The sequence below is a fragment of the Aureimonas sp. AU20 genome (assembly GCF_001442755.1).
GTDB lineage: Bacteria > Pseudomonadota > Alphaproteobacteria > Rhizobiales > Rhizobiaceae > Aureimonas.
The window spans coordinates 1-115,343 of sequence record NZ_CP006367.1; the positions used below are offsets into that span (position 1 = coordinate 1).

Consider the following 115,343-nt stretch of genomic DNA (forward strand, 5'->3'; position numbering starts at 1 on the left):
TTCCCGATTTTCCATCTTGATTTCTGGGAATCCCCGGATTCCGGGCGATTCCATAGCATTTGAATTTCGCCATATAAATCATAGGCTTAAGGAAGGCCCTCGCAGGGCTCGCGAGTCTGCCGGCCGGCGTGGCGGGGTGCCCGAGAGTCAACCGGGATGCGACAAAAAAAACTCATATTCCCGCCTCAATCCACGACCATCTTGAGGGCCTCGTTGAATCCGCAAGTGAATCAGACGATTACGGCTGGCGAGCTTTGCGACATTGCCGTGAACGCGCCACACCTGTTGCCGCGACCAGATCGGAATCGCGATTCAAAGCTTGCTCGAGGCTGGGCGGTTTCGTAGCTTTTGTCTCACGACAAGAGCCGCCGAAGCCGAAGGATGGGGACAAGATGCGTTTTCCATAAGAAATCCGCATCCTGGCCGACCCTGAACGTCCATCGCCGTTCTCGCTGATCTGTTTTTATTCTGTCCGATCCCGTTCCCCGGATTCCTGCAATCGGGGACGAGGGTCGGTTGTTGCCGCGTTTGACCGGTTTCGTTTCCCGGAGCCGAGTTGTTGGAGTCCCACATGAACCGTTCCTACAAGGGCGACGTGACGCCGGCCGAGTGCTGGTCCGCCCTCGACAGCGACGAGCCCGCCTTTCTCGTCGACGTTCGCACCACAGCGGAATGGAATTTCGTCGGCTTCCCGCTGACGCCGGCCGGTCGCGCCCAGCCGCTCTTCGCGGAATGGCAGACCTACCCCAGCATGTCGGTCGACGGCAGCTTCGCCGCCCGCGTCGCCGAGGCCATCACGGCCGCCGGCGGCAGTCCGGCCTCGCCGGTCTACTTTCTGTGCCGCTCGGGCGCGCGCTCCATGTCGAGCGCCGCGGCGCTCACCGATCTCGGCTTCGAGAACTGCTTCAATATCCTCGACGGGTTCGAAGGCCCGCCCGACGAGGAGGGCCATCGCGGCCAGATCGCGGGTTGGAAGGCCACCGGCCTTCCCTGGAGGCAGAAATGACCGGCCTCCTCCCCGCGACCCCGCCCAAGGCTCCCCGCGCGCCCGTCCGCGCCGGCGCCCCGCGCACCGCGCCGTCCGCCCTGACCGCCGCCCGCATCCAGCCCCAAGAGCCTGTCATGAGCCCTGCGCACGGTGATGCCGAGATCCTCGACCGCGTCAACGCGCGCCTCAAGGCCCATCTCGGACCGGACGTGTTCGCCTCCTGGTTCACGCGCATGAAGCTGGTCAACGCCGGCAAGGGCGTGGTGCAGCTCTCGGTGCCGACCGCCTTCCTGCGCACCTGGATCAACGGCCACTACAAGGACCTTCTGCTGCAGATCTTCTCCGAGGAGATCCCCGGCACGCTGAAGGTCGACATTGCCGTTCGCTCGGCCGTGCGCGGCCCGGCGGCGCCCGCCGCGCCGGCCCAGATCGCCCGCCCGCGCGACGGGGCGCTGCCCGCGCCGGTCGCGCAGAGCCTGCCAGCGACGGCCGCACCGCGCGCTAATACCGAGCGCGCCCAGGCCGGGGAGATGCCGCGCCAGCAGAGCGATTTCGGCTCGCCGCTCGACCCGCGCTACATTTTCGAGAGCTTCGTGGAAGGCGCGTCGAACCGCGTAGCGCTGGCCGCCGCGCGCTCGATCGCCGAAAACGGCCCGCAGTCGGTGCGCTTCAACCCGCTCTTCCTTCACGCGACCGTCGGCCTCGGAAAGACCCATCTTCTGCAGGCCATCGCCAACGCCGCGCTGGAGCGGGAAGACCGGCCCCGCGTCGTCTATCTCACGGCCGAATATTTCATGTGGCGCTTCGCCACCGCAATCCGTGACAACCAGGCGCTCGACTTCAAGGAGAACCTGCGCGGCATCGACATCCTCATCATCGACGACATGCAGTTCCTGCAGGGCAAGTCGATCCAGCAGGAGTTCTGCCACCTTCTGAACGCACTGATCGATTCCGCCCGCCAGGTCATCGTGGCGGCCGACCGGCCGGCCTTCGAGCTGGAATCGCTGGACAGCCGGGTGCGCTCGCGCCTGGCCGGCGGCGTCGCGATCGAGATGGTCTCGCCCGATTTCGAGATGCGGCGCGGCATTCTCTCGGCACGCGTCGAGGCCATGCGCGCGGCCGATCCGAGCTTCGCCATCAACGAGGGCGTGCTCGACACGATCGCCCGACGCGTCACCGGCTCGGGCCGAGACCTCGAAGGCGCCTTCAACCAGATCGCCTTCCGTCATTCTGTCGGCCAGCCGCTGTCGAGCCAGCATCTCGACGACCTCCTGAACCAGCTGACGCGGGCCGGCGCCGAGAAGCGCGTGCGGATCGAGGACATCCTCAAATTCGTCTCGCGCCACTACAACATCTCTCGCACCGACATCCTCTCGGCCCGCCGCACGCGCACCATCGTGCGCCCGCGCCAGATCGCCATGTATCTGGCCAAGACCATGACGCCGCGTTCGCTGCCCGAGATCGGCCGTCGCTTCGGCGGGCGCGACCACACGACCGTGCTGCATGCCGTTCGCAAGATCGAGGCCGAGCGCGCCATCGACCAGAAGCTGGCCGAGGAACTCGACGTCATCCGCCGCATGATCGAGGAATAAGAGAAGTCCGCACACGCGGAGGTCCCGGCCGGCCGGCGCTTTTTCTTTGCGCCCGCCCGCCGTCCTGCTCTAAAAGGTTGGGACCTCTGCGTGGGTGCCGGTTCTCGGCGCATCCTCAAGTTCCCGAACGGTCCATTTCGCCATGCGTATTCTCATCGAGCGGTCGAACCTCCTGAAGTCGCTGAGCCATGTCCAGCGCGTGGTGGAGCGGCGCAACACGATTCCGATCCTGTCCAACGTCCTCCTGAAGACCGAGGACGGCGGCATGCGCCTGAAGGCGACCGATCTCGACATCGAGATCACCGAGACCGTGCCGGCGGTGAGCGAGCAGCCCGGCGCGACCACCGTTCCCGCCCACCTCCTCTACGACATCGTGCGCAAGCTGCCCGACGGGTCGGAGGTCAAGCTGGAGACGGACGGCAATGGCGGGCAGATGACGGTCGCCTCCGGGCGCTCGAACTTCCGCCTCCAGTGCCTGCCCGAGGCGGACTTTCCCGACATCACCTCCGGCAGCTTCACCCACGCCTTCACGCTGAAGACGGGGGATCTCGCCCGTCTCATCGAGCGCACGCAGTTCGCGATCTCGACCGAGGAAACGCGCTACTATCTCAACGGCATCTTCTTCCACACGCTGGAATCGGGCGGCGCGCTGCAGCTTCGCGCCGTGGCCACCGACGGCCACCGCCTCGCCCGCGCCGAGACCGACGCGCCGGCCGGCTCGGAAGGCATGCCGGGCATCATCGTGCCGCGCAAGGCCGTGTCGGAAATCCAGAAGCTGCTCGGCGAAGGCGCCGAGACGGTGGAGGTGGAGCTTTCCGACAGCAAGATCCGCTTCACGATCGGCCCGGTGGTCATGACCTCCAAGCTGATCGACGGCACCTTCCCCGACTATCAGCGCGTCATCCCGACCGGCAACGACAAGGCGCTGACGCTCGACCGGCAGAGCTTCGCCCATGCCGTGGACCGTGTCTCGACCATCTCCTCCGAGCGCGGCCGCGCGGTGAAGCTCGCCGTGTCCGACAGCCAGCTCGTTCTCACCGTCAACTCCCCCGACGCCGGCACGGCGACCGAGGAACTGGCGGTCGGCTACACGTCGGAAGAGCTGGAGATCGGCTTCAACGCCAAATACCTCCTCGACATCACCGGCCAGTTGTCGGGCGAGTCCGCCGTCTTCATGCTGGCCGATCCCGGCTCGCCCACGCTGATCCGGGACGGCGGCGACGAGCGCACGCTTTATGTCCTGATGCCGATGCGCGTCTGACGGGCGCCTTCGAGCGCCTCATGCCCGACCCTTCCCCGCTTGCCGGCGACGCGCGCATTCGCGTCGCCGGTCTCGGCCTCGTGGATTTTCGCAACTACGCGACCCTGAGCCTGCCCCTCACGTCCCGCTTCGTCGTGTTCCATGGCGACAACGGCGCGGGAAAGACCAATCTCCTCGAAGCCCTGTCGCTGCTTTCGCCCGGCCGGGGCTTGCGTCGCGCGAACTACGGCGAGATCGCGCGGGGCAGCGGCTCCGGCGGCTTTTCCGTGCGCGCGCGGCTGCGCGAGACGGACGGCGAGATACGCGATCTCCTGACGTTGGTGCGGCCGGACGAGGAGAACGGCGCGGCGCGCGTCCTGCGCGTCGACGGGGCGCAGGCCCGCTCCGGCGAGGAGCTTCTGGATTATCTGCGCGTCGTCTGGCTGACGCCGGCCATGGACGGGCTCTTCACCGGCCCCGCCGCCGAGCGTCGCCGCTTTCTCGACCGCATGGTGCTGACCGTCGATCCCGGCCACGGCCGGCGCGCGCTCGACTACGAGAAGGCCATGCGCGGGCGCAACCGGCTCCTGTCGGAAGACAGGATGGACGATAGCTGGCTGACCGGCATCGAGGCGCAGATGGCCGAACTCGGCCTTGCCATCGCGCTGGCGCGCGCCGATCTGGTGGAGCGGCTGCGCGGATCAATCGAGAGCATGGCCGGCTCGCCCTTCCCGGTGGCCGAGCTGCATCTCCAGTCCGGCTACGAGGATTTCAGCCTGGAAGGCGCGGCCGTCGATCTGGAAGACCGGATCGCGGCGCGGCTGCGCGCACGGCGCGGGCTCGACCGCGCGGCGGGCCGCACGCTGGAAGGGCCGCATCGCGGCGATCTCGAGGTGCTGCACCGGGCCAAAGCCATGCCGGCTTCGCTGTCCTCCACCGGCGAGCAGAAGGCGCTCTTGATCGGCCTCGTGATCGCCCATGCCCGGCTGGTGGAGGCTGCGAGCGGCATGACGCCGCTTCTTCTTTTGGACGAGATCGCCGCCCATCTCGATCCCGGCCGGCGCGCCGCCTTGTTCGACATTCTGGACGAGCTCGGTGTTCAGGCCTTTCTGACCGGGACCGACGCTGCCCTGTTCGAGGCGATCGCGGGGCGCGCGCAGATGGTGGAAATCCGCAACGGAGCCGTCGCATGACCGATGCCCCTCCCCTATCCACGGACGAGCTGCGCCGCTACGCCCGCCATCTCGTTCTGGCCGAGATCGGCGGCCCCGGTCAGCAGGCGCTGAAGCGGGCCAAGGTCCTGGTGATCGGCGCGGGCGGGCTCGGCTCGCCGGTCGCGCTCTATCTCGCCGCCGCCGGCGTCGGCACGCTGGGGCTGGCGGACGACGACACCGTCTCGCTCTCCAATCTCCAGCGCCAGATACTGCACGGCACGGCGGATATCGGCCGGCCTAAGCTCGACAGCGCGCGGGAGGCGATCGGCCGGCTGAATCCGCATGTGGAGGTGGTTCCTCACGCGCTTCGCCTGGACGCCGAGAACGGCGCGGCGATGGTCGGCGACTATGACATCGTCATCGACGGTTCGGACAACTTCGCCACGCGCTACGCGCTGGCCGATCTCTGCGAAGCGCAGGAAAAGCCGCTGGTGACGGCGGCGGTGCAGCGCTTTTCCGGCTCGCTCACCGTGCTCGCGCCCTTCCGGCGGGATGGGGGGGATCAGCTTCTACCGCGCTACCGCGACCTTTTTCCCGAGCCGCCGCCCGCCGGGCTGGTTCCGACCTGCGCGGAGGCCGGCATTCTCGGCGTGGTGACGGGCATTCTCGGAACCTTGGCGGCGGCCGAGGCGATCAAGCTCGCGACCGGAGCGGGCGAGCCACTGCTCGGCCGCCTGCTTCTGGTCGATACGCTGCGAATGCGCTTCGAGGAAATCCGCTACCGCCGGCCCAAATCCGCGCGCTGACGAAGGCCGCCGGGCGCGCCGTCAGGCCCGGCGGCGCGCGCGAAACCGGCCCAGCATGGTTTGCGTCCTCGCCGGGGCGCGGGCGACATTGGAATTGTCCGCCGCAAGCGGCGGCTTCCCGGCATCGGCGTCGATCTGAAAGAAGCCCGTGCGCTCGTTCAGGCGGTTGGCCTCGCCGGCGAGTTGGACGGCGGTGGCCGAGAGTTCGGTGGCGGCGCCCGCGTTTGTCTGCGTCACCTGATCGAGCTGCTGGATCGCGAGGTTGATCTGCGCGATGCCGGCCGACTGTTCGCGCGAGGCGGCGGAAATCTCGGAGACGAGCTCGGCGGTGCGGGTGATGTCGGGCACCATGTCGGCCAGCTTGCGGCCCGCCTCGTCGGCGGCATGGAGCGTCGCCTCGGACAGGCTGGCGATCTCGCTCGCCGCAGTCTGGCTGCGCTCGGCGAGCTTGCGCACCTCGGAGGCCACCACTGCGAAGCCCTTGCCGTGCTGGCCCGCGCGCGCGGCCTCGATCGCCGCGTTGAGGGCCAGAAGATCGGTCTGGCGCGCGATGTCCTGAACGATCCGGATGCGATCGACGATCGTGTGCATGGCCTGGACCGAGCCGGCCATGGCCGTGCCGGTGTCGCGCGCGGCGAGCGAGGCGCGCTGCGCCATGCGCTCGGTCTGCACGGCGTTTTCCGTGCTTTGGCGGATATTGGCGGTCATTTCCTCGACGGCGGCCGAGGCTTGTTCGGAGGCGGCGGCCTGTTCGCTCGCGCCGGACGACAGCTGCTCGGCGGCCACGGCCGACTGTCCGGAGCCGGCCGCGACCTGATCGGCCGACACTCTCACGCCCGAGAGCACGAACCGCAACTGACGCCGCGTATCCTCCAGCCGGTCGAGCAAGGTTCCGATCTCGTCCCGCCGCCGATGAACGATCTCGGTCGCGATCTCGCCGCGCCCCAGCCGCTCGGTCTGCTCCACGGCGAAGGACAGCCCTCGGTTGACGAGAAGGCTGAGCCAGACGGCGGCACCGAGGCCGAGCAGCACCGCGCCGGCGACGATTGCCATCAGCATGTCGCGCGTCGAGGCGTAGACCTCCTCCGACGTGCGGGTCGCCTCCGCCGCCACCTGCCGCTGCAGGTCGGTGAGCGCGGCGACGCTCTCGAGGATTACCTGCATAGCGGGCACCGCCTCCGCCTCGATCAGGCGCAGGGCCTCCTGCGGCGCGCCCTGGTCGCCGAAGTCGATGGCCTGCGATGTCGCCTTGTCGTAGCGGCCGACGGCCTCGCGCAGCGTGTCGACCTTATCCACCGCCAGATGCGTGTGGCTGCGATAGGCGTCGATCTCGTCCCGCGCCTTTTGCAGCGCCTCGTGGACGGACTTTTCAAGCTCGGCGCGCCGCGCGGCGTCGGTGACGATCAGCGACCGGTTGACGAGTCGGCCGGCGTTCAGGAGATCGGCCCTGATATCGGACAGACGCATGGCCTGCTGGAAGGGGCGATCATGAAAATCCACGAAGCGGTCGTTGGACTTTCCGAGCCGGTCGATTCCGAGAAACCCGACCAGGGCCATGGCCCCGACGACGAGCGTAAAGCCCCCCGCGAGCTTCTGCTTGATCGTGAACCGCATTGCCATGCCCTTCCACATAATCCTGAGTTATAACAACCCAGCCGGGTTTAGATTTCCCTTCCAGACAGTGCGATTTCCCACCGGCCCTGTGAAATCATGTGAATCGAGGCGCGGCGCATCTTGCCCGGACAAGGCTCGGGAAGGGTTCGTTAACCGCCTTGGGGGATAGTGAAGCGATCCCTGACGGAGTTCATAAAGCTTTGACGTCCCTCCCCGTTTCGCTCCGCCGCGCCGCCCTGTCCGCTCTTGCCCTTCTCGCCCTCTGTTCCGCCTCGCAGGCGCAGACGCCCGCCGCTGCCGCGACCCGCCCCGAGGCCGCCGCCGAGGAAGGGCAGGACGCGGAGATGAGCCGGAAGCTTCCCCTTCCACGTTTCGTGTCGCTGAAGTCGGCGCGCGTGAACCTGCGCGTCGGCCCGGGCAAGGACTACGCCGTGTCCTGGCTCTACATGAAGCCCGGCCTGCCGGTGGAAATCATCCAGGAGTTCGACCAGTGGCGCCGCATCCGCGACGCGGAAGGCACGGAAGGCTGGGTCTACCATTCGCTCCTGTCGGGCGAGCGCACCGCGCTGGCCGCTCCCTGGCTTCGGGCCAAGAAGGGCGCGCTGGTCACGGTCCACCGCTCGGCCGCCGCAGACTCGACCGTGGTGGCGCAGATGGAGCCGGGCGTCGTCGCCAAGGTGCGCGAATGCTCGTTCAGCTGGTGCGAGGTCGAGGCGGGCGGACGTCGCGGCTTCGTCTCGCAGAACGAAATGTGGGGCGTTTATCCCGACGAGCGCTTTTAAGCGGTCGTCCGACGAGCGATTTCGACAGGTCCGAATGGCGGGTGGCTTTGGCCCCCGCCGTTTTCGTTTGTCCTGCGGACAAGAAAAAAGGCCAGGTCCCATGGGAACCCAGCCTTTCTCTCATTCGAAACTGTCGCGGCGCGGTCAGGCCAACTTGAGCTTGTCCCGCTTGCGGCGCACGCGCACTACGACGTCGATATTGACGATTTCCATGCCTTCGGGCGGCTCGGGAATGTTGGCCACGTTGATCGCCCCGTCCGGGATGTCGATCATCGTGTTGTCGGACTCCACGAAGAAGTGGAAATGGTCCGACGTGTTCGTGTCGAAATAGGTGCGCTGACCTTCCGCCGAGAGCGGGCGAACGAGACCGGCATCCGTGAACTGGTGCAGCGTGTTGTAGACGGTGGCGAGCGAAACGGGCTCGCCGGCGCGGTGCGCTTCCTCGTGCAGCTCTTCGGCCGACAGGTGCCGGTCGCCCGCGCCGAAGATCAGGTTGCACAGGGCCACGCGCTGGCGCGTCGGACGAAGACCCGCAGAGCGCAGGCGTTCGAACACGCAGAACGACGAGTGCCGTGCGGAGTCGCGTGAGTCGAGCTGCGAGGGCTTGGCCCGGTTGTCCATGATGCGTCGCCGTTTAAACTTGAGTTCCTGAGTCGTGTTTACGACCTTGCGTGCTGCGCTGCAAGACCGCGTCATCGATCAGATATAATCCCGATCCGCTGAAAGAACAATTGCGATGGACGATGGCTCAGCCGCAGCGCTCGCTCAGAAGGCCGAGCGCCTTGCCCGATCCCTTGAGCGGCAGGCGGAAGGAGCCGGCCGGGCCGGAAAGTTCCAGTTCGCGCCCGCGCTTCAGCCGCTCGAACAGGGGTTTCAACTCGGCCGCGGCGTCCGTGCGGGCGAAGCGCGAGCCGGCTCCGTGCGGCTCGGCTTCGGCCTTGGCGGACAGGATCGTCGCCAAGCCGTCGACGCTGAAGACGAGCGTCGCGCCCTGCCCTTCGGGATAGCGCGCGCCGCTGCCGGCGACGATCGTGCGGATGCGCCCCGGCCCGTCGCATTCGAAGCTGACGCCGGCAGGCTTGCCCTTCAGCACGAAGCCGGCGCGCACCGGGCCGCCCGCCGCCTCGCCGCGCCATTCCTGCGCAGCGCTCGGGCCAAGCCCCGCGAGAAGCACCGCCAGCGGCAGCACGAGGGAAAGCCGTCCTGCCCGCATCCCCGATACTCCCCTTCCCTGCCGCACGCCGCGACCGCTTTCCCGCGTGATGCCACGAGCGCGAGCGAAGGGAAAGTTTGATGAACCGTTGATTTGATCCGTGAGGTGACGCATTTGCCCTCTGGCGCGCCCGTGCTAAGGGCATCCGCAACGAACGCGGCCTTTCGGAGAGCTGCGAGGAAACGGGCAAGGTGATGACGACAGGCAAGACCCACTTCGACAAGGACGATCTTCTGGCCTGCGGCCGGGGCGAACTGTTCGGTGCGGGCAACGCGCAATTGCCGCTGCCGCCCATGCTCATGTTCGACCGCATCACCGAGGTGACGACGGACGGCGGCGAGTTCGGCAAGGGCTCGATCCGCGCCGAGTTCGACGTCTCGCCCGATCTCTGGTTCTTCGACTGCCATTTCCGGGGCGATCCGGTCATGCCCGGCTGCCTCGGCCTCGACGCGCTCTGGCAGCTGACCGGCTTCTATCTCGGCTGGCTCGGCGAAGAGGGGCGCGGCCGCGCGCTCGGCGTCGGCGAAGTGAAGTTCTCCGGCCAGGTGACGCCCAAGGTCAAGCTCGTGGAATACGGCGTCGAGTTCCGCCGCGTCATGCGCTCCAAGCTGAAGCTCGGCATCGCCGAGGGCTGGATGAAGGCCGACGGCGAGGTCATCTACCGCGCCAGCAACCTGCGTGTCGGCCTGTTCAAGGACGGCGAAGCGGATGCGACCGTCGGCGGCTGAGCCGGCGCTTCTAGAATGTGAAGAGGGTCCCGCAAGCGGACCCCGAAAAGGAGTGTGGCCATGAGGCGGGTCGTCGTGACCGGAATGGGCATCGTGTCCTCGATCGGCAACGATCTCGGCGAGGTCACCACCTCGCTGCGCGAGGCGAGGTCCGGCATCAGCTTCTCGGAGGACTTCGCCGAGCACGGGTTCAAGTGCCGTGTCTGGGGCAAGCCCAATCTCGACGTGACCGATCTGGTGGACCGGCGCGCCATGCGCTTCCTGTCCCAGGGCGGCGCGTGGAACCATGTCGCCATGAAGCAGGCGATCGCCGATTCCGGCCTCGAGGAGAAGGACATCTCCGGCAACGAGCGCACCGGCATCATCATGGGCTCGGGCGGGCCGTCGACGCGCACGCTGATCGAGGCCGCCGACATCACGCGCAAGAACTCGAGCCCCAAGCGCATCGGCCCTTTCGCGGTGCCCAAATCCATGTCGTCCACCGCCTCGGCGACGCTGGCGACCTGGTTCAAGATCCACGGCGTGAACTACTCGATCTCGTCCGCCTGCTCGACCTCGGCCCATTGCATCGGCAATGCGGCGGAGATGATCCAGTGGGGCAAGCAGGACGTCATGTTCGCCGGCGGCCACGAGGATCTCGACTGGACCATGTCGAACCTCTTCGACGCCATGGGCGCCATGTCCTCCAATTTCAACGACACCCCGAACGTCGCCTCGCGCGCCTATGACAAGGACCGCGACGGCTTCGTGATCGCCGGCGGCGCCGGCGTCGTGGTGCTGGAGGAATACGAGCGGGCCGTGGCGCGCGGCGCCAAGATCTATGCCGAGTTGGTCGGCTACGGTGCGACCTCGGACGGCTACGACATGGTGGCCCCGTCCGGCGAGGGCGCGGTGCGCTGCATGCGCCAGGCACTCGCGACGGTGAAGGGCAAGGTGGACTACGTCAACACGCACGGCACCTCGACGCCGGTCGGCGACTCCAAGGAGATCGGCGCCATCCGCGAAGTGTTCGGCGACGCCATTCCCCATATCCAGTCCACCAAGTCGCTCACCGGCCACTCGCTGGGTGCCGCCGGCGCGCAGGAGGCGATCTACTCGCTTCTGATGATGCAGGCCGGCTTCATCGGCGAAAGCGCCCATATCCACGAGCTGGACCCGGAGTTCGCCGGCGTTCCCATCGTGCGCCAGCGCATCGACGATGCGAAGGTCGACATCGCCTTGTCCAACTCGTTCGGCTTCGGCGGCACCAACGCAACGCTCGTGTTCCAGCGCGTCTCCAACTGAGGAAGCTTTGCCGATGAACGACCTGATGAAGGGCAAGCGCGGCCTCGTGATGGGCGTCGCCAACCACAATTCCATCGCCTGGGGCGCGGCACGCGCGCTGGCGTCGCAAGGCGCCGAGATCGCCTTCAGCTACCAGGGCGAAGCGTTCGGAAAGCGCCTGCGCCCACTGGCGGCCGAGATCGGCTCGACCCTCCTCGTCGATTGCGACGTGGAGGACATCGCGTCGGTGGATGCACTCTTCGCCACGCTGGAAAAGGAGTGGGGCAAGATCGATTTCGTCGTCCACGCCATCGGCTTTTCCGACAAGAACGAGTTGAAGGGCCTCTACGCCGACACGACGCGCGAGAACTTCACCCGCACCATGGTGATCTCCTGCTTCTCCTTCACGGAGATCGCCAAGCGCGCGGCCGGCATGATGAACGAGGGCGGCTCGCTGGTGACGCTGACCTATGGCGGCTCGATGCGCGTCATGCCGAACTACAACGTGATGGGCGTCGCCAAGGCGGCGCTGGAGGCCTCGGTGCGCTATCTCGCGGCCGATTTCGGCCCGCGCGACATTCGCGTCAACGCCGTTTCGGCCGGCCCCCTGCGCACGCTGGCGGGCGCGGGCGTCTCCGACGCGCGCCTGATGCTGAACTACCAGCGCCGCAATGCGCCGATGCGCCGCAACGTGACGCATGAGGAGGTCGGCAACTCGACGCTTTATCTCCTGTCGGACCTGTCCAAGGGCGTGACCGGGGAGATCCACTATGTCGACGCCGGCTACAACATCATGTCCATGCCGGCGCTGGACGAGTTGAAGGCGCAGGAGCGCCGCGCCGTCGCGGCCGGCGAGACCGTCTCCGAATAAGGCTCGGCCTCTCCCCCTCTTTCGAAAGGCCCGTCGCTCGTTCGAGCGGCGGGCCTTTTTCTTTAGAGCCGTCCGAAAAGCCCGCCGGGTCGGCTCGGGGAGCCTTTTCACCGCTCTCAGAGAACGCTGCGGATGGCGAAGCTGGAGTTGATGCGCTGGACGCCCGGCAGGCGCGACAGCACCTCCTTGTGGATGCGCTCGTAATCTCCCGCCCCGGCCGCCTCCAGGCGCAGGAGATAATCCTCCTCGCCGGTCATCAGGTAGCATTCGCGGATCTCGGGATGCTTCAGCACTTCCGCTTCGAAACGGCGCAAGACATCCTCCGTCTGCCGCTCCAGGCTGATGCGCACGATCACCACATGGCCGTCGCGTCCCTCCGGCCCGGCGATGATCGCAGTGTAGCCCCGGATCGTGCCGCCCTCCTCCAGCATCTGCACACGACGCAGGCAGGCCGATGCTGACAAACCGACCTCCGCCGCCAGCGCGACATTGGTGATGCGCCCATCGCGTCGAAGGGCGCGCACGATCTTCCGGTCGGTGTTGTCGAGCGTCGGCATGATGATGCGCGGCTTCCGTGGATCGTTGCGCGAGGGCGCGTTCTTTCGAATATCCTGCGGCGAATAGAGCGTACATTCAAGGATGGTTGCGCCACACTTCAGGCATGGTCCGCTTGGAGGCACGCATGTCCGTGGTTTCGTCCCGTCCCACTCCCGATCTGCCTGTTTCCGCGGCAGGGGCCGCCAGCGCCGGCGCGGTGCTGACCGTGGATCTCGCCGCCCTGCGGGCCAATTATCGCCGGCTCCGGCTGGAGGCCGGCGGCGCGGCGGTGGGCGGCGTCGTCAAGGCGGACGCCTACGGGCTCGGGGCGGAGCGCATCGCTCCGGTGCTCTGGGAAGAAGGGTGCCGCTCCTTCTTCGTCGCCCATCTCAGCGAGGCGCTGCTGCTGCGCCCCGTCCTGCCCCATGATGCGGAAATCGTCGTCCTGAACGGGCTAGCGCCGGGCGACGAGGCGCGCTGCGCGGCGGCCGGCATCGTGCCCGTGGTGAACTCGGCCAGCCAGCTCGCCGCCTGGAGCGCACTCGGCCGTGCCCTCGGCAAGCGTCTTCCCGCCGCGCTTCAGCTCGACAGCGGCATGGCGCGGCTCGGCCTTTCACCGGACGAGGTGCTCGCCATCGAGGCCGAGCCGGAGCGGCTGGGGGGCGTCGAGACCGTGCTGGTCATGAGCCATCTCGCCTGCGCCGACGAGCCCGCACACCCGGCCAACCCCGCGCAGCTCGCCGCCTTTCGCGCCCTTGCCGCCCGGCTGCCGGCGGCGCGGCGCTCGCTCGCCAATTCCGCCGGCCTGTTTCTCGGCTCCGACTACCGCTTCGACCTCTGCCGGCCCGGCATCGCGCTCTATGGGGGCAAGCCGACGGAGGGCCCGCTCAACCCGATGCGCGCCGTGGCGCGGCTCGACGCGCGCGTCATCCAGCTGCGCGACGTGCCGGCCGGCACCGGCGTCGGCTACGGCTGGAGCCTCGTCGCGCCCGGCGCCATGCGGCTGGCGACGATCGGCATCGGCTATGCCGACGGCTGGCCGCGCAGCCTGAGCAACCGGCTCGGCGCCTTTCTGGACGGGGCGAGGCTCGCGGCGGCCGGCCGCGTTTCCATGGATTCGGTGATCCTCGACGCGGGCGGGGCGCCGCTTTCGCCCGGCGATCTCGTGGAACTGATCGGCCCGCATCAAACGTTGGAAGAGGTGGCGGCGGCGGCCGGCACGATCCCCTATGAAATCCTCACCGCGCTCGGCCAACGCTTCGAGCGGCGTTATGTCGAAGGACGACTGGCATGAAGATCGCGGTTCTCGGCGCTGGCGTCATCGGCGTCACCTCGGCCTGGTATCTCGCCCGCGCCGGCCATGAGGTCGAGGTGATCGACCGGCAGGCCGGCCCCGCGCTGGAAACGAGCTTCGCCAATGCCGGCGAAGTCTCCTTCGGCTATTGCAGCCCGTGGGCCGCGCCCGGCATTCCCAAGAAGGCGGTGAAATGGCTCCTGATGGAGCACGCGCCGCTGATCCTGCGGCCCAAGCTCGACCGCGCCATGCTCTCCTGGCTGACGCGCATGCTGCGCAACTGCACGGCCGAGCGCTACGCCGTGAACAAGAGCCGCATGCTGCGCTTGGCCGACTACAGCCGCGAAAGCCTGGCCGAGCTGCGCCGCGAAACCAATATCGAGTACGACCAGCGCATGAAGGGCACGCTCCAGCTGTTTCGCACACGCGAGCAGCTCGACGCCTCGCTGAAAGATCAGAAGGCCCTGGCCGAGGACGGAATCGCCTACGAGGTGCTCGACCCCGCCGGCTGCCTGCGCATGGAGCCGGCGTTGGCGCATGCGCGCGAGCGCATCGTCGGCGGCCTTCTGACGCCCAACGACGAGACGGGCGACTGCTTCAAGTTCACCAACGGCCTCGCCGAGCGGGCGGAAGCGCGCGGCGTCACCTTTCGCTATGGCCATGCGATCCAGGGCCTGCGCGTCGAGGGCCGGCAGTGCCTCGGCGTCGAGACCGACAAGGGCTTCATCGCCGCCGACGCGGTGGTGGTGGCGCTCGGCTCCTATTCGCCGCTTCTGGTGAAGCCCTTCGGAATCGACCTGCCGGTCTATCCCGTGAAAGGCTATTCGCTGACGATCCCGATCGTGAACGAGGAGTTGGCGCCCGAGTCCACCGTCATGGACGAGAGCTACAAGATCGCCATCACGCGGCTGGGAAGCCGCATCCGCGTCGGCGGCATGGCGGAGATTTCCGGCTTCACCAACGATCTGGCCGAGGCGCGCCGGCGCACGCTGGAGCATTCCGTCACCGACCTCTTTCCCGGCGGCGACCTGTCGAAGGCGAGCTTCTGGTCGGGCTTGCGCCCGATGACGCCGGACGGAACCCCGGTGATCGGACCCACCCGAATCGGCGGCCTGTTTCTCAACACCGGCCACGGCACGCTCGGCTGGACCATGTCCTGCGGTTCCGGCAAGCTTCTCGCCGACCTCGTCGGCGGCATGGTGCCCGATATCGACGCGCGGGACCTGGCGGTCGCGCGCTACGGCCGGTAAGGCGTGGGGCGCAAGGGCGGCGCCAACGCTCCGTTTACCAGTTCGGCGGGAGAGCGCCCACATGGCGCGCCACGCTAGGGCGTTCATACGGTTTCTTCAACAGGCCGGGCCAATACTGGCGGTAGCATATCGCAGTCCGCCATTTCCATTCCCGACGCTTCCGGCCCCGCTCCCGTGTCACTTGAAATCAGCCCCTTCCTCCGGTCTTTTCGCGCGTCGGGCCTCTCTCGCACGGCGGGCCTGCGCCTTCCGTCCGCCGGGATGCCCGAACGGCTGCGGGGGCGCGCCTTCTGGGCGCTGCTGATCCTTCTTCTCCTGTCCTTCTGCGGCGTGTCCGCCGCCACGCTGATCGACCTGCGCCAGGATGCCTGGATGCAGGCGACCAACGGCGCGCGCAGTCTGGGCGCGGCCCTGTCGCAAGAGATCCGGCGCACCCTTCGGACCTACGACGCGGCTCTCATGCGCGTCGGCACCTCGCTGAGCGATCCAACCGTGAAGCGGCTCGATCCCTCGACGCGCCAGATCGCCCTGTTCGAGGGCACGTTCGTGGACGCGTTTCTGGCCGGCGTCTTCGTCACCGACGCGTCGGGCAACATCATCTGGGATCGGGACCGCGAGCCCTCTCGCCTGCCCAATCTCGCCGACAAATCCTTCTTCAAGGCCCAGCGCGACGCGGCCGATGTCGGCCTGTTCATGAGCGAGCCTTTCATGCGCGAGGACAACGGGGCCGATCACGTCGTCGCCCTCAGCCGCCGCGTGCGCACCGAGGACGGCTCGTTCAACGGCGTGGTGGTCGGCCTCGTCCGCCTCGACGCCTTCGTGCGGATCTTGCACGGAAGCCTCTTGGCGCCGGGCGACTCGATCAACCTGTTCACCCGCGAAGGCGTCCTCGTCGCGCGCGTTCCAGACAAGCCGGACGCGATCGGCCGGGACATGTCCCACACCGTCAACGTGGCGAAGTTCATGCAGGCCGAATCCGGCGTGTTCACCGGCGTCTCGGCGATGGACGGGGTGTCGCGCATCTACAGCTTCGTTCATATGAGCGACGTGCCGATCATTCTCGACGTCGGATTGGCCGAGAAGAACGTCTATGCCTCGTGGAACCGGCGCGCGTTGACGATCGGCCTCGTGCTGGTACTCCTGTCGGGCCTGACCTTGTGCCTCGCCGTGCTGATCCGCCGCGAGTTCCGGCGCCGGCTGGAGACCGAGCGCGTGCTGCGCCACAGCGAGGAACAGTACCGGCTGCTGGCGGACCATTCCACTGACCTCATCATCCGCCTCGACGCCGATCTGGCCCGCCGTTACGTCTCGCCCGCCGCGATGCCGATGCTGGGATACACGCCCGACGAAATGATCGGGCAACTCTCGCGCAGCCTCATCCACCCCGACGACTGGACCGAGGTGCAGCGCATCGCCGCCAATGCCCGGCAGTCCGACAAGGGGACCGAAACCGCCTATCGCCTGCGAACCAAGGCGGGAGACTATGTCTGGGTGGAAGGGCGCTACAGCTACGTGCCGGCCGATGGCGGCTTCATTGTCGTGTTGCGCAACATCAGCAAGCGCCGTCAGGTGGAGGAAAAGCTCGCCGCCGCCCATGCCGAGCTGACGGGCCTCGCCAACACCGATTCGCTGACCGGGCTCGCCAACCGCCGCCGCTTCGACGAACAGCTGAAGAGCCTGTGCTCGACGCCCGGCAGGCCCCCCTTCTCGCTTCTGATGATGGATATCGACCGGTTCAAGCTCTTCAACGATCGCTACGGCCATCCCAGCGGCGATCGATGCCTGCGGCAGGTGGCGGAAGCCATCAGAGCAGCGCTTCCCGGCGGGGAGGCCTTGGCGGCCCGGATCGGCGGCGAAGAGCTCGCCGTTCTCCTGCCTGGATGCGATCTCATCGAAGCGCAGCGGACCGCCGAGCGGATCTGCCGCGCGGTGGAGGCGCTCGCCATCGCCCACGAAGGCAACCTGCCCAATGGCGGCGTGGTGACGATCAGCATCGGCTGCGCCGAGCGCAGCGAATCCTGCGATCTCTTCCAGCAGGTGACGGGCGAGGCCGACCAGATGCTCTACGAGGCCAAGCGCTCGGGCCGCAACCGCGCCTGCAGCCGCCTCACCCTCGCCCAGAGCGACGAGATCGACGTCTCGCAGACCGAGGCGCTGCGCCAGGAAGCGATCGAACGTTTTCGCGCGCTCCGGCTGGGAAGCGGGTCAGTGGAACTCGACGCGCTCACCGCGCGCCTCGCCAAGCTCCTTCAGGCGCCGATCGGCTTCATCTCGCTCTACGCTTCGGAGGTCGAGATCGTCGGGCGCTACAACATATCGCTCGCCACCACGAGCCGCGACACGTCCTTCTGCCGGCTGACCGTACAGAGCGCCGAGCCGATCGTGGTGCCCGACCTCAAGGCCGATCCGCGCTTCGAGCAGAACCCGTTCGTGACCTGCGAGGAGGGTTCGCGCTTCTACGCGGCGGCCCCGCTGATCGACCCTCACACCGGCGTGTCGATCGGCGCGATCAGCGTCTGCGATGCAAAGCCGCGCTATGCCTTCGGCGCGGAAGAGCGCACACTGCTCACCACCTTCGCCCATGTGGTCATGCACGGGCTGGACTAAGCCCGTCCCAATCCAGGCCCGGTCTGGCGGCGCTCGTTCACTTTGTCGCGACGCCCCTACCTCCTGGCGCGTGCAGAGGGGGAGCTTGGCGCTCGAGCCCTCCTTAACGGAACCGGCCCTGATTCTCTTGGGGGTTGGCAGAGGTGGGCGGGGCGGGGTGCCCAAAGCCTCGTCATCGCTGCCCACGAGCGCGGCATGCGACATTTACAACCGGGGGGCGTCCCTCTGATGCCATGGTTCTTCTTTAGAATAAGAATTCCTCGAAGCTGGCCCTCTTGCTGCCTTGCGGGGGAACGGCAGCAGGCGCACAATCACCTGCCCATGAAAGTGGCGTCGGAGCCCGGAGCGGACAACGAATGATAGGACTTGTGCTGGTGACTCACGGCCAGCTCGCGCGCGAATTCAAGCTCGCAGTCGAGCATGTGGTGGGTCAGCAGGAAGCGTTCGAAACGATCTGCATCGGCCCCGACGACGACATGGAACAGCGCCGCCTCGACATCGTCCAGGCCGTGCGCGACGCCGACCGGGGCAAGGGCGTCATCATCCTCACCGACATGTTCGGTGGAACGCCGTCCAACCTCGCCATTTCCGTGATGGACGAGGGGCAGGTGGACGTGCTGGCCGGGGTCAACCTGCCGATGCTCATCAAGCTCGCCAGCGTGCGCGGCGAGAAGCCGATGGACCAAGCTCTGGTCGCGGCGCAGGAGGCGGGGCGAAAATACATCGCCGTGGCGAGTCGAATCCTCAATGGGCAGTGATACCATGACCTATGTCAGCGAAGACGCCGCCGGTGCGGGGACCCAGGCGATGGACCGCGCGGATCAATTGGACGAGACCCCCATGTCGGCAGCCCGAACCCTGACGATCGTCAATCGCAAGGGCCTTCATGCCAGGGCGTCGGCCAAGTTCGTGCAGCTGGCGGAAAGCTTCGACGCCGAGATCACCATCGCCCGCGACGGCATGACGGTAGGCGGCCAGTCGATCATGGGCCTGATGATGCTGGCCGCCGGCCAGGGCACGACGATCGACGTCAGCGCCGAGGGGCGTGAGGCGGAAGCCGCCATGCAGGCCATCGCCGATCTCGTCGCCAACCGCTTCGGCGAGGAATGCTGAATCCCGGGATCTGAGACAAGCCGCCGCGGCCCCCTTCGTTCGGGTCTCGCCTGCGCCTTCGGCACACTCAGATAAGCATATAAGCAATTCGTTATATCCTTTCGACGCGAGGGCTGCTAAAGCCCTGGCGAGCCCTGGGCCGTGCTTTGCCGCAGCCCGATGTTTTGCGAGCGGGCGCTCGAACCTAGACCGCGCCCCATCCGCAGCCCAAGGAGAACGTGGCATGAGCGCAGCAGCCGATTACGTCGTGAAGGACCTTTCGCTGGCCGACTGGGGCCGTAAGGAACTCGACATCGCCGAAACCGAAATGCCCGGCCTGATGAGCTGCCGCGAGGAATTCGGCACTGACAAGCCGCTGACCGGCGCGCGGATCGCCGGGTCGCTGCACATGACGATCCAGACCGCCGTCCTGATCGAGACGCTGCAGGCGCTGGGCGCCAAGGTGCGCTGGGCCTCCTGCAACATCTTCTCGACGCAGGACCACGCGGCCGCCGCCATCGCCGCCACCGGCACGCCGGTCTTCGCCGTGAAGGGCGAGACGCTGGACGAATATTGGGACTACACCGACCGCCTCTTCCAGTGGACGGACGGCCAGCCCGCCAACATGATCCTGGACGATGGCGGCGACGCGACGATGTACATCCTGCTCGGCGCGCGGGCCGAAGCGGGCGAGGACGTCCTGTCCAACCCCGGCTCCGAGGAAGAGGAAATCCTCTTCCGCCAGATCAAGAAGCGCATGTCGCTCTCGCCCGGCTTCTTCGCGCGCCAGCGCGACGCCATCAAGGGCGTGACCGAGGAGACGACCACGGGCGTCAACCGCCTGTACCAGTTGCAGAAGAAGGGCCTCCTGCCCTTCCCCGCCATCAACGTGAACGACAGCGTCACCAAGTCGAAGTTCGACAACAAGTACGGCTGTAAGGAATCATTGGTGGACGGCATCCGCCGCGCCACGGACGTGATGATGGCCGGCAAGGTCGCCGTGGTCTGCGGCTATGGCGACGTCGGCAAGGGCTCGGCGGCTTCGCTGGTCGGCGCGGGCGCCCGCGTCAAGGTGACGGAGGTCGATCCGATCTGCGCGCTTCAGGCGGCGATGGACGGGTTCGAGGTCGTGACGCTGGAGGAAGCGGCCCCGACCGCCGACATCGTCATCACCACGACGGGCAACAAGGACGTCGTGACGCTGGACACGATGCGCAAGCTCAAGGACATGTGCATCCTTGGCAATATCGGCCATTTCGACAACGAGATTCAGGTCGCCGCCCTGCGCAACCTGACCTGGACCAACATCAAGCCGCAGGTCGACATGATCACCTTCCCGGACGGACGGCGCATGCTGCTCCTCTCCGAAGGGCGTCTCCTCAACCTCGGCAATGCGACGGGCCACCCGTCCTTCGTCATGTCGGCCTCGTTCACCAACCAGACGCTGGCGCAGATCGAGCTGTTCACCAAGGGCGGGCAGTACGAGAACAAGGTCTATGTCCTGCCCAAGCACCTGGACGAGAAGGTTGCCCGCCTGCATCTCGGTCGCCTGGGCGCCAAGCTCTCGACCCTGTCGGAAGAGCAGGCCTCCTATATCGGCGTGACGCCGCAAGGTCCGTTCAAGCCTGAGCACTACCGCTACTGATCCGTAGCCACGACGCGGCGCCGCCTGGCGCAGCGATGCGCCGGAGGCAAGGCCTCCGGCGCATTTCTTTTTTAACATCTGTGCCGTTCTCGCGCTTTCTCTGAGGTTATCCACCGTTTAAGTTTTACGAATCGTCGCTCGGTTGGGGAGCGGGGCGGCGGTACGGGGACAACTGTCTTTTCTCGAAAGGCGGCGGAGAAGGACGGGGGATGATACACAAGACATCGACGATGAAAGCGGGTCCGGCGGCCCGCTTCGTGCAAAAGCTCGGCCTTGGAGCCCTCCGCGCGGACGGGCGAGTTCGGGCTGGCGAGCGGGAGACGGGCGCGCCGCATGGCATGCGCCTTGGCGCCCGGAGCGCCGCCGACGCTCTTCTTCGCCTCGCGCCGCAGCTTCGCGGCCATCGCCTGCCCCGCCCGCTTCGTGCCGTCGGCCGGGTGCTGCGTCGCGGCACCATGCTGTGCGGCGCGCCCGTGCTTCTGGCCGCGATCAGCGTCACCGGCGCACAGGCGCAGGACGCTGGCGGCCCGATGCGGCCGGAAACGGTTCTGAATCTCGCCCTGATCGGGCTTACCATCGGCGCGGCGATGATCGCCGCCGTCTGGCTGATCCGCCAACAGGCCGCGACCGCGGAAGAGAACAAGCGCCTGCGCGCCGATCTCGCCGACGCGCTGAACGAGGCCGACCGGCGCGGGACGCTGCTCGCCGAGGACAATCAGCGGCTTCTGGTGTTCAGCGGCCCCGGCGCGCCCGATCTTGTCGGCACGCTGCCCAAGCGCTTCGGCGCGCCGCCCGAGACCGCCGCCTTTCTCGACTTCGAAGGCTGGATGACGCCCGACGAGGCGCGCGAACTGACCCGCGCCCTGTCGCAGCTGCGCAACCGCGCCGAAGGCTTCCGCATGGAAGTGGAGAGCGCCGGCGGCCACGTGCTGGAGATCGTCGGCCGCACCGCCGGCGCCCTGGCCGTGGTGCGCTTCACGCCGCTGTCGGGCCTGCGCGAGGAGATCGCGACGCTGCGCCTGGAGCAGAACCGCGCCAACGGCATGATCGAGACCATGCAGGCGCTGTTCGACGCCGCGCCGCTGCCCATGTGGCTGCGGGGCGAGGACGAGCGCCTCGTCTGGGTGAACGACGCCTATGCCAAGGCCGTGGACGCGCCTGGCGTCATTTCGGCGGTGGACGCGCAGACCGAGTTCCTGAACGAGCAGGACCGGGCGCAGATCATCGCCGCGCGCGCCCAGAACAGCCGTTTCCAGAACCGGCTGAGCGCCGTGGTGGACGCCGACCGGCGCAATTTCCTTGTGGTGGACGCCGCCGGCCCCTTCGGCTCGGCAGGCGTCGCGATTGACATTTCCGAGACCGAGAGCGTGCGGCGCGAGCTGCGCGAAACCGTGCGCTCGCATTCCGAGACGCTGGATCATCTCACCACGGCCGTGGCGCGTTTCGACGACAAGACGCAGCTCGCCTATCACAACGCCGCCTTCGCCAAGCTCTTCGGCCTGTCGGCGGCCTATCTCGACAAGGCGCCCGACCTCGTCTCGATTCTCGACCATCTGCGCTCGCGCGGGGTCCTGCCGGACGACCGGCCGCTGCGCGACGTGAAGGTCGAAATCCAAGCCGCGCACCGCGCCACCGAGCCAACCGACGCGCTCTGGCACCTGACCGACGGGCGCACCTTGCGCGTCTTCACCAGCCCCGAGCCCTCGGGGGGCGCCAGCTGGGTGTTCGAGGACCTCACCGAAAAGCTTCAGCTGGAATCGCGCCTCAACGCGCTGGTGCGCCTGCAGGGCGAGACGCTCGACTATCTGCGCGAGGGCGTCGCCGTGTTCGGCCAGGACGGGCGGCTGCGTCTGTCCAACCCGATCTTCGCCGAGCTCTGGGGCCTGTCGGACGAGTTCCTGGCGGCCAAGCCCCATATCCGCGCCTTCGCCGGCACCGCCACGGTCTCGATCCGCCGCCCGGCGGACGGGTCGGAGCCGCAGGCGAGCTGGGCGGGCTTCTCCCATGCCGTCACCGCCTTCGACGAGGCGCCGCGCGAGGCGCAAGGGGGCGAGTTCGAGCTTTCCGATGGCCGGGTTCAGGCCTATGGCATCGTGCCGCTGCCCAACGGGCAGACAATGCTGACCTTCTCCGACATCACCGACGCGCGCCAGGCCGAGCGGATGCTGCGCGAGCGCAACGAGGCGCTGGAACACGCTGCCCGCCTAAAGAGCGACTTCGTCCAGCACGTGAACTACGAGCTTCGCTCGCCGCTCACCAATATCATCGGCTTCTCCGCGCTCCTGCGCTCGCCCGAGACCGGGCCGCTCAACACGCGCCAGAGCGAATATCTCGACTATATCGGCACCTCGACCTCGACGCTTCTGACCATCGTCAACGACATTCTGGATCTTGCCACGATCGACGCCGGCATCATGGATCTCGACCTCGGCGAGGTCGACATCGCCTATACCGTGGACCATGCGGCGGAAGCGGTGCGCGAGCGTCTGCGCGACAACGAGATCCGCCTCGACATCGACATCGCCCAGGCCGGCACGAGCTTTCGCGCCGACGGGCACCGCGTCACCCAGGTTCTGTTCAACCTCCTGTCCAACGCGGCCAATTTCGCGCCGCAGGGCTCGGCCATCCAGCTTTCGGCGCGCCGGCGGGGCGACAGCCTGTTCTTCGCCGTGGCCGACGAGGGGCCGGGCATCTCGCCCGCCAATGTCGAGCGCGTCTTCGAACGGTTCGAGACCGATCCGGCCGGCGGCCGGCAGTCCGGCGCGGGCCTCGGCCTATCGATCGTGAAGAGCTTCGTCGAGTTGCATGGGGGCGACGTGTCGGTCGCCTCCGGTCCGAAGGGCGGCGCGGTCGTCACCTGCCGCTTCCCCCTCATGCGGCAGGAGCGGGATCTCGCCGCCGAATGAGCGCCGTGCCCTTTCCGCCGCAGACCCCGGACGCCGATTTCGACCTCCACCTGCCCGACGAGGCGGCGACGGCGCGTCTGGCGGCCGACCTCGCGCTGGTGCTCGGGCGGGGCGACGTGGTCGCCCTTTCGGGGGATCTTGGCGCGGGCAAAACGCATTTCGCCCGCGCCTTCATACGCGCACTGAGCGGCGACCCTGAGTTGGAGGTCCCCTCCCCCACCTACACGCTGGCGCAGATCTACGAGACCGTTCCCAAAGTCACGCATTTCGACCTCTACCGCCTCGGCGACGAGGAAGAGCTTGATGAACTCGGCTTCGACGAGGCGGCCGAGACCGGCCTCGTGCTGGTGGAATGGCCCGAGCGCGCCCCGGCGACGCTCCGCGCCGCGACGCTCCGCCTGGAACTGACGGATGCGAGCGGCGGCGGCCGGCGAGCGCGGCTCACGGCAACGGTGGACGCTGCGCGGCGCATCGCCCGCACCTTGGGGGCGCGTGCTTTCCTGAGGGAAGCCGGCTTCCCCGATGCGCTCCGGCTGCCGTTTCAGGGCGACGCTTCGGCTCGGCGCTACGAGACCGTCGCCGCCGAGGGCGCCCCACCGCTCATTCTGATGGATTCGCCCGCGCTCGTGCTCGGCCCTCCCGTCCGCGACGGCCTGCCCTATGCCCGCATCGCCCACACGGCGGAAACCGTCCTGCCCTTCGTCGCGATCGCCGAGGCCCTGGAGGCGGCGGGGCTCGGAGCCCCGACCATTCTCCACGCCGATCTCGATTCCGGCTTCGTGCTGATGCCCGATCTCGGGCGCGAAACGGTGCTCGACGCCGAGGGACGCCCGATCCCGGAGCGCTACGAGGCGGCCATGGCGGCGCTCGCGCATTTCCATGCGCGGCCCCCGCGCCGCGACCTGCCGACCCGCGAAGGGCCGGTTCATAGCGTGCCGCCCTTCGACCGGGGCGCGCTGTCGATCGAGGTGAGCCTGCTTCTCGACTGGTACTGGCCGCACAGGCGCGGCGCGCCGGCGAGCGAGGCCGAGCGGGCGCAGTTCGATGCCGCCTGGGGCGCACTGTTCGATCGGCTGGAAGAGGCCGAGCCCGCGCTCGTACTTCGCGACCTGCAATGGCCCAACCTGATCTGGCGGCCGGGCGAGACCGGCCATCGCCGCGTCGCCTTCCTCGATTTTCAGGACGCCATGATCGGCCCCTCGGCCTACGACGTCGCCTCGCTGGCGCAGGACGCGCGGGTGGACATGTCGGCCGATCTGGAAAGGCGGCTGGCCGATCACTACATGAGCCTCAGGGAAACGGACGGAACCGGCTTCCGCCGGGCCGCCTTCGAGGAGGCCTATGCGATCATGGCGGCGCAGCGCGCCACCAAGATTCTCGGCATCTTCGTCCGCTTGTTGCGCCGGGACGGCAAGCCGCAATACCTCCGTCACATTCCGCGTATTCAATCGTATCTTCAGCGCAGCCTCGCGCATCCGGTCTTGAGCGATCTGGCCGGCCTCTACCGCGCGTGGGCTCTTCTCGACGACGAACCTATTACCCGACCGCAGGACTTATGACGCTCCAGCCCCTTGCCCCGACGCCGCTTCACGCCCGCCCGCCCCGCCGCGCGCCCAAACCCAAGACGGCGATGATCCTGGCGGCGGGCCTCGGCAAGCGGATGCGGCCGATCACTTCGATGATTCCGAAGCCCCTGGTCGAGATCAACGACAAGGCGCTGATCGACTACGGGCTCGACGCGCTCGCGCGCAACGGCGTGGAGCGCGTGGTGGTGAACGTTCATTACATGGCCGAGCTTCTGCGCGCGCACCTGCGCAAGCGGCGGGACATCGAGGTCGTCATCTCCGACGAGAGCGACCGACTTCTCGAATCGGGCGGCGGCATCGTGCGCGCCCTGCCGCTTCTGGGCGACGATCCCTTCTACCTCATCAATTCCGACACGTTCTGGATCGACGGCTACCGCGACAATCTCGATCTACTGGCCGATCTCTGGAACCCGGCCGAGGCGGACATGCTGCTGCTCATCGCCGAGATGCGGCAGGCGACGGGCTATGAGGGCCGGGGCGATTTCACCATGGACCGCGAAGGTCGGCTGCGCCGCGTGGCCGAGCGCGATATGAGCCCCTTCATCTATGCCGGCGCCGGTATCCTGAAGCCGGACCTGTTTCGCGAGTTGCCCGAAGAGGTCTTCTCGCTGAACCGCGTCTTCGACAGCGCGATCGACGAAGGGCGCCTGTTCGGCGGCCGGCTGGACGGGCTGTGGCTCACGGTCGGCACGCCGCAGGCGATCCACGACGCCGAGGCCGCCTTCGCGGCCAGCGCGACGCGCGTCCAGCACGGCTGAGGCCGGGCGCATTAGCCGGCTTATGAGACAGAGTTCTCATGACAGGCCCTGCGGCGGATGGGATAGGCGGTCCTGCGGCCTTGGTCTCGGCGTCGGGGGCGCCTGGAGCATTTCCTGTGAATATGCATTCACCGGAAGCGCTCCAGGTTTTTGATCTTCGCATTATCCCACGGCAAAGCGTATCCGCTTCGCCTGGAAATGCTTTAGACTTAACGTCATGCGTCCCAACGTCTTTTCCATCTCGCCGGGCCTGCCCTTCCTGCCCACGCTGGCCGAGGGGGTCCTCTCGGGGCTCTTTCTGCCGGACCATCGCTTCGCCGACGATCCGCTGGCGCTGGCGGGGCTGACGATCCTCGTGCCGACGCGCCGCGCCGTGCGCGCGCTGGCCGAGGAGTTCACGCGAAGGCTGGGCGGGGCGGCAGCCATCCTGCCGCGCATCCGCCCGCTTGGCGACGCGGACGATCCGAGCGCGCTGTTCGAGGAGGGTCCGGGCGCCGAATTGATCGCCGAGATGAACGTGTTGGAGCGCCGCCTGCTACTGGCGCGCCTCGTGCGCATCTGGAAGGAAAGCATCAACCAGCAGGCGCTGCGCCTCCTGGCCGGCGAGGAGTTGATTCTGCCCGCCTCCAGCGCCGACGCGCTTTATCTCGCGAGCGATCTCTGCGCCTTTCTGGACGAGGCGGTGAACGAGGAGGCGGGCCTTGCCAATCTTGCGCAGCTGGCGCCCGACCGGCTGGCCGAATGGTGGCAGCTGACGCTGACCTTCCTGCAGATCCTGACCGAGCAATGGCCGGCGATCCTCGCCGAGCGCGGGCTGCAGGACCGCGCGGCGGCGCGCGTGCGCTGGTTCGACGCCGAAGCCGAGCGGCTGCGCCGGGCCCGGCCGGGCGCGCCGCTGATCGTCGCCGGCACCACGGCCACCGCCCCCTCCACCGTGCGCTTTCTTCAGGCCGTGGCCCAGCTTCCCGCCGGCGCGCTGGTGCTCCCCGGCATCGACTGCCATCTCGACGAGGAAAGCTTCCAGGCGATCGACGCCAAGCGCTCCATCGCCGCGCCCGGCCACCCCCAGCACGCCATGCGGCGCATCCTGACCGGCATCCTGATCGGCCGCGATCTCGTTCACTCCATCACCCCGGCCGAGGGCGATCCGCTGCTGGCGCGCGAGCGCTTCCTGTCGGACGCGCTGCGCCCGGCCGAGACCACCGATCTCTGGGCCGCCCAGGCCGAGCGGCACGGCACGGCGGCGCTGGACGGGCTGGAGCTGATCGAGGCGGCGGACGAGCGCGAGGAGGCGCTGGCCATCGCCGTCGCCATGCGCGACGCCTTGTCGGACCCCGCCGCCAAGGTGGCGCTCACGACGCCGGACCGCAATCTCGCCCGCCGCGTCGAGGCCGAGTTGGAGCGCTTCGGCATTCTCGCCAACGATTCCGCCGGCCGCCCGCTCTGGGCGACGCCGCCGGGCACGTTCACGCAGCTTGCGCTCACCGTCGCGATGGAGCCGGGCGATCCGGTGGCCCTCCTGTCGCTGCTCAAGCACCCGCTGCTGCGCCTCGGCTTTCCCGCAGCCGAGGCGCGCGACGCCGCGCGCGTGGTCGAGCTCATCGCCCTGCGCGGCGGCACGGGCGTCGCCGACGGCGCGTCGCTGGCCGCGCTCTTCGCGCGCCGCCGCGCGGAAGCCGAGGCCGAGGACGGGCGCGCGCCTCGCCCCGTGCGCCTGCTCGGCCAGGACGACCGCGACAAGGCGGCGATCCTCTGCGCCCGGCTGGAAGAGGCGTTGCAGCCGCTGGCGGGCCTTCGGGGAGACGGCGAAGGCGAGGTCGGCGACTACGCGCTCTGCCTCACCCGCGTTCTGGAAGCGCTGTCGCGCGACGAGGAGGGCAGGCCGAACCCGCTTTATGCCGAGGAAGCCGGCATCGGGCTGCGCGACTTCCTGCGCTCGCTCGTTTCGGCCCCCGAGACGGGCTTCAGCTTTCGCCCGGAAGAGCTGCCCGATGTGGTACGCGCGCTGATGAGCGACGTCACCGTGCAGCCGCGCGGTGGCCTGTCGCAGCGGGTCTTCGTCTGGGGTGCGCTGGAAGCACGCCTGCAGAATGTGGACGTGATGATTCTGGGCGGTCTCAACGAAGGCGTCTGGCCGCGCGCGGCGCGCTCCGACGCTTTTCTTTCGCGCGTCATGCGCACTGAGATTGCGCTCGACCCGCCCGAGCGCCGCATCGGCCTTGCCGCGCACGATCTCTGGATGGCGCTCGGCAACCCGCGCGTCGTCATGGCCCGCTCGCATCGCTCGGGCGGCTCGCCCACGATCCGCTCGCGCTGGCTGCAACGCATCCTGACGCTGGCCGGCAAGGAAGGCGAAAAGGCGCTGCTAGAACGCGGCCGGGTCTATCTCGATCATGCGCGGGCGCTCGGCGCGGTGGAGCCGCAAGCGCCCACCCGCCGGCCCGAGCCCTGCCCGCCGCTGGAGGTGCGCCCGCGCCGCGCCTCCGTCACCGAGGTCGAGACCTGGGTACGCGATCCCTATGCCGTCTATGCCCGGCGCGTGTTGAAGCTCGACCCGCTGCCCGAGATGCTGCGCGCCCCCGGCGCCCCGGAGCGCGGCAATCTCTACCACGCCATTCTGCATCGCTTCGTGGCCGAAGGCCTCGACCCGGCGGCCGAAGACGCGGAAGCCCAACTTCTCGCGATCGCGCGCGAGGAGTTCGAGCGGGAGAAGCTGCCGGCGGAGATCGAGGCGATCTGGTGGCCGCGCATGGAAACGCTGGCGCGCAACATGATCGAATGGGAGCGCGAGCGCGCACCCGCCATCGAGACGAGCCTCACCGAGATTCGCGGCGAGCACGCCTTCCCCGATCTCGACTTTACCCTCACCGGTTATGCCGACCGGATCGACCGGTTGCAGGACGGGCGCATCGAGATCGTCGACTACAAGACCGGCACGAACCCTTCGGTGAAGCAGGCGCGCACGCTGCTCGCGCCGCAATTGCCGCTGGAAGCGGCGATGGCGCGGCTCGGCGCCTTCGAGGCGCTGGGGCCGGTCTCCTCGGTGGCCGATCTTCTTTACGTGCGCCTGCGCGAGCGGGAGTTCTACGAGGAGCGCCTGGCGCATTCGGGCGGGCGCACGGGCGAGCCCCAGTCGGGCGACGATCTCGCCACCGCCGCGCTCGCTAGCCTCCGCCGGCTGATCGCGGCCTATCGCTCGGCCGACAAGACCTACCCCTCGCGCGCCCGGCCCTTCCTGGCGGGGGACACGTCGGGGCCTTACGACCATCTGGCGCGGGCGAAGGAATGGTCGGTCGCCGGCACGGCCGAGGAAGGAGAGGCGCCATGAACATCGTCGTGCAAAGCGCCGAGGACCCGCAGCGCATCGCCTCCGACCCGTCCCGCTCCGTGTTCGTGGCGGCCAATGCCGGCTCGGGCAAGACGCATGTGCTCACCGAGCGCGTGGTGCGCCTGCTGCTGTCGGGCGCCGAGCCCTCGCGCATCCTATGCCTGACCTACACCAAGGCCGCCGCCGCCGAGATGCAGACCCGCGTCTTCGCGCGCCTCGCCGCCTGGACCACGATGGAGGAGGAAGCGCTGGCCCGCGCGCTGGAGGCGCTGGAGCGCAAGCGCCCGTCGCGCGAGCGGATCGCAAAGGCGCGCCGGCTCTTCGCCTGCGCGCTGGAAACGCCGGGCGGCTTGAAGATCCAGACGATCCACGCATTCTGCGAGGCGATCCTCCACCAGTTTCCGATCGAGGCCAACATTCCCGGCCATTTCGAGGTGATGGACGAGACCGAGAGCGCCCTGCTCCTGGCCGAGGCGCGGCGCATGTTCGTGGCCGGCTCCACGGACGATCCCGCCGACCCCGAGCGCGCCGCCCTGACGTTGGCCTTTGCCGACGCGCTGACCCTGGCGGGCGAATGGGGGCTCGACGCGCTGCTCGGCGAGATCGTCTCCAAGCGCGACCGCATCCGCCGCCATCTCGACGCCGTGGGCGGGCTGGAGGGCGCGGTGCCGGTGCTGCGCAAGGCGCTGGGCCTCAAGGAAGGCGACGACGAGGCGTCGATCCTCGCCGGCGCGATCGACCCGCCGGGCCTGGAGGAGAGTTTTCGCGAGGCGCTGGCGGAAGCGGCCGGGCGCTCCAATAAGGCGACCGACGCCAAGCTTCTGGAAAAGCTCAACGCCTTCGAGGCGGCCGAGACGCCCCTGCGCCGCTTCGAGGCGCTGCGCGAGCTCGTGCAGAAGAAGGATGGCGGGCGCTACAAGCCCTCCTCCGTTGCCACCAAGGCGGTGGCCGACACGTTTGCCGACTTCGCGGATCGGCTGGAAGAGGCGGCGGACTATGTGGACGCCGCCTGCGAGCGGCTCGCCACGCTGCGTCTCTTTCGCGCCAGCCGCGCCGCGCTCGCCATCGCCGAAAAGCTGGAGGGCGACTACGGCGCCCTGAAGCGCAAGCGGGGGCGGCTCGATTTCGAAGACCTGATCGTTCGCACGGCCGACCTCCTCCTGCGGGCGGAAGCGTCGAGCTGGGTGCATTTCAAGCTCGACCAGGGCATCGACCATGTGCTGGTGGACGAGGCGCAGGACACGAGCCCGCGCCAGTGGGAGGTGGTGCGCCAGCTGGTCGAGGAGTTCTTCGCCGGCGGCGCCGCGCGCCAGATGCCGCGCACGATCTTCGCGGTGGGCGACGAGAAGCAGTCGATCTATTCCTTTCAGGGCGCCTCGCCCGCCATGTTCACCAACGAGCGGCTGAACCTCCAGCGCCTGGCGGAAGCCGCCGGCCTGCCCTTCGAGCGGGTCGAGTTGCACCGCTCCTTCCGCTCGGTGGCGGACGTGCTCAACGCCGTGGACCAGGTCTTCGCCGAGCCGGCCGACCGGCGCGGGCTCACCTTCGGCGGCGAGCCGCCGGTGCATGTCTCGGCGCGCGGCGCGGAGCCGGGGCTGATCGAGGTCTGGCCGGCGGTCGTGCCGACCGTCCGCGCCGTGTCCGACGACTGGCTCGATCCGATCGACCATGAGCCCGAAGCCTCGCCCGCCAACCGGCTCGCGCGCCGCATCGCCGGCACGATCCGCGACTGGATCGGCCAGCCCATCAGCGTGAAGGGCGAGCGGCGGCCGATCGGGCCGGGCGACGTTCTGGTTCTCGTGCGCAAGCGCTCCGGCTTCGTCGGCGCCATGGGCGCGGCGCTGCGCGAGGCCGCCATTCCCGTGGCCGGTGCCGACCGGCTGACGATCACCGACCATATCGCCGTGTCCGACCTCGTGGCGCTTGGGCGCATCGTCTCCAATGCGGAGGACGAGCTGTCGCTCGCCGCCGTTCTGAAGAGCCCGCTCTTCGGCTTCACCGACGACGACCTGATGGCGCTGGCGCTCTCGCGATCGACGGAAAGGCGCGCTGAGCCGCTTTATCTCGCGCTACGCTTTCTGACCTTCCGGGGCGCGGAAAAGCGCTTGCCGGACTTCGTCAAAGGCCCGGCGCGCGAGGCGCTGCTGGTCAAGGCGAGCGCAGCCTTCAAGCGACTGGAGGAGCTGCGCCGGCGCGCCGGCTTCGAGACGGTCTTCACCTTCTTCGCCCGCATTCTCGGCCCCGAGGGCGGGCGCGCGGCGCTGGTGGCCCGGCTCGGGCGCGATGCCGGAGACGTGGTGGACGCGTTTCTCGACCTGGCGCTGGCCGAAGAATCGGCCGGGCGCGGTGGGCTCGACGCCTTCCTGTCCGATCTCGAAGCCTCGCCGCCCGAGATCAAGCGGGAGACCGAGGGCGGGCGCGGCGAGGTGCGCATCATGACGACCCACGCCTCCAAGGGGCTGGAAGCGCCGGTCGTGTTTCTGGTGGACCCCGGCTCGGCCCCGTTCAGCCACAGCCACGGCGCCAAGCTTCTGGAATGGACCGACATGCCGGGCCTGCCCCCCGGCCAGCCGCCGGGCTTTCTCTGGTGCCCGGAATCGGCGCTGCGCAACGACGTGGTACGTGCGCTTCAGGAAGGCGAGCGGGCCCGGGCCGAGGACGAATATCGCCGGCTTCTCTATGTCGGCATGACGCGCGCGGCCGACCGGCTGGTGGTCTGCGGCCTGTCGGGCACACGCGGGCCGGACGACGCCTCCTGGCTGCAGCGCGTGGAGGCCGCGCTCGGCCCCCATGCGCGCGAGATCAAGGACCCCGAGACCGGCGAGCGGATGGCGCTGCGGCTCGGCGGCGATCCGCAGGGCGAAAGGCTGGCACCGGCTGCGCAGGCGCCCGCGCAGCCCCGCTCCCGCGCCATCGACCTCTCCCCCCTCCCGCCCGAGCCGCCCCCGCCCCGCCCGCTTGCCCCTTCCACAGCCGGCGGCGCGCATCGCATCGAGACGCTGGAGGAACTCGACATCCGGCCGCGCGAGGCGGCAGCGGATCTCGGCCCCGACGCGCTTTCGCCGGTTCTGGGCGGAGGGCGCGAGCCGGGCCTTGCGATCCGGCGCGGCACGCTGGTCCACAAGCTTCTGCAGATCCTGCCCGACATCGCGAGCGAGGACCGGGAAGAGCGCGCGCGACTGTTTCTGGGCGCGGCGGGCGCCTTCCTGCCGGAGGAGGAGCGGGAGGCGGTGCTGGCCAAGACCTGCGGCCTCCTGAAAGACCCGCGCTTCGCCGCCTATTTCGCGGACGGAAGCCGGGCGGAAGTCTCGGTCTCCGGCCGGCTGGAGCTGGGCGGCCATTCCTATGTCGTGAACGGCTCGATCGACCGGCTGCGCGTTGAAGACGGGGTGGTTCGCATCCTCGACTATAAGACGAACAGAGTGTTCACCGATCGGCCGGAGGAGGTTCCCCCGCCCTACGTGCTTCAGCTCGCGCTCTATCGCGAACTGTTGAAGCCCTTGTACCCGCAGGCGGAAATCCGCGCCGCGCTGCTCTACACCGAAGGGCCGGCGCTGGTGGAAATCCCGGCCGAGGCGCTGGACCGGGCGCTGGCCGCGCGCGCCAAGCGGGCGGAAGGGGGCGAGGCCCGGGGCTGAGGCCGGCGCGCGCTTGAAGCCGGGCCTCCGGCCATCTACCTATGGTGCACCGAACGCGCCGGCCCGTTGCCGAGTCGCGCTCTTTCTCTCCCATGCCGGGCGCGCTTGAGCCCCGGCGTCTCACCGGAGCCGACACATGGCCACGAAGAAGACCGACAACAGCAACTTCCAGTCCGACGTCCTCCAGAACGCCAAGCCCGTGGTGGTGGACTTCTGGGCGGAGTGGTGCGGCCCCTGCAAGATGATCGCCCCGGCCTTGGAAGAGATTTCCGAAGAGATGGGCGCCGTCGACATCGTGAAAGTGAATATCGACGAGAACCCGGACCTCGCCGCCCAGTTCGGCGTGCGCTCGATCCCGACGCTCATGCTCTTCAAGAACGGCGAGCAGGCCTCGGTCCAGGTCGGCGCGGCGCCCAAATCCAAGCTCGTCGCCTGGATCAATTCCAACGTCGCCGCCTGATCCAAGGCAGACGCCCGAATGAAAAAAAGCCCGCGCTCCGGCGCGGGCTTTTTCGTGCGCTTTTCTGGGTGGCAAGCAGGCCGCTCAGCGCGGCGCGAGGCCGCTTTCGCGCAGGACCTCGCCGACGAGATAAAGCGAGCCGCAGACGATGAAGCGCGGCGCGGGGCTCGACTGCCAGCCGGTGGACACCAGCCGGATCGCCTCTTCCACACTGTCGCAGGGCTCGGCCTCGAGGCCCGCCTCGCTCGCCGCGTCGGCCAGCTCGTCGGCCGATAGGCCGCTGTCGGACGAGCGGATCGGCACGGTGAAGACATGCCGCGCCATGCCGGCGAAGGCCTCGAAGAAGCCGACCGGCTCCTTGGTGTTGAGCATACCGGTGATGAGGAAGAGGGGCCGCTGCACGCGGTCTTCCATATCGGCCAGCGCCTCGGCCACCACCGTTCCCGCGCCCGGATTATGGCCGCCGTCGAGCCAAAGTTCCGAGCCCGGCACGCAGAGCTCGAACAGGCGCCCCGAAGTGACGCGCTGCAGCCGACCCGGCCATTCCACCCGCGTCAGCCCCGCCTCGATCGCCGCCTGCGAGGGGTCGAAGCCCGCCGCGCGCAGCGCCGCGATGGCAGTAGCGGCATTGCCGATCTGATGCCGGCCGGCCAGGCGCGGCATCGGCAGGTCGAGAAGGCCGCGCTCGTCCTGAAACACGAGGCGCCCATGCTCCTCGTAGGCGAGGAAATCCTGCCCGTAGACATGAACGGGCGCGCCGGTGCGCTGGGCCTGTGTGCACAGGACGTCGAGCGCGCCCGTGCTGGTCTGCGGGCCAATCACCACGGGCGCGCCGCGCTTGAAGATGCCGGCCTTCTCGGCCGCGATCTGTTCCACCGTGTCGCCAAGAAAGCTCTGGTGGTCGAGCGAGATGGAGGTGACCACGCTGACCGCCGGCTTCTCGATCACGTTGGTCGCGTCGAAGCGCCCGCCGAGGCCGACTTCCAGAAGAACCGCGTCGGCCGGGTTCTCGGAAAAAAGCAGGAAAGTGACCGCCGTCAGAAGCTCGAAGACGGTGATGGGCCTGTCCGCGTTGGCGCTCGCGACCCGCCGGATCGCCTCCGCCAGCGCCTCGTCGGAAACGAGTTCGCCGCGCCCGCCGGCCCGGCCGATCCGGTAGCGCTCGTGCCAGTCGACGAGATGGGGCGAGGTGTGGACATGAGCGGCCTTGCCCGCCGCCTCCAGGATCGCGCGGCAGAAGGCGGTGGTGGAGCCCTTGCCGTTCGTGCCGGCAATGTGGATCACGGGCGCGAGCCTGTCCTGCGGCGCGCCGAGATCGGCGAGCAGCCGGACGATCCGGTCGAGCTTCAGGTCGAAGCCCTTGGGATGAAGCTCGAGAAGCTTGCCGATCTCCCGATCGGCAAGGCTGGGGGCGGATGTCACGGGCGCTCTGTCTCTCAGGCCGATTCGAGCGCGGCAGTAGCCTCGCCGCCCGCCTCCGGGGGCGGGGGCAGAAGCGCGACGGGCGTCTTGGTCAGCACCTTGAGGAGCCGGGCGATCGTTCCCTTCAGCTCGTGCCGGTGGACCACCATGTCCACCATGCCGTGTTCCATCAGATATTCCGAGCGCTGGAAGCCCTCGGGCAGCTTCTCGCGGATCGTCTGCTCGATCACGCGCGCGCCGGCAAAGCCGATCACCGCGCCGGGCTCGGCGATGTGCACGTCGCCCAGCATGGCGTAGGAGGCGGTGACGCCGCCGGTCGTCGGATTGGTGAGGATGACGATATAGGGGAGGCCGGCGTCCTTCACCATGTCCACCGCCACCGTGGTGCGCGGCAACTGCATGAGCGACAGGATGCCCTCCTGCATGCGCGCGCCGCCCGAGCCGGCGAAGAGGACGAGGGGGCGCTTGCGGTCCACCGCCGTCTCGGCGGCGGTGACGATCGCCTCGCCCGCCGCCATGCCGAGCGAGCCGCCCATGAAGGCGAAGTCCTGCACGGCGGCGACGACCGGCAGCGTCTCGATCTCGCCGGCGGCCACCAGCACGGAGTCCTCGAGGCCCGTCTTGGCCTTGTATTCCTTCAGCCGGTCCGTGTAGCGCTTCGAATCGCGGAACTTCAGCGGATCGAGCGGCACCTTCTCCAGGGCGATCTCCTCGAAGACGCCATTGTCGAAGAAATGCGTCAGCCGGTCCCGCGCCCCGATCTTCATATGGACGTTGGAGGACGGGATGACGAACTGGTTCGCCTCCAGATCCTTGTGGAACACCATCTCGCCCGTTTCCGGGCACTTGATCCAGAGATTCTCCGGCACCTCGCGCGAGGGCTGGCCGAGAAGGCTGGTGAGCTTGGGGCGGACGTAGTTGGTGATCCAGTTCATCGGGACGATCCCTCGAAAGTCATGCGGCCCGGAGAAGGGCTGGAAAGGCTGAGATGGCGGCTGGCTCAGGCCGCCGCAAGCTTGCACTCGGACAGGCCGTCGGCGAGTTCACGCACCAGCGAGGTCACGGCCTCCACCATGGCGGGCGTGCCACCCTCGACCGCCGCCTCCAAGGCCGCGACGAGCGCGGAGCCGACCACGACGCCGTCGGCATGACGGCCGATGGCGCGGGCCTGCTCGGCCGTGCGCACGCCGAAGCCGACGCAGACCGGAAGGCTCGTCTGACCCTTGATGCGCTGCACCGCAGCCGAGACGGCCGAGGCGTCCGGCGCGGCGGAGCCGGTGATGCCGTTGATCGAGACGTAGTAGACGAAGCCTGACGTGTTCTTCAAAACGGCGGGAAGGCGCTTCTCGTCGGTGGTGGGCGTGGCGAGGCGCACGAAGTTGAGCCCGCCCCGGACGGCGGGAAGGCAGAGTTCGTCGTCCATCTCCGGCGGCAGGTCCACCACGATCAGCCCGTCGACCCCGGCGGCCTTGGCATCCGCCACGAAGCGCTCGACGCCGTAGATATAGACCGGGTTGAAATAGCCCATGAGGATGATCGGCGTCGCTGCGTCGCCCTCGCGGAAGGCGCGGACCGTCTCCAGCGTGCGCCCCAGCGTCTCGCCGCCTTGCAGCGCGCGCAGCCCGGCGCGCTGGATGGCCGGGCCATCCGCCATCGGGTCGGAAAAGGGCATGCCGAGTTCGATGAGGTCGGCGCCCGCCGCCGGCAGGGCTTTCAGCACCGCCAGGGTCGTATCGCCATCCGGGTCCCCCGCCATGATGAAGGTCACGAGCGCGGGCCGGCCCTCGGCCTGCAGGGCGGCAAAGCGCGTCTCGATGCGTGTCGTCATGGGAAAGCCTCGCGCCCGGTTCGTCATCCAATATTCGTCAAGGGGATGCGATACAGGCGTCCGCGATCCATCTCAAGGTGGCGGCGTCCGCGCGAAGCGGCGTTCCGAGAATCGCCGGCATCTCGTAGGGGTGCAGCTCGCGCACCACGTCCGCCACGCGGTCGAAGAGTTCGGCCCGCGTCTTGATCGCCAGCGGCACTTCCACCGACCGCTCGATCGCGCCGTTCCAGTGGAAGCGGCTCTCGATCGGCGCGCCGATCCGGCAGCAGGCCGCCAGATTCTGACCCAGCAACGCATCGGCGATCTCGTGCGCCGTCGCCGGGTCCGGGCATGTCACGTCGATCGAGATCGCCTGCATCTCAGTACCACCCTTCCGCCAGATCCCGAGACAGATAATCCACCTCGGTGCCCCCGTTCATCACCGTCGCCACATAGGCGTCGCGCTCGAAGGCGATCGGCACGAGTTCCCAGACGCAGGCCATGAGCGGCCGATCCACCGGCTCGAACCCGGCTTTCGCCGAGCCCAACGGCGCGCGCCACAGGCGCTCCGCCAGGATACCGCCCGCCATCCACCAGTGGAGCAGCAGCCAGACAGCCTCCTCGCCCCGATGCAGAATGGCGAAACCCGCATGCCCCGGGCCGGGCGCATGGGCTGCCAGAACGTCTTTCGCCCGCTCGATCGAGACCGGGTCCAGAGCGGCGCCCTCGACCTCGATCCCGTAGAGCTTGAGCGCCGTCTCGTTCGCGATCGTCCGGCCGAGCGACCGGATGCGCCGGGGCCGATATCGCTCCTGGGTGACGGCGCTCATGGGTTCCTAGATCTCCAGCCCCATGGACTTGGCGATCGTGTGCACATCCTTATCGCCCCGGCCCGACAGGCAGAGGACGATGGACTGGTCGGGGCGCATGGTGGGCGCGAGTTTGGCGACATGGGCGAGGCCATGGGCCGATTCCAGCGCCGGAATGATGCCCTCCAGACGGGTGCAGAGGTGGAACGCGTCCACCGCTTCCCTGTCCGTCACCGGCACGTAGGACACGCGGCCGGTGTCGCGCAGCCACGCGTGCTCCGGGCCGACGCCGGGATAGTCGAGACCGGCCGAGATGGAATGGCCTTCCAGGATCTGCCCGTGCTCGTCCTGCAGGAGATAGGTGCGGTTGCCATGGAGGACGCCGGGGCGCCCGCCGCTCATGGAGGCGGCGTGGCCGTTTTCGACCTCCAGCCCGTGGCCGCCGGCTTCCGCGCCGAAGATGGCGACGGAGGGATCGTCCAGGAAGGCGCGGAACATGCCGATGGCGTTGGAGCCGCCGCCGACGCAGGCGACCACCGCGTCCGGCAGCGCGCCGGTCTCTTCCAGCATCTGGCGCCGCGTCTCGTCGCCGATGATCTGCTGGAAGTCACGCACCATAGCGGGATAGGGATGCGGCCCGGCGGCGGTGCCGATCAGGTAATAGGTGTCCTCGACATTGGTCACCCAGTCGCGCAGTGCCTCGTTCATCGCATCCTTCAGCGTACCGGCGCCGGCCGTCACCGCCCGAACCTCGGCGCCGAGAAGCTTCATGCGGAAGACGTTGGGCTTCTGGCGCTCCACATCGGTCGCACCCATGAAGACGACGCAGGGCATGCCGAAGCGGGCGCAGACGGTCGCCGTCGCCACGCCATGCTGGCCGGCGCCGGTCTCGGCGATGATGCGCGTCTTGCCCATGCGCCGCGCGAGCAGGATCTGCCCGAGGCAATTGTTGATCTTGTGGGAGCCGGTGTGGTTCAGCTCCTCGCGCTTGAAGTAAACGCGGGCGCCGCCGAACTCGCGCGTCAGCCGCTCGGCGAAATAGAGCGGGCTCGGACGGCCGGTATAGTGTGTCTGCAGGTCGGCGAGCTCGGCGAGGAAGCCCTCGTCGGTCTTGGCCGCCTTATAGGCCGCTTCCAGATCCAGAATGATCGGCATCAGCGTTTCGGCGACGAAGCGCCCGCCGAACAGGCCGAAGAGACCTTCCTCGTTCGGGCCGAGCTTGAAGGAGTTGGGGATCGGGATCTCGGTCATGCGAAGCGTCGCTCAAGGCTGGAGGAAGCGTCGGGCGCATCGGCCGCCGAAGCGGCGTCGAGCGCGTCGAATAGATGGTGGATGAGGCCGGCGTCCTTCTGGCCCGGCGCGCTTTCCACGCCGGAGGAAACGTCGAGCCCCTGCGGGCGCACGCGGCGCATGGCTTCCCCGACATTCGTCGGATTGATGCCGCCCGAAAGAAGAAAGCGGCGATCCTCGCCCAGCGCGTCGAGCAGGTCCCAGTCGAAGGACACGCCGTTGCCGCCGGGAAGAACCGAGCCCTTGGGCCGCTTGGCGTCGAGCAGGATGCGGTCGGCCACGGGGCGAAAGCGGGCGACCGCCTCCAGATCCTCGCGCGTCGAGACGGAGATCGCCTTCATGACGGGAAGCCCGGTCAGCGCCGCGATTTCGGCGACACGGGCGGGCGACTCGGAGCCGTGCAGTTGCAGCGTGTCGGGCCGCAGGCGGCTGGCGATGCGCGTCAGCGTCTCGTCGTCGGCATTCACGGTGACGACGGTGACCGCCGCCCGGCCCACTACATGGGCACGAAGGCGCATCATCGCCTCCAACTCCAGATGGCGCGGGCTGGGGGCGAAATGGATGAAGCCGATCTCCGCGCCGCCGCGCCCCAGCACGGTGTCGATATCGGCCTCGGTCTTCAGTCCGCAGATCTTGATATGCGGTCGTGTCACGCGTCCATCCCGGTTCGACCCACTCGACGTGGCCTGTGGTTCGAAGCTCATGTGAAAGAAGTCTTATCGCCCTCGAATGCGGCGAGTGTAAAGCATAGGACGCCGATCACAGCGCCTTTTGCGCGGGGTCGGACGAAAAGCGCCAGGCATGGAGGCCGGAGCCCTCCGCCCGCAGCCAGTTCCGCCCCGCATCCATGCCCGGGCAGAGCGTGCGGCATAGCGCCCAGAAGCGCGGCCCGTGGTTCATTTCCCTGAGATGCGCCATCTCGTGCGCCACGAGATAGTCCAGCACGAAGGGCGGCGCCATGACGATGCGCCAGGAGAAGGACAGGCGGCGGTCGGCCGTGCAGGAGCCCCAGCGGCTGGTCGTGTCCTTCAGCGAAATGGCACGCGGGCGAAGGCCGAGCGCGCCGGCATGGCGCTCCACCGCCGCCTCCAGATCGCGCCGCGCCTCGCGCTTCAGGGCGTCGGCAACGCGCCGACCGGTATGGGCCGCCTCGCCCCCGACATGGAGAATCCAGGGCTCGCCCTCAGCCAACGGAGGGTCGAGCCGGGCAAGTCGGCGGGCGGGGTCGTGCGCGATCAACAGTGTGCCGCCGCGAAACGGCAGGCGCGCGCCGCTTGCCACGATCTCGGGCTCCGGGCCGAGCCGCTCTTCCACCCAGCCGCGATGGCGCTCCAGAAAATCGAGGATCGTGGCGCGGGCCGTGCGGCGCGGCACGGTCAGCCGCACGCCCACCCCGCCCGGTGCGATACGCAGCACGATGCGCCGGGCCGTGGGATGCTCGCGCACCTCCAGCGGCACGCGCCGTTCGGCGACGAGCAGCGCATCCGGCAGGACGGGCTTGCGAGCGGTGGGGAGAAGACGTTTCAAGAAACCCGGCATCCGGTCTCGGTGGGCCGATCGGCCAGTCAGGAAAGAAGCGCTGGAAGCCGGCCGAACAGGCCACTCCCTATCCACCGTTTTAAGGGCTTCGCTCGTCGGCGAAAAGCGGGCGGCGGACAAGAAAAAAGCCGCCGGGCGAACCGGCGGCCTCTTCTTACATCGTTGCCGGGCGCGTTAGCCTCGCACGACGTCCGCATCCACCGCGCCGGCGCGGCGGCCGCGCTGGCTCATGAAGCGGTCGAACTCCTCGCGATCCTTGGCGCGGCGCAGTTCGCGCGCATAGGACTCGAACTCGGCGCCGGCGTCGTCCAGCCGGCGGCGCTCCTCGTCAAGGCGCTTCAGCTCGGCATCGCGCCATTCGTCGAAGGCGAGATTGCCGGTGGCGGTGGCCCCGAAGGGAACCCTGGCGCCCGAGCGGCGGAAGCCGTCCACGACCCGGTCGGTCGCGCGGTTCACGTCGAAGCGGAACGCCTCTAGCCGGTCGCCCCAGAGGATGTAGGCGAGAACGGCGAGGCCGAGCGGCCAATAGGCCATGAAGCCCAGAACCATCAGCGCGATCGTCGCGGGGGTCCAGGCGGGGCGGATCAATGCGTGAGACTTCATCTGGCGATATCCATCAACCGAAAGCCCATGGGCAGCGGGCGGCGATCCCATACCCAAAATGGGATCGCCTCCAGCGCGATTCAACATCCCGCGCCGGTTCGATCGATCGCCCTTCGCGGGCGAGGCCCGTCAGGACTTGCGCTTGACCTTGCGCAGCGCCTTCATCAGGCCGGACGCGCCCTTGGCCGATACTTCGTCCTCCACGCCCTGCGGATGGCCGAACTCGACGGCGCGCATCTCCGCCGCCTCGGCAGCAAGCTCGATCGGATCGACCGGCGGCGCAAGGTCCATCATGGCCTCGGCGGGAACGGGTGCTTTGTCGCCGGCGGGCGCAGGGTCGCTTTCGGCAGGCGCTGCGGCGGCATCCTTCGAAGCCGGCGTGGCGGGCGCCGAACCGGCAGCGGCGGCGCGTCGGGCGCGCGCCTCCAGCCCGTGCGTCAGCGCGAAATCGACGATGCGCGGCGCGATCTCGGCGCGGAAGCGCGAGCCGTTGAAGACGCCGTAATGACCGACCTTGGGCTGGAGATAGTGGACGCGCATGTCGTCGGGAATATTGCGGCAGAGCGTCTGCGCAGCCTCTGTCTGGCCGACGCCGGAAATGTCGTCGTTCTCGCCTTCGACGGTCAAAAGCGCGGTCTGCGTGATCTTGCCCATGTCGAGGCGCAGGCCGCGATGGGTGATCTCGCCCTTGGGCAGCGAGTGCTTGATGAAGACTTCCTCCACCGTCTGGAGGTAGAACTCGGCGGTGAGGTCCATCACCGCATTGTACTCGTCATAGAAGACGCGGTGCTTCTCGGCCGAGTCGCCGTCGTTCTTCACCAGATGCCAGAAGAAGTCCTTGTGGGCGATCAGATGCCGGTCGAGATTCATCGACATGAAGCCGGTGAGCTGCAGGAAGCCGGGATAAACGTCGCGCAGGAAGCCGGGATGGGGAAACGGCACCTTCATGACGACATTGTCGCGGAACCAGTCGATGCCCTTGGACTCGGCCAGCCGGTTCACCCCGGTCGGGTTGACGCGCGTGTCGATCGGCCCGCCCATCAGGGTCATCGTGGCGGGCGCGGCGGCATCCTCCTCGTGCGCCATGCGCGCCGCCGCCATCATGACCGGCACGGCCGGCTGGCAGACACCGATCACATGCGTGTCCGGCCCCAGGAAATGCAGCATCTCGATAACGTAGTCGACATAGTCGTCGAGGTCGAAACGACCCGCCGCCAGCGGCACGAGACGCGCATCGATCCAGTCGGTGATGTAGATGTCGCCATAGGGCAGAAGCGCCTCGACCGTGCCGCGCAGAAGCGTGGCGTAGTGGCCCGACATTGGGGCAACGATCAGGAAGCGCGGGTCGGCGCGGCGCCCGGGCGGCAGGGCGCGCTCGAAATGAACGAGATTGGCGAAGGGCTTGGCGAGCACCGTGCGGTCGATGACGGGAACGCGCAACCCGTCCACCAGCGTGTCGTGGATCATCCATTCCGGCTTTTCGTAGACGCGGGTGGTGCGCTCGAAAAGCTCGGCCATGGCCGCCACCGTGCGGCCCATCTCGGTCTGCGACAGCGGGTTCAACGGGTTCTGGTAGAAGGTGCGCGTCGCGTCCGCCACGGCGCGGAACGGGGCGAGAACGGCATGATTCCATTCGTAAAGTTCGTACACGACGCTTCACTCCCTCTTCCGGCGGCAAGGCCGCGACCGAAATCGATCGCATCCTACGCTGCAATTGCAATCTTTTCCTTGCACGCTCGTTCCCCCGCGCCGGAAAGGAACCGGGCGTCCGCTTGTCCCAAGCTTACAATGGCCGCTAAAGCCAGCGGATCATGAGGCGGCGCCGGTCGGGCGAAACGCTTGGCGGACATTCGGCATCGGAGCGCTTGCGCAGGGCTGGCGTCCAGTCGGCGGGATCGACCGCCATGAACCCGTGCCGCCCGTAGAACTCGGCCCCGAAGCCCCCGCCGAGCGGCGCCAGAACGCCCATGGCGCGGCAAAAGAACCAGCGCGCCCGGTCCGCGACCGAGCCGAGCAGCGCCGCCGGCGTGCCATCCGGCGCGATGGTCGGATCGACGCGGAGCGCCCCGATCCAGAAACAGCCTTCCGCCCCCTCCCCGTCCGAACCCTCGGGATCGAGACTGGACAGGGGCGCGGCGGCCGCGAAGCCGACGGGTTCGCCAGGGTTTATGTCAGCCACGAAAACCTCGTAGCGCGGGAGAAAGCGCTTGAGGTCGGCGAGCGTCCTCGGCTCGCCCTCCGCCCGCTCCGCCATCGCCTCGATCCGGGCGAGGGCTTCGAGATCTCCAGGCTCCATCCCGCGCAGCCGCAGGGCCGGCGCGGGCGCGAGGGTCAATCCTCCAGCCCCTCAATGATCAGGATATCCGCCGTCGAGACCGCCTCGCGGATGGCCTTCGCGGCCTGATATTCGGGGGAGCGGTAGCAGGCGAGCGCCTCCTCCATGGAGGGGAACTCGATCACCACGTTGCGGGCGCGGCTGTGGCCTTCCAGCGGTTGGAACGGGCCGCCGCGCGCCAGGAACTTCGCGCCGTGGCGCTTCATCGCGGGGGCGGCCGTCGCGATATAGTCGGGATAGCGCTCGGGGTCGTCCACATCCACATGGGCGATCCAATAGGCTTTCGGCATGACGCATCTCCCTTCGCGCCGCCGGACGCCGGCGGCGTGTCCACCTTGTCTTGTCAGACGCCGCGCATCTCCGCCAGGATGGCGCGGGCGGCGGCGAGCGGATCGGGCGCGGCGACGATGGGGCGCGCCACCACGAGATGCGAGGCGCCTGCGCGCAGCGCATCGGCCGGCGTCACCACGCGCTTCTGGTCTCCCGAGTCGGAGCCGGCCGGGCGGATACCGGGCGTCACCACGGCCATTTCGTCGCCGATCAGCTTGCGCAGCAACCCGGCTTCCGCCGCCGAGGCGACGATGCCGCCGAGCCCGGCGTCCTTCGTCTGCTGCGCCCGCCGCGCGACGAGATCCTCGACGCTCATCTCGATGCCGGCTTCGCGAAGATCGTCCTCGCCGAGCGAGGTCATGACGGTGACGCCGAGAACGCAGAGCGCGGAGCCCCGCGCGCCGGCCGCCGCCGCACGCAGAACCTGCGGATAGGCATGGACCGTGGTCATGGTCACGCCCATGGCGGCGATGGCCTCGATGCCCTTTTCCACCGTGTTGGCGATGTCGTTGAGCTTGAGGTCGAGAAAGACCTTCTTGCCCATGCGAACCAGATCGGCCGCCAGGGGCAAGCCGCCGGAAAAGCCGAGCTGGTAGCCGATCTTGTAGAAGGAGACGGTCTCGCCCAGCGTCTCGATCAGCGCTTCGGCCTCCGCGCGGCCGGACAGGTCGAGGCCGACGATCAGGCGGTCGTCGGCGATAGTGGGAAGGGCATTCGCGCTCAGGATGGAGACTCCCCTGGAATGTCGACGGTGACGGTGGTGCCGCTCGTCTGGGAACTGACGTCGATTCGGGCCTCCAGCCCGTGCACCAGGGATAGCACGATTCGCCCGCCGAGCCCCCCGGCGCCGCGCGCGGGGGCCTCGGACATCTCCTCCACCGCTTCGCCGTCCGTCTCCGCCCTCGCCTGGAGCCTGCCGCCGCTCGCCTGCGCCAGGCTCGTCGCCACTTCGCGCGCCACGTCGCCCTCCCGCGACATGGCCACCGCCTCGCCGACCCGCTGGCCGCCGCTCGACTTCGTTTCCGCCCCGTGCGGCCAGTGCGCGGCCGGCGGCAGGCCGATGCCGTCGTCGGTCACGGTAAGGCGGATGAGGCCGGAGGAGAGCATCTTCAGCCGAGCTTCCACCAGCCCTTCGTCGCGCCCCTTGAAGGCGTGCTTCAGCGCGTTGGTCAGAAGCTCGGAAAACAGGAGGCCGATGCGCGCGGCGCGCTCCACGTCGATGTCGATCGCGTCGCAATCGACATTCACCCGCACCGAGCGGCGCCCGTCGAGATAGCCGATGGTGGAGGCGATGCGGCTGATATAGGCGCCGAGCGGAATGCGCTGCGAGCGCGTCGAGCCGACGCCGGCCTCCGTCATCTCCTGATAGAGGAGTTGCAGGCTCTCGATGCGGCGGGCCAGCGTGTCGAAGGCCTCGCCGCTCGTATGGGCGCGCGACTGCATGCGGATCATGCCGATGATCATGGCCAGGTGGTTCTTCACCCGGTGCTGGATCTCGCCGAGCGACGTGTCGCCCCGCAGCACTCCGGTTTCCACTTCGGCCGCGTCCGCATCCTGCCCGTTGGACAGATCGCGCTGCACGCCGAGGAAGCACTGAAGCTGGCCGCTCGTGTCGTATAGCGGCGTGATCAGCAGGCGGTTGAGGAATTTGGTGCCGTCCGCCCGGTAGTTCAGGAGGTCGATCGTGATGTCGCGCTCTTCGCGCAGCGCCTCTCCGATCTGGCGCACGGCGTCCGGGTCGGTGTCGGGCCCTTGCAGGAAACGGCAGTTGCGCCCGATCACGGCTTCCACCGTGTAGCGCGAAATGCGCGCGAAGGCTTGGTTGGCGTAGACGATCGGATTGTCGTCCAGATGCGGATTGGTCAGGACGAGCGCCAGAGGCAACTTGGCGAGAGCCGCCGTCGTCATTCCATCCGGCATGCCGATAGTGGTCGTGTCGGTTTCCGGTCGATCCATGCCCTATCCCTGGGTGCCGCGAAGAGCGGCACGTTCAAGGTGAATATCGTGGCGGCTAACAAGCGCAACCCCGACTGGTTCCGGCCTTGCGGCGAACCGGCCGTTCAAGGGCCGATATCGGCCCTTTCGCGAGGCTTGTGCTGTTATGTCGCTGAGATTCCGGGCCGGAACGCGAGGCGGAAAAGTCTAGTGCGCCTCGTCCCAGTTCGCGGCCGCCCGGGCTTCGACCACGAGCGGCACGGCCAGATCCACCACCGGCTCCGCCGCCGCTTCCATCACGCGGCAGACGACCGGGATGGTCGCATCGACCTCCTCGTCCGGCACTTCGAAGACGAGTTCGTCATGCACTTGCAGCAGCATGCGGGCCGAAAGCCGCTCGGCGCGCAGCGCGTCCTCCATGCGCACCATGGCGCGGCGGATGATGTCGGCGGCCGAGCCTTGGATCGGCGCGTTGATCGCCGCGCGTTCCACCGCCGCGCGCACCTGCGGATTGGAGGAGCGGATGTCGGGATAGTGAGCGCGCCGGCCGAACAGCGTCTCGACATAGCCGGTTTCCTTGGCGAAGGCCTTCACCCGGTCCATGTAGTCCCGGATGCCCGGGAAGCGCTCGAAATAGCGCTTGATGTAGGAGGCCGCCTCGCCTTGCGGGATCGATAGCTGGGCGGCGAGGCCGAAGGCCGAGATGCCGTAGACGATGCCGAAATTGATCGCCTTGGCTCGGCGGCGCACGTCGGAGGGCATGCCCTCCACCGGCACGCCGAACATTTCCGACGCCGTGGTGGCGTGGATGTCCTGGCCCTGGCGGAAGGCCTCGGTGAGCTGCGGAATGTCGGCCATGTGGGCGAGCAGCCGAAGCTCGATCTGGCTGTAGTCGGCCGACAGCAGCTTGTGCCCGTCGGGCGCCACGAAGGCGGTGCGGATTTCGCGCCCTTCCTGGGTGCGCACGGGGATGTTCTGCAGGTTCGGCTCGGACGAGGACAGGCGTCCCGTCGTCGTCGAGGCCATGGAATAGGACGTGTGGATACGGTCCGCCTCATCCATGTAGGTCGGCAGCGCGTCGGTATAGGTGCCCTTGAGCTTGGTGATCTGGCGCCAGTCGACGATGCGGCGGGGCAGCTCGTGCCCCTGCGCGGCGAGGTCTTCCAAGAGCCGCGCGTCCGTCGCCCATTGGCCGGTCTTGGTCTTCTTGCCTCCGGGCAGGCCGAGCTTGCCGAACAGAACCTCGCCCAGCTGCTTGGGGCTGCCGACATTGAAGGGCTCGCCGGCCAGGATGTGGATGTCGGCCTCCAGCCCCGCCGCCTTCTGCGCGAAGCGGCCTGACAGGCGCGAGAGGATCTGCCGGTCGGCGCGGATTCCGCGCTCCTCCATGCGGGCGAGCACGGGCACGAGCGGGCGCTCCAGCCGCTCGTAGACGGTGGTCATCCCTTCGGCGGCGAGGCGCGGCTTCAGGACGCGCCAGAGCCGCAGCGTCACGTCGGCATCCTCGGCGGCGTATTCCGTCACCTTGTCGATCGGGCAGGCGGCGATGGGCTTGGCGGATTTTCCCGAGCCGCAAAGCTCCTTGTAGGAGATCGGCTTGTGGCCGAGGAAGCGCTCGGACAGCTCGTCCATGCCGTGCCCTTCGAGCGAGGACGAGGCGTCCAGCACGTAGGAGATCAGCATCGTGTCGTCCATCGGCGCAACGGCGATGCCGTGCCGGAGCATGACGAGGTAGTCGTATTTGGTGTTCTGGCCGATCTTCAGGATCGCCGGGTCGGTGAGAACGGGCTTCAGGAGATCGAGCACCCGGCCAAGCGGGATCTGCGCGCCGACGCTGGTCGCCGCATCGCCGCCCGAGAGAAGATCGCCGCTCCCCTCGCCCACATGGGCGATCGGCACATAGGCCGCCTCGCCCGGCGCCACTGCGAAGCTCAAGCCGACCAGCTCGGCGCGCATAGCGTCGAGCGCGGTGGTTTCCGTGTCGAAGGCGAGGACCCCGGTCTCGGTGGCGCGCGCGATCCAGGCCTGGAGGCGGGCCTCGTCGCGGATCGTCTCGTAGCGCGAGCGATCGACCGGCGTGGCGGATTCCTTCGCCAGCCGCTCGGCTGCCAGCGCTGCCGGGGTAAAGGCCGGCGGCTCGCCCGCACTGCCCGCCGCCGCAGGCTCGCCGCCGGCGTCGAGATCGGGGCCGCGCGGCACGGCCGAGATGGTGACCGCAGCGGGCGCGATCTGGCTCGCCTCGGTGCCGAGCTTGGCGGCGACGCGCCGCGTCAGCGTGGTGAGTTCCATGGCCTTCAGGAAGGCCACCAGCTTCTCGCCGTCCGGCTCGTGGATGAAGAGATCGTCCAGCGGCACGTCGAGCGGCGTGTTCTGGTCGAGCGTCACGAGTTGCTTGGACAGGCGCGCCTGATCGGCATGGGCGAGGACGGTCTCGCGGCGCTTGGCCTGTTTGATCTCACCGGCGCGCTCCAGCAGCGCCTCCAGCGTGCCGAAGCTTTCCAGAAGCTCGGCCGCCGTCTTGGGACCGATGCCCGGCACGCCCGGCACGTTGTCCGACGTGTCGCCCACCAGCGCCTGGAGGTCGATCATCTTGTCGGGATAGACGCCGAACTTGTCGCGCACCTCCTCGCGGCCGAGGCGCTTGTCCTTCATCTGGTCGTAGAGCACGACGCCGGGGCCGACGAGCTGCATCAGGTCCTTGTCGGACGAGACGATGGTGACGTCACCGCCGGCCTCGACGGCAAGGCGCGTGTAGGTCGCGATCAGGTCGTCCGCCTCGAAGCCTTCCTTCTCGATGCAGGGCAGGTCGAAGGCGCGCACGGCGTCGCGGATCACCGAGAACTGCGGGCGCAGATCCTCGGGCGGCGCCGGCCGGTTGGCCTTGTAGCCGTCGTAGAGCGCGTTGCGGAACGTTGTCGAGGAATGGTCGAAGATCACGGCGAAATGCGTGGGGCAGACGCCGACCGAGGTGTCTCGCGATTCCTCCACCAGCTTCCACAGCATGTTGCAGAAGCCCGAGACGGCGCCGATCGGCAGCCCGTCGGACTTTCGCGTCAGCGGCGGCAGCGCATGATAGGCCCGGAAGATGTAAGCCGAACCATCGACGAGGAAGAGGTGATCGCCCTTTTGCATGGCTAGGGTGGTATCGCGCGGCGTCGGCGCTGTCCATCGCAGCGCGGCCTCCCGCTAGCGATGCGAAAGCTTGGCGCACCGCCGTTCGGCACTCGAAAATCGCGGCGTAGCAGCCGTGAAATCGCCCCGCCCGCACGGCCGAAACCAAGCCGAAATCCACGGCTTCCAAAGAATTACAAATGTTTAATTGGGGGATCACGGCTTCGTGATCCAACGGCCTTGAACGTAAAGGGGGGAAGGCGCATTTTATCAACAACGGCGCAAGAGCGCGCCGCTTTCGGCCTCAAAGCTCGTCCCCCGCTTTTGAGCCGAACGAAGAGCGGATCAGTCCCCACCCCCCTCTCGGGACCCCGCTCTACCAGAAGGAGCCGTCGCGACACCCCCCCTCCAGTCCGCGACGGCTCTTCTTCTTTTTGGGGCTCCTATGCTATCCACCTTGCCCATCCGATCATGATGTCCTGGATGGATTCGGGCATGGCATCGAGGAAGTGGTCCACGCCCCTTTACGTCATGGCGTTTAGCTGTCTGCTCGCCTTGTCCGGCGCGCTTTGGGATGGGCTGCACGACGGCGATTGGGCTTGGCGTCACTGGGTCACGCCGATCGGTCTCCTCGTGAGTTTCGCAATCATGTGCCGCCAAACCGCGCGATAGTCGCGCGCCGCCAGCCGCCTTTCCCTTTGCGGCTCGCACGGCGAGAGGCTATGCCCTTCCGATCCGATGGCCGATGCGCCATCCCGATCAGCGGAGGGCCTCATGGCCGGTCTCGACAGCGTTCTGTCCTGCCTCGATCTCAACCTCGACCGCTCGGTGGATCGCCTGTTCGATCTCCTGCGCATTCCCTCGATCTCCACCGACCCGGCCTATGCCGCCGACTGCCGGCGCGCCGCCGAATGGCTGCAGAAGGATCTGGCCGCCATCGGCTTTGACGCCTCGGTTCGCGACACGGTGGGGCATCCGATGGTGGTGGCCCATCGCAAGGGCCCCGAGGGCGCGCCGCATGTCCTGTTCTACGGCCATTACGACGTGCAGCCGGTGGACCCGCTGGCGCTCTGGGACAACGGCCCGTTCGACCCGAAACGCGTCACCATGCCGGACGGGACGGAGCGCCTGACCGGGCGCGGCACGGCGGACGACAAGGGCCAGCTGATGACCTTCGTGGAGGCCTGCCGCGCCTTCATCGCCGAGACCGGCTCGCTGCCCGTGTCCGTCACCATCTTCCTGGAAGGCGAGGAGGAGTCCGGCTCGCCCTCGCTCCTGCCCTTCCTCGACAGCCATCGCGAGGAACTGTCGGCCGACGTCGCGCTGATCTGCGACACCAATATGTGGGACCGCGAGACGCCCGCGATCTCGACCGGGCTGCGGGGCCTCGTCGGCGAGCAGCTGACGATCCGCGCCGCCTCGATGGACCTGCATTCCGGCTATTTCGGCGGCGCGGCCGCCAACCCGATCCATGTGCTCGCCAAGATTCTGGCGGACCTGCACGATGCCGACGGGCGCGTGACGCTGCCCGGCTTCTATGACGGCGTGCCCGAGCTTCCCGAGGAAGTCCGCGCCTCCTGGGCGACCCTACCCTTCTCCGAGAAGGAGTTCCTCGGCTCGGTCGGCCTGTCCGTTCCCTCCGGCGAAAAGGGCCGCTCGGTTCTGGAGCAGACATGGTCGCGGCCGACCGCCGAGGTCAACGGCATCGAGGGCGGCTACACCGGCAAGGGCTTCAAGACCGTGATCGCGGCCGAGGCCCATGCCAAGGTCTCGTTCCGCCTCGTGTTCGACCAGGACCCGGCCAAGGTGCGCGAGAGCTTCCGCGCCTTCGTCGCCGAGCGCCTGCCGGCCGATTGCACGGCCGAGTTCCACGAGCATGGCGGCTCGCCGGCGATCCAGCTTCCCTTCGATTCGCCGGTCCTGCGCACGGCGCGCGAGGCACTCTCGGCGGAATGGCCCAAGCCCGCCGTGATGATCGGCATGGGCGGCTCGATCCCCGTGGTCGGCGAGTTCAAGCGCCGGCTCGGCATGCCCTCGCTCCTGATCGGCTTTGGGCTGGGAGACGACCGCATCCATTCGCCCAACGAGAAATACGAGATGAGCTCCTTCGCCAAGGGCCAGCGCTCCTGGGCCCGGGTGCTGGCGGCGCTGGGCGAGAAGGGCGCGTGAGCGCCGAGCCCGTCGATCTCGCCGGCAAACTCACAACGTTCGGGGAGCATTGGTCACCCCGCGTCGTGGCTGGCTTCAACGGCCACGACGTCATGGTGGTGAAGGTTCAGGGAGAGTTCGTCTGGCATTCGCATCCCGAGACGGACGATTTCTTCCTCGTCCTCAAGGGGCGGCTGACCATCCGGATGCGCGAGGGCGACGTGACGCTCCTGCCGGGCCAGCTCTTCGTGGTGCCCAGGGGCGTCGAGCATTGCCCCGTGGCGGAGGAGGAGACCCATCTCCTCCTGATCGAGCCGGCGGGCACGCCCAACACGGGCGATCCCGAGACGGCGGCCGTGAAAGTCTCGATCTGAAGCCGGCGCGGGCGGCAGCGCGAGCCGCCCGCTGCTCCTCGCTCAGCCGAAGAACCGGGCGTAGTCCTCCGGCCTGAAGCCGACCAGAACCTCGTCGCCGCGCTGAAGCACCGGGCGCTTGATCATCGAGGGCTCAGCCTTCATCAGCGCCAGCGCCTTTTCGCGCGACAGGTCCGCCCGCTCCGCCTCCGGCACTTTGCGGAACGTCGTGCCGGCGCGGTTCAGGAGCTTTTCCCAGCCCACGGCCTCGCTCCAGCGGGCGAGCTGCTCGTCCGACACGCCTTGGGTCTTGAAGTCGTGGAAGGCGTGCTCGACGCCCTGCCCTTCCAGCCAGAGCCGCGCCTTCTTCACCGTGTCGCAATTGCGGATGCCATGCAGCGTGACGGTCATGCCTGTCCCTCTCAACAGGCGGAGCGGCTCCGAATCGTCGCCCCGCCGGCCTCAACGGGACCCGTTCTACTCGATCCGCGCGCCCGAGGCTTCGATCACCGGCTTCCAGCGGGCGACCTCGCTCTTCACATGTTCGGCCAGCGCCTCCGGCGTGCCGCCCACCGTGCTGGCACCGACCTCGGCCAGACGCTTGGAGACGGCTGCGTCCTTCAAGGCCGCATTGGCCGCCTCGTTGAGCTTGGCGACCACGTCCGGCGGCGTGCCGGCCGGTGCGAAGAGCGCGTTCCAGGTGTTGGTCTCGTAGCCAGGAACGCCGGCCTCCTCCATGGTCGGAATATCCGGAAAGTTCGGGGCGCGCGTCTTGGTGGTGACGGCGAGCGCGCGCAGGGCGCCCGAGCGGATATGCTCGGTGGACGAGGGCAGATTGTCGAAATTGATCGGCACCGCGCCGGAAATCGCGTCCACCAGCGCCGGTCCCGAGCCCTGGTAGGGCACATGCACCATGTCCACTCCGGCCATGGACTTGAAGAGTTCGCCCGACAGGTGCAGCGGCGTCCCGTTGCCGGAGGAAGAATAGATCTCCTCGCCCGGCTTCTCCTTCAACCGCGCGATCAGCTCCTTCACGTCCTTGGCGGGATAGTCCTTGTTGACGGTCAGGACGTTGGGCACCGTCACCAGCCAGGCGATCGGCGCGAAGTCGGCCACGGGGTCGAAGGGCGGTTTGGCGTAGAGCGAGGCGACGAGCGCATGGGTCGCGATCGTGCCCATCAGGATCGTGTAGCCATCGGGCGCGGCCTTGGCGACGAAGCTGGCGCCCAGATTGCCGCCCGCCCCGCCCTTGTTGTCCACCAGCACCTGCTGGCCAAGCTGCGTGCTCATGGCCTGCGCCACGGTGCGCGCCACGAGGTCGGTCGAGCCGCCGGGCGCAAAGGGCACGACCAGCGTCACCGGCTTGTCGGGAAAGCCCTGCGCCACTGCGGGCGCCGCGCCCGCCAGCGCTAGGAAACAGGCGATGAGTCGACGTTTCTTCATGTTCCCTCCCGTTTGCCCGCTCCGGTCGGGGCGAGCCACGACCGGCCTTCGGCGGGGCGAAACGCCTCCCGCCTTGCCCCGGAGGAAGATGAACCCGGCGCGGGCAGAGGCATAGGCGCAAGGGCGCGCTGCACGAAAACGTTACATTCGTTTAATGTGTCTTCGGAGTAACGACCGCAGCGCAGAATCGGACGCGCACGACCGAACAGGTTGAATCCTCACCCGATCGGCCGACAATGGCAAAAAAGCGGCATCGTCCGCGCCAGGAGTTCTCCGATCGTGACCCAGCGTCTTGTGTCTTCCCTTTTCGTTCTCGGCCTCGGCCTCCTCTCGTCGGGTGCCTATGCCGCCGACTACGGGACGCCGGACACGACGGCCGTCGCGGTCGCCAACAATGCCGACCTCATCATCGAGCTGGGCGCCGGGGTTTCCACCCAGCCCGCCTATGAAGGCGCCAACGACTACATCGTCTCGGGCTTCCCGATCGTCTCGCTGCAATATCTCAGCATTCCCGGCCTGTTCGACATCGGCTCGCGCGACGTGACCAACGGCGGCTTCAAGATCGCCCCCTCGTTCCGCTTCATCGACAAGCGCAACGCGGCCGACTATCCCGAGCTGCGCGGCACCCGCGCGCTGGACGAGACCTACCAGCTCGGCCTTCGCGCCGGCTACGAGTTCCCGATCTACGACACGTTCAATGTCGAAGTGTATGGCGCGGCGCGCTACGCCTTCGGCGAGGCGGAAGGCTTCGTGGGCGAGGCGGGCGTCGACTTCATCTCGCGTCCGACCGCGCAGTGGGAGCTGAAGCTCGGCCCCACCACGAGCTTCGCCGACAGCGAATACATGAGCACCTACTTCTCCGTCACGCCGATCGAGAGCCTTGCTTCCTTCGGGCGCCTCGCCGCCTATGAGGCCGACAGCGGCTTCAAGACGGTCGGCGTGCGCGGCTCGGCGCGCTACGAGTTCCGCCCCGACTGGTTCGTCAACGTCAACGCCGCCTATGACCGCATGGTCGGCGACGCCAAGGATTCGCCGATCGTGAAGGTCGGCTCCGAGGACCAGTTCTACGCCGGCATTGGCCTTTCGCACCGCTTCACGCTCGACCTGTTCTAAGCCGAACCGAGCAATCAGCTTCGACAGTTTCGCCGGCGCCCTTCCACCGAGGGGCGCCGGTTTCGTTTGCAGACCCGGTCAGCCTTCGCGGTAGCGGCTGACCTCGACCAGATTGCCGTCGGGGTCGGGGAGATAAGCATAGGTCAGGCAGACTTCCTCGGCGGGAACCTCGATCGCGCACGATGATTCCAGAAGAAGAGAATCCAATCGGAGACCTTCTCATGGCATTCGTCGAAACCAAGGACGGCACGCGGATCTTCACCAAGGACTGGGGCCAGGGCAGGCCGATCATCCTGATCCACGGCTGGCCGCTCAATGCCGACATGTGGGACTACACGGCCAACGAACTCGTGGAGCGCGGCTTTCGCGTCGTGTCCTACGACCGGCGCGGCTTTGGCCGGTCCGACCAGCCGGGCTCAGGCTACGACTACGACACGTTCAGCGACGATCTGGCGGCAGTGATCGAAAAGCTCACGCTCACCGACGCGGTGCTCGTCGGCTTTTCCATGGGCGGCGGCGAAGTGGCCCGTTACATGTCGCGCCATGCCGGGAAGGGCGTATCGAAGGCCGTCTTGGTTTCGGCCGTGCCGCCCTATCTGCTGAAGGACGACAGCAACCCGGACGGCGTCGACCGCTCCGTGTTCGACGGCTTCATCGAGAAGCTGAAGGCCGACCGGCCGAATTTCCTGGCGACCTTCGGCAAGCAGTTCTATGGGGCCGGCCTTCTCAACTTCTCGATCTCGTCCGAATACCTGCAATACACGAGCCAGATGGCGCTCCAGGCGGGCCTTTGCGGCACGCTGGCCTGCGTGCGGGCTTTCAGCGAGACCGACTTCCGCCCCGACCTGCCGCAGTTCCGCGTGCCGACCCTCGTTATCCATGGTTCCGCCGACGAGACCGTGCCCTTCGAAGTGTCGGGCGAGAAGGCCGCGCAGCAGATCCCCGGCGCCGAACTCAAGCTCTACGAGGGCGCGCCGCACGGGCTGCATTTCACCGAACAGGACCGTCTGGTGAAGGATCTGGCGGACTTCGCCCGCGCCTGAAGCACCATCGTCTTTGATCTGATGCCGCGCCGGCGCCTCCCCCGAGGCGTCGGCGTTTTCGCGCCAGCCGCTCCGCCGCGCACTTGTTTACGCCCTGGCAGTCTTCCTTAACGCCCCGTTAAATCGCCGCATTTAGGCTGGATGCGATCGACTGGACCGTGGGGCGTGCCCTCCAGCCTACGCCCGGACGCGCGGGGGTTCAGACGGGGTTCAGGCGTTTCGTGCCATTGCAAGGTCGGCTGACCTCGCGCATGGGACGCACCATGCCGCTTATTGAGCGCGACGGATTCGAAACAAGAGGGGTGCGGATGGCGGCCTGGCGCAAGAACGAACGGATCGAGCCGACCTTCGGCGGCCATGCCGAACCGGACGAGAGCGAGATCCGCGTGTCCGCCGACGACCGCGCCGTGATGGCCGCCAACGATCGCCGTTCGGGCGGCCGAAGCGCGCCGCGCGAGATCGAAGGGCGCGCCGCGCGCCGCGACAGCAATTCGAGGGATCTGGGCAGCGGCGGGCGCGGCGGCGGAAGCGGCAATGGCGGCGGCTCGGGCCGGGGCGGCAAGGGCGGCGGCGGGGCCGGCGGGTTCTTCGGTCGCCCGCGCAAGCGACGGTCGTTTCTCGGCCACCTGGTTCGCCTGTGCTTCCTCCTCGCCTTCTGGGGCGGGCTCGCCGGGCTGGCCCTGATCGGCTATTTCGCGATCAAGTTGCCGCAGGAAGCCTGGGCCATTCCCGACCGGCCGCCCAACGTCAAGATCGTCTCGGTCTCGGGCGAGCTTCTGGCCGACCGAGGCACGACGGGGGGCGAAGCGGTCTCGCTCGACCGCATGAGCCCCTACATGCCGCAGGCCGTGATGGCGATCGAGGACCGGCGCTTCTATTCGCATTACGGCGTCGATCCGATCGGCATCCTGCGCGCCTTTTCGCAAAACATGGCGGCGGGCGACACGGTGCAGGGCGGCTCGACCCTGACCCAGCAGCTCGCCAAGAACATCTTCCTGACGCCCGACCAGACCCTGCAGCGCAAGGTGCAGGAGGCGATCCTGGCGCTTTGGCTGGAGCACAAGTTCACCAAGGACCAGATCCTGGAAATGTACCTGAACCGGGTCTATTTCGGCTCGGGCGCGACCGGTATCCAGGCCGCGGCGCGGCGCTACTACGACAAGAATGCCGACGAGCTGACGCTCATCGAATCCGCCACGATCGCCGGCCTCCTCAAGGCGCCCTCGCGCCTTTCTCCGGTGCGCGATCCGCAGGCCGCGCGCGCCCGCGCCGAGGTCGTGCTGCAGGCCATGCTGGAAGAAGGCATGATCACCAAGGCCGAGGCGGACGCCGCCAAAGCCGCCAAGCCCACCAAGGCCAAGAGCTTCTGGACCGGCGCGCAGCACTACGCCGCCGACATGGTGATGCGCGATCTGCCGCTGCTCGTCGGCGGCGAGATCAAGGAGGATGTCGTGGTGCAGACCACGATCGACCTCAATCTGGAGAAGAAGGCCGAGCAGGCAATCTCCAAGACGATCGATCGCGCCAACCAGAACGTGACGCAAGGCGCGCTCGTCTCGGTGGACGGCACGGGCGCGATCCGCGCCATCGTCGGCGGGCGCGACTACGCCACCTCGCAGTTCAACCGCGCGGTGGACGCCAAGCGCCAGCCGGGCTCGGCCTTCAAGCCCTTCGTCTACGAGACGGCGTTGGAGCACGGCTACCGGCCGGAATCGGTGGTGAACGACGCGCCGGTGCGGATCGGCAACTGGACGCCCGCCAATTACGACAACAAGTTCCGGGGCGAGGTGAGCGTCGCCGACGCGGTGGCGAAATCGCTGAACACGATCGCCGCCAAGCTCACCGCCGAGCTGGGGCCGCAGACCGTAATCGCCACGGCCAAGCGCATGGGCATCCAGTCGCCGCTGGTGGACAACGCCTCGCTGGCGCTCGGCACGTCGGAAGTCTCGCTTTTGGAGCTGACGGGCGCCTACGCCCCCTTCGCCAATGGCGGCTATCAGGCGACGCCGCATCTGGTGAACCGCGTCACCACCGCGTCGGGCAAGGTGCTCTACGAGCGCGACGACGCCGTGCCGCCGGTGATCGTGGGGCAGGACGTGGTGGGCATGATGAACGCCATGCTGACCCGCGTCGTCACCTCCGGCACGGGGCGTCGGGCCTCCTTCCCCGAATGGCAGATCGCCGGCAAGAGCGGCACGACGCAGGACTTCAAGGACGCCTGGTTCGTCGGCTACACGTCGAACCTCACCACCGGCGTCTGGCTCGGCAACGACAACGGCAAGCCGATGCGCCAGGTGACGGGCGGCTCGCTGCCGGCCGACGCCTGGAAGGAGTTCATGGTGGCCGCGCACGAGGGCCTGCCCGCCGTGCCGCTGCCGGGCAACTACCGGATCGGCGACCCCGCCAACATTCCGATGGCCGGCGCGCCGGCCGGGGCGATCATCGGCTACGACGCCGGCGGCAACCCGGTCTACGAGAACACCGAACTGCCGGCCGGCAACACCGATCCTTATGGCCAGACCGTGCCGGGCGAGCCCGTGGCCGCCGCGCCGCCGCAGCCCGACCCGGCGACGGCGCCGACCTCCGAGGGCACCTATACGGATGCGCCGGTGGCCGCGCGCGAGCCGACGCCGGCGGTGCGCGACATGCCGCGCTACCGCGAAACGCCGAACTACCGTCAGATGCCGAACGATCACCAGAACCGGGAGCAGGCGCGCGGCCAGCCGCGTGGCCAGCCGCCCGAGCAGGACCTCGGCCAGGGCCTCGGCGGCGAGGATCGCGGCTATGCCAGCCGCCAGCCGTCCGAGCCTGTGCGGCCCGCCCCTTATGGGCGGGACGCCTATGGCGGGCCTCCGGTCGGGCCAGACCCCTATGACGACCCTTACGGCGATCCTTATGGCGACGGAAACTACGGCGGCCCGCCGCCCGAGTACGGCGAACCCGCCCATATGCGCCCGCCCGCCCCGATCGGCCCTGCGCGCACCGTGCGGCGCGGCGACCTGCCGCCGGACGCGATTCTGGAAGGCCCAGCGCGCGTCGTGCGCCCACAGGACCTGCCGCCCGACGCCGTGCTCGAAGGGCCGGCCCCGGGCGGGCGACCGGGCGACCGCTCGCTGTTCCGCGATCTCTTCGGCCAGTGACGCGCCGGCGCCGCGAAGGCGCCGGGAGACCCTGAACGGAAATGGCCGCGAGGAACGCTCCTTGCGGCCATTTCCGTTTTCTTGAGGTCCTGCGAAGCGGGACCGCGCCCGCCGAGCCGAAGCGTTCGGCTTCAGGTCGTCGGCGCCAAGAAGCCGGCGGGGGAGCGGGATGGCCTCGCGGCGGCGTGATGGCGTGTCTTGCGCGCCCGAAAGCCCGTTCATATATAGCCCGCAGCACTGCCGGACGGGCCGCCATCGGTTCGGCCCGGCGAGGAGTCCAATCCGCTTAGGTGCCGCCTTTCGGAATGCCTCGATCGAGGGTCCGGGCGGCGCGCTCAACAAGGAGAGATGAATATGGCGAAGGTGATCGGTATCGACCTTGGCACGACCAATTCCTGCGTCGCCGTCATGGACGGCAAGACCGCGAAGGTGATCGAGAACGCCGAAGGCGCCCGCACGACACCCTCGATCGTCGCCTTCACGACCGATGGCGAGCGCCTGGTCGGCCAGCCGGCCAAGCGTCAGGCCGTCACCAATCCCGAGAACACGCTGTTCGCGGTGAAGCGCCTGATCGGCCGTCGCTACGAAGACCCGACCGTGACGAAGGACAAGGCCCTCGTCCCCTACAAGATCGTCAACGCCTCCAACGGCGACGCCTGGGTCGAGGCGCATGGCGACAAGTATTCGCCCTCGCAGATCTCGGCCATGATCCTTCAGAAGATGAAGGAAACGGCGGAAGCCTATCTCGGCGAGAAAGTCGAGAAGGCCGTCATCACGGTTCCCGCCTACTTCAACGACGCCCAGCGTCAGGCCACTAAGGACGCCGGCAAGATCGCGGGCCTGGAAGTCCTGCGCATCATCAACGAGCCGACGGCGGCCGCCCTTGCCTACGGTCTCGAGAAGAACGACGGCAAGACGATTGCGGTCTATGACCTTGGCGGCGGCACGTTCGACGTGTCCGTGCTCGAGATCGGCGACGGCGTGTTCGAGGTGAAGTCCACGAACGGCGACACGTTCCTGGGCGGCGAAGACTTCGACATGCGCCTCGTCGACTACCTTGCCGGCGAGTTCAAGAAGGACCAGGGCATCGACCTGAAGAACGACAAGCTCGCTCTTCAGCGCCTGAAGGAAGCGGCCGAAAAGGCCAAGATCGAGCTGTCCTCGGCCTCGCAGACCGAGATCAACCTGCCCTTTATCACCGCCGACGCGACGGGCCCCAAGCACCTGACGCTGAAGCTGACGCGCTCGAAGTTCGAAGCGCTGGTGGATGATCTCGTGCAGCGCACGGTCGGCCCGATGAAGGCCGCCCTCAAGGATGCGGGCCTGACGCCGAACGACATCGACGAGGTCGTTCTCGTCGGCGGTATGACGCGCATGCCCAAGGTTCAGGAAGTCGTGAAGGGCTTCTTCGGCAAGGAGCCGCACAAGGGCGTGAACCCGGACGAGGTCGTCGCCATGGGCGCCGCGATCCAGGCCGGCGTGCTCCAGGGCGACGTGAAGGACGTTCTGCTTCTCGACGTCACCCCGCTTTCGCTGGGCATCGAGACGCTGGGCGGCGTGTTCACCCGCCTCATCGACCGCAACACGACGATCCCGACCAAGAAGAGCCAGGTCTTCTCGACCGCCGAGGACAGCCAGAACGCCGTGACCATTCAGGTCTACCAGGGCGAGCGCGAGATGGCGGCCGACAACAAGTCGCTCGGCCGCTTCAACCTCGAGGGCATTCCGCCCGCGCCGCGTGGCGTGCCGCAGATCGAGGTGACCTTCGACATCGACGCCAACGGCATCGTCAACGTCTCGGCCAAGGACAAGGGCACAAACAAGGAGCAGCGCATCACCATCCAGGCGTCGGGCGGCCTGTCGGACGCCGACATCGAGAAGATGGTGAAGGAAGCCGAAGCCAACGCCGACGTCGACAAGCGTCGTCGCGCCGGCGTCGAAGCCAAGAACCACGGCGAGAGCCTCGTCCACTCGGCCGAGAAGTCGCTCAAGGACTATGGCGACAAGGTCTCGGCGGCCGACCGTCAGGCCATCGAGGACGCGATCACCGCGCTCCGCGCCGAGCTCGACCAGCCGGAAGCCGATGCCGACGCGATCAAGGCCAAGAGCGAGAAGCTCGGCGAGGTCTCGATGAAGCTCGGTCAGGCCATGTACGAGGCGAGCCAGGGCGAGGCCGACGCAACGGGCGCCTCCACCGGCGCCCCCTCGGGCTCGAAGGACGAGCGCGACGACGTGGTGGACGCCGACTTCGAGGAAGTCCAGGACGACGGCCGCAAGAAGTCGGCCTGATCCAGCTCAGCGCTTCGCGCATTGAAAATCAAACGGCCCCGGTTCGAAAGAACCGGGGCCGTTTTCGTTGAGAAGGCTTGTCTCGCCTTTAAGGTTAACCAGAGATGAAGAGGTGGCTGGGATACTTCCTCTATCCTTTTGCCGTATATTCACGGCTCAGTGACCGGGGAAAGCCACTCCGGAAAGGGCGAGCCGATGTATTTCCGCATTTTCGATTGCTGGCGTTTCGCGGCCGCCCTTCTGGTGATGACCTATCATTTCCTGTATTTCGCGCCCGGCGCGGCGGCCTACACGGAAACCGAGTATCTGCACCGGCTGCTGCCTTTGCTCGACATGTTCTTCATGATCTCGGGCTTCGTCATCATGGCCCGCTACCATGACAAGGTGGGCTCGCTGCCCGCCTATGCCGGCTTCCTGCGCCGGCGCATCGCGCGCCTTTATCCCCTGCATCTCCTGACGCTCGGCTTCTTCGTCTGCGTGGCGCTGGCGGGGTCGGCCGGGCTCGTCACGCTGGCCCAGCCGGAGCGCTGGCGCTACAGCGACATCCCGCTCCAGCTCCTCGGCATCCATGCCTGGGGCACGACGAGCGAACTCGCCTTCAACTACCCGTCCTGGTCGGTCAGCGCGGAAATCTTCTGTTATCTCCTGTTTCCGCTGGTGCCCTTCATCGCGCGGCGGATCGGCGCTCGGGGGCTGGCGCTCGTTCTTCTCGCCTATGTCGCCTGCCTGGAGGGCCTCAGCCGCGCCGGGGCGTTTCCGAGCGGCCACTGGACCGACGCCGACACGCTCGGCGCCTATCGCGCCCTCGCCGATTTCCTGGCGGGCGGCCTTGCCGCGCTGCTCGTCTCGCGCCGCGCGATCAACGTGACCTCGCACGCACCGGGGCTTCTCAGCCTCGCGCTGGCGATCGGCTGCATGCTGACGCAGACCGACGTCTACGCGACGCTGGTCTTTCTGTTCGGAGCCATCCTCTTGATCGGCCTGTCGGAAAGCGCCCGGCCGAACTCGACGCGCGTTCTCGATCCGATCATGCCGCTGACCCGGGTGTCCTTCGGGATCTATCTCTGGCACCCCGTCATGGAGACGCTGTTCCTCTCGATCCTTTGGAAGCGCGTCGTGGCGCCCACCGGCTGGATCGACTTTCACGTCTATCTTCTCCTGCCCATGCTCGCGAGCGTTCTGGTAGCCTATGCCTGGCAGTATTCGCTGGAGGAACGGTTCGCCGGGTTTCTGGCCGGCACGCCGCGCGCCAAGCGCGCCGCGCCGGGACGGCTCGTGAAGGCCTGAGCAGACACGCGAACGAGGCGGCGTCTTTCGTCGGGCTTAAGCCCTTACGCGCGAGTTTCTTTTCACGCACCCCTCGCCTATGGTAACGGGTTTCCACAGCCCTTACATGCGAAGGTGCGCCCTTATGGCGCGCGCCGGGATCGGCTTGTCCTGTTCTCCTCCGACAGGGCCGGTCTCCCGCCTTCCATCCGATGCGAGAACGGTGAAGCAGTGTCCGTGAAGGTCGATTACTACGAAACGCTCGGCGTCGTGAAAACCTGCGACGACAAGACCCTTAAGGCGGCGTTCCGCAAGCTCGCCATGCAGTACCACCCCGACAAGAACCCCGGCGACCCCGTCGCCGAGACGAAGTTCAAGGAGATCGGGGAGGCCTACGAGGTCCTGAAGGACCCGCAGAAGCGTTCAGCCTACGATCGCTACGGCCATTCCGCCTTCCAGAACGGCGGCGGCGGGGCCGGGTTCCGTGGCGACTTCTCCTCTTCCATGGCCGACATCTTCGACGACATCTTCGGCGAGATGATGGGCGGGCGCGGCCAGACCCGGCGCCAGGGCGGATCGGGCGGGCGCGAGCGCGGCTCGGACCTGCGCTACAACATGGAGATCTCGCTGGAGGAGGCCTATCTCGGCAAGACCGCCGAAATCAGCGTTCCCACCACGATCCAGTGCGACGTGTGCAACGGCTCGGGCGCCAAGACCGGCACCGCGCCGCGCACCTGCCCGACCTGCGGCGGCATCGGCCGCGTGCGCGCGGCGCAGGGCTTCTTCTCCATCGAGCGCACCTGCCCGACCTGCCAGGGACGCGGCGAGATCATCGCCGACCCCTGCTCGAAATGCGGTGGCGAAGGACGCTTGCCCGAAGAGCGCAACCTTTCGGTCAACATCCCGGCCGGCATAGAGGACGGCACACGCATTCGCCTCGCCGGCGAGGGCGAGGCCGGGCTTCGTGGCGGCCCGTCGGGCGATCTCTACATCTTCCTGTCGGTGAAGCCGCACGAGTTCTTCCAGCGCGACGGGGCCGACCTGTTCTGCAAGGTGCCGATCTCGATGACCACGGCCGCGCTCGGCGGCTCCTTCGAGGTGACGACGCTCGACGGCGCCAAGACGCGCGTCAAGGTTCCCGAGGGCACGCAGTTCGGCAAGCAGTTCCGCGTCAAGGGCAAAGGCATGCCGGTGCTGCGCTCGGCGCAGATGGGCGATCTCTTCATCCAGATCTCCATCGAGACACCGCAGAGCCTGTCGCGCCGCCAGCGCGAGCTTCTGCAGGAGTTCGAGGATATTTCCTCGTCCGAGAATTCGCCGCAATCGACCGGCTTCTTCTCCCGCATGAAGGAATTCTTCGAGGGCTTGAGCGACTGACGCTCTAGGGGGTCGATCGAGCGGAGCCAAGCGGCTGATCCGGCCGCGCGGCTCTTTGAGCGCGCCGGGCGGGCTGAGAGTCCGGCGCGCGCCGGCCGGATCGAAGCCCCCAAGAGGAGATCCGAGCCTGACCGTGCCCCTGCCCAAACCCCAGATCGACAATCCCCCAGCCAACAAACCCCAGGCCAGCAAATCGAAGACCGCGAGCCCCGAAGCGCATTTCCTGCGCGAGTGGCTGCGCCGTCCGCTGAAGGTCGGCGCCGTTTCGCCCTCCTCCCGCGCGCTGGCCGATCGCATGGCCTCCTTCGTCATGCTGCCGGGGGAGAACGGGGTGGTTGTGGAGCTCGGGCCGGGCACCGGTGTCGTCACCCGCGCGCTGCTGGCGCACGGGGTCGAGGCCGATCGTCTGGCCTGCATGGAATATGCGCCGGAATTCTGCGCGCTTCTCAAGGCGCTGTTTCCCGCGGTCCACGTGATGCGCGGCGACGCCTATCGGCCGGGGGCCGATCTCGACGCCTGGCTGGACGGGCGCCCGCTCGCCGCCGTCGTCTCCAGCCTGCCCCTCATGGCGCGGCCGGAGGAGGAGCGAACAGTCGCGCTGCGCGGCTGGCTCGACCGCCTACCCGTCGGCGCGCCCTTCGTGCAGTTCACCTATTCCCCCGCCCTGCCCGTGCGTCCGGAGCGAGTCGACGCGCGCGTCGAGATCAGCCCCTGGGTGAAGCTTAACATCCCGCCGGCCCGCGTCGTCGTCTATCGGCGGGGCTGCCCGGCGCTGGCAGGCGTCATCGGTTAAAAAACATTTCCTTCGCATTTGCGTCATCACGCTTGTCTCATTCCGGCAGTATGACAGTTTCGCCCAAGCGATTCGACCGTTGGAGGAAGCGTGATGGAACGCCGCAGTGAAGCCGAGACGATGAACCGAAGCGAACGCGGAGCCGACTTGGCGCGCTTCTTCGGAACCTGGATTCGCCATCCCATCAAGATGGGCGCCGTCGCGCCCTCCTCGCCGCGCTACTGCGCCACGATGGTGGGTGCTTCGAGCACGCAGATCGACGGACCGATCCTGGAACTCGGGCCGGGCCTCGGCGTCGTCACCCGCGCGCTCTTGAACGCCGGCGTCGAGAGCCGACGCATCACCTCGATCGAATACGACCGCGAGTTCGCCTCGACGCTGCGCGAGCGTTTTCCTGGCGTCAACGTCATCCACGGCGACGGGTTCGACCTCGACGCGACCCTGGGCGACGGCGGCGAAACGCAGTTCGCCGCGATCCTCTTCGCCATTCCGATCGTCCACATGGAGCAGGCCGAGCGGCAGGCGCTGTTCTCGCGCTATTTCCGCCGTCTCCTGCCGGGCGGCAACCTCACCCAGCTCTCCTATCTTTGGAAGCCGCCGGTGAAATCCGTGGCGGGCGTGTTCGACGTGTCCTCCACGCCGATCGTTTGGGACAACATCCCGCCGGCGCGCGTCTGGATCTATTCGCAGACGCAGCCGACCCATCTCGCCGGCGCGGTTCATTGATTCCACGTCTTCTCGTCCTTTCCGGCTCGCCCCTCCCCGAGACGCCGGAGTCGCGCCTCGCGGCGGAGGCCGCCCGCCTTCTGGCGGCGAGCGACGTGTCGCTGGCGGCGGCGAGCCTGTCGGACTATCCGCTGCCCCTGTTCGAGGGGGCGGCCGAGGCTTTGCCGCAGAACGCCTGGCTTCTGGCGCAGCGCCTCGCCCTGCAGGACGGGCTGCTCGTCGTCAGCGGCGAGCACAATGGCGGAATGCCGGCGGCCCTGAAGAACGCGATCGACTGGATCGCCTTTGCCGCCTCGCGCGAGAACCGGCCGCTCAGCGCCTTTCCACGCCTCGTCGTGGCGCTGGCGGCGGCCACGCCTGAGCCGGAGGGCGGCCGCGCCGCCCTTGGCCAGCTTCGCGCCGTGCTGTCGCATCTCGGCTGCGAGGTGATGACGGCGGAGTTCCACCTCTCGCGAAGCCGCGAGGCGCTGGACGCCAACGGCACCCTGGCGCACCAGGAAGACCGCGAGCGCCTCACCGATTTTCTCGACCGCGTGCTGGATCATACCGGCGCCCTCAGCCGAAAGGCCTGAGAGACGAGGGCACTCGCTTGCCGCGAACCGGGATGCTCAGAGAACGAAGGCGCACGGTCCGGCATTCGAGGCGATGGAGGTGGGGAACGGGGTCCGCGCGACCGACCTCGCCTGATCGCTTGCCGCATCCCTGGCCGGTTGCCTTCCGCCGGGCTTTAGGCTTCATCTGGCAAAGCGGAGCACCCGGACCGGAGCTTCGAGCGTTCGGAAAAGGACCACCCTCTCGTGAGTTTCGACAACGATCCCCCGGTGGACCCCGTAACCATGCGGCGCGAGATGCGCCGCTATCTCCACGCCCACTGGCGCGCCTTCAGCCTTCAGGGCCTGCTGATGGCGCTGGCGGGCGGCGCGGCGCTGCTGGCGCCGCTTCTGGCGACGCTCGTTTCCACCTTCTTCTTCGGCTGGATGCTGATCCTGCTCGGCTTTGCCGGCTTGATCGCCTGTTTTCGCATGCGCGGGGCGACGGGCTTCTGGAGCAATCTGGCCTTCACCGTGCTGACGCTGCTGCTCGGCGGCATCATCCTGTTCGACCCGTTCACCGGCGCGGTGACGCTGACCACAGCGCTGGCGGTCTATTTCCTGCTCGTGGGCCTTGCGACCTTCCCGCTCGCCATGGCCTTTCGCGAATCGACCGGCCGCTTCGTGCTTCTGGTTCTGTCGGCGCTGGTCAACGTCGCGCTCGCGCTCTTCCTGGTGATCGGCCTGCCGGGCACCGCCGTCTGGGCGGTCGGCACCTTTCTCGGCATCTCGCTCCTGATCTCAGGCGTCAGCCTTCTCTTGGCCGCGCTCGACGCGCGCAAGGGGCCGAAGGGCGGCGCCGGGCGGCGCTAACGCCCCGCAGCCGCCAAGCCCTGGCCGTCAGACGTGCTGGCCGCCATTGATGTGGATTTCGGCGCCGTTCACGTAGGATGCCTGTTCTGAGCAGAGGAAGTAGATGATGTCGGCGACTTCCGACGTCTTGCCGAGCCGGCGCATCGGGATCTGCTCGACGATCTTCTCCGTGCCGGGCGACAGGATGGCCGTGTCGATCTCGCCGGGCGCGATGGCGTTGACACGCACCCCGTCCGGCCCGAAATCGGCCGCCATCTCGCGCGTCAGCGAGGCCAGCGCCGCCTTGGACGTGGCATAGGCCGTGCCGGCGAAGGGATGGACGCGGCTGCCGACGATCGAGGTCACGTTGACGATCGAGCCCTTGGCGGTAGCAAGCTCGGCCCGCAGGCCCCGCGCCAGCATGATGGGCGCGAAGAAGTTCACCTGGAACACGTCGCGCCAGACATTCATCGGCGTCTGGATCGAATCGAGGCGCGAGCCCTTGTCGCCCTTGGGCGAGATCGCGGCATTGTTGACCAGCGCGTTGAGCTGGCCGCCGTTCTTCTGCAGCCGCTGGCGGATTTCCGACACGGCGAAGCCGACATCCTCGGGGTTGGCGAGATCGACCTTGATGTGGTCCTCCGCCCCGGCCGGCCAGGGGCAGTCCACCGCGAAATCCTGCCGCGAGCAGGTGATGACGCGCCAACCCTCGCGCGAGAAGCGCTTCACGGTGGCATGGCCGATCCCGCGCGAAGCCCCGGTGAGGACGATCGTCTTGCGTGAATCGAGCGACGCGGCTTCGGACACGGGGAACCTCATCAAAAGAAGGGCGCCCGCGCGGGAGGTCGCGGGCCTGCGGCCGGTTGATTTCGCGCCGCGCTGCTCCTCCTTTAGCGCAAGGTCGAGGCGAAAGGAAAAGACTTCCTGGCCCCGGCCCGCGCAGCGCCTGCTCGGCTCGCCTCCGTTTTCAACGCGGCGCCGGAAGAGCGAAGCGTTTCGTCTTTCAGGAAAGGGTCTTCCCGCATGATCCCAAGCCCGCGGTCCGTCCTCTTCGCCGGCCTGGCCGCGCTTGCCTTCGCCCACGCCCCGGCGCGGGCCGCCCCGCTTCCCGATCTAGAGGACTGGGCGGGCGTGGAGCGCGCCGCGCGGGGCCAGACCGTGCGCCTCGCCATGCCGGGCGCGCCGGCGGCGGCCGGTGCCTATCTGGAATGGGCCTCGGGCGAACTCGGCCGGCTTTACGGCGTGACGCTGGAGGTTTCCACCGATCCGGCCGGCGCCGCCCCCGTTGCCGCGCCGAACACCGCTAATGCCGAAGCTGCCTCGCCCGATCTCCTCTGGATCGAGGGCGACGGCTTCCCCGCGCTGAAGCGCGCCGACCGCCTGTCGCCCCCCTTCGCGGACCGCCTGCCGAACTGGCCTCTCGTGGACCTGGAGTCCCATCCCAGCAACCTCACGGACGCGGGCGAGCCGACCGAGTTTCGCCTCGTGCCCTGGGGCCTTCAGAAGCTGACCTTCTTCACCGACACGGCGCGCGCCGGGCCGTCCGACGGGCTTCCGCGCACAGCCGACGCGCTTCTCGCCTGGGCCGAGGCGCATCGAGGCCGCTTTGCCCTTCCGGCACCCGGCAGCCTCGCCGGTCGGCGCTTTCTGGAACAGATGCTGTTCGACACGGCCGCCGAGCCTTCCGTCCTGCTCGCCCCCGCCGAGAACAGCGACTTCGCCGAGGTGACGGCGCCGCTCTGGCGCGCCATGGAGCGGCTGCGCGCGGCAAGCTGGCACGAGGGGCGCTCCTTCGCCTGGAGCGACGGCGAGGCGCTCGACCTCCTGGCCAAGGGCGAGGTGGACATGGTGGCCGGGCTCGATCCGCTGGCCGCCGCCGCCGCGATCCGGCAAGGGCGCCTGCCCACCACCGTCCGGCCCGTTCTGTTCGACGGGGGCATGGTCGGCGGCACGCATTTCCTCGCCATTCCCGCCGCCGCCCCCTCCCCCGCCGGGGCCCTGGTCGCGGTCAATTTTCTCCTGTCGCCGGAGGCGCAACGCCGCAAGGCCGATCTCGCCGGCTGGGCCGACCCGAGCGTGCTGGCCTTGAAGGCGCTGCCGCAAGGGATCGCCGACGCGATGCGGGCCGACGCGCGCGACCCCGCCGCGCCGAGCGCGCGGGCGCTTGCCTTCACCATCGCCGAGCCGCACCCGGAATGGGGCGACCGGCTGGTCGACGAATGGGCACGGCGGTCCGTCCGTTGAGCGCCCCCGCCGCTCCGAAACCCCGACGTCGCCGCTGGCTCGCCATCGTGCGAATGCTCCGCAACCGGCCGCGACTGCTCGGCGCGGTCGCCCTGATGGTCGCTGTCTTCCTGCTTCTGCCGAGCGACATACGCGTGTCCACGCGGGCGCTGGCCGGCTGGGACAGCGGCGTCCTCCTTTATCTCCTCGCCTGCGGGCGGATGATGATGCTGGCTGACCTCGGGCGCCTGCGCGCCCGAGCACGGCGGCAGGACGAGGGGCGGCTCGCCATTCTCGTGGTCACGAGCCTCTGCATTGCCGCGAGCTTCGGCGCCATCGCCGCCGAACTGCATGGGTTGGGCGACAAGGCGTCGGCGAGCCCGGGGCGCCTGACGCTGGCGGGCGTCACCGTGCTCCTGTCCTGGGTGGTGACGCAGTTCGTCATGGCGCTGCATTATGCCGGCGAATATTACGGCGACCCGAAATCCGAAGGCGGGCTCGCCTTTCCCGGAAAGGACACCGAGCCGGACTATCTCGACTTTCTCTACTTCAGCTTCACCATGGGCGCGGCGGCTCAGACCTCCGACGTCGCCGTCACCTCGCGCGGCATGCGCAGCCTCGTTCTGGCCCACACGATCCTCGCCTTCCTGTTCAACACGACGATCCTGGCGCTGGCGGTGAATGTAGGGGCGAGCGTGATCTGAGGGTGGATTCAGCCTTCGGCCCGCCCCTCGCCTTCGCGATCCCGCTCGTAATGCCGTTGAAGCGGAAAGGACGGTAGCCAAGACTCGCGGCGAACCGTCCAAAGCTCGTATGTCGGCTTCAACTGGCTCGGCGCATCCAGCGCACCGAGACTGATCTCCGTCTCGTCTCCGCTGCGTCCGAAGACGGAAGACCCGCAGCGTGGACAAAAGAAGCGGCCGGAATAGCTTTGCGTTTCACCCTCCACCGTCACCGCTTTTTCTGGGAAGATGGCGGAGGCATGGAAAAGCGCGCCGTGATGCTTGCGGCAGTCGAGGCAGTGGCAAAGGCCCACCCGATAGGGTGATCCCAACGCCACGAAGCGGACAGCGCCGCACAAACAACCGCCCACAAATCGATCCATGCCGATGCCTCCCAGCCATTCGGGCCAATGGCCCAATCCCCCGTCATTCGAAAAAAGGGCGGCGCCAGCGTCAAGTGGCAGCGGTCTGAGTTCATCGTCAGCCAGCGCGCGACTTGGATGCGACGCCTGAGACCGATGGCGAAGGGAACGAGATCGCGGTTCCCCGCTGGACTTGCGCCCCGCCCGCCGCCAAAACGCGGGCATGATCGCGCTGCCCGAGCTTCCCGTTTCCGCCGTCCTGCCCGAGGTGTCCCGCGCGCTGCTGGCGCATGGCTCGGCCGTGCTGGTCGCGCCGCCGGGCGCGGGCAAGACGACGCTGGCGCCGCTGCATCTGCTGCGCGACCTGCCTCAAGGGCGCATTCTCCTGGTCGAGCCCCGGCGCATCGCGGCGCGCGCGGCGGCCAGCCGCATGGCCTCGCTGCTGGGCGAGGACGTGGGCGAGACGGTCGGCTGGCGCATGCGGCTCGACACCCGCGTTTCGGCCCAGACGCGGATCGAGGTGGTGACAGAAGGCGTCCTGACGCGGCTCGTGATCGGTGATCCCGAGCTTTCGGGCGTCTCCGCCATTCTGTTCGACGAGTTCCACGAGCGCTCGCTCGACGCCGATTTCGGACTGGCCCTGGCGCTGGACGTTCAGGGCGCGCTGCGACCGGACCTGAAGCTCCTCGTAATGTCCGCGACGCTGGACGGCGCGCGGGTGGCGAGCCTGATCGGCGACGCGCCGGTGATCCGCTCGGAAGGGCGCGCCTTTCCCGTCGAAATCCGCCACCGCGACCGCCTGCCCGACGAGCCCGTGGAGGAGGCCAGCGCCCGCGCCGTGCTGGAGGAGCTGGGCGCCGGGTCCGGCTCGATCCTCGTCTTCCTGCCCGGCCAGCGCGAGATCGAGCGCACGCTGGAACGGCTGGAAAAACGCGTGCCCGCCGACGTGATCCTCGCGCCGCTTTTCGGCGCCATGGAGGGCGGGGCGCAGGATGTCGCCATCCGCCCCGCCCCGGCCGGCCGGCGCAAGGTGGTGCTCGCCACGACGATCGCGGAAACCTCGATCACGATCGACGGGGTGACGGTGGTGATCGACAGCGGGCTGAAGCGCCAGCCCGTGTTCGAGCCGGCCACCGGCCTGTCGCGGCTGGAGACCGTGCGCGTGTCCAAGGCCTCGGCCGAGCAGCGCGCGGGCCGTGCCGGGCGCACCGCCCCCGGCACGGCCATCCGGCTTTGGCGCGCCGAGCAGACGGCGGCGTTGGAGCCCTTCGACCGGCCCGAAATCCTGTCCACCGACCTGTCCGGCCTCCTGCTCGACACGCTGAGCTGGGGGGTGAGCGACCCGGCGAGCCTGCCCTTTCTCGACCCGCCGCCCGCGCCCGCCGTGGCCGAAGCGCGGCTGCTGCTGGAAGAGCTCGGTGCGATGGACGCGGCGGGCCGGCTGACCCCGCAGGGCGAGGCCATGCGCGCCTTGCCGCTCGGGCCGCGCCTCGCGCGCATGGTGGCGGGCGCGGCACAGGGCGAAAGCCGGCGTCTGGCGGCCCGCATCGCGGTGCTTCTCAGCGAACACGGGCTCGGCGGCCCGGAGATCGACCTTACCGAGCGCCTGCGCCGCTGGAGCCAGGAGCGCAGACCGCGCGCCAAGGCGGCGAGCGATCTGGCCACCCGCATCGCCCGCCAGGCGAACGGGCCGGGCGAAGTGGAGAGCGACGAGCCCGGCGCGCTCTTGGCGCTGGCCTATCCCGACCGCATCGCCATCGCGCGCGGGGCGCGGGGTCAGTTCGTGCTCACCAACGGGCGCGGTGGCGCGCTTGAGGAGACCCACGCACTGGCCCGCGAGCCCGCGCTGGTGGTGGCCGATCTCGGCGGGCTGGCGCAGCCGCATGCGCCCGGCCGCGTCGGGCGCATCCGCGCTGCCGCGCCCTTGTCCCGCGAGGCGCTGGAACGGCTCATGGCCGAGCGCATCCGCGAGGAGGAGGTCGTCCTGTTCGACCCCGGCAGCCGCGCGGTGCGCGCGCGGCGCCTGCGCCGGCTCGGCCGCGCCACCTTGAGCGAGGCGACGCTGCCCTTGCCGGCCGACGGGCGGGTGACCGACGCGCTGATCGGCGGCCTTCGCCGCCTCGGCCTTCAGGCCTTGCCCTGGACCAAGGAGGGCGAGCGCCTGGCTCTGCGCCTGCGCTTTGTGGCGGAGGCGGACGAGAACTGGCCGCGCTTCGACGACGAGACGCTGCTCGCCGAACTCGGCGACTGGCTCGGCCCCTATCTGCCCGGCGTCTCGTCGGTCGGCGGCATCGAGCCCGGCATGCTGGCGGAGGGGCTCCTGTCGCGCCTGCCGCCCGGCGAGGCGCGGCGGCTGGACACTCTCGCGCCCACTCACTTCACCGCGCCGACCGGCACCCACCATCCGATCCGCTACGAGGCGGAAGGGCCGGTTCTCGCCATCCGCGTGCAGGAACTCTTCGGCCTCACCGCGCATCCCAGCGTCGCTGGCGGGCGCTGGCCGCTAACGCTGGAACTCCTCTCGCCGGCGCAGCGGCCGATCCAGATCACGCGCGACCTGCCCGGCTTCTGGGCGGGCTCCTGGGCCGACGTCAGAGCCGATCTGCGCGGGCGCTACCCCCGCCATCCCTGGCCGGAAGACCCCGCCTCCGCCGCGCCGACCAACCGGGTCAAGCCGCGCGGGCAGTAAAAGGGGTTCGCACATTTTCTAGGCGGGGGGGGGCGACGAAACCCGGAACTGCGGCAGACGGCGCCGACGACATTTGTGCTTGAGGGCGGAAAGCCGACACAACCTCCCAAGCTCCAGCGGAAGCGCATCGACAGTCCACTCGCGCGCAATTGGCCCGGCCTACGGCGGTGTCCTCGGTCAATGGGTGCGCGGAGACTCACGAGGGCTCTTTCCACGCGGCCTGACTGAAGAACCCTACCCCGCTTCGCCCACCCGCCTGCTCGGTTATGTAATCGATCGGGAACGAGCGCCAGCAGCGCGAAAGACGATGCGTCTTGTGACGGCGAAGAGGCGTTTGGGCTTGCCCTAGGAGCACCTAAGAAAACCTCATGGGGTCGGCTGCTTAGGTCTTTCCGGCGTAAACTTCGTCGCGAATGCCTAGCCCTGCCTCCAGCATCGACTACGCTTCACTCCTCGCCCCCGAGGAAAACGCTGACCACCTTTCGCGTAGAAGCTTTATCGGGCGCTCTAACGCCGGTCTCTTGCTGCCCGAACGGAGCGGCAAGAGACGCCACCCCGCCAAATGCGCCGAAGGCTTGCCCGATCTTGCCTCCGCTCGCGCCTCAGCCCGCCGATGCGGCTCGAAACGCGCCGATCCGTCGCCCTATCCTTCCACCCTGTGCCGCCTTAAGTCATTGCAACCGGTCAACGAAAGCCTCCGCGATGATGAAGCTGCCCGGCCCGTCCGAGTTCGACGCTCCGGCCTGGCCACCCCAGAACCTGCGCGAAAGCCAGCGCATGCGCGTGGCGACGCTGACGCGGCTTCGCTGGCTGTCGGTCGGCGGCCAGCTCGCGGCCTGCGTCTTCGTCGCCTGGGGCCTGTGGTATCCCTATCCCGTGGCCGCCTGTCTGGCCCTGATCGCCGTTTCCGCGCTTCTGAACATCGCCATCGGCCTGCGCTTTCCCCGCACCGAGCGCCTGCCCGTGCGCCAGGTGACGACGATCCTGACCTTCGACATCCTGCAGCCGAGCGGGCTCCTGTTCCTCACCGGCGGAATCCAGAACCCGTTCGCGATTTTCCTGATCGTGCCGGCGATGATCGCGGCCGCGACGCAGCCCGCCGCCGTCACGATCGGTCTCGGCATCCTGGCGGTGCTGGCGGCGACCTTTCTCGCCTTCTTCCACTATCCCGTGCCCTGGCCGGCCGACGCGCCGTTCAACCTGCCCTTTCCCTATCTCGGCGGCATGTGGTTCGCGCTGGTGACGACCATGGTCTTCGCCACCTTCTACATCTACCGGGTCGCCGCCGAGGCGCGCACCCTGTCCAACGCGCTGACCGCGACGGAGATGGTGCTGCAGCGGGAGAACCATCTGTCCGCCCTCGACGGGCTGGCCGCGGCCGCCGCGCACGAGCTCGGCACGCCGCTCGCCACCGTCGCGCTCGTGTCCAAGGAGATGGGCCGCGCCACGCCCGCCGACCATCCCATGCGCGAGGACATCGATCTCTTGATCACCCAGACGGAGCGCTGCCGGGCGATCCTGCGGCAATTGTCGAGCCTCTCCTCCTCTTCGGAGGAGCACATGGCGCATCTGCCGCTGCTTTCGCTTGTGGAGGAGGTGATCGCGCCCCATCGCGATTTCGGCGTCGAGATCCGCGTCGCGAGCGGCCGGCGAGACGGCGCCGAGCCGGTTCTGCGCCGCAACCCCGGCATTCTCTATGGGCTCGGCAATATCGTGGAAAACGCCGTGGACTTCGCCACCGGCGCGGTAACGGTGGATGTCGCCTGGACGAGCGAAGACGTGCGGATCGACGTGCGCGACGACGGCGCCGGCTTCTCGCCCGATGTCCTGTCGCGGATCGGCGACCCTTACGTTTCGCCGCGCGAGGACGGCCCGCGCCAGTTCGGCGGCAATCTCGGCCTTGGCGTCTTCATCGCCAAGACGCTGCTGGAGCGCTCCGGCGCGCGGATCGTCTTCGGCAACCGGCCCGAGGGCGAGGTGAAGGGCGCTTTGGTTCGGATCGTCTGGCCCCGCGCGACGTTGGACGCTCGACGGGGTGCGATGGCCGATGCGGAGCGAAACGCGGATTCTTCGCCATTCTTAATGTTTGGTGAGCCACGACTTTGATTTCGATCGACTGGCGCCCCATATCCTATTGCACAAGGGATATGAGCCATGTTGATGCAAGACACCCAGACGTCGGCCCCGCCTCCTGTCCGGATCGAGGGCGACAATTCCATTCTCCTCGTCGACGATGACAAGCCGTTCGTCTCCCGCCTCGCGCGGGCTTTCGAGCAGCGTGGCTTCGACGTGCGCACCGCCGAAAGCGTGGCCGAGGGCACGAGCGCGATCCGCTCCGGCCCCCCGGCCTATGCCGTGGTGGACATGCGGCTCGGCACCGGCAACGGGCTGGACGTGATCGAGGCGCTGCGCCGGGCGCGGCCCGACGCGCGCGTCGTGGTCCTGACCGGATATGGCAACATCGCGACGGCGGTGAATGCCGTGAAGCTCGGCGCGATCGATTATCTCGCCAAGCCGTCCGACGCGGACGAGGTGATCGCCGCGCTGATGCGCGACCCCGGCACGAAGGCCGAGCCGCCGGAAAACCCGATGTCGGCCGATCGCATCCGCTGGGAGCACATCCAGCGGGTCTACGAGCTTTGCGATCGCAACGTCTCGGAAACCGCGCGCCGCCTCTCCATGCATCGGCGCACGCTGCAGCGCATCTTGGCCAAGCGCGCGCCGCGCTGAGCCAAGGCGACGCTTAGCCGTCCTCGTCCAGCGCCAACCCGCCATCGGTCAGAAACGGGTTGGCACTCCACTCCGCCCGCAGGAGGCGGTCCGAGGCGATGCGCGCGAAGCGCAGCATCAGCGCCTTTCGCGTGGCCGCCGACAAGCGCTCCTCCGGCGCCTCGCGCAGGATTTCCGCGCCGTAGCCGTCCGACAGGATGAGACCGCAGCATTCGGGAAAGATGTCGGTCGGCACACCGGGATGGGTGGCGAAGTAGAGCCGGTCGCAATGCAGCCGGTAGTCCGGCCATTTGCGGTCGACGCGAAAGTCCTCGATCGAGGACTTGATCTCCACGATGGTGAACTCGCCCTTTTCCGACAGGCAGAGAAGATCGGCGCGCCGCCCGGTCGTCAGCGGGATTTCCGGCAGGACGGACACGCGCATCTGGATCATCAGCCGCTGCACGCCCCGGCGCACCAGAAGGGCGCGCTCGGACTGCCGGCCATCGACCAGGGGATCGCGCAGGTTGGGAGAGACGATGGGCATGGGCCGAGTTAGCCCACTGCGCCCCGCCCCTTCAAGCGAAATTCGGAACGAATCGGAAACGCGACAGGGTGTCGCGACCCGCTCACGCTCCGGTCGGCAACTCCGGCACGAAGCGGCGGCGGATTTCGGCGGCGACCCGCATCGGCGTCTCCAGGCTCGGCAGGTGGCCGCATTCCTCCAGAAGCACGAAGCGGGCATCGGGCAGCGCCTCGGCCATGCCCTGGCCCGCGCCGGGCGGCGAGAACTGGTCGTCCGCACCCCAGATCAAGAGCGCCGGGCAGGTGATGCGGGACAGATCGCCCGTCCGGTCGGGCCGCGTCGCCAGCGCCTCGTTCTGCGCCAGAAGCCGGCTTGCCGGAGCGCGCTCCGTCATGCGGCGAAAGGCGTCGGCGGCTTCCTGGCCGCGCCCTTCGGGCTCGAACACGATGCGCCGCGCCATATCCTCCAGCATCTCCGCCCCACCATCGGCCTCGATCGCCGCGCGCCGGCGCTCCAGCGGCGCGCGGTCGCTTACGCCCGCCGGCCCCGCGCCCATGACGATCAGCCCGCGCACTTGGTAGGGGGCCATCAGCGCCACCTCGCGCGCCACATGGCCGCCGAAGGACGTGCCGGCGACGAGAAAGGGCGCATCGCCCATCTGGTTCAGAACGAGCTTGGCGCATGCCGCAAGATCGGGCTCGGCGGGGGTCACGGTTTCGCAGTCGAAATCGGGCCGCAGCAGCGGCACCAGGGGCTCGCAAAGATCGCCGTCGCAGGCGAAGGCGGGAATGAAGACAAGACGCATCGGGTCGCTCCGGGTTCGGAATCGGCGCTCGCCGCGCATATAGGGCGAGCTCCCCCGGGGCGATGGCCGGGCATGCCGTCGCAGATGCGAAAGTTTTGGCGCGGGCGCCTTTGCAGTGCGGAAGAGGGAAGCGTAAGAGGCGGGGAATTTCCCCGCATCTTGCTCGCCCGTCTCGACTGGACCCCTCCCCATGCAGAAACGCCCCCTCGGCCGCACCGGCCTCCATGTCAGCCGCATCTGCCTCGGCACGATGACTTTCGGCGAGCAGAACACGGAGAGCGAGGCCCATGCGCAGCTCGACCGCGCGGTCGAGGCAGGCGTCGATTTCCTCGACATGGCCGAGCTCTACCCGATCCCGCCCAAGGCCGAGACGCAGGGCGCGACGGAGCGCTTCATCGGCTCCTGGCTGAAGGCGCGGGGCCTGCGAGATCGGGTCTTGATCGCCACCAAGGTCGTGGGTCGCTCGGACTCCACCTGGTTCCGGCGGGACGCGTCCAAGCCGCGCCTGGACCTTGCCAATATCCGCGAAGCGCTGGAAGGCTCGCTGAAGCGCCTCGGCGTCGAGGCGATCGACCTTTATCAGGTCCACTGGCCCGACCGGCCGACCTCCGGCTTCGGCTCGGTGCCGACCCGCTGGAAGTCGCCCGCCGCCGACCCCACCGAAGTGCCGATCGAGGAAACGCTCGACGCGCTGGGGCAGCTGGTTTGCGAGGGCAAAATCCGCCATCTCGGCCTGTCCAACGAGTCGGCCTGGGGCACGATGCGCTATCTCGCCCATGCCGAGCGCACCGACGCGCCGCGCGTCGCCAGCATTCAGAACGCCTACAACCTTCTGAACCGCGTTTTCGAGCCGGCGCTGGCGGAAGTGGCGCTGCGCGAGGATGTCGGCCTTCTCGCCTATTCCCCGCTCGGCCAGGGCTATCTCACCGGCAAATACGCCAATGGCGCTCGGCCCGAGGGCTCGCGCAAGGCGCTGTTCGATCGCCTCCAGCGCTACGAAAAGCCCGGCACGGCCGAGGCGGTGGACGCCTATGTGGCCTTGGCGCGCGAGTTCGGCCTCCAGCCCGCGACCTTCGCCAACGCCTTCGTCCTGGCGCAGCCCTTCGTGACGGCGACGATCATCGGCGCCACCACCATGGCGCAGCTGGAGGAATGTCTGGCGGCGGAAGACGTCGTCTGGACCGACGAGATGCAGGCGGCGGTGGACGCCGTGCACCAGCGCGTGGGCAATCCCGCGCCCTGACGGCGCGCCACGGCGTCGGCGCCCCGTCAGGGGCTTCGGCGCTTGCAGCCTTCCGGCGTCAAAGGGCGGCCTCTCCCGACGCAGAACGCCCCAGTTCGGGCGTCGGCACGAACCCCCGGCCGCTGCGTTCCCCCTCCAGGGGCAGGTCGCGGTGGAAACAGATGCGCCCCTTGCCGATGCGCTTGCCGTGGTAGAGCGCATCGTCGGCCCGGTGCAGGAGTTGGCGCGGGCTCGACCCGTCGACCGGCGCGATCGCGACGCCGATCGTCGCGCCGACCTGAACCTCGGCGCCGTTGCGCAGAAGCATGGGCTCGCCGATCGCCTGGATCAGTTTCTCGGCCATGGGCTGCACGCGCGCCGGCCCCGCGCCCGAGCCGAGCACGACGCAGAACTCGTCGCCCCCCAGGCGAACCGCGAGATCTTCGGCACCGATCAGCGCCGCGATCCGCTCCGCCACGAAGCGCAGCACCTGGTCGCCGGCATCGTGCCCTTGCGTGTCGTTGACCGTCTTGAAGCCGTCGAGATCGAGATAGAGCACGGCGAAGCCGCGTCCCGTATCGATAAGATCGCGGGCCAAGCCGTCCAGATGTTCGAGGAGCAGGATGCGGTTCGGCAGCTCGGTGAGGGGATCGTGCCTGACGCGCCAGTCGCCGATGCTGATGAGGCGCGCCGCCGTGTCGGTCTGGTGACGCACGAGAATGACGGTAACCGTGCAGGCAACCGCGAGGACGAACCAGATTGGAAGGGTCACGCGCAGGAGGTCGTCGCCGATCGAGCTCGCGTGCCAGTTGATGAAGCCGAGCGTCCGATTGTCGATGGTTTTCAGCGCCAGATGGGAGTCGCCCTCCGGCCGCGACGCCGTCGCCTCTAAGTTCGACAGGGAATAGGTGTGCGACAGTTCCCCGAGAAGACGAGGCTGGAGCCGATGGGCGAACACCAGAATGGGAGGCGGACCCTCACCGCCGGGTTCCGCCAGGACCAGAGGGCTGGCGGCGGCGATCGCGAGCTTTCGGTCGGCGAGAAGGAAGCCCAATACGGGCTGCCCGACGGGGGCACGGCGCGCCGCATCGAGAAGCGGCGACCAACCTTCGCCCATGATCACCTCGGCGGGAAGTTCGGTGAGGAAGCCGTCGCGAAAGGCATAGGCTGTCCGCCCGTTCGGCTGGATCACGAAGGCGAGGTCGATGCCGAACGTCTTCAGAAGCGTCAGGCCGAGATTCGCCTCGGCCCAGGCCTTGTCTCCCGCCTTGACGACGCGCTGGCCGACATCTTCCCAGGTGGCGTAGTCGACCGTGTTCTGGGCGAGATGGATCTTCTCGGCCTTCAAGGCTTCGGCGACGCGTCGGCTGTTGGTTTCGTCGGCCTGACGCGTCTGCTGCCCCGCCACGAGGACGATCCCGGCCAGCAGCGCGGCCAGCAGGCAAGCCACAAGCACGGCGACCGGCGCCGTCGCGCGCGTCAGCGCCCTCCTGTGGCTTTCATATGCACTCAGCATTCCTGTGCCTTGGGTTGCGCGTCCGATCCTGTATCGCGCAAGAGCGTGAAAATCCGCTTTAGCTGGCCACGTAAAATGTTCACGCCGAAGGGGGATCGTGGGGTCTTCGGACGATGATCGGACGCGCCCGCGACACGGCCCGGCTCTCCACCCTGCACGCGAAAAAGGGCGGGTGTCGCCACCCGCCCTTTCCGATATCAACCGTTGAGAGACGCGATCAGGCCGCGTCGTCTTCCTTGCCGGTCTTCTTGATCTCTTCGCCCGTGGCCTGGTCCACGACCTTCATCGAGAGACGGACCTTGCCGCGCTCGTCGAAGCCCATGAGCTTGACCCAGACCTTCTGGCCTTCCTTGACCACGTCGGAGGTCTTCTGGACGCGCTCTTCGGCCAGCTGCGAGATGTGGACGAGGCCATCGCGCGAACCGAAGAAGTTCACGAAGGCGCCGAACTCGACGCACTTGACCACGGTGCCCTCGTAGACCTCGCCGACTTCCGGCTCGGCGACGATCGAGTGGATCCACTTGCGGGCCGCCTCGATCTCCTTGCCGGAGGAGGAGGCGATCTTCACCGTGCCGTCGTCCTCGATGTTGATCTTGGCGCCGGTCTTCTCGACGATCTCGCGGATGATCTTGCCGCCCGAGCCGATCACGTCGCGGATCTTGTCGGTCGGGATCTGCATGACCTCGATGCGCGGGGCGAACTCGCCGAGTTCGGCGCGCGCCGAACCCAGCGCCTTGTTCATCTCGCCCAGGATGTGGATACGACCACCCTTGGCCTGGTCGAGGGCGATGCGCATGATCTCCTCGGTGATGCCCTGGATCTTGATGTCCATCTGCAGCGAGGTGATGCCGTTCTCGGTGCCGGCGACCTTGAAATCCATGTCGCCGAGGTGATCCTCGTCGCCCAGGATGTCGGACAGGACGGCGAAGCGCTCGCCTTCCAGGATCAGGCCCATGGCGATGCCGGCGACCGGGTTCTGCAGCGGGACGCCCGCATCCATCAGCGCCAGCGAGGTGCCGCAGACGGTGGCCATGGAGGACGAGCCGTTCGACTCGGTGACTTCCGACACGGCGCGGATCGTGTAGGGGAAGGCTTCCTTGGCCGGCAGCATCGGACGGATGGCGCGCCAGGCGAGCTTGCCGTGGCCGATCTCGCGGCGGCCGGGCGAGCCCATGCGGCCGGTCTCACCCACGGAGTAGGGAGGGAAGTTGTAGTGAAGGAGGAAGGTCTCCTTGTAGGTGCCGGTCAGGCTGTCGACGAACTGCTCGTCCTCGCCGGTGCCGAGCGTCGCGACCACGAGGGCCTGCGTCTCGCCACGCGTGAACAGGGCCGAGCCGTGGGTGCGCGGCAAGATGCCGGCTTCCGCGACGATCGGGCGAACGGTCTCGAGATCGCGGCCGTCGATGCGGCTCTTGGTGTCGAGAATGTTCCAGCGGACGATCTTGGCCTGCAGTTCCTTGAAGACGCTGCCGACGTCTTCCTTGGAATAGCGAAGCTCGCTCGCGCCTTCCGGGAAGAAATGCGCGGTGACCTTGCCCTTCACCACGTCGACCGCGGCGTAGCGGGCCTGCTTGTCGGTGTTCTTGTAGGCGTCGCGCAGCTCGGTCTCGGCAATTCCGAGCATCTCGCGCTCGAGCTCGGCGAAGTCCGGCGCGTTGTGCTGGCGGGGCTCCTTGGCAGCGTGCTCGGCAAGGCGGACGATCGCGTCGATCACCGGCTGGAAGCCGCGATGGCCGAACATGACGGCGCCGAGCATGGTCTGCTCGTCGAGCTCGCGGGCCTCGGACTCCACCATCAGGACGGCGTCCTGCGTGCCGGCGACGACGAGGTCGAGCTTCGACTCCGCCATCTCGTCGACATGCGGGTTCAGCTTGTACTCGCCGTTGATGTAGCCGACGCGCGCGCCGCCGATCGGGCCCATGAAGGGCACGCCCGAGAGCGTCAGCGCGGCGGAGGCGGCGACCATGGAGACGACGTCGGGATTGTTCTCGAGGTCATGCTGGAGAACGGTGACGACGACCTGCGTGTCGTTCTTGTAGCCTTCCGCGAAGAGCGGGCGGATCGGACGATCGATCAGGCGCGAGACCAGCGTCTCGTTCTCGCTCGGACGGCCCTCGCGCTTGAAGTAGCCGCCGGGGATGCGGCCGGCCGCGAAGGCCTTTTCCTGATAGTTGACGGTCAGCGGGAAGAAATCCTGGCCGGCCTTGGGCGCCTTGGCGGACACGACGGTGGCGAGCACCGTGGTCTCGCCATAGGTCGCCAGCACCGCGCCGTCAGCCTGACGCGCGATCTTGCCGGTTTCGAGAACCAGCGTGCGGCCGGCCCATTCGATTTCGACCTTGTGGGTATTGAACATGAGGGTATGCCTCTCGTGCGGGCCGCGCTCGGGCGGCCGGGGCAAAATTTCAAAACGCGCACGGGCAAGACGGCGGGCTGCTTCCGGCGGGGCACTCCGGCCCCGGGCACGGTGCGGTTTCCGGCCAAAGCCGAGAACCCATGCCGGGAAGCAACCGGCAATCCTGCCCCATGAGCGTTCAACTCGTCGAAGGAGCGAAGGGGCTCCTCCCGAAAAGGGCGATGAACCCTTTCCGTGGCGGACGCTGCGATCGGCGCGGCGCCGCCGGGGCATTCGGCCCGCGTGGAAGCGAACCGGAAAGAGGTGCGGCGACGGAACATCGAGGCTCCGGCGCCGCGTGGTCCGTTAGCGGCGCAGGCCGAGACGGGTGATGAGCGTGGTGTAACGCTCTTCCTCGCGCTCCTTGAGATAGTCGAGGAGACGGCGACGCTGCGACACGAGCTTCAGAAGGCCACGACGGGAGTGGTTGTCCTTCTTGTGGCCCTTGAAGTGTTCGGTCAGATTGGCGATGCGCTCCGAAAGGATCGCAACCTGGACCTCGGGCGAACCCGTGTCGCCGGCCTTGGTGGCGTATTCCTTGAGAAGCTCGGACTTGCGCTCGGGCGTGATCGACATCGTAGATCCCCTTTTAAGTTGGAGGTTTCGAGTCGCCCTCAGCCGGGATGTCGTCCAGCAGGGGCCGTGAAAGGCGTCAAGGGGCGGATCGTGACCCGCCCCGTCGGCGCCCCCGATATAAGGGGCTTTGCCCGGAAAAGCCAGCCCGGCCCAAAGACGCGGGATGCGGGAGCCAAAACGCCCCGCCGGCGCGAGCCGTGCGGGGCGTTCGGGTATCATGTCCCGCCATGGGCGAGGACGCGTGGCGGCAGCGCGGATCAGGCTGCGAGCGAGAGGGGCGCGGCGCGCTCGCCGAGCTGCGCGGGCCGGTCGGCGGTGGCTGCCAGGGTGGTGGGAGCGGCGGCGCCCGGACCGGGCAGGTCGGACTCCAGTTTGAAGAAGTCGATCCGGTCCTGAAGGTCGCCGGCGCCGAAGTTCAGCTCGCCCGCCGAGGCGGACAGATGGTCGGCGCTCGCGGCGTTCTCCTGCGTGACCTGGCTCAATTGCACGATGGCCTGGTTCATCTGCTCGATGCCGATCGCCTGCTCGCGGCAGGAGGCGGAAATCTCGCTGACGAGTTCCGAAGTGCGCTGGATGTTGGGCACGAGCGCGGTCAGCATCCGGCCCGCCGTCTCGGACGCGGTCAGCGTCTCCTGCGACAGGCTCGCGATCTCCACGGCGGTGGTCTGCGAGCGCTCGGCGAGCTTGCGCACTTCGGAGGCCACCACGGCGAAGCCCTTGCCATGGCTACCGGCACGGGCCGCCTCGATCGCGGCGTTCAGCGCCAGAAGATCGGTCTGGCGGGCGATTTCCTGCACGAGGGCGATCTTCTCCGCGATGGCCCGCATGGCCTCCACGGAGGACAGCACGACTTGCTCGCTCGACTTGGCGTGAGTGAAGGCCTCGCGCGCTACCTTCTCGGTCTGGTTTGCGTTGTCGGAATTGTGCCGCACATTGCCGGCCATTTCCTCCATGGCGGAGCTCGCCTCTTCGGAGGCCGCCGCCTGCTCGGCCGAGCCGGAGGCCAGCTGCTGCGACAGGGAAGCGGTCGAGCCCGCCGTGTGCGTCAGCCCATGGGCGCGCAGGCCGACGGCCGCGACGATCTCGTTCAGCTTCAAACGCATCTGGCAAAGCGTGGTGAGAAGCTCGCCGATCTCGTCCCGGCGATTGTGGACGATGCGATGGGAAATATCGCCCGTGCCGACGCGCAGCATGTTGGCGCGCAGCTCGGCGAAGCCGGTCGAGAAGCTGCGCAGGATCAGGAAGCCGAGCACGGTGCCCATGAGTAGCGAGGTGGCGATCAGCGCGACGGAGACGGTCCAGGCCGAGCCGTAGTCGGCGTCCGCCTTGGCAACGAAGCCCTGCACATTGGCCTTGGCGGCATCGCTGAGGGCGGCGAGATCGGCGCTCACCTGATCGGCAGCGGGCCCCTCGTCCTTACGGATCGCGTCGAGGATCTCCGCATCGCCGCGTCCCTCGCCGATCCAACGCAGGACATCGTCCATCTTGACGCGCAGCGCCGTCAGCGAGGCGGCGCGGGCTTGCGCGGCCGCCTGCCCCTCGGGGCCGACCGTCGCCTCGAAGCTCTTCATCCAACGATCGGCGTCCGACCAGATGCCGCCATACTCGGTCTCGATTGTCGCGCGCTCCTCCGGTGAAACCACCATGGCGCGAAACAGGATGCGCCGCGCATCGGCGAGCGCCAGGCGCACCTGGCCGACGGCTTCGACCTGAAGGAAGGGGCGCTTGGCAAGCTCGTCCAGCGCCGCGAACGTATGGCTGGACTGTCTCAAGCCAAGAACGCTGCCGGCCGCGCCCAACAAAATCAGAAGGACGAAAGCCAGGGCCAACCTCAGCTTGATGGAATGCCACATGCGCATGAAACGTTTCCTCCAAACATTAGAGGATCATGCCAGCGGGAAGTTAAATCTTGTAGAATCCAATAATGGCGACTGGGCTCATCACCCAATTTTCAAGATTCGATTTCGGCTCTGCAATCATCATCGAGAAGCAACATCGAAACGACCAAGAGAAGAACATCTCTCCATCAACGCATTATTGCCACACGCTTCGCAGAGTAGGCGAATGAATACGAGTGAAAGGCATTGGGACAATCGCGTCCCAATTAGTCGCGGCGATGAGAAGGCCATCAGCAGAACCTAAAAATCTTTTGTCGAAACCTTAGATTGCAGAACGATCTACTGGTCACGGACCGCGCCGGCCGTCTCGCGCCCCTCAAGCCGGTGCGAGCCACACGAAGCCGAGCGGCGGAAGCGTGAGACCGTCGCCAAGAATTACCTGCTCCTCGCCCACGAGATCGCGCATGGAGGACGGCAGCGCGCCGAAGCGTTCGGGCGAAAGCACCTGCGTCTCGTCCGACAGGTTGGCGAAGACGAGAACCCCACCCCGCTCGGGCCGGTGGAAGCCCAGGACATGCCGATTGCCGGTCCAGAAGCCGCGCAGCGCCGTGCCGCCGAAGGCCGGCGTCGCCTTGCGCAGGGCGATCAGATGACGCAGCCCGGCATAGAGCCGGCCGGCCACGGTGCCCTCGTCGTGCCGTTGCCCGTAGAGCGCGTCCGGGCGGAAGGGCCGATGAACCCAGCGGCTGTCCACCGCTTCGGCCGGGCGGTCGAGATAGGTCGGGTCGTTGAGTTGGCCGACCTCGTCGCCGAGATAAAGAAGCGGAATGCCGGCGGCGGCCAGCGCGACGGAATGAAGCAGCAGGACGCGGCGGATGCCCGCGTCGGGATCGCGCCCCAGGCCCGCGAGCGAGGCCGTGGTGCCGGTGATGCGGCAATCGCCCGTGCGCGGATTTTCCTGAAAGGGCTCGCCTTGCGCAAAGGAGCCGGGAAAGCGCCCGACGAAGAATCCGTTCAGGAAGCGCCGGTGGTCGCCGCCATGGATGCCGAGTTCGGCCGCTTCCTCGTCGGCGAAGGTCCAGCCGATATCGTCGTGGCTGCGGACATAGTTGACGAAGGCGCAGCCCGGCGGCAGCTGCTGGCGCCGGTCGAAGGCCTGCTGGAGCAGGCGCGCGTCCCGCGTCGCCAGCGCTTCCCAGCCCAGCGCCATGACCAGCGGATTGTAGGAGATCGGGCATTCCGCGCGGTCGATATAGGAGACGACCTCGTCCGGGTGGACGATCGCCTCGGACTTGAACACCATGGCCGGCGCGCCCATCCGGCAGAGCGCGTTGAAGGCGCGCAGCAAACGGTGCGCCTCGGGCAGGCTCTCGCAAGGCGTGCCGAGCCGCTTCCAGATGAAGGCGACCGCGTCCATGCGCAGGATCTCGACGCCGCGATTGGCCAGAAACAGCATCTCGCCCGCCATGGCGCGGAAGACGGCGGGGTTGGCGTAGTTCAAGTCCCATTGGAAATGGTAGAAGGTCGCCCAGATCCAGCGCCCGTCCGGCAGCTGCACGAAGGAGCCGGGATGGTCGTCGGGAAAGATTTCCCGCGTCGTGCGCTCGTACTGGTCGGGCAGCGTCCGGTCGGGAAAGACGAGATAATAGTCCTCATAGGTCTTCTCGCCGGCCAGCGCCCGGCGCGCCCATTCATGCTCGTTCGATGTATGGTTGAAGACGAAGTCGACGGTGAGCGAAATGCCGCGTCGGCGCAGGGTGCCGGCCAGATGCTCGAGATCGGCCATGGTGCCGAGCTTCGGGTTCACCTCGCGATAGGAAGAGACGGCATAGCCGCCGTCGGAATTCTCTTCCGGCGCCCGGAACAGCGGCATGAGATGGAGATAAGTGAGACCCAGTTCCTCGAAATAGGGAAGCTGGTCCTCGACACCCTTCAGCGTTCCGGCATAGCGATCGACATAGCAGACGCCGCCCAGCATCCGCTCGTCCGTGAACCAGTTCGGCTCGGCCTCGCGCGCGGCGTCCAGCGCCTTCAGCTCGGCCGAGCGCTCGGCATAGGACGAGGCGGCGCAGTTCACCGCCTCTGCGAGCTCGCGCAGGAACGCGGGATGCCCGGCATAGACCGCCGAGAATTCGGCGAACAGCGCGGGGAAATACGTGTCGAACCGGCGCCGGAACGCCGCGTCCCATCCTGCGGCTTGGGGATGGGCCAGCACATGAGCGAGGGCGTCGGAAAAGCTCGGCACGTCGGACACGTCTGATCTCGCCTATGGGTTGAACCGACAGGCGCGATATCATGCGGCCGCGCGGCCGGGAAGCAGCCGCTCGGCGAAGGGCGCGCCATCCGCGCGACGCGCCAAGCGCTCACCCGTCACCCAGACGGCAAATGCACACGCGAAGGATCGGTCGTCGGCAAGTATGGAGGGCGGGACCGTCAGTCCGACGACTTGCCCCAGCTAGACCTCTTCTTCGCGCGCGAAGCATTCGTCCACCCGCGAACCTCTCTCCTATCGTCTATTATGTTATAACATAACGCCCGTGGAGCTCATTTCGGATTTTTCAACTGGGCTGTCACGCGGATGTTATGAAGAAAACCTATGCCGCAACCGACAGATCCCAGTGGAGACAATCGATGCGCCACCTTCTCAGCTTGCTCGTCGTCACCAGCGCGCTCACCGCCACCGCCCATGCGGCGACGGTCATGCCTCTCGACCGCGCGACCATCCTGGCGGGCTCGCCCTTCGACATGAAGGTCGAGTTCAAGGGCGTTGTGAAGGAAGGCGACGTCGCCGTCACCATCAACGGCAAGCCTGCCGCCGAGGTGCTCGGCCAGCCCGTCGAATTCATCGAGAAGGAAGACGGCGTCGAGGCCTCCGCCATCCGCATCCATGGCGGCCATATCCTGGCGCCGGGCAGCTATAAGGTCGAGGCCAAGGCTGGCGACGAGACCAAGGCGGTGACCTGGGAAGTCTACGGCACGCCCGCCACGGCCAAGGCCAAGAACATCATCTTCCTGCTCGGCGACGGCATGACGGTGGCCAACCGCACCGGCGCGCGCATCATGTCCAAGGGCATGACCGAGGGCAAGGCGAACGGCCGCCTCGCCATGGACGATCTCGACCACATGGCCTTCGTCGGCACGTCCTCGACCAATTCCATCGCCACCGACAGCGCCAACACGATGTCGGCCTACATGACCGGCCACAAGTCGGCGATCAACGCGCTCGGCGTCTATGCCGACCGCACGAAGGACTCCTTCGACGATCCGAAGGTCGAGACCATTGCCGAGGCGCTGCGCCGCACCACCAAGAAGTCGGTCGGCATCGTCGTCACCTCCGAGGTCGAGGACGCGACGCCCGCCGCCGTGGTGTCCCACACCCGCAAGCGCGCCGACAAGCCCGAGATCGTCGACATGCTGTTCAAGGTGAAGCCGGACGTGCTGCTCGGCGGCGGCTCGGCCTACTTCCTGCCGCAGTCGACGCCCGGCTCCAAGCGCAAGGACGACAAGAACTACATCCAGATGTTCCAGGACGCGGGCTATGCGCTGGCGACCGACAAGGGCGAGCTGGAAACCGCCAAGGGCTCGAACCAGGAAAAGCTGCTCGGCCTGTTCCACACCGGCAACATGGACTTCATGCTCGATCGCGGCTTCCTGAAGAAGGGCACCGTGTCGAAATTCCCCAACCAGCCGGGTCTGGTCGAGATGACCGAGATCGCGCTGGACCGCCTGTCGAAGAACCCCGAGGGCTTCTTCCTGATGGTCGAGGGCTCGTGCATCGACAAGGCCTCGCACCCGATGGACTTCGAGCGCTCGATGATCGACACGATCGAGTTCGACAAGGCGGTGGGCGTGGCGCGTGAGTTCCAGCGCACCCATCCCGACACGTTGATCGTCACCACGGCCGACCACACGCACGGCATCTCGATCATCGGCACGATCGACGACGACAAGCCGGGCACGGAAATGCGCGAGAAGGTCGGCGTCTATGCCGATGCCGGCTTCCCCAACTACGAGGACAAGGACGGCGACGGCTATCCCGACCGCGTGGACGTGTCGCGCCGCCTCGCCATCTTCGCCGCCGACTTCCCGGACTATTACGAGACCTTCCGCCCGAAGGTGGACGGCCCGTTCGAGCCCGCCGTCCAGAACGAGAAGAAGGAATACGTGGCGAACGAGGCGTACAAGAACGTTCCCGGCGCCGTGTTCCGCGAAGGCAACCTGCCGCGCTCGGCCGACACCGCCGTCCATGCGGTGGATGACGTGGTGCTGCAGGCCGCCGGTCCGGGCGCCGAGGAGTTCAAGGGCTACATGGAAGAGAGCGACATCTACCGCGTTCTCGCCGACGCCTTCGCGCTGGCGCCCGCCAAGAACTAAAACTTCACGTTTCTCGGACGCAGACGGGTCCCGGCGCGCCGCGCCGGGGCCTTTGCCATTGGAGGACTTCGCCATGACCGGGCTCGCTCTCTCCCGCCGGCGCTTCACAGCATCAATGCTCGGCGCGCTCGCGCTCGCCGCGCTCAGGCCCATAGCGGCCCACGCCACCGAGACGCTCGGCTTCGACGATCTCTACGGCAAGATCAGCGTGCTCGGCCTCGCCTTCTCCAACAAGCTGAAGTCGCTGGCCGGGCAGAGTGTCGAGATGCGCGGCTTCATGGCGCCGCCGCTCAAGGCCGAGGCGCAGTTCTTCGTGCTCACCGAAATTCCCATGTCGATCTGCCCCTTCTGCTCCTCGGACGCGGACTGGCCGGCCAATATCGTCGTCGTCTATCTCCGCGAGCGGCAGACCTTCGAGCAGGCCAACCGGCCCATCGCGGTGTCGGGCCGGCTGGAGGTGGGCTCCTGGACCGACCCCGAAACCGGCTTCGTCAGCTTGGTGCGGATCGTCGACGCCCGTTTCTCCTCCGTGTGATCCCATGTCCGCGCTCGTTCTTCGCGATCTCGAAGTCCGTTTTCCCGGGCTGGACGCGCCCGCCCTCGCCATCCCCGCGCTCGACCTCCAGCCCGGCGAGCGCATCGCGCTGACCGGCGCCTCGGGCTCGGGCAAGACGACCTTTCTCAACGCCGTCAGCGGCCTGGAGCGGGTGCGCCGGGGCACGGTGCGCTGGGGCGAGACCGATCTCAGCACCTTGAGCGAAGCGGGGCGCGACCGCTGGCGGGCCCGCCATGTCGGGCTGGTGATGCAGGATTTCCACCTCTTTCCCGGCCTGTCGGCGATCGACAACGTGCTTCTGCCCCATCGCCTGTCGCGCGCCCTGCCGCTGGCTGAGGCGCGGGCCGAGGGGCAGCGGCTGCTCGCCCGCTTCGGCATCGAGCGGCCGGCGCAAAGGGTGGAGACCCTGTCGCGCGGGCAGATGCAGCGCGTCGCCGTGGCGCGCGCCCTGGCCGGCCGGCCGGCGATCCTGATCGCCGACGAGCCGACCGCCAGCCTCGACGCCGAGGCCGGCGCGGCGGTGGGCGATCTCCTCCTGGAACTCGGGGCCGAGACGGGCGTCACGCTGATCGTCGCCACGCACGACCCGCATCTCACCGGCCGCATGAACCGCGTCGTCAGGCTCGCCAACGGCCGCCTCCTTTCGGCCCCGGAGGCCTGAGCCATGTTCGGTTTCATCTGGGCCGATCTTCGCCGCCATGCCGCAGGCGTCGTCGCCGTGGTGCTGCTGATCGCGCTGGCGACGGCGCTGGGCGTCGCCGTGACGCTGGGCGAGCGGGCCATCCGGCTCGGCAGCGCCCGCGCCGCCGCCGCCTTCGACCTCGTGGTCGGCGCGCCGGGCAGCGAAACGCAGCTCGTGCTGTCCTCGGTCTTTCTCCAGCCGGCCCCCCTCCCCCTTCTGCCCGGCCGCGTGCTGGCCGATCTCGCCGCCGATCCGCGCGTGCGCTACGCCGCGCCGGTGGGCTTCGGGGATTTCGTCGGCGATGATCCGGTGGTCGGCACGACGCTTGACGTCGTGGCTGGGCTCGGCGGTCTGGCGGAGGGGCGCGGCTTCGAGAAGCTGCAGGACGCCGTGGTCGGCGCGGCGGTGGCGCGGCCGATCGGCTCGCGCTTCAAGCCGCTGCATGGCCGCCTGTCCGAAGGCGGGCATGTCCATGGCGAGATCAGCTACGAGGTGGTCGGCCGCATGAAGCCGACGGGCACGGCCTGGGACAAGGCGGTGCTGGTGCCGATCGAGGCGGTGTGGCTGGCCCATGGCCACGAGCCGCACGAGGCGCACGACGAAACCGCGCAGGAAGCCGGCGACGCCGCGCATCGCGGCGAGGCTCCCGCCGCCGCTTCAACCACTGGCCCTGCCCCCGCGCATGTCGGCCCCGGCCTCGCGTCCATGGCCTCCTTCGTCGATCCTGAGGAGCGCGAGCTTCCGCGCGTCGTCGATCTCGACCGGCCCGTGGACCCCGCCGCGCTGAGCCGGCCGGACGCGCCGGGCGTTCCCGCCATCGTGGTGAAGCCGCGCACCATCGCCGACGCCTACAAGCTGCGCCAGGAATATCGCCGCGAAGGCAGTCTCGCCGTGTTTCCGGCCGAGGTCCTGACCCGGCTCTACGGCACGCTGGGCGACGCGCGCAGCGTCCTTGCCGCCATTGCGCTGGGCGCGCAAGCGCTGGTCGGCGCGGCGATCCTCTTCGTGGTGATCGTCCATGTCCTGCAGCGCCGGCGCCAGATCGGCGCGCTTCGGGCCTTCGGCGCGCCGCGCCTCTCAGTCTTCGCCATCGTCTGGGCCGAGGTCTTCGCCATGGTCGGCGCCGGCGTGCTCGCAGGCTTCGGCCTCGGCTTCGCGGCGGCCTCACTGCTCGCCCGGCTCGGCGGCCGCACTACGGGCATCGCGCTGCCGATCGAGCTGCATCCCTCGGACGGCTGGAGCCTCCTTGGCCTGCTCCTGACGGTCGCTCTCGTCACGCTCGTGCCCGCCGCCCTCGCCTATCGCCAGTCCCCCGCCGAAGCGCTGCGCGGCTGAGAACCGGGGACAGAACCTGAGGGAGGTCGGCGGGCGGGATTTTCTCCCCGTTCACTGGGTCGCGATGGCTCGCCGATAAGCCCTCGCATCGGCTGCGCTTCGCCCCGCGCGAGCCGAGAAACTTGCTCGGCAATCCTCGGCCCACAAGTATTGCACCAAGGTCCAGGCGCGCTTTTCAGGGCGCAAGCCGGTCGAAGGGAGCCCGACCCATGCAGCAGACGCTCGCCCTCACCGCGCTTCTGGTGGCGGACTACGACGAGGCGCTTCGCTTCTATGTCGGCGTGCTCGGCTTCGAGCGCATGGAGGATCGCGCGCTTTCTCCTGACAAGCGCTGGGTCGTCGTCCGCCCCAAAGGCGCCGCCAGCGGCGGCCTGCTTCTCGCCAAGGCGGCCGACGCCCGCCAGCGCGCCGGGATCGGCGATCAGGCGGGCGGGCGGGCGGGCGGGTCTTCCTGTTTCTCCAGACCGACGATTTCGAGCGCGACCATGCCGCTTATCTCGAGCGTGGCGTCGTGTTCGAGGACGCGCCGCGATACGAGCCCTATGGCCGCGTCGCGGTGTTCCGCGATCTCTACGGCAATCGCTGGGACCTGATCGAGCCCAACAAGGCCTGACGCTCAGCCGCCGTGGTAATCCGCGTCGCTGACCTGCTCCAGCCAGTCCACGACCTTGCCGTCCTGGTTTTCCTGAATGGCGATGTGGGTCATGGCCGTGGTGGGCGAGGCGCCGTGCCAGTGCTTTTCGCCCGGCTCGAACCAGACCACATCGCCCGGCCGGATTTCCTCCACCGGTCCGCCCTCGCGCTGCACCAGACCGAGCCCGGCGGTGACGATCAGCGTCTGGCCGCGCGGATGCGTGTGCCAGGCGGTGCGCGCGCCTGGCTCGAAGGTCACGCTCGCCGCCGCCGCGCGCCGCGCCTCGTTGGCGGCAAACAGCGCGTCGACGCGCACGGTGCCGGTAAACCAGTCCGCCGGCCCTTTGGCCGAAGGCGTCGAGCCGTTTCGGGTAATGTCCATGGGAAATGCCCGCCTCGTGAATCGGGAAATTGGATCGGAAAATCTGCGGGCGAAAGAATAGGCCGCCATTGCACGCCTTCCACCGCTCGCCGTCAGATCGCAACGCCCGCGTGGGGCGCGCAGTCGCCTCAGTTGGAGACGACTGTTCATGAAAGAACGGGAGGGCTGCGCCGCGCACCCTCCCCGATCGCTCAGTACATCGGAATGCCACCCGTCACCGGGATCACCGCGCCCGAGATGTAGCTTCCCTCCTTGGAGGCCAAAAGCACGAAGGCGGGGGCGAGTTCGCTGGGCTGGCCGGCGCGGCCGAGCGGCGTGTCCTGGCCGAGCATCTCCAGCTTGTCCGAAGGCTTGGCGATCGGCTGGATCGGCGTCCAGACCGGGCCGGGCGCCACCGCGTTGACGCGGATGCCCTTGGGCGCCAGGAGATTGGACAGGCCGATGGTCAGGCTGGAAATGGCGCCCTTGGTCGCGGCGTAGACGATCATGTTTTCCGTCGCGACCTTGGCCTGGATGCTGGTCGTGTTGACGATGGTGGAACCCGGCTGCATGTGCGGCACCGCTGCCTTGGCGAGGCGAACCATGGCGATGACATTGACCGCGAAGGCCTCTTCCATCGTGTCGTCGTCGATGTCGTTTAGATCTTCGTTGGTGGTCTGCGCGGCGGCATTGTTGACGAGAATGTCGAGCCGGCCGAGTTCACCGACCGTGCGCTCCACCAGTTCGGTGCAGAGCGCGCGGTCTCGGATATCGCCCGGCAGCAGAAGGCACCGGCGCCCGGCCTTCTCCACCCAGGCCTTGGTCTCGTCGGCGTCGGCCTGTTCGGCCTCGAGATAGGAGATCGCGACATTCGCGCCCTCGCGGGCATAGGCGATGGCGACGGCCCGCCCGATCCCGGAATCGCCGCCGGTAACGAGGGCGACGCGCCCCTCCAAAAGGCCCTTGCCGACATAGCTCTCTTCGCCATGGTCGGGCTTGGTGCGCATTGCGGTCTCGAAGCCGGGACGCTTCTGCTCCGGCTCGGAGGGAAAGCGGGTCGGTTGGCTCGTGCGGGGATCGTCGGTCATGATCGATGGTTTCCGATTGGGAAAGGAGACAGGGGCAACTCGCGACTGCCCCAATCGCTCCCTCGCTTCCCAGACGGATCGACGCTGCCGGGCGCGCCCCTCTTCGGACGCCCCGCCAGGCGCGCAAGTCTCTACTTGTTGCCGATGATCCCGAGTTCGGCGGGCCATTCGTTGCCCGCGAGATCGATCCGCAGGTCGAAGCCGTTGAGAAGGGCGAATTCGTTGGCGTCGCGCAGCACGGTCGGCGGGTCGCCCCGCATCGTCTCGAATTCGACGCCTTCGCCCTCGGCCGCGCCATCCAGCGTAGCCTCGGCCCGCAGGGCACCTTCGCCGCCGATCAGGCGAACGAGAACATAGGTCGAGGTCTCGTCGCCCGTGCGGAGAAAGAACAGATCGTCGCTGGCCATGGGGCGCATCCTTTGGGTGTTCGGTGACAGGTGAACTAGGCCAGCATGTTCGATCGTCACGGCTTTTCCCGCGATCGTCATTCTGCCCCGCCGGAGAGGCCGCCCTGCGGCGAAGACGCACGAGGTTTCAACGCCTTGCGGTGGAACCTGTCCTTGTCCACGATCGTAGTGGTTCTGACGCGGCCGGATGAAGGGCGCGGCCCCAATGGAGAAGCGTTCATGAGCTCCATGCCCTATCCCACTCTCGTTTCCGCCGAATGGCATCCGATCCGCAGCTTCCTCGCCGCTTTTCCCACGGCCTGTTTCACCCTGACGCTCGCGACGGACATCGCCTTCTGGCAGACCGCGAACCTCATGTGGCAGAACTTCTCGGCCTGGCTTCTCTTCGCCGGCCTCGTGTTCGGCGGCCTCGCCGCCTTGGGCGAGCTGATCGGGCTCCTGTTCCGCCGCGCCCGCGCCCCGAGCGGCGCCAGCTGGCCGCATTTCCTCGGCAGTCTGGTCGTTCTCGCGCTCGCCTTCCTCAACAGTCTCGTTCACGCCGGAGACGGCTGGACCGCCGTGGTGCCCTATGGGCTGGCGCTATCGGCTGCGACCGTTCTCGTCATGCTGGCGACGGCCTGGCTCGGACGCCCGGCGGCCGTTCGACATGACTTGCGCCCCGCCGCCCATTTCGGAGATCGCCGCGATGTCTGATCCAATCTTCACGGCCCGTCGCGCAGCCTCCGCCGGCGCCCTTGCCGCGCTTCTGGCGCTTGGGGCTTGCAGCGAGAGCGGCGCGGTCGATGTGTCCCAGCAGATCGGCCCCGACCCCGTTCTTCCCGCACCCAGCCAATCCCTCCTACCCGATCTCAAAGTGGCTAAGGTGGTCGGCTGGCAGGAAGGCCAGACCCCGAGCGTTCCGCAGGGCTTGACGGTAACGGCCTTCGCCAAGGACCTCGCCAATCCGCGCACGGTCTACACGTTGCCGAACGGCGACGTGCTCGTGGTCCAGTCGCGCGGGCCGTCCGGCGAGCCTCTCTCGCGGCCGAAGGATCTCATTCGCGGCTGGATCATGTCGATCGCCCATGGCGGCGGGGGCGGTGAGCAGAAGGAGAGCAATCTCGTCACGCTCCTGCGCGACACCAACCGCGACGGCGTGGTGGACGAGCGGCACGATATCCTCACCAAGCTCTCCTCGCCCTTCGGCCTCGCCTGGGCCGACGACACGCTCTATGTCGCGGCCACCGACGGCGTGCTCGCCTATCCCTACAAGCTCGGCGAGACCAGCATCTCGGCGCCGCCGCGCCTGCTGACGCCGCTGCCCGGCGGGCCGATCGACCACCATTGGACGAAGGACCTGGCGCTCAGCCCCGACGGGCGGTTCCTCTACGCCTCGGTCGGGTCGAACTCCAACATCGTCGAAAACGGGCTGGAAGCGGAAAAGGGGCGGGCGGCGATCTGGCAGATCGACCGGCAGACCGGGGCCGCGCGCGTCTACGCCTCGGGCCTGCGCAATCCGAACGGCCTCACCTTCCAGCCGGGGACGGACACGCTCTGGGCCGTGGTCAACGAGCGCGACGAACTCGGCCCCAATCTCGTGCCGGACTACATGACCTCGGTGAAGGACGGCGGTTTCTACGGCTGGCCCTGGAGCTATTACGGCGCGCATGTGGACGAGCGCGTCCACCCGCAGCGGCCGGATATGGTGGGCAAGGCCATTGCGCCGGACTACGCGCTGTCCAGCCATGTGGCGGCGCTAGGCCTCGCCTTCTCGCAAGGTTCCGCCCTGCCGCCGCAGTTTGCCGACGGGGCCTTTGTCGGCGAGCACGGAAGCTGGAACCGCGACGCCTTCAACGGCTACAAGGTCGTCTACGTGCCGTTTCAGGACGGCAAACCCGCCGGCAAGGCGGTGGACGTTGTGACCGGCTTCATCGACGGCGACGAGGCGCATGGGCGCCCGGTCGGCGTCGGCATCGACGGAACGGGCGCGCTTCTGGTGGCGGACGATGCCGGCAACACGGTCTGGCGCGTCGCCTCGTCGGATGGGCGCGTGGTGGCCCAGCCGATAGGCTCCGACCCGATCCGCCTCGCCAAAGCCGCCGCGGGAGGTTCGAACGGTAGTTCGACCGTGGCGCTCAGCGACAGTCTGGCGACGCCTCCGACTTCGACCAGCGAAGCCGCCCAGCCCTTGGCGCCGTCGCAGACCCAGATCGCCCCCGCGACCCTTCCGGCCGCCACACCGGCACAGTAGGCCAGCATCAGCCGGCTTGGCGCATCACCCGCGCGCCGAGCCGCATCGCAGAGCCTCGGGTCAGATGTCTAGATTGGCGACCTGAAGCGCGTTTTCTTGGATGAACTCGCGGCGGGGCTCGACCTCGTCACCCATCAGGCGGGAGAAGAGCTGGTCGGCGTCCGTCGCGTCGGGCACCTTCACCTGTAGGAGCGAGCGCACTTCGGGGTCGAGCGTGGTTTCCCAGAGCTGCTCGGGGTCCATCTCGCCAAGACCCTTGTAGCGCTGGAGCGAGAGGCCTTTGCGGCCGACCTCGAACACGGCGGCCACGAGATCGAGCGGTCCCAGGATGGTGCGCTCGGTTTCCTTGCGGCGCAGAACCGGGGCATGCGGATAGACCTCGGAAAGGCGGTTCGCGATGCGGTGCAGAGCGATAGCGTCGGCGGACTGGATCAGCGCCGCATCCACCGCCTGCACGTCGAGAACGCCGCGCACCGTGCGCTGGAAGCGATAGCCACCCATGCCATCGGCCTCGCCGATCCAGCCGCGTTCGGTCTCCTCGGCCACCTGATCCAGCGCCTTGGCGATCCGGTCGGCCATCACCTCGGCCTCGCCTTGGTTCTCGGCAACGGAGGGGGACAGGGCGCCGGCGACCGCCGCCTGTTCCACGACCTGACGGTTGTAGCGGGAATGGAGGCCGGCAAGGATCTGGCGAACGCCGAGCGCATCCTCCACCACGGAGCGCAGGTCGCGGCCCGAGCGCGCCTCGCCATTGTCGAGCTGCAGGATCGCGTCCTCCAGCCCGCCCTCGATCAGGTAGTTCTCCAGCGCCTTCTCGTTCTTGAGATACTGGCCCTGCTTGCCGCGCGTCACCTTATAGAGCGGCGGCTGTGCGATGTAGATGTGGCCGCGCTCGATCAGCTCCGGCATCTGCCGGAAGAAGAAGGTGAGCAGAAGGGTGCGGATATGGGCGCCGTCGACGTCGGCGTCCGTCATGATGATGATCTTGTGGTAGCGCAGCTTGTCGGGGTTGAACTCGTCCTTGCCGATCGAGGTGCCGAGCGCGGTGATGAGCGTGCCGATCTGGTCCGAGCCCAGCATGCGGTCGAAGCGGGCGCGCTCGACATTCAGGATCTTGCCGCGCAGCGGCAGGATGGCCTGGTTCTGGCGCGAGCGGGCACCCTTCGCCGAGCCGCCGGCGGAATCGCCCTCGACCAGGAAGATCTCGGACTTCGCCGGGTCCTTCTCCTGGCAGTCGGCCAGCTTGCCGGGCAGCGAGGTGATGTCGAGCGCGCCCTTGCGGCGCGTCAGCTCGCGGGCGCGCTTGGCCGCCTCGCGCGCGGCGGCCGCCTCCACCACCTTGGCGGTGACGATGCGCGCTTCCTGCGGATGTTCCTCGAACCAGGTGGCGAGCGTCTCGTTGACCAGCCCCTCCACCACCGGGCGCACCTCGGAGGACACGAGCTTGTCCTTGGTCTGCGAGGAGAATTTGGGGTCCGGCACCTTCACCGACAGGATGCAGGACAGGCCCTCGCGGCAATCGTCGCCGGTCGGCTGGACCTTTTCCTTCTTGAGGACGCCCGAATTCTCGGCATAGCCGATGACCTGGCGCGTCAGCCCGCCGCGAAAGCCCGCCATATGCGTGCCGCCGTCGCGCTGCGGAATGTTGTTGGTGAAGCAGAGCACCGTCTCGTTGTAGCTGTCGTTCCACCAGAGCGCGGCTTCGACGGTGATGCCGTCCTTCTCGCCGAACAGCACGATGGGCTCGGAGATCAGCGGCTTTCGCGCCCGGTCGAGATAGCGCACGAAGGCTTCCAGCCCGCCTTCGTAGAACAGCTCTGTGCGCTTCTCGTCGGCATGACGCTTGTCGGTCAGGATGATGCGCACGCCCGAGTTCAGGAAGGCGAGCTCGCGCAAGCGGTGCTCCAGCGTGCCGTAGTCGAAGCTGGTGACACCCCGGAACGTGTCGGTGGACGGCAGGAATGTGATGGCGGTGCCCGTCTCGTCGCCGGCATCGCCCGTCTCCACTAGGGACGCGTCGGGCACGCCGTGCGTGAAGCTCATCTCGTGGATGCGGCCCTTGCGGCGGATCTTCATCTTCAGCCACACCGACAAGGCGTTGACCACCGAAACGCCGACGCCGTGCAGACCGCCGGAGACCTTGTAGGAATTCTGGTCGAACTTACCGCCGGCATGGAGCTGGGTCATGATGACCTCGGCCGCCGAGACCCCCTCGCCCGTGTGGATGTCGGTCGGGATGCCGCGCCCGTTGTCGGTCACGGTGCAGGAGCCGTCGGGGTTGAGCGTCACGGTGACATGCGTCGCGTGGCCGGCCAGCGCCTCGTCGATGGCGTTGTCCACCACCTCGTAGACCATGTGATGGAGGCCTGAGCCGTCGTCCGTGTCGCCGATATACATGCCGGGCCGCTTGCGCACGGCGTCGAGACCCTTCAGCACCTTGATGGAATCGGCGCCGTATTCCGCGCTGGCGGTTTCGGTGGTCTCGGGGGCTTCGGACATGGCATTCCTAACGGGTCGGGGCGCGGCGGGCGGAGCCGCGCGGCTCCTCTGTTCGACCGCCATCATATAGAAGTTTTTGCATCGCAATCCAAGCTTTACGGGCTTTTCGCCTTATCGGGATCGCACAATCCTCCGCCCCTTTCGCCACCCCGATCCCGCCCTCCTATCGGCGGGCGGGCGAAAGCCGCAACTCCGCCCGGATCAGCTCGTTCGACCCGAGGAGACAGCAGGCATGACAGACCTCTCGCGGGGCGCCGGCCCGTCCGGGCCCCGCTACCAGCGTAACGTCCTCAGGGCGCCGTGACGACGCCCTGCGAAGGCGCTTCCGGCCGCTCGTTCACCAGCGTACGGTTGGCCTCGGGCGCCTCGCCGGCGCCGAGATAGCGCGAGGGGTCGGCGTCGCCCGGCACGATGCGCTGGATGGCGCGCGGCTCGCCCTCCGTCCCGAAGCGCTCGGTGAAGATGCGCCGGATCGCCTGCGCGGTGCGGCGCTGGGCGTCCGTGGTCGCCCCCTCGCGCACCACACCGCGAAACACGATGACCTGCGTGTCGGCGGTGAGCTGGTCCAGAAACGCGACGGGCTCGGACAATTGCTCTTCACCGGCACTCTTCGGCCAGGCCGAGATCAGCGCCTCGTGCGCGGCCTCGAAGGGCACCTGGCGCGGCACGGTGATCTGCCAGGCGAGAAGCCGAGAGGCGGCGCGCGAATGGTTGCGCATCCAGACGTTCCAGAGCGTGGAATTGGGCGCGAAGACGAAGAGCCCGTCGAAGGTTTCGAGATGGCAGGTGAAGAGGCCGATCTCGTGGACGCGGCCGGCGAAGTTCTGCGTCTCGATATAGTCGCCGACGCGGAACGGGCGCAGCCAGAGCAGCATGATGCCGGCGGCGATGTTGGTGAGCGTGCCCTGCAGCGCGAGACCGACGGCAAGGCCGGCGGCGCCGAGCACGGCGAGCAGCGAGGTCATCTGCACGCCGATCTGCCCCAGCGCGATGATCAGCGCCATGACGATCACGACATAGCGCACCATGGCGACCAGCGGCCCGCGCACCGTTTCGTCGATGCGCGACAGGCCGAAGGCGCGCCCGACCAGCGCCGCGAGGCGCCCGGCGATGAAGAAGCCGAGCGCCATGACGAGGACGGCGACAAGGAAGTTGGGCAGGAAGCTCGCCGCCTGGGCGGCCAGCGTGCGCAGGAAGGTCTGCGAGGATTCGATCGTGTCTTGGATAGGCATCGAGACCCTTGAAGGTTGCGGATCGCAAGCGATGCGGCGCCCCTCCCCGGCGCCGCGCGAGCCTATCAAGAAAGGTCAGCGTCCAAAAAAGGAAAGGGGCCGCGCGGCGAACCGGCGGCCCCTTGGATGATGATCGAAGCGGGAGAAGGCGCTTAGATCGACGGCGCGCCCTTCGGCTTTTCCTTGGGCTCGTCCTCCGCCACGAGCCCGTCGAACAGGGCGGTGGAGAGGTAGCGCTCCGCGAAGGAGGGAATGATGACGACGAGGTTCTTGCCGGCATTCTCGTCGCGCGCGCCAACCTTGGCGGCGGCGGCGAGCGCGGCGCCCGACGAGATGCCGACCGGCACGCCTTCCAGGCGCGCCACGAGGCGGGCGGTCTCGAAGGCCTCGTCGTTGGAGACGGTGACGACCTCGTCATAGATGTCGCGGTCGAGAATGGCCGGCGCGAAGCCCGCGCCGATGCCTTGGATCTTGTGCGGCCCCGGCGCGCCGCCGGAAAGGACCGGCGAGGCCTCGGGCTCGACGGCGATCACGCGCAGGCCGGGATTGCGGCTTTTCAGCACCTGGCCGACGCCGGTGATCGTGCCGCCCGTGCCGATCCCGGACACGAAGAGATCGACATGGCCCGCCGTGTCGTTCCAGATTTCCTCGGCCGTGGTGACGCGGTGGATCTGCGGATTGGCGGGGTTCTCGAACTGCTGGGGGATCACCGAGTTCGGAATTTCGCTGCGCAGTTCCTCGGCCTTGGCGATGGCGCCCTTCATGCCCCTGGCGCCTTCGGTCAGCACCAGCTCGGCGCCCAGCAGCCGCAGCATCTTGCGCCGCTCCACCGACATGGTCTCGGGCATGGTGAGGATGAGCTGGTAGCCCTTGGCGGCGGCGGCGAAGGCGAGCGCGATGCCGGTGTTGCCCGAGGTCGGCTCGATCAGCGTGTTGCGGCCCGGGCGGATCGTGCCGTTGGCCTCCAACGCCTCCAGCATGGCGACGCCGATGCGGTCCTTGACCGAGGAGATCGGGTTGAAGAATTCGAGCTTGGCGAGAAGCTTGGCCTTCACGCCCCGTTCGTGGGCGAACTTGTCGAGCCGAACGAGCGGCGTGTCGCCGATCGTGTCGAGGATCGAGTCGTAGATCCGGCCCCGTCCGTGGGTCCGGGCGGTCTGGTTGTTCGCGGGCGTATCCATGGCGACGTGTCCTTGTCCCTCTCCGACCGCGCTGTCCGAGCGCGCATGGGCGGCAATCTAGCGCGGATACCTCCCGATTGGCGAACCTCAAGCGATCACGATCCCGAAGCGGGGAAGCAAATCCATGCGCAGCGTGCCGAGATGGGAGAAAGATTTTCCCCGACGGGCGGCACTGACGTCTCCAACGCCTTGGCATCGAAGGGCACGCCAAGCCTTTGAATCAAATCGCGCCTCCGGGATTCAACCCATCTCAGGAGGCAGTCAGGCAAGCTGGCGAGCTAGAGGCTGTCATGAACCATGGGCAGGCGATGCGGGCGGGCGGCTCTTCGGTCGGCCGAGGGGCGTCGACCCCTCCGCAACTGCCCATGGCTCATGGCAGCTTCCAGGCCCTTTCGAGCCTGTTTGACAACTCGATCGGGCCGGGCGGCCGGCCCTCACGGGCTGCCGCCGCAACGACGCTGCGGGCCGACGCTTCAAGCGTTCGCCCTTCCCCGTTCGCCGGGCCGGCAGGGCATCCTGCGGGCCTTCTAGACGCCTTTTGTCAAACCGGTCTCGGTCTGGATCGCCATGCTCCCATCCGCTCTTCAATCCCTTCGAATGCTCTGCCTCGAACTCTTCGGCCTGACGCTGACCATGGCCGGCGTCATGGTGATCGCGGCCTATTGGTATTTCGGCAGCTTCTCGCTGCCGGCCGCGCAGAGCACGCTGGTGTTCTGCCTTCTCATGCTCTTCGTGTCGGTGCTGCCGCTGCAGCTTTATGCCGCGACGCGCATCGTCGCGCTGCGCCGCGCCAACCACCAGCTTTTCCACATCGCCACGCGCGACGGGCTGACCAAGGTTCTGAACCGCGCCGCCTTCCAGAAATCGGTGGAACTGCGCATCGGGCAGGAGGGCCGGCGCCGGGCCGAGGACGACGTGCCCCACACGCTCCTGATCCTCGACGCCGACCACTTCAAGCGCATCAACGACCGGCTGGGCCACGGCACGGGCGATCAGGCCCTATCGCTGATCGCCGCCACGCTGCGCCAGAGCGTGCGCAAGGACGACCTCGTCGGGCGGCTGGGCGGCGAGGAATTCGCCGTCCTCCTGCGCAATGCCGGCTTCGAGGAGGCGCAGATCGTGGCCGAGCGCCTGCGCGCGCGCATCAACATGCTGGAGGTCGGCCCGCGCAGCCAGCGCACGCGCCTGTCGGTGTCGCTCGGCGGCATCGCCTTTCGCACCGCCGTTCCCTTCGACGCGCTCTACAAGATCGCCGACACCAATCTCTACAAGGCCAAGTCGGCGGGCCGAAACCGCGTCACCCTGTCCCAGCTCGGCGCGCTGCGCAGCGTCGGCGAGCCGGGACGCCAGATCGAGGGCGCGGCGCGGCGCTGGGCCTGAGATCTCGTCATCCCGCCGCTCCCTCCATGCAGGGGGCGGCGGGCCGGCGTCAGGCCGCTTCCAAGGCGGGATGGGGAAAATGCAGCCCACCCGCGATGCGGTTCCAGGCGTTGATCTGCGCGACGACGAGCGTCAGGAGAAGCGTGTCCTCCGGCGAGAAACCCGCGGGAGGAGCGGCCTCGGCTGACGCGCGAGCGCCGGGGAGCGTGAGATGTTCGGCAAAGGCCAGAGCCGCCTTTTCGCGGGGGGAGAAGGCTGGGCTTTCCCGCCACACGGCGAGAAGATCGAGCTTGGCGGCCTCGACGCCGATGCGTCTGGCGACGTTCAGATGAAACGCCACGCAGAAGGCGCAGCCATTGATCTGCGACACCCTGAGCTTGACGAGCTCGCTCAGCCGCTTGTCGAAGCCGGCCTCGTCCACCGCCTTGCCGAGCGTGAACAGCGCGGCATAGGCCGCGGGAGCCGTGGTGCGAAAAGACTCGATCGAGAAACCCGAGGCCTCGGCCTCGACGGCAGCACTCGCCATGGTTCGGCAACTCCTTTAATGTCAGAACACGAACATAATATCAGAGCACTGACATTACGCAAGGCGGAGGGGAACCGATGGGATTGCCGGAGGCAGGTGAAGGCAAGCGCGGGGAACAGGGGCATCTCGGCTACCTGCTGCGGCAGGCGTCGAACGCGCATCGTCTCCGCGTGGACGGGGCGCTGAGCGATCTCGACCTGACGCATCCCCAGTTCTCGGTGCTGACGATGCTGGCCGCCTATCCCGGCACCAGCAACGCGGATCTGGCGCGTCTGGCGCTCCTGACGCCCCAGACCATGAGCGTCATCGTCGCCAATCTCCTCAAGGCGGGCTTGGTCGAGCGCCGCGCACACGCGGTTCACGGGCGCATTCAGACGATCGAACTGACGCCGGCGGGAGAGGCGATCCTGGCGAAGGCCAAGGAGCGCGTCTACGGGCTGGAGGCCGGCATGGTGGCCGGCCTTTCCGCCGAAGATCGGCGGATCGTCCAGGACTGGCTCGTCCGGCTCGCCAAGCCGGATATGGGCTAGAGATTGCTCGACAACCCAGCTGGGGTTCAAGCGCGGCGGACGAGACTCCAGATCGCGGCGCCGCCGAGGATCAGGGCCGCGCTCCGGTTGAGCCGGGCGAGGACGGAGGGGCGGCGCAGGACATGGCGCGCCCGCGCCGCCAAGGCGGCATAGGGCGTCATGACGAGGAAGAGCACGAGCGTCGTCAGGACGACCAGCACCGCATAGTCGGCAGGGCCGACATGCTGGAGATCCACCAGCGTCGGCAAGAGCGCGAGATAGAAGACGATGGTCTTGGGGTTGGCGAGTGTCACCGTCAGCCCGGCCAGGAAGCTGCCGAGCACCGTCTCCGACGCCATGGCCTCGACCTCGGCGGCATTGCCGGCGGCGCGCCAGAGCTTCCACGCGAGATAGCCGAGATAGGCGGCGGCCACGAAGCGAACAATCGTGAACAATTCGCCCATCGCCTGCGCCACAAGCGCGAGGCCGAACACGGCGGCCGTGAGGAAGGTGAGATCGCCCAGGATCAGCCCGAGCGTGAAGCCCATGGCCTGCCGGAAGCCGGCGCCGAGCGCGCGGGCGACGAGCGCCACCACGCCGGGGCCGGGAATGGCGGCGGCGAGCGCCAGCGCCAGCGCATAGGCGAGAAAGCCGGCGGCGCTCATGCGCGGCCCGTGGAGCCGAAGCCCCCCGCCCCGCGCGCGGTCTCGCCGACCCCGTCCACCTCGGCGAAGCGCGCCTGCGGCGCGGTGGCGACGACGAGCTGCGCGATGCGCTCGCCCCGCGTCACCACGAAGGGCTCGGAGCCGAGATTGACGAGGATCGCCATGACCTCGCCGCGATAATCGCTGTCGATCGTGCCCGGCGTGTTGAGCACCGTGACGCCGTGGCGCGCCGCCAGCCCCGAGCGCGGCCGCACCTGAATCTCGAAGCCCTCGGGAATGTCGAACACGAGACCGCTCGGCACGAGCGCCCGGCCGAGCGGCGGTATCGTCACGTCCGTTTCCACGGCGGCGCGCAGGTCCGCACCGGCGGCCCCGGCACTGGCATAGGCCGGCAGGTCCAGCCCCTCGGCATGGGGCAGGCGGTGAACGCCGATATGGGGGCCAGTGCTGGGAAGTTCGCTCATGGCGCGCGCTCCGTCTCGAGAAGCATCCGGCTTATCTCGGCGGCGAGCCGTTCGGCAACCTCCTCCTTGGCCAGCTCGGGCCATTCCTCCACACCCGCGCGCGAGACGAGCTTCACCGCGTTGCATGCGCCGCCCATGACGCCCCCCGACACATCGTTGGCGACGATGAGATCGGCGCCCTTGGCCTCCAGCTTTCGCGCGGCATTGCCGAGGAGATCGTCGGTCTCGGCGGCGAAACCCACCACGATGCGGGGGCGGCGCGGGCCGGTGCCGACGTGACGCAGAATGTCGGGGTTCTCCACCAGCGGCAGGGCGGGCGGGCCCTCGCCGGCGCGTTTCTTGATCTTGGCGCCGGCCTCGGATTGCGTCCGCCAGTCCGCCACGGCGGCAACGAAGACGGCGGCATCGACGGGCAGTTCCGCTTCCACCGCTGCCAGCATCTCGCGCGCCGTCTCCACATGCCGGGTGCGAAGGCCGGCGGGATCGGGCAGCGCCACGGGGCCGGACACGAGAACCACCTCCGCCCCCAGCTGGGCAAGGCTTTCGGCGATCGCGTGCCCTTGCCGGCCGGACGAGCGGTTGGCGATGTAGCGCACGGGGTCGATCGGCTCGTGCGTCGGGCCGGAGGTGACGAGGACGCGCCGGCCGGCGAGCGGGCGCACTGCCGGTGCGAGAAGCGCCTCGGCGGCGGCCACGATTTCCAGCGGCTCAGCCATGCGCCCCTCGCCCGCCTCGCCGCTTTCTGCCATCTCGCCCCGGTTGGGCCCGACGAAATGGAGCCCATCGGCCTTCAGGGTGATGAGGCTGCGGCGCGTGGCGGGATGCGCCCACATGGCGGGGTTCATCGCAGGGGCCAGCAGCACGGGCGCGTTGGTGGCCAGAAGAATGGCGCCGGCGAGATCGTCGCCGATCCCGGCCGCCATCTTGCCCATGCGCGTGGCGCTGGCCGGCGCCAGGATCACCAGATCGGCCGAGCGCGCGAGGCGGATATGGCCGACATCGTGCTCGTCGTCCCGGCTGAAGAGTTCGCCATAGACCTTGGTGCCGGCCAGCGCCCCGAGCGACAGGGGCGTCACGAACTCGGCCGCCGCCGCCGTCATGACCGGCGTCACCCTGGTGCCGCGCTCGCGCAGGCGGCGCACGAGATCCAGGCATTTGTACGCCGCGATGCCGCCGCCGACGATGAGGAGGATGCGCTTGTCGGCAAGGATCGAAGCTGCGGTCATGAGCGCTCGCGTCACAAGGCGGGGCGAATGTCGGTGTGGACGAAGTCGTCGCCCTTGAAGAGAAGAGGAGCGTTGTGTCGACGCGCCAACGCATAGGCGAAGCAATCGCCATAGTTCAGTTTGGCGGGATGCCCGGAGCCGCGCCCGAAACGCCGATGGGCATCGATCGCCAATTCCATCTGCGGGGCGTCGAAGGCACGCAGTTCCACGCCGCCCAGTTCTAGAAGCGCGTCGAGGCGGGAGACTCCCTCCTGCCCCCAGCGAGAGCGAACGACGATATACGCTTCGACCGCCGTGGCAGAAGAAAGCACGAGGTCCGTTCTGGAACCCAGGAAAGCGCCAAACTGTGCCGCATCAGGCTCTCTCGCGATGATCGCCACCAACGCGGATGTGTCAATGACGATCACGGAACGAAGTCGTTGATCTCGTCCGACACAGCCTTCTGGTCAAAAGGCTCCAGCGGCGGGTGGGCAAGCGCCATGATCCGCTCGAACCGCTCGCGCGCGTCCGCCTCGCTTCTGTAGGGAGACTGCGGCACCTCCTCGACGAGCGCTTGCAAGGCCAAGCGCAGATCTTGCTCCATCGAGCGACCGTTGTGGGCTGCGCGAATCTGGAGCTTGCGCTTGAGATCCTCGTCGATGTTGCGAATGGTCAAGCTGGCCATGACGCGATCCTCCTGTGTGAAAGATACGCCTCCAGAATCATGATTGCAATGCAATCACCCTACCCGAAGGTCAGCTGCCAGGCGATCACCACCAGAGCGATCGCCGAGGCGATCTGGGCGATGTGGCTGATCACGAGGCCGGTGCGCGATTCCTTGGCGAGTTCCAGAAGATCGTCGTCGTTGATGTGGATGCCGTTCTCGATGAGGTCCGGCATGTTCTTGGCAAAGACTTCCAGACCCGTCGCGAAGTCGGGCAGGCGCTTGGCGATGCGCCCCAGCGCCTCCAGCCCCTCGCGCGCGTCGCGCAGCTTCGCCGCCGGGCCGATCTCCGACAGGATATAGTCCGACACGACCGGCTCGGCCGCCTGCCACATGTTGAAGCGCGGGTCGTAGGAGCGCGCAACGCCTTCCACCACGACCATGGTCTTCTGCAGCAGAACTAGCTCGGGCCGGGCATGCATGTCGAAGAGCTCCGTCACCTCGAAGAGAAGCGTCAGGAGATGGCCCATGGAGATGGTCTCGGCCGGCTGGCCGTGGATCGGCTCGCCGATGGCGCGAAGGGCCTGCGCGAAGGACAGGACGTCCTGATTGCGCGGCACGTAGCCCGCCTCGAAATGCACCTCGGCGACGCGGCGATAATCGCGCTGGATGAAGCCGTAAAGAATCTCGGCTAGGAAGCGGCGCGAGTCCGCCGACAGGCGGCCGACGATGCCGAGATCGACCGCAACGATCGTGCCGTCCGGGGCGACGAAGAGGTTTCCCGGATGCATGTCGGCATGGAAGAAGCCGTCGCGCATGGAATGGCGCAGGAAGGCCTGGATCAGGTTGACGCCGAGGCGCGGCAGGTCGTGGCCCGCCGCGCGCACGGCGGCCACGTCGTTCATCTTGATGCCGTCCACCCATTCCATGGTGAGGACGTCGCGGCCCGTGCGCTCCCAGTCGATGCCGGGCACGCGAAAACCGGGATCGTCCCTGGTGTTGTCGGCCATCTCGGAGGAAGCCGCAGCCTCTAGGCGCAGGTCCATCTCGATGCGGGTGGACTGGGCCAGCGTTTCCACCACGGCGACGGGCCGCAGGCGCCGCGACGAGGGCACCACGATCTCGAGCACACGGGCGATGAAGGCGAAGGCCTGCATCTCGCGCAGGAAGCGCACGCGCACGCCCGGTCGGATGACCTTGACCGCGACGAAACGCTCCTCGCCCTCGCGCGTCAGGACGCGGGCCTTGTGGACCTGGGCGATCGAGGCGGCGCCCACGACCTCGCCGAACTCGATGAACAGATCGTCGATGCGCCGGCCGAGCGTCACCTCGATCGTCTCGATTGCGACCTGCCGGGGATAGGGCGGCACCTTGTCCTGCAGGTCGCTGAGCTCCAGCGCGATTTCGGTGCCGACGATGTCGGGCCGCGTGGCGAGGAACTGGCCGAGCTTGACGTAGGACGGCCCGAGCCGGTTCAGCGCGGCGGCGAGCCGGTCCTTGCGCGCCCGGCGCACGGCCGAGCGGCGCGCCAAAAGCCCCGCCGCCTTGTGGGCGAGCGCCGCCATGGGCGGCAGGCCTTCTGCGGGAAGCGCGGAAAAGACGCCCTCGCGGGCCATGATCCAGACCGCCCGGACGAGGGCGATCGTGCCGGTGACGGGATTGCTCACGCTGATTACAGCTTCCAGCCGGAATGGATGGCCGAGATGCCGCCCGTCAGGTTGCGATAGGAGACGCGCTCGAAGCCGGCCTTGCGGATGGCGCTCGCGAAATTCACCTGATTGGGAAAGCGGCGGATGGATTCCACGAGATATTCGTAGGAATCGCGGTCCTTCGCCACGGCCTGGCCGATGGCGGGAATGGCCTTGAAGCTCCAGAGATCGTAGAGCTTGTCGAGAACCGGCAGCTCGACCTCGGAGAATTCGAGGCACAGGAAGCGCCCGCCCGGCTTCAGGACGCGGTAGGCCTCCGACAGGGCGAGGTCGATGCGCGGCACGTTGCGGATGCCGAAGGCGATCGTATAGGCGTCGAAGCTCTCAGCCGGCAGCTTCAGATCCTCGGCATTGCCTTCCACGAAGAGAAGATTCTCGTCCAGCCCGCGCTTCTTGGCGCGCTCGGCGCCGACCGCCAGCATGGAGCCGTTGATGTCGAGCACCGTGCCCTCGGCCTGCCGGTTCGAGGCTTCCACGATGCGCATGGCGACGTCGCCCGTGCCACCGGCGACATCCAGAAAGCGCCAGCCGGGCCGCTTGGACGGGGCCAGCCAATTGACCAGCGCGTCCTTCCAGAGCCGGTGCATGCCGCCCGACATGAGGTCGTTCATGATGTCGTAGCGCTCGGCCACGCGGTGGAACACCTCGTTGACGCGCGCCTGCTTCTCGTCGCGGCCCGAGACGGTCTCGAAGCCGTAGGACGTTTCCATTCCTTCCGCGGAGCCGACTCGGGACTCGGACATGGGTTCACCTCGTGCGTTGGACCTGGGCGCAAGCCGGCCTATAGGAGAGGCGGCCGGCGGGAGCGCCCTTTCGATTTTGCGCCGGTCTTAACGCAAGCGACCGGCGAGCGCCATCGCGTCGGCGGCCGGGAACCGCGCTATGACGACAAGCCAGTACGACAGGTAGGTGACATGCCCGAATTGCCAGAGGTGGAGACGGTGCGTCGCGGCTTGCAGCCGGTGATGGAGGGCGCGCGGATCGAGCGGGTCGAGGCGCGCCGGCCGGACCTGCGCTTTCCCCTGCCCGAGCGCCTCGCCGAGCGGATCGAGGGCCGCCGCATCGAGAGCCTGTCGCGCCGGGCGAAGTATCTCCTGGCCGATCTCGAAGGCGGTCTCGTGCTCGCCATGCATCTCGGCATGTCCGGCTCGTTCCGCATCGAGACGGCGGAGGGCGACGGAGCCTCCGCGCCGGTGGCGGGCGCGGCCTTCCATCTCGCCCGCAGCGAGGACCGGCTGCACGACCATGTGATCTTCCATCTCGCGCGGCCGGAAGGCGGCCCGGCGCGCATCGTCTTCAACGACCCGCGCCGCTTCGGCTACATGACGCTGGTGCCCAAGGCCGAGATGGCGGACCACCCGCATTTTCGCGCCCTCGGCCTGGAGCCGACCGGCAACGCCCTGTCGGGCGCCGATCTCGCGCCGCGCTTTCGGGGCAAGGCTGCGCCCTTGAAGGCCGCGCTGCTCGACCAGACGATCATCGCGGGCCTCGGCAATATCTATGTCTGCGAGGCGTTGTGGCGCGCCCGCCTGTCGCCCCGGCGCGAGGCGGGTTCGATCGTGAAGAAGGACGGCACGGCGACGCAGCGGCTCGACACGCTCGCCCTTCACATTCGTGAGACCATCGCCGACGCGATCGAGGCCGGCGGCTCCACCTTGCGGGACTATCGGCAAGCCGACGGGAGCCTTGGCTATTTCCAGCATCGCTTCAACGTCTACGACCGCGAGGGCGAGCCCTGCCGGCACGAGACCTGTCGCGGCATCGTCCAGCGCATCGTCCAGTCCGGCCGTTCGACCTTTTTTTGCCCGGTGTGCCAGCGCTGATCCGGAAACGGAAGCAAACCGGCTCCCCGAGTCCCCCTGTCGCAGGACCCTGTTTAAACCAGGCGTGAGGCCTACGATCCCTTGGGGGCAAAGGCCGCCGAATGAGAGCAGGATCGATTTTGGACACGACGCCGATCAGGAACGATCTTAAGGCCAAGACCGGCGCGGCTGGGGCGCTGAGCCTCGACGTGCGGGGCCTCGCCAAATCCGTCGGCGCCGACCGGCAGCTTTTCTCGGGGCTCGACCTTGCGGTGCGGCCGGGCGAAGTGGTGGCGATCGTCGGGGAATCGGGCGTCGGCAAGTCGACCCTCCTCAACATCCTGGCGGGGCTCGACGACGCGGACCAGGGCGAGGTCCGCATCGAGACGACGGAACTCGGCGCCTTGGGCGAGGCGGCGCGCACGAAGCTGCGGCGCGAGCGGATCGGCTTCGTCTTCCAGGCCTTCCACATCCTGCCCTATCTCACGCTCCGGCAGAACGTCGCCCTGCCGCTGGCGCTCGTCTCGGCCGACCGCGCGACGATCGAGGGACGCGCGGACGCGATGCTGGAGGCGGTCGGACTCGGCACGCGCGGCGGCGACTATGCCCGCGATCTGTCGGGCGGCGAGATGCAGCGCGTCGCCATCGCCCGCGCCCTCGTCCATCGCCCAGCGCTGATCCTCGCCGACGAGCCGACCGGCAATCTCGACCCGGAAACCGCCGGCCGCATCCTGGCGCTGTTTGCCGAGCGGGCGCGCGAGGGCGGCTCGGCCGCCGTGATCGTCACCCATTCGCGCGCAACGGCCGCGATTGCCGACCGGGTCCTGGTTCTCACCCGCCAAGGCCTCGAAGCCGGCGAAGGGCCGGCGGCGTGAGCGGCGCGCGCTCCGATCTCGCCGGCGCCCGGCTGGCGCTCGGCTGGCTGATCGGGGGCGAATGGCGCGCCCACCCTTCCCGCTTCCTCGCCACGGCCCTTGCCATCGCGGTCGGCGTGGCGCTCGGCTTTGCCGTGCATCTCGTCAACGGCTCGGCGCTCAGCGCCTTTGGCGGCGCGGTGCGGGCGGTGAACGGCGCGGCCGATCTTTCCGTGCGCGCCACGACGCCGCTCGGGCTGGACGAGGCGCTTTATGGCGAGGTGGCGCGGGCGGCGGGCGTGCGGGACGCCAGCCCGGTGGTGAGCATCGAAGCGCGCGGCGAGCGCGGCGCGCTGACGCTGCTCGGGCTCGACGTGATCCGCGCCATCCGCGTGACGCCGAGCTTGGTCGGCCTGTCTCCACGCGGGCCGGACACGAGCAACAACGACGTGTTCGACGCGGACGCGCTCTATCTCTCCCGCGCCGCGCAAGTCGCGCTCGGCACCGGCATCGGCCAGTCGCTCGACCTCTCCGCCAACGGCCGAACCGCGCGCTTTCGCGTTGCCGGCGCCTTGCCCGGCGTGCCGGAGGGGCAGGCGGTCGGGGTGATCGACATCGCCAGCGCGCAATGGCGCTTCGACCGGCTGGGGCGGATCGACCGGATCGACCTGAATTTGAGCGATCGCAACGCCGCCGAGCCCGCGCTGCGCGCGGTGCTTCCCACGGGGGCGACGCTCGCCAGCACGCAGACCGAGGAGGCGCAGGGCAGCGCCCTGTCGCGTGCCTATCGCGTCAATCTCGACATGCTGGCGCTGGTGGCGCTGCTCACCGGCGGCTTTCTCGTGTTCTCCGCGCAGTCGCTCTCCGTCGCGCGGCGCCTGCGCGCCTTCGCCCTGGTGCGCACGCTCGGCCTGCCCCGGCGCGGCGTGGTCGCGGCCGTGGCGTTGGAAGGGCTGCTGATCGGCGTTCTCGGCGCATCGGCGGGGCTTGCCGCCGGCTACGGCCTTGCGGTTCTGGCGCTGCGAGTCTTCGGCGGAGATCTGGGCGCTGGCTATTTCAGCGGCGCCTCGCAGATCGTCTTCCAGCCGCTCGCCGCGCTTCTCTTCTTCGCGCTCGGCCTCGCGGCGGCTTTGGCCGGCAGCATCCTGCCGGCGCGGGCGGCCTCGCGCGCCGCACCGGCGGCGGCGCTCAAGAACAGCGGCGATCTTCTCGACCCGCGCGCGCCCGTGCCCTGGAAGCCGGCGGCCATCCTGCTGGCGCTCGGCGTCGGGGCGGCGCTCCTGCCCGCCGTGGCGCGGCTGCCCGTCTTCGGCTTTCTCGGCATGGCCTTGATGCTGGCGGGGGGCGTGGCCGGCGTGCCCTTCCTGTCACGCCTGCTGCTCGGCCCGCTCGCGCGCCGCCAGAGCCGCTCGGTGCCGGGCCAGCTCGCGACGCGCCATCTCCACGGCGCGCCGGGCCAGGCCGCGACCGCACTCTGCGGCATCGTCGCGTCCACCGCCCTGATGATCGCCATGGCGAGCATGGTAACGAGCTTTCGCGGCGCGGTGGACGAATGGCTGGGGCAGGTTCTGTCGGCCGATCTCTATCTCAGAACCGAGGGCGCCGGCTTCGACCCGGAAACGCAGAGCCGCCTCGCCGCCGTTCCCGGCGTCGGCACGCTGACCTTCAGCCGGCAGTTTCCGCTCACGATCGAGCCCGACCAGCCGCCTGTGGTGCTGATCGCCCGGCCCGTCGACCCCGCGCGCCCGGAAGGGCTGCTGGCGCTGATCGGCCGAACTCAGGCCCCCGCCGCCGGCACGCTGCCCGTCTATGTCTCCGAGCCCGCCTCGCGCCTCCATGGCTGGCGCCTCGGCGATACGATCGCCCTGCCAATCGGCACCGGGGCCGAGCGCTTCTCGGTCGCCGGCATCTGGCGCGACTATGCAAGGCAGGCCGGCGCGGTGATCTTGGCCGAGGCCGACTATACGAGCCTGACCGGCGACCGGACGCGCGACGAGGCCATGGTCATGCTCGCCCCCGGCGCGGACGAAGCCAAGGTGCAGGCGGATCTGCGGGCGAGCCTGCCGGAGGCGACGCGCGCCACGGTCGCGCTGTCGCGTCCCGCCGAGCTCAGGCGCTTCGCGCTCGACCTGTTCGACCGGTCCTTCGCCGTCACCTACATTCTGGAGGGCGTTGCGATCCTCGTCGGCTTGGCCGGTGTCGCGGCCACCGTTTCGGCACAGACGCTGGCGCGCTCGCGCGAGTTCGGCATGCTGCGCCATCTCGGCCTCACCAAGGGGCAGATCCTCGCCATGCTGGCGCGCGAGGGCGCGCTGCTCGGCCTTGTCGGCGGCGTGGCCGGCGTGCTTCTCGGCCTCGCGCTGGCGCAGGTCTTGATCCACGTCATCAACCCGCAATCCTTCAACTGGACCATGGCGACCCTGGTGCCGTTCGGCACGATCCCCGCCGTGGTCGCGGCGCTGGTTCTGGCGGCGGCGGGAACGGCGATCCTCGCCGGCCGGCGCGCGACGCATCAAAGCGCGGTTCTGGCCGTGCGGGAGGATTGGTGATGCGCGGTTTCCTCGCCCTTCTTCTCGCCTTCTCGACGTTCGTCGCGCCGCTGCGCGCCGCCGAGATCCAATATCCCACCGTCGCGCCCGGCACCGCGCTCGCCTTTCCGCGCGACCATGGCGCCCATCCCGAGTTCCGCACCGAATGGTGGTATGTCACCGGCTGGCTGAAGACGGCGGACGGGCGCGATCTCGGCTTTCAGGTCACCTTCTTCCGCACCCGGCCGGCGATCGACCCCGCCAATCCCAGCCGCTTCGCCCCGGCGCAGGTCCTGTTCGCCCATGCCGGCCTGTCCGACCCCGCGCTCGGCCGCCTGCTGCATGGCGAGCGCGCGGCCCGCGCCGGCTTCGGCCTCGCCGAGGCTTCGGAGGCGGATGCCGACGTGACACTGCAGGACTGGCGCTTCCGGCGCGAGGCGGACGGGCGGTTCACAACCCAAGTGGCGACCGGCGAGTTCGCGCTCGACCTCGCCTTCCAGCCGACCCAGCCGGTGCTTCTCCAGGGCGATGAAGGCTACAGCCAGAAGGGGCCGAACCCGGCGGAAGCCAGCTACTATTATTCCATGCCGCATCTTCAGGTTTCCGGCAGCGTGATGCGCGAGGGCAAGACCGAGGCGGTGACGGGCGAGGCCTGGCTCGACCGCGAATGGTCCTCGACGCTGCTGGCCGCCGACGCGGCGGGCTGGGACTGGACGGGTCTCAATCTCGACGATGGCGGCGCGCTGGTCGCCTTCCGAATTCGAGGCCGGGACGGCGGCACGGTCTATGCCGGCGGCTCCTATCGCCGGGCCGATGGCTCGGTCACCCGGTTCCGGCCGGAGGATGTGAGCCTGGAGCCGCTTCAGACCTGGCGTTCGCCGCGCACCAATGCCGTCTATCCCGTCGAGCAGCGCCTGACCCTGCGCCTGCCGGAGGGCGAGCGCAGCTTCCATCTCGCGCCGCTGTTTCCCGATCAGGAACTCGACGGGCGCGGCGGTGGGCTACCGGTCTATTGGGAAGGCGCGGTTTCGGCGCCCGGCGCGCGCGGCTATCTCGAACTCACCGGCTATGCCTCGCCGCTGCGCCTGTAGGCGGTCTCGAACTCGGCGATGAGCGCGTCCTCGCCCCCCTCGTAGCGCGGCGAGAAATGATGCGGCACGGCCCGCCGTGCCCCCGCTTCCCGCGCCAGGTCGCCGGCTTGCGCGGCGGTGAGGTGATGCCGACCGTTGGCGATAGCATGGTCGGCATGGAGAAAGCCGGCTTCGATGAAGAGCGTGTCGGCGCCGGCCGCGATGCGAAGGATGCGCTCCCGGTTCGCCTCGCCCCAGCCGGCATCAGTGACATAGGCGACGCGTTGGCCCGGCGCGCGGTGGAAGGCGCCGGCTCGAAGCAGGGTGCCCAGCGAAAGCGCCTCACCGTTCGGCCCCTCGACCTCCGCGCCCTCCCCGGCCCCGGCGCGCAACTGCGCCTTGGCGGCTGAAAGCCAGGGGCCGACGGGAAGTTCCATCGCGTCCAGCTTGGCCTTGTGCACGTTCACCCGCAGCCGCTCCTGCAGCGCGAAGGCGAGCGAGGGAATGCCGTGGTCGAGTTGGACGGCTTCCACCATCAGTTCCGGCTCGCTGAGAACGAGGCCGGGCGAAAGCCGGGGCGCATCAATCGGCCGGCGGGCAAAGGCCTCGCGCGCCCGAAACCGCCAGGCGCCGGCAAATCCCTGCTCCGTCCAGTCCTGCGCCTCGATCGAGAAATCCGCCGAGCTTTCGTCCAGGAGGTTCCAGCGATAGGCGGCAAGTTTGGCGGCGACCCCGTCGGCGAGGCCCGGCGGGCCGAACAGGCGCAACGTGCCGGGCTGGTTCAAGCGCAGGCGCAGCAGCCGGTCGAAGCCGGCAAAGTGATCCATATGAAGATGCGAGACGAAGACATGGCTGACTCGCCCGATCTCGCGCGGCGACAGTGGCGAGAGGTCGCCGCAATCGAACAAGAAGGCGCGCCGTCCGAAAGCGAAGTCGAGAAACAGCGTGGAGTCGCCGGTCGGCCCGTTGACGAGGCGAGGCTGAACCAAAGAGCTCATCGGCGCTTTCTTTCCCATCCAAGCCGCAAGCCATGGAGACGAGCATGACCGAGCGCCGCACACTTACCGGATTTGCCAGCGAAGAGGCGGACGGCACCTTCACCATCCATATCGTGGACGACAGCAGCGAAGTGTTCGAAATCAGCGCCAGCCGCGAGAACGTCGAACTCATGATCTCCACGCTCCAGGCGGTGCTGGCCGGGCACTCCGGCGAGGCCAACCATGCCAGGGGCTGACCCCGCCCGATCGGCATCCCTGACCTCTGTCCCCGATCGCGAGCGTGGCCATCGGTCGCCATTCGATGGCGCGCGATGGAACCGCCTCGCCGCGTGTGGGGTTGAAAGCCAAACCCGATGGAGTTTGGAAAGGTTTTGACAACATGACATCCGCTCCCGTTCGCTATTCCCCCTCGGTCGAGGACATTCGCCCGGACGAGAAGGAAACAGAGGCCAGCCTGAACGAAACGTTCGACACGATCTTGGAGACAACAGCCGAGGATTACGGCCATGCCGTGCGCTCGGTCCATGCCAAGGCGCATGGCATTCTGGAAGGCACGCTGCGCGTTCACGACGACCTGCCGCCGGAACTGGCGCAGGGGCTTTTCGCCAAGCCGGGGCAGCACAAGGTCTACCTGCGCCTGTCCACCAATGCCGGCGACATCCTGCCCGACGCTATCTCGCTGCCGCGCGGTCTGGCGCTGAAGGTGCTGAATGTCGAGGGCGAGCGCCTGCCCGACGCGGAAGGATCGACGCAGGACTTCGTCATGGTCAACGGGCCGGTGTTTCAGACGAAGACGGCCGACCAGTTCCTCGGCAATCTCAAGATGCTGGCCAAGACGACCGACCGGCTGGAAGGCACCAAGGCGGTCATGTCCTCGGTGCTGCGCGGCGTCAACAAGGCGCTGGAGAGCGTGGGCATCGAAAGCTCGAAGATCCAGTCGCTCGGCGGCGCGCCCAATGTCGATCCGCTCGGCCAGACCTATTTCAGCGTCACGCCGTTTCGCTACGGCCCCTATATCGCCAAGTTCAGCGTCGTGCCTGTTTCGCCCGATCTCACCGAACTGGAAAGCAAGGAGATCGACGCCAGCGACCGGCCCAACGCCATTCGCGAGACCGTGCAGGCCGAGATGAGCGAGCGGATGGGCGTCTGGGAGTTCCGCGTACAGCTCTGCCGCGACCTGGAGAAGCAGCCGGTGGAGGACC

The 115,343-nt window shown here is 68.2% G+C and carries 99 protein-coding genes and 1 pseudogene (1 of these 100 running past the window's edge); 54 read left to right on the forward strand and 46 right to left on the reverse strand.

The window, feature by feature from the left end:
- The first annotated feature begins 571 nt into the window (after window positions 1-571).
- The 5 genes from M673_RS00005 to moeB all read left to right on the forward strand — a co-directional run bounded on the left by M673_RS00005 (window position 572) and on the right by moeB (window position 5,780).
- Window positions 572-1,006: a rhodanese-like domain-containing protein gene (locus M673_RS00005; RefSeq protein WP_061972639.1), complete on the forward strand. Its 435-nt coding sequence runs from the start codon at window positions 572-574 to the stop codon at window positions 1,004-1,006.
- Between the two features lie 116 nt (window positions 1,007-1,122).
- Window positions 1,123-2,580, forward strand: coding sequence for a chromosomal replication initiator protein DnaA (gene dnaA / locus M673_RS00010; protein ID WP_061977466.1), 1,458 nt, complete (start codon window positions 1,123-1,125; stop codon window positions 2,578-2,580).
- Between the two features lie 142 nt (window positions 2,581-2,722).
- The gene (gene dnaN, locus M673_RS00015; protein WP_061972640.1) at window positions 2,723-3,841 is read left to right on the forward strand and encodes a DNA polymerase III subunit beta; all 1,119 of its coding nucleotides are present in this window, start codon (window positions 2,723-2,725) and stop codon (window positions 3,839-3,841) included.
- A 20-nt stretch (window positions 3,842-3,861) separates the two neighbouring features.
- Window positions 3,862-5,013, forward strand: a complete 1,152-nt coding sequence (gene recF / locus M673_RS00020) for a DNA replication/repair protein RecF (RefSeq protein ID WP_061972642.1) — start codon at window positions 3,862-3,864, stop codon at window positions 5,011-5,013.
- On the forward strand, window positions 5,010-5,780 hold the full coding sequence (gene moeB / locus M673_RS00025) for a molybdopterin-synthase adenylyltransferase MoeB (RefSeq protein WP_061972644.1): 771 nt from the start codon (window positions 5,010-5,012) through the stop codon (window positions 5,778-5,780). Before recF ends, moeB begins: the two co-directional genes overlap by 4 nt.
- 21 nt (window positions 5,781-5,801) lie before the next feature.
- Here moeB and M673_RS00030 read toward each other — a convergent pair whose 3' ends face one another.
- Complete coding sequence (locus M673_RS00030; protein ID WP_061972645.1) at window positions 5,802-7,394, reverse strand: methyl-accepting chemotaxis protein; 1,593 nt, start codon at window positions 7,392-7,394, stop codon at window positions 5,802-5,804.
- Window positions 7,395-7,594: 200 nt separating this feature from the next.
- Between M673_RS00030 and M673_RS00035 the strand changes: the two genes are divergently transcribed.
- A complete protein-coding gene (locus tag M673_RS00035; RefSeq protein WP_061972647.1) occupies window positions 7,595-8,176 on the forward strand; it encodes an SH3 domain-containing protein in 582 nt (193 codons plus the stop codon).
- Between the two features lie 144 nt (window positions 8,177-8,320).
- On the opposite strand, the gene irrA is transcribed toward M673_RS00035, so the two are convergent.
- Together irrA and M673_RS00045 are read right to left on the reverse strand one after the other, a co-directional pair.
- Window positions 8,321-8,797, reverse strand: a complete 477-nt coding sequence (irrA, locus tag M673_RS00040) for an iron response transcriptional regulator IrrA (protein ID WP_082639086.1) — start codon at window positions 8,795-8,797, stop codon at window positions 8,321-8,323.
- Between the two features lie 127 nt (window positions 8,798-8,924).
- Window positions 8,925-9,389, reverse strand: coding sequence for a hypothetical protein (locus M673_RS00045; protein WP_061972649.1), 465 nt, complete (start codon window positions 9,387-9,389; stop codon window positions 8,925-8,927).
- 194 nt (window positions 9,390-9,583) lie between these two features.
- Here M673_RS00045 and fabA point away from each other — a divergent pair, with 194 nt between their 5' ends.
- The 3 genes from fabA to fabI are packed head-to-tail and all read left to right on the forward strand — an operon-like array spanning window position 9,584 to window position 12,251.
- Window positions 9,584-10,117 (forward strand): 3-hydroxyacyl-[acyl-carrier-protein] dehydratase FabA, encoded by a 534-nt coding sequence (fabA, locus tag M673_RS00050; protein WP_061972650.1) that lies wholly within the window; start codon window positions 9,584-9,586, stop codon window positions 10,115-10,117.
- Window positions 10,118-10,177: 60 nt separating this feature from the next.
- Window positions 10,178-11,401: a beta-ketoacyl-ACP synthase I gene (gene fabB / locus M673_RS00055; protein WP_061972652.1), complete on the forward strand. Its 1,224-nt coding sequence runs from the start codon at window positions 10,178-10,180 to the stop codon at window positions 11,399-11,401.
- Window positions 11,402-11,414: 13 nt separating this feature from the next.
- Window positions 11,415-12,251, forward strand: a complete 837-nt coding sequence (gene fabI, locus M673_RS00060; protein WP_061972654.1) for an enoyl-ACP reductase FabI — start codon at window positions 11,415-11,417, stop codon at window positions 12,249-12,251.
- Window positions 12,252-12,367: 116 nt separating this feature from the next.
- Here fabI and M673_RS00065 read toward each other — a convergent pair whose 3' ends face one another.
- Entirely contained in the window at window positions 12,368-12,808 is a 441-nt protein-coding gene (locus M673_RS00065; RefSeq protein ID WP_061972656.1) for an Lrp/AsnC family transcriptional regulator, read from the reverse strand.
- A 125-nt stretch (window positions 12,809-12,933) separates the two neighbouring features.
- Between M673_RS00065 and alr the strand changes: the two genes are divergently transcribed.
- The 12 genes from alr (at window position 12,934) to trxA (ending at window position 33,352) form a co-directional block, all read left to right on the forward strand.
- Window positions 12,934-14,082, forward strand: a complete 1,149-nt coding sequence (gene alr, locus M673_RS00070) for an alanine racemase (RefSeq protein WP_061972657.1) — start codon at window positions 12,934-12,936, stop codon at window positions 14,080-14,082.
- On the forward strand, window positions 14,079-15,332 hold the full coding sequence (locus M673_RS00075) for a D-amino acid dehydrogenase (RefSeq protein WP_061972659.1): 1,254 nt from the start codon (window positions 14,079-14,081) through the stop codon (window positions 15,330-15,332). The genes alr and M673_RS00075 overlap by 4 nt, the downstream gene beginning before the upstream one ends.
- A 174-nt stretch (window positions 15,333-15,506) precedes the next feature.
- On the forward strand, window positions 15,507-17,939 hold the full coding sequence (locus tag M673_RS00080; protein ID WP_148639931.1) for a diguanylate cyclase domain-containing protein: 2,433 nt from the start codon (window positions 15,507-15,509) through the stop codon (window positions 17,937-17,939).
- A gap of 356 nt (window positions 17,940-18,295) precedes the next feature.
- Window positions 18,296-18,697 (forward strand): PTS sugar transporter subunit IIA, encoded by a 402-nt coding sequence (locus M673_RS00085; RefSeq protein WP_061972662.1) that lies wholly within the window; start codon window positions 18,296-18,298, stop codon window positions 18,695-18,697.
- A gap of 82 nt (window positions 18,698-18,779) precedes the next feature.
- Window positions 18,780-19,052 carry an HPr family phosphocarrier protein gene (locus tag M673_RS00090; RefSeq protein WP_148640111.1) on the forward strand — a complete coding sequence of 91 codons (273 nt, stop codon included), beginning with the start codon at window positions 18,780-18,782 and terminating at the stop codon, window positions 19,050-19,052.
- 223 nt (window positions 19,053-19,275) lie between these two features.
- On the forward strand, window positions 19,276-20,676 hold the full coding sequence (gene ahcY / locus M673_RS00095; protein WP_061972663.1) for an adenosylhomocysteinase: 1,401 nt from the start codon (window positions 19,276-19,278) through the stop codon (window positions 20,674-20,676).
- A gap of 209 nt (window positions 20,677-20,885) precedes the next feature.
- Window positions 20,886-23,582 carry a sensor histidine kinase gene (locus tag M673_RS00100; RefSeq protein WP_244510304.1) on the forward strand — a complete coding sequence of 899 codons (2,697 nt, stop codon included), beginning with the start codon at window positions 20,886-20,888 and terminating at the stop codon, window positions 23,580-23,582.
- Window positions 23,579-25,141 carry a tRNA (adenosine(37)-N6)-threonylcarbamoyltransferase complex ATPase subunit type 1 TsaE gene (gene tsaE, locus M673_RS00105; protein WP_061972665.1) on the forward strand — a complete coding sequence of 521 codons (1,563 nt, stop codon included), beginning with the start codon at window positions 23,579-23,581 and terminating at the stop codon, window positions 25,139-25,141. Before M673_RS00100 ends, tsaE begins: the two co-directional genes overlap by 4 nt.
- The gene (locus M673_RS00110) at window positions 25,138-25,926 is read left to right on the forward strand and encodes a nucleotidyltransferase family protein (RefSeq protein ID WP_061972666.1); all 789 of its coding nucleotides are present in this window, start codon (window positions 25,138-25,140) and stop codon (window positions 25,924-25,926) included. Before tsaE ends, M673_RS00110 begins: the two co-directional genes overlap by 4 nt.
- Before the next feature lie 217 nt (window positions 25,927-26,143).
- Entirely contained in the window at window positions 26,144-29,254 is a 3,111-nt protein-coding gene (gene addB, locus M673_RS00115; RefSeq protein ID WP_061972668.1) for a double-strand break repair protein AddB, read from the forward strand.
- Window positions 29,251-32,892, forward strand: coding sequence for a double-strand break repair helicase AddA (gene addA / locus M673_RS00120; RefSeq protein WP_061972670.1), 3,642 nt, complete (start codon window positions 29,251-29,253; stop codon window positions 32,890-32,892). The genes addB and addA overlap by 4 nt, the downstream gene beginning before the upstream one ends.
- A gap of 136 nt (window positions 32,893-33,028) precedes the next feature.
- Entirely contained in the window at window positions 33,029-33,352 is a 324-nt protein-coding gene (trxA, locus tag M673_RS00125; protein WP_061972671.1) for a thioredoxin, read from the forward strand.
- An 84-nt stretch (window positions 33,353-33,436) separates the two neighbouring features.
- On the opposite strand, the gene M673_RS00130 is transcribed toward trxA, so the two are convergent.
- The 15 genes from M673_RS00130 to polA form a co-directional block, all read right to left on the reverse strand.
- Window positions 33,437-34,774 (reverse strand): bifunctional folylpolyglutamate synthase/dihydrofolate synthase, encoded by a 1,338-nt coding sequence (locus M673_RS00130; protein ID WP_061972673.1) that lies wholly within the window; start codon window positions 34,772-34,774, stop codon window positions 33,437-33,439.
- Window positions 34,775-34,788: 14 nt separating this feature from the next.
- The gene (gene accD, locus M673_RS00135) at window positions 34,789-35,709 is read right to left on the reverse strand and encodes an acetyl-CoA carboxylase, carboxyltransferase subunit beta (protein WP_061972674.1); all 921 of its coding nucleotides are present in this window, start codon (window positions 35,707-35,709) and stop codon (window positions 34,789-34,791) included.
- Window positions 35,710-35,774: 65 nt separating this feature from the next.
- Window positions 35,775-36,602, reverse strand: a complete 828-nt coding sequence (trpA, locus tag M673_RS00140; RefSeq protein WP_061977472.1) for a tryptophan synthase subunit alpha — start codon at window positions 36,600-36,602, stop codon at window positions 35,775-35,777.
- 37 nt (window positions 36,603-36,639) lie between these two features.
- On the reverse strand, window positions 36,640-36,960 hold the full coding sequence (gene cutA / locus M673_RS00145) for a divalent-cation tolerance protein CutA (RefSeq protein ID WP_061972676.1): 321 nt from the start codon (window positions 36,958-36,960) through the stop codon (window positions 36,640-36,642).
- A gap of 1 nt (window position 36,961) precedes the next feature.
- Complete coding sequence (locus tag M673_RS00150; protein ID WP_061972678.1) at window positions 36,962-37,411, reverse strand: hypothetical protein; 450 nt, start codon at window positions 37,409-37,411, stop codon at window positions 36,962-36,964.
- Between the two features lie 6 nt (window positions 37,412-37,417).
- Complete coding sequence (gene trpB / locus M673_RS00155) at window positions 37,418-38,641, reverse strand: tryptophan synthase subunit beta (RefSeq protein WP_061972680.1); 1,224 nt, start codon at window positions 38,639-38,641, stop codon at window positions 37,418-37,420.
- The gene (locus M673_RS00160) at window positions 38,638-39,333 is read right to left on the reverse strand and encodes a phosphoribosylanthranilate isomerase (RefSeq protein WP_061972682.1); all 696 of its coding nucleotides are present in this window, start codon (window positions 39,331-39,333) and stop codon (window positions 38,638-38,640) included. Before M673_RS00160 ends, trpB begins: the two co-directional genes overlap by 4 nt.
- A 106-nt stretch (window positions 39,334-39,439) precedes the next feature.
- Window positions 39,440-40,207, reverse strand: coding sequence for a M48 family metallopeptidase (locus M673_RS00165; protein ID WP_244493200.1), 768 nt, complete (start codon window positions 40,205-40,207; stop codon window positions 39,440-39,442).
- A gap of 186 nt (window positions 40,208-40,393) precedes the next feature.
- Complete coding sequence (locus M673_RS00170) at window positions 40,394-40,822, reverse strand: DUF2852 domain-containing protein (RefSeq protein WP_061972685.1); 429 nt, start codon at window positions 40,820-40,822, stop codon at window positions 40,394-40,396.
- A 129-nt stretch (window positions 40,823-40,951) separates the two neighbouring features.
- Entirely contained in the window at window positions 40,952-42,472 is a 1,521-nt protein-coding gene (locus tag M673_RS00175; RefSeq protein ID WP_061972687.1) for a polyhydroxyalkanoate depolymerase, read from the reverse strand.
- Between the two features lie 145 nt (window positions 42,473-42,617).
- Window positions 42,618-43,157 carry a GNAT family N-acetyltransferase gene (locus tag M673_RS00180; RefSeq protein WP_061972689.1) on the reverse strand — a complete coding sequence of 180 codons (540 nt, stop codon included), beginning with the start codon at window positions 43,155-43,157 and terminating at the stop codon, window positions 42,618-42,620.
- Entirely contained in the window at window positions 43,154-43,447 is a 294-nt protein-coding gene (locus tag M673_RS00185; RefSeq protein WP_061972690.1) for a DUF1330 domain-containing protein, read from the reverse strand. The genes M673_RS00180 and M673_RS00185 overlap by 4 nt, the downstream gene beginning before the upstream one ends.
- Window positions 43,448-43,500: 53 nt before the next feature.
- Window positions 43,501-44,211 carry an orotidine-5'-phosphate decarboxylase gene (gene pyrF, locus M673_RS00190; protein WP_061977474.1) on the reverse strand — a complete coding sequence of 237 codons (711 nt, stop codon included), beginning with the start codon at window positions 44,209-44,211 and terminating at the stop codon, window positions 43,501-43,503.
- A complete protein-coding gene (locus M673_RS00195; RefSeq protein WP_061972692.1) occupies window positions 44,208-45,443 on the reverse strand; it encodes a PAS domain-containing protein in 1,236 nt (411 codons plus the stop codon). Before M673_RS00195 ends, pyrF begins: the two co-directional genes overlap by 4 nt.
- 186 nt (window positions 45,444-45,629) lie before the next feature.
- Window positions 45,630-48,554 carry a DNA polymerase I gene (gene polA, locus M673_RS00200; RefSeq protein WP_061972694.1) on the reverse strand — a complete coding sequence of 975 codons (2,925 nt, stop codon included), beginning with the start codon at window positions 48,552-48,554 and terminating at the stop codon, window positions 45,630-45,632.
- A 753-nt stretch (window positions 48,555-49,307) separates the two neighbouring features.
- On the opposite strand from polA, the gene M673_RS00210 reads away from it, so the two are divergent.
- On the forward strand, window positions 49,308-50,702 hold the full coding sequence (locus tag M673_RS00210) for a dipeptidase (RefSeq protein WP_061972697.1): 1,395 nt from the start codon (window positions 49,308-49,310) through the stop codon (window positions 50,700-50,702).
- On the forward strand, window positions 50,699-51,055 hold the full coding sequence (locus M673_RS00215) for a cupin domain-containing protein (protein ID WP_061972699.1): 357 nt from the start codon (window positions 50,699-50,701) through the stop codon (window positions 51,053-51,055). Before M673_RS00210 ends, M673_RS00215 begins: the two co-directional genes overlap by 4 nt.
- Window positions 51,056-51,097: 42 nt before the next feature.
- Here M673_RS00215 and M673_RS00220 read toward each other — a convergent pair whose 3' ends face one another.
- Together M673_RS00220 and M673_RS00225 are read right to left on the reverse strand one after the other, a co-directional pair.
- Window positions 51,098-51,445: an ArsC family reductase gene (locus M673_RS00220; protein ID WP_061972700.1), complete on the reverse strand. Its 348-nt coding sequence runs from the start codon at window positions 51,443-51,445 to the stop codon at window positions 51,098-51,100.
- Window positions 51,446-51,511: 66 nt separating this feature from the next.
- A complete protein-coding gene (locus M673_RS00225; RefSeq protein WP_061972702.1) occupies window positions 51,512-52,477 on the reverse strand; it encodes a Bug family tripartite tricarboxylate transporter substrate binding protein in 966 nt (321 codons plus the stop codon).
- Window positions 52,478-52,756: 279 nt separating this feature from the next.
- On the opposite strand from M673_RS00225, the gene M673_RS00230 reads away from it, so the two are divergent.
- Window positions 52,757-53,590: a MipA/OmpV family protein gene (locus M673_RS00230; protein ID WP_061972704.1), complete on the forward strand. Its 834-nt coding sequence runs from the start codon at window positions 52,757-52,759 to the stop codon at window positions 53,588-53,590.
- Between the two features lie 78 nt (window positions 53,591-53,668).
- Here the strand turns inward: M673_RS00230 and M673_RS25070 are convergent, their stop codons facing one another.
- The gene (locus M673_RS25070; protein WP_274534663.1) at window positions 53,669-53,797 is read right to left on the reverse strand and encodes a hypothetical protein; all 129 of its coding nucleotides are present in this window, start codon (window positions 53,795-53,797) and stop codon (window positions 53,669-53,671) included.
- Between the two features lie 14 nt (window positions 53,798-53,811).
- Here M673_RS25070 and M673_RS00235 point away from each other — a divergent pair, with 14 nt between their 5' ends.
- From M673_RS00235 to M673_RS00275, 9 genes are all read left to right on the forward strand, one after another.
- Entirely contained in the window at window positions 53,812-54,633 is an 822-nt protein-coding gene (locus M673_RS00235) for an alpha/beta fold hydrolase (RefSeq protein ID WP_061972705.1), read from the forward strand.
- Window positions 54,634-54,941: 308 nt separating this feature from the next.
- The gene (locus tag M673_RS00240; protein WP_061972707.1) at window positions 54,942-57,773 is read left to right on the forward strand and encodes a transglycosylase domain-containing protein; all 2,832 of its coding nucleotides are present in this window, start codon (window positions 54,942-54,944) and stop codon (window positions 57,771-57,773) included.
- 354 nt (window positions 57,774-58,127) lie between these two features.
- Window positions 58,128-60,062 (forward strand): molecular chaperone DnaK, encoded by a 1,935-nt coding sequence (gene dnaK, locus M673_RS00245; RefSeq protein WP_061972708.1) that lies wholly within the window; start codon window positions 58,128-58,130, stop codon window positions 60,060-60,062.
- 195 nt (window positions 60,063-60,257) lie between these two features.
- Window positions 60,258-61,349 (forward strand): acyltransferase family protein, encoded by a 1,092-nt coding sequence (locus M673_RS00250; protein WP_061972710.1) that lies wholly within the window; start codon window positions 60,258-60,260, stop codon window positions 61,347-61,349.
- A 216-nt stretch (window positions 61,350-61,565) separates the two neighbouring features.
- Window positions 61,566-62,705: a molecular chaperone DnaJ gene (gene dnaJ / locus M673_RS00255; protein ID WP_061977476.1), complete on the forward strand. Its 1,140-nt coding sequence runs from the start codon at window positions 61,566-61,568 to the stop codon at window positions 62,703-62,705.
- 133 nt (window positions 62,706-62,838) lie between these two features.
- Window positions 62,839-63,498, forward strand: a complete 660-nt coding sequence (locus tag M673_RS00260; protein ID WP_244493199.1) for a class I SAM-dependent methyltransferase — start codon at window positions 62,839-62,841, stop codon at window positions 63,496-63,498.
- Between the two features lie 93 nt (window positions 63,499-63,591).
- A complete protein-coding gene (locus tag M673_RS00265) occupies window positions 63,592-64,224 on the forward strand; it encodes a class I SAM-dependent methyltransferase (RefSeq protein WP_061972712.1) in 633 nt (210 codons plus the stop codon).
- The gene (locus M673_RS00270) at window positions 64,221-64,796 is read left to right on the forward strand and encodes an NADPH-dependent FMN reductase (protein ID WP_061972713.1); all 576 of its coding nucleotides are present in this window, start codon (window positions 64,221-64,223) and stop codon (window positions 64,794-64,796) included. The genes M673_RS00265 and M673_RS00270 overlap by 4 nt, the downstream gene beginning before the upstream one ends.
- A gap of 225 nt (window positions 64,797-65,021) precedes the next feature.
- Window positions 65,022-65,627, forward strand: coding sequence for an HdeD family acid-resistance protein (locus M673_RS00275; protein WP_061972715.1), 606 nt, complete (start codon window positions 65,022-65,024; stop codon window positions 65,625-65,627).
- Window positions 65,628-65,654: 27 nt separating this feature from the next.
- On the opposite strand, the gene M673_RS00280 is transcribed toward M673_RS00275, so the two are convergent.
- The gene (locus tag M673_RS00280) at window positions 65,655-66,413 is read right to left on the reverse strand and encodes an SDR family NAD(P)-dependent oxidoreductase (RefSeq protein WP_244497777.1); all 759 of its coding nucleotides are present in this window, start codon (window positions 66,411-66,413) and stop codon (window positions 65,655-65,657) included.
- Between the two features lie 216 nt (window positions 66,414-66,629).
- On the opposite strand from M673_RS00280, the gene M673_RS00285 reads away from it, so the two are divergent.
- Both M673_RS00285 and M673_RS00290 read left to right on the forward strand, forming a co-directional pair.
- Window positions 66,630-67,850 carry an ABC transporter substrate-binding protein gene (locus M673_RS00285; protein WP_061972717.1) on the forward strand — a complete coding sequence of 407 codons (1,221 nt, stop codon included), beginning with the start codon at window positions 66,630-66,632 and terminating at the stop codon, window positions 67,848-67,850.
- Window positions 67,847-68,533: a DUF1345 domain-containing protein gene (locus tag M673_RS00290; RefSeq protein WP_187301283.1), complete on the forward strand. Its 687-nt coding sequence runs from the start codon at window positions 67,847-67,849 to the stop codon at window positions 68,531-68,533. Before M673_RS00285 ends, M673_RS00290 begins: the two co-directional genes overlap by 4 nt.
- Window positions 68,534-68,541: 8 nt before the next feature.
- Here M673_RS00290 and M673_RS00295 read toward each other — a convergent pair whose 3' ends face one another.
- Window positions 68,542-68,934, reverse strand: coding sequence for a GFA family protein (locus M673_RS00295; protein WP_061977482.1), 393 nt, complete (start codon window positions 68,932-68,934; stop codon window positions 68,542-68,544).
- Window positions 68,935-69,136: 202 nt separating this feature from the next.
- Between M673_RS00295 and hrpB the strand changes: the two genes are divergently transcribed.
- The 3 genes from hrpB to M673_RS00310 all read left to right on the forward strand — a co-directional run bounded on the left by hrpB (window position 69,137) and on the right by M673_RS00310 (window position 74,332).
- Entirely contained in the window at window positions 69,137-71,602 is a 2,466-nt protein-coding gene (gene hrpB, locus M673_RS00300) for an ATP-dependent helicase HrpB (RefSeq protein ID WP_061972720.1), read from the forward strand.
- 702 nt (window positions 71,603-72,304) lie between these two features.
- A complete protein-coding gene (locus tag M673_RS00305; protein WP_061972721.1) occupies window positions 72,305-73,708 on the forward strand; it encodes an ActS/PrrB/RegB family redox-sensitive histidine kinase in 1,404 nt (467 codons plus the stop codon).
- A 48-nt stretch (window positions 73,709-73,756) separates the two neighbouring features.
- Window positions 73,757-74,332: an ActR/PrrA/RegA family redox response regulator transcription factor gene (locus M673_RS00310; protein ID WP_274534664.1), complete on the forward strand. Its 576-nt coding sequence runs from the start codon at window positions 73,757-73,759 to the stop codon at window positions 74,330-74,332.
- A 13-nt stretch (window positions 74,333-74,345) separates the two neighbouring features.
- On the opposite strand, the gene M673_RS00315 is transcribed toward M673_RS00310, so the two are convergent.
- Both M673_RS00315 and M673_RS00320 read right to left on the reverse strand, forming a co-directional pair.
- The gene (locus M673_RS00315) at window positions 74,346-74,858 is read right to left on the reverse strand and encodes an MmcB family DNA repair protein (RefSeq protein WP_061972723.1); all 513 of its coding nucleotides are present in this window, start codon (window positions 74,856-74,858) and stop codon (window positions 74,346-74,348) included.
- Between the two features lie 82 nt (window positions 74,859-74,940).
- Window positions 74,941-75,642 (reverse strand): alpha/beta fold hydrolase, encoded by a 702-nt coding sequence (locus M673_RS00320; RefSeq protein ID WP_061972725.1) that lies wholly within the window; start codon window positions 75,640-75,642, stop codon window positions 74,941-74,943.
- Window positions 75,643-75,832: 190 nt separating this feature from the next.
- Between M673_RS00320 and M673_RS00325 the strand changes: the two genes are divergently transcribed.
- Window positions 75,833-76,885 carry an aldo/keto reductase gene (locus M673_RS00325; RefSeq protein WP_061972726.1) on the forward strand — a complete coding sequence of 351 codons (1,053 nt, stop codon included), beginning with the start codon at window positions 75,833-75,835 and terminating at the stop codon, window positions 76,883-76,885.
- Window positions 76,886-76,943: 58 nt separating this feature from the next.
- On the opposite strand, the gene M673_RS00330 is transcribed toward M673_RS00325, so the two are convergent.
- The 5 genes from M673_RS00330 to M673_RS00350 form a co-directional block, all read right to left on the reverse strand.
- Window positions 76,944-78,380 (reverse strand): diguanylate cyclase domain-containing protein, encoded by a 1,437-nt coding sequence (locus M673_RS00330; protein ID WP_061972728.1) that lies wholly within the window; start codon window positions 78,378-78,380, stop codon window positions 76,944-76,946.
- A 217-nt stretch (window positions 78,381-78,597) separates the two neighbouring features.
- Window positions 78,598-80,736 (reverse strand): polyribonucleotide nucleotidyltransferase, encoded by a 2,139-nt coding sequence (gene pnp / locus M673_RS00335; RefSeq protein ID WP_061972729.1) that lies wholly within the window; start codon window positions 80,734-80,736, stop codon window positions 78,598-78,600.
- A gap of 345 nt (window positions 80,737-81,081) precedes the next feature.
- Window positions 81,082-81,351, reverse strand: coding sequence for a 30S ribosomal protein S15 (gene rpsO / locus M673_RS00340; protein ID WP_061972731.1), 270 nt, complete (start codon window positions 81,349-81,351; stop codon window positions 81,082-81,084).
- Between the two features lie 257 nt (window positions 81,352-81,608).
- Window positions 81,609-83,210, reverse strand: coding sequence for a methyl-accepting chemotaxis protein (locus M673_RS00345; RefSeq protein ID WP_061972733.1), 1,602 nt, complete (start codon window positions 83,208-83,210; stop codon window positions 81,609-81,611).
- Window positions 83,211-83,565: 355 nt separating this feature from the next.
- Complete coding sequence (locus M673_RS00350; RefSeq protein WP_061972734.1) at window positions 83,566-85,443, reverse strand: amylosucrase; 1,878 nt, start codon at window positions 85,441-85,443, stop codon at window positions 83,566-83,568.
- 377 nt (window positions 85,444-85,820) lie between these two features.
- On the opposite strand from M673_RS00350, the gene M673_RS00355 reads away from it, so the two are divergent.
- The 5 genes and pseudogenes from M673_RS00355 (at window position 85,821) to M673_RS00375 (ending at window position 90,749) form a co-directional block, all read left to right on the forward strand.
- A complete protein-coding gene (locus M673_RS00355; RefSeq protein ID WP_061972736.1) occupies window positions 85,821-87,563 on the forward strand; it encodes an alkaline phosphatase in 1,743 nt (580 codons plus the stop codon).
- A gap of 73 nt (window positions 87,564-87,636) precedes the next feature.
- A complete protein-coding gene (locus M673_RS00360) occupies window positions 87,637-88,098 on the forward strand; it encodes a hypothetical protein (protein WP_061972738.1) in 462 nt (153 codons plus the stop codon).
- A gap of 4 nt (window positions 88,099-88,102) precedes the next feature.
- A complete protein-coding gene (locus M673_RS00365) occupies window positions 88,103-88,780 on the forward strand; it encodes an ABC transporter ATP-binding protein (RefSeq protein ID WP_061972739.1) in 678 nt (225 codons plus the stop codon).
- A 3-nt stretch (window positions 88,781-88,783) separates the two neighbouring features.
- Window positions 88,784-90,136, forward strand: a complete 1,353-nt coding sequence (locus M673_RS00370; RefSeq protein ID WP_061972740.1) for an ABC transporter permease — start codon at window positions 88,784-88,786, stop codon at window positions 90,134-90,136.
- Window positions 90,137-90,345: 209 nt separating this feature from the next.
- Window positions 90,346-90,749 (forward strand): annotated as a pseudogene (locus tag M673_RS00375) (VOC family protein).
- Between the two features lie 3 nt (window positions 90,750-90,752).
- Here M673_RS00375 and M673_RS00380 read toward each other — a convergent pair.
- The 3 genes from M673_RS00380 to M673_RS00390 all read right to left on the reverse strand — a co-directional run bounded on the left by M673_RS00380 (window position 90,753) and on the right by M673_RS00390 (window position 92,625).
- Entirely contained in the window at window positions 90,753-91,151 is a 399-nt protein-coding gene (locus M673_RS00380) for a (R)-mandelonitrile lyase (RefSeq protein WP_061972742.1), read from the reverse strand.
- 191 nt (window positions 91,152-91,342) lie between these two features.
- Window positions 91,343-92,218 carry an SDR family oxidoreductase gene (locus M673_RS00385; RefSeq protein ID WP_061972744.1) on the reverse strand — a complete coding sequence of 292 codons (876 nt, stop codon included), beginning with the start codon at window positions 92,216-92,218 and terminating at the stop codon, window positions 91,343-91,345.
- A gap of 131 nt (window positions 92,219-92,349) precedes the next feature.
- Complete coding sequence (locus M673_RS00390; protein WP_062215172.1) at window positions 92,350-92,625, reverse strand: hypothetical protein; 276 nt, start codon at window positions 92,623-92,625, stop codon at window positions 92,350-92,352.
- Window positions 92,626-92,853: 228 nt separating this feature from the next.
- On the opposite strand from M673_RS00390, the gene M673_RS00395 reads away from it, so the two are divergent.
- Entirely contained in the window at window positions 92,854-93,318 is a 465-nt protein-coding gene (locus M673_RS00395) for a DUF2231 domain-containing protein (protein WP_148640113.1), read from the forward strand.
- Window positions 93,311-94,855: a PQQ-dependent sugar dehydrogenase gene (locus tag M673_RS00400; RefSeq protein WP_061972747.1), complete on the forward strand. Its 1,545-nt coding sequence runs from the start codon at window positions 93,311-93,313 to the stop codon at window positions 94,853-94,855. The genes M673_RS00395 and M673_RS00400 overlap by 8 nt, the downstream gene beginning before the upstream one ends.
- Before the next feature lie 60 nt (window positions 94,856-94,915).
- On the opposite strand, the gene gyrB is transcribed toward M673_RS00400, so the two are convergent.
- From gyrB to cysK, 3 genes are all read right to left on the reverse strand, one after another.
- Window positions 94,916-97,354 carry a DNA topoisomerase (ATP-hydrolyzing) subunit B gene (gene gyrB, locus M673_RS00405; protein WP_061972748.1) on the reverse strand — a complete coding sequence of 813 codons (2,439 nt, stop codon included), beginning with the start codon at window positions 97,352-97,354 and terminating at the stop codon, window positions 94,916-94,918.
- Window positions 97,355-97,644: 290 nt separating this feature from the next.
- Window positions 97,645-98,586 carry a mechanosensitive ion channel family protein gene (locus tag M673_RS00410; protein WP_061972750.1) on the reverse strand — a complete coding sequence of 314 codons (942 nt, stop codon included), beginning with the start codon at window positions 98,584-98,586 and terminating at the stop codon, window positions 97,645-97,647.
- A 152-nt stretch (window positions 98,587-98,738) separates the two neighbouring features.
- Entirely contained in the window at window positions 98,739-99,767 is a 1,029-nt protein-coding gene (cysK, locus tag M673_RS00415) for a cysteine synthase A (protein ID WP_061972751.1), read from the reverse strand.
- Between the two features lie 597 nt (window positions 99,768-100,364).
- On the opposite strand from cysK, the gene M673_RS00420 reads away from it, so the two are divergent.
- A complete protein-coding gene (locus M673_RS00420) occupies window positions 100,365-101,147 on the forward strand; it encodes a GGDEF domain-containing protein (RefSeq protein ID WP_061972753.1) in 783 nt (260 codons plus the stop codon).
- A gap of 49 nt (window positions 101,148-101,196) precedes the next feature.
- Here the strand turns inward: M673_RS00420 and M673_RS00425 are convergent, their stop codons facing one another.
- The gene (locus M673_RS00425; RefSeq protein WP_082639091.1) at window positions 101,197-101,673 is read right to left on the reverse strand and encodes a carboxymuconolactone decarboxylase family protein; all 477 of its coding nucleotides are present in this window, start codon (window positions 101,671-101,673) and stop codon (window positions 101,197-101,199) included.
- A gap of 77 nt (window positions 101,674-101,750) precedes the next feature.
- Between M673_RS00425 and M673_RS00430 the strand changes: the two genes are divergently transcribed.
- Window positions 101,751-102,203 (forward strand): MarR family winged helix-turn-helix transcriptional regulator, encoded by a 453-nt coding sequence (locus tag M673_RS00430; RefSeq protein WP_061972755.1) that lies wholly within the window; start codon window positions 101,751-101,753, stop codon window positions 102,201-102,203.
- A 26-nt stretch (window positions 102,204-102,229) separates the two neighbouring features.
- Here the strand turns inward: M673_RS00430 and M673_RS00435 are convergent, their stop codons facing one another.
- The 7 genes from M673_RS00435 to ubiE are packed head-to-tail and all read right to left on the reverse strand — an operon-like array spanning window position 102,230 to window position 107,632.
- Window positions 102,230-102,847, reverse strand: a complete 618-nt coding sequence (locus M673_RS00435) for a LysE family translocator (protein WP_061972756.1) — start codon at window positions 102,845-102,847, stop codon at window positions 102,230-102,232.
- Window positions 102,844-103,311: a dUTP diphosphatase gene (gene dut / locus M673_RS00440; RefSeq protein ID WP_061972758.1), complete on the reverse strand. Its 468-nt coding sequence runs from the start codon at window positions 103,309-103,311 to the stop codon at window positions 102,844-102,846. The genes M673_RS00435 and dut overlap by 4 nt, the downstream gene beginning before the upstream one ends.
- Window positions 103,308-104,537, reverse strand: a complete 1,230-nt coding sequence (coaBC, locus tag M673_RS00445) for a bifunctional phosphopantothenoylcysteine decarboxylase/phosphopantothenate--cysteine ligase CoaBC (RefSeq protein WP_061972760.1) — start codon at window positions 104,535-104,537, stop codon at window positions 103,308-103,310. The genes dut and coaBC overlap by 4 nt, the downstream gene beginning before the upstream one ends.
- Before the next feature lie 11 nt (window positions 104,538-104,548).
- Window positions 104,549-104,944, reverse strand: a complete 396-nt coding sequence (locus tag M673_RS00450) for a type II toxin-antitoxin system VapC family toxin (protein WP_061972761.1) — start codon at window positions 104,942-104,944, stop codon at window positions 104,549-104,551.
- Window positions 104,941-105,201 (reverse strand): FitA-like ribbon-helix-helix domain-containing protein, encoded by a 261-nt coding sequence (locus M673_RS00455; protein WP_061972763.1) that lies wholly within the window; start codon window positions 105,199-105,201, stop codon window positions 104,941-104,943. Before M673_RS00455 ends, M673_RS00450 begins: the two co-directional genes overlap by 4 nt.
- A gap of 59 nt (window positions 105,202-105,260) precedes the next feature.
- On the reverse strand, window positions 105,261-106,847 hold the full coding sequence (gene ubiB, locus M673_RS00460) for a 2-polyprenylphenol 6-hydroxylase (RefSeq protein WP_082639092.1): 1,587 nt from the start codon (window positions 106,845-106,847) through the stop codon (window positions 105,261-105,263).
- A 5-nt stretch (window positions 106,848-106,852) separates the two neighbouring features.
- Window positions 106,853-107,632: a bifunctional demethylmenaquinone methyltransferase/2-methoxy-6-polyprenyl-1,4-benzoquinol methylase UbiE gene (gene ubiE, locus M673_RS00465; protein ID WP_061972764.1), complete on the reverse strand. Its 780-nt coding sequence runs from the start codon at window positions 107,630-107,632 to the stop codon at window positions 106,853-106,855.
- 171 nt (window positions 107,633-107,803) lie between these two features.
- On the opposite strand from ubiE, the gene mutM reads away from it, so the two are divergent.
- The 4 genes from mutM (at window position 107,804) to M673_RS00485 (ending at window position 113,164) form a co-directional block, all read left to right on the forward strand.
- Window positions 107,804-108,712, forward strand: coding sequence for a bifunctional DNA-formamidopyrimidine glycosylase/DNA-(apurinic or apyrimidinic site) lyase (mutM, locus tag M673_RS00470; RefSeq protein WP_061972766.1), 909 nt, complete (start codon window positions 107,804-107,806; stop codon window positions 108,710-108,712).
- 101 nt (window positions 108,713-108,813) lie between these two features.
- Entirely contained in the window at window positions 108,814-109,566 is a 753-nt protein-coding gene (locus M673_RS00475) for an ABC transporter ATP-binding protein (protein WP_082639093.1), read from the forward strand.
- A complete protein-coding gene (locus M673_RS00480; protein ID WP_061972767.1) occupies window positions 109,563-112,094 on the forward strand; it encodes an FtsX-like permease family protein in 2,532 nt (843 codons plus the stop codon). The genes M673_RS00475 and M673_RS00480 overlap by 4 nt, the downstream gene beginning before the upstream one ends.
- Window positions 112,094-113,164 carry a lipocalin-like domain-containing protein gene (locus tag M673_RS00485; protein ID WP_061972769.1) on the forward strand — a complete coding sequence of 357 codons (1,071 nt, stop codon included), beginning with the start codon at window positions 112,094-112,096 and terminating at the stop codon, window positions 113,162-113,164. The genes M673_RS00480 and M673_RS00485 overlap by 1 nt, the downstream gene beginning before the upstream one ends.
- Here the strand turns inward: M673_RS00485 and M673_RS00490 are convergent.
- Entirely contained in the window at window positions 113,140-114,141 is a 1,002-nt protein-coding gene (locus tag M673_RS00490) for a ribonuclease Z (protein ID WP_061972770.1), read from the reverse strand. The two genes, M673_RS00485 and M673_RS00490, sit on opposite strands and share 25 nt — an antisense overlap.
- A 44-nt stretch (window positions 114,142-114,185) precedes the next feature.
- On the opposite strand from M673_RS00490, the gene M673_RS00495 reads away from it, so the two are divergent.
- Complete coding sequence (locus M673_RS00495) at window positions 114,186-114,377, forward strand: hypothetical protein (protein WP_148639934.1); 192 nt, start codon at window positions 114,186-114,188, stop codon at window positions 114,375-114,377.
- A gap of 143 nt (window positions 114,378-114,520) precedes the next feature.
- A protein-coding gene (locus M673_RS00500; RefSeq protein ID WP_061972773.1) for a catalase family protein crosses the window boundary here: on the forward strand, window positions 114,521-115,343 show its 5' portion. The gene runs 248 nt beyond the window's last position; the window shows 823 of its 1,071 coding nt (coding positions 1-823); its start codon is at window positions 114,521-114,523; its stop codon lies beyond the right edge, outside the window.

Coding starts and splice junctions, on each gene's coding strand:
- M673_RS00305 (WP_061972721.1), top strand. CDS start 72,305: ATGATGAAGCTGCCCGGCCCGTCCGAGTTCGACGCTCCGGCCTGGCCA.
- trxA (WP_061972671.1), top strand. CDS start 33,029: ATGGCCACGAAGAAGACCGACAACAGCAACTTCCAGTCCGACGTCCTC.
- M673_RS00110 (WP_061972666.1), top strand. CDS start 25,138: ATGACGCTCCAGCCCCTTGCCCCGACGCCGCTTCACGCCCGCCCGCCC.
- M673_RS00410 (WP_061972750.1), bottom strand. CDS start 98,586: ATGCCTATCCAAGACACGATCGAATCCTCGCAGACCTTCCTGCGCACG.
- M673_RS00235 (WP_061972705.1), top strand. CDS start 53,812: ATGGCATTCGTCGAAACCAAGGACGGCACGCGGATCTTCACCAAGGAC.
- M673_RS00355 (WP_061972736.1), top strand. CDS start 85,821: ATGCGCCACCTTCTCAGCTTGCTCGTCGTCACCAGCGCGCTCACCGCC.
- ahcY (WP_061972663.1), top strand. CDS start 19,276: ATGAGCGCAGCAGCCGATTACGTCGTGAAGGACCTTTCGCTGGCCGAC.
- mutM (WP_061972766.1), top strand. CDS start 107,804: ATGCCCGAATTGCCAGAGGTGGAGACGGTGCGTCGCGGCTTGCAGCCG.
- fabA (WP_061972650.1), top strand. CDS start 9,584: ATGACGACAGGCAAGACCCACTTCGACAAGGACGATCTTCTGGCCTGC.
- hrpB (WP_061972720.1), top strand. CDS start 69,137: ATGATCGCGCTGCCCGAGCTTCCCGTTTCCGCCGTCCTGCCCGAGGTG.
- dnaA (WP_061977466.1), top strand. CDS start 1,123: ATGAGCCCTGCGCACGGTGATGCCGAGATCCTCGACCGCGTCAACGCG.
- M673_RS00420 (WP_061972753.1), top strand. CDS start 100,365: ATGCTCTGCCTCGAACTCTTCGGCCTGACGCTGACCATGGCCGGCGTC.
- M673_RS00400 (WP_061972747.1), top strand. CDS start 93,311: ATGTCTGATCCAATCTTCACGGCCCGTCGCGCAGCCTCCGCCGGCGCC.
- fabI (WP_061972654.1), top strand. CDS start 11,415: ATGAACGACCTGATGAAGGGCAAGCGCGGCCTCGTGATGGGCGTCGCC.
- M673_RS00395 (WP_148640113.1), top strand. CDS start 92,854: ATGCCCTATCCCACTCTCGTTTCCGCCGAATGGCATCCGATCCGCAGC.
- M673_RS00210 (WP_061972697.1), top strand. CDS start 49,308: ATGGCCGGTCTCGACAGCGTTCTGTCCTGCCTCGATCTCAACCTCGAC.
- cutA (WP_061972676.1), bottom strand. CDS start 36,960: ATGCAGGCGATCTCGATCGACGTGACATGCCCGGACCCGGCGACGGCG.
- irrA (WP_082639086.1), bottom strand. CDS start 8,797: ATGGACAACCGGGCCAAGCCCTCGCAGCTCGACTCACGCGACTCCGCA.
- tsaE (WP_061972665.1), top strand. CDS start 23,579: ATGAGCGCCGTGCCCTTTCCGCCGCAGACCCCGGACGCCGATTTCGAC.
- M673_RS00390 (WP_062215172.1), bottom strand. CDS start 92,625: ATGGCCAGCGACGATCTGTTCTTTCTCCGCACGGGCGACGAGACCTCG.
- ubiE (WP_061972764.1), bottom strand. CDS start 107,632: ATGTCCGAGTCCCGAGTCGGCTCCGCGGAAGGAATGGAAACGTCCTAC.
- M673_RS00315 (WP_061972723.1), bottom strand. CDS start 74,858: ATGCCCATCGTCTCTCCCAACCTGCGCGATCCCCTGGTCGATGGCCGG.
- trpA (WP_061977472.1), bottom strand. CDS start 36,602: ATGACGACACGCATCGAGACGCGCTTTGCCGCCCTGCAGGCCGAGGGC.
- M673_RS00170 (WP_061972685.1), bottom strand. CDS start 40,822: ATGAAGTCTCACGCATTGATCCGCCCCGCCTGGACCCCCGCGACGATC.
- dut (WP_061972758.1), bottom strand. CDS start 103,311: ATGAGCGAACTTCCCAGCACTGGCCCCCATATCGGCGTTCACCGCCTG.
- M673_RS00085 (WP_061972662.1), top strand. CDS start 18,296: ATGATAGGACTTGTGCTGGTGACTCACGGCCAGCTCGCGCGCGAATTC.
- M673_RS00495 (WP_148639934.1), top strand. CDS start 114,186: ATGACCGAGCGCCGCACACTTACCGGATTTGCCAGCGAAGAGGCGGAC.
- M673_RS00150 (WP_061972678.1), bottom strand. CDS start 37,411: ATGAGCGCCGTCACCCAGGAGCGATATCGGCCCCGGCGCATCCGGTCG.
- pnp (WP_061972729.1), bottom strand. CDS start 80,736: ATGTTCAATACCCACAAGGTCGAAATCGAATGGGCCGGCCGCACGCTG.
- M673_RS00380 (WP_061972742.1), bottom strand. CDS start 91,151: ATGGACATTACCCGAAACGGCTCGACGCCTTCGGCCAAAGGGCCGGCG.
- M673_RS00485 (WP_061972769.1), top strand. CDS start 112,094: ATGCGCGGTTTCCTCGCCCTTCTTCTCGCCTTCTCGACGTTCGTCGCG.
- M673_RS00330 (WP_061972728.1), bottom strand. CDS start 78,380: ATGCTGAGTGCATATGAAAGCCACAGGAGGGCGCTGACGCGCGCGACG.
- fabB (WP_061972652.1), top strand. CDS start 10,178: ATGAGGCGGGTCGTCGTGACCGGAATGGGCATCGTGTCCTCGATCGGC.
- M673_RS00370 (WP_061972740.1), top strand. CDS start 88,784: ATGTTCGGTTTCATCTGGGCCGATCTTCGCCGCCATGCCGCAGGCGTC.
- alr (WP_061972657.1), top strand. CDS start 12,934: ATGTCCGTGGTTTCGTCCCGTCCCACTCCCGATCTGCCTGTTTCCGCG.
- trpB (WP_061972680.1), bottom strand. CDS start 38,641: ATGACCGAGATCCCGATCCCCAACTCCTTCAAGCTCGGCCCGAACGAG.
- M673_RS00310 (WP_274534664.1), top strand. CDS start 73,757: ATGTTGATGCAAGACACCCAGACGTCGGCCCCGCCTCCTGTCCGGATC.
- M673_RS00250 (WP_061972710.1), top strand. CDS start 60,258: ATGTATTTCCGCATTTTCGATTGCTGGCGTTTCGCGGCCGCCCTTCTG.
- addB (WP_061972668.1), top strand. CDS start 26,144: ATGCGTCCCAACGTCTTTTCCATCTCGCCGGGCCTGCCCTTCCTGCCC.
- M673_RS00385 (WP_061972744.1), bottom strand. CDS start 92,218: ATGACCGACGATCCCCGCACGAGCCAACCGACCCGCTTTCCCTCCGAG.
- M673_RS00100 (WP_244510304.1), top strand. CDS start 20,886: ATGATACACAAGACATCGACGATGAAAGCGGGTCCGGCGGCCCGCTTC.
- moeB (WP_061972644.1), top strand. CDS start 5,010: ATGACCGATGCCCCTCCCCTATCCACGGACGAGCTGCGCCGCTACGCC.
- M673_RS00225 (WP_061972702.1), bottom strand. CDS start 52,477: ATGAAGAAACGTCGACTCATCGCCTGTTTCCTAGCGCTGGCGGGCGCG.
- M673_RS00065 (WP_061972656.1), bottom strand. CDS start 12,808: ATGCCGACGCTCGACAACACCGACCGGAAGATCGTGCGCGCCCTTCGA.
- M673_RS00365 (WP_061972739.1), top strand. CDS start 88,103: ATGTCCGCGCTCGTTCTTCGCGATCTCGAAGTCCGTTTTCCCGGGCTG.
- cysK (WP_061972751.1), bottom strand. CDS start 99,767: ATGGATACGCCCGCGAACAACCAGACCGCCCGGACCCACGGACGGGGC.
- M673_RS00435 (WP_061972756.1), bottom strand. CDS start 102,847: ATGAGCGCCGCCGGCTTTCTCGCCTATGCGCTGGCGCTGGCGCTCGCC.
- M673_RS00325 (WP_061972726.1), top strand. CDS start 75,833: ATGCAGAAACGCCCCCTCGGCCGCACCGGCCTCCATGTCAGCCGCATC.
- M673_RS00455 (WP_061972763.1), bottom strand. CDS start 105,201: ATGGCCAGCTTGACCATTCGCAACATCGACGAGGATCTCAAGCGCAAG.
- M673_RS00430 (WP_061972755.1), top strand. CDS start 101,751: ATGGGATTGCCGGAGGCAGGTGAAGGCAAGCGCGGGGAACAGGGGCAT.
- M673_RS00475 (WP_082639093.1), top strand. CDS start 108,814: ATGAGAGCAGGATCGATTTTGGACACGACGCCGATCAGGAACGATCTT.
- M673_RS00425 (WP_082639091.1), bottom strand. CDS start 101,673: ATGGCGAGTGCTGCCGTCGAGGCCGAGGCCTCGGGTTTCTCGATCGAG.
- M673_RS00360 (WP_061972738.1), top strand. CDS start 87,637: ATGACCGGGCTCGCTCTCTCCCGCCGGCGCTTCACAGCATCAATGCTC.
- M673_RS00195 (WP_061972692.1), bottom strand. CDS start 45,443: ATGGATCGACCGGAAACCGACACGACCACTATCGGCATGCCGGATGGA.
- addA (WP_061972670.1), top strand. CDS start 29,251: ATGAACATCGTCGTGCAAAGCGCCGAGGACCCGCAGCGCATCGCCTCC.
- M673_RS00265 (WP_061972712.1), top strand. CDS start 63,592: ATGGAACGCCGCAGTGAAGCCGAGACGATGAACCGAAGCGAACGCGGA.
- dnaN (WP_061972640.1), top strand. CDS start 2,723: ATGCGTATTCTCATCGAGCGGTCGAACCTCCTGAAGTCGCTGAGCCAT.
- accD (WP_061972674.1), bottom strand. CDS start 35,709: ATGAACTGGATCACCAACTACGTCCGCCCCAAGCTCACCAGCCTTCTC.
- M673_RS00185 (WP_061972690.1), bottom strand. CDS start 43,447: ATGCCGAAAGCCTATTGGATCGCCCATGTGGATGTGGACGACCCCGAG.
- M673_RS00285 (WP_061972717.1), top strand. CDS start 66,630: ATGATCCCAAGCCCGCGGTCCGTCCTCTTCGCCGGCCTGGCCGCGCTT.
- M673_RS00090 (WP_148640111.1), top strand. CDS start 18,780: ATGTCGGCAGCCCGAACCCTGACGATCGTCAATCGCAAGGGCCTTCAT.
- polA (WP_061972694.1), bottom strand. CDS start 48,554: ATGCAAAAGGGCGATCACCTCTTCCTCGTCGATGGTTCGGCTTACATC.
- M673_RS00005 (WP_061972639.1), top strand. CDS start 572: ATGAACCGTTCCTACAAGGGCGACGTGACGCCGGCCGAGTGCTGGTCC.
- rpsO (WP_061972731.1), bottom strand. CDS start 81,351: ATGTCGATCACGCCCGAGCGCAAGTCCGAGCTTCTCAAGGAATACGCC.
- M673_RS00240 (WP_061972707.1), top strand. CDS start 54,942: ATGGCGGCCTGGCGCAAGAACGAACGGATCGAGCCGACCTTCGGCGGC.
- gyrB (WP_061972748.1), bottom strand. CDS start 97,354: ATGTCCGAAGCCCCCGAGACCACCGAAACCGCCAGCGCGGAATACGGC.
- M673_RS00030 (WP_061972645.1), bottom strand. CDS start 7,394: ATGCGGTTCACGATCAAGCAGAAGCTCGCGGGGGGCTTTACGCTCGTC.
- M673_RS00045 (WP_061972649.1), bottom strand. CDS start 9,389: ATGCGGGCAGGACGGCTTTCCCTCGTGCTGCCGCTGGCGGTGCTTCTC.
- recF (WP_061972642.1), top strand. CDS start 3,862: ATGCCCGACCCTTCCCCGCTTGCCGGCGACGCGCGCATTCGCGTCGCC.
- dnaK (WP_061972708.1), top strand. CDS start 58,128: ATGGCGAAGGTGATCGGTATCGACCTTGGCACGACCAATTCCTGCGTC.
- coaBC (WP_061972760.1), bottom strand. CDS start 104,537: ATGACCGCAGCTTCGATCCTTGCCGACAAGCGCATCCTCCTCATCGTC.
- M673_RS00220 (WP_061972700.1), bottom strand. CDS start 51,445: ATGACCGTCACGCTGCATGGCATCCGCAATTGCGACACGGTGAAGAAG.
- M673_RS00320 (WP_061972725.1), bottom strand. CDS start 75,642: ATGCGTCTTGTCTTCATTCCCGCCTTCGCCTGCGACGGCGATCTTTGC.
- M673_RS00345 (WP_061972733.1), bottom strand. CDS start 83,210: ATGCGCATGTGGCATTCCATCAAGCTGAGGTTGGCCCTGGCTTTCGTC.
- M673_RS00075 (WP_061972659.1), top strand. CDS start 14,079: ATGAAGATCGCGGTTCTCGGCGCTGGCGTCATCGGCGTCACCTCGGCC.
- M673_RS00295 (WP_061977482.1), bottom strand. CDS start 68,934: ATGGATCGATTTGTGGGCGGTTGTTTGTGCGGCGCTGTCCGCTTCGTG.
- M673_RS00490 (WP_061972770.1), bottom strand. CDS start 114,141: ATGAGCTCTTTGGTTCAGCCTCGCCTCGTCAACGGGCCGACCGGCGAC.